113 protein-coding genes, 2 tRNA genes and 9 pseudogenes are annotated in these 112,291 nt (G+C 62.5%); 78 read left to right on the top strand and 46 right to left on the bottom strand.

Features of this window, described 5'->3' with window-relative positions:
• Positions 1-290 precede the first annotated feature (290 nt).
• Positions 291-761, bottom strand: coding sequence for a carboxymuconolactone decarboxylase family protein (locus tag X739_RS144940; RefSeq protein WP_023782901.1), 471 nt, complete (start codon positions 759-761; stop codon positions 291-293).
• Positions 762-846: 85 nt separating this feature from the next.
• On the opposite strand from X739_RS144940, the gene X739_RS144945 reads away from it, so the two are divergent.
• The 5 genes and pseudogenes from X739_RS144945 to X739_RS144965 form a co-directional block, all read left to right on the top strand.
• The gene (locus tag X739_RS144945) at positions 847-1,524 is read left to right on the top strand and encodes a TetR/AcrR family transcriptional regulator C-terminal domain-containing protein (RefSeq protein ID WP_023795287.1); all 678 of its coding nucleotides are present in this window, start codon (positions 847-849) and stop codon (positions 1,522-1,524) included.
• Between the two features lie 19 nt (positions 1,525-1,543).
• Positions 1,544-2,155: a hypothetical protein gene (locus X739_RS144950; protein ID WP_023773411.1), complete on the top strand. Its 612-nt coding sequence runs from the start codon at positions 1,544-1,546 to the stop codon at positions 2,153-2,155.
• Positions 2,152-3,015 carry a 23S rRNA (adenine(2030)-N(6))-methyltransferase RlmJ gene (locus X739_RS144955; protein ID WP_023795286.1) on the top strand — a complete coding sequence of 288 codons (864 nt, stop codon included), beginning with the start codon at positions 2,152-2,154 and terminating at the stop codon, positions 3,013-3,015. The genes X739_RS144950 and X739_RS144955 overlap by 4 nt, the downstream gene beginning before the upstream one ends.
• Positions 3,016-3,201: 186 nt before the next feature.
• Entirely contained in the window at positions 3,202-3,654 is a 453-nt protein-coding gene (locus X739_RS144960) for a hypothetical protein (RefSeq protein ID WP_023773413.1), read from the top strand.
• 148 nt (positions 3,655-3,802) lie between these two features.
• Positions 3,803-4,045: pseudogene (locus tag X739_RS144965) on the top strand (EamA family transporter); the annotation flags it as partial.
• Between the two features lie 51 nt (positions 4,046-4,096).
• Here X739_RS144965 and X739_RS144970 read toward each other — a convergent pair.
• Positions 4,097-4,408: a transcriptional regulator gene (locus X739_RS144970; RefSeq protein ID WP_023773416.1), complete on the bottom strand. Its 312-nt coding sequence runs from the start codon at positions 4,406-4,408 to the stop codon at positions 4,097-4,099.
• Positions 4,409-4,951: 543 nt separating this feature from the next.
• On the opposite strand from X739_RS144970, the gene X739_RS1000000168310 reads away from it, so the two are divergent.
• Both X739_RS1000000168310 and X739_RS144975 read left to right on the top strand, forming a co-directional pair.
• Entirely contained in the window at positions 4,952-5,422 is a 471-nt protein-coding gene (locus X739_RS1000000168310; RefSeq protein ID WP_032924340.1) for a hypothetical protein, read from the top strand.
• 425 nt (positions 5,423-5,847) lie between these two features.
• The gene (locus X739_RS144975) at positions 5,848-6,444 is read left to right on the top strand and encodes a glutathione S-transferase family protein (RefSeq protein WP_023773419.1); all 597 of its coding nucleotides are present in this window, start codon (positions 5,848-5,850) and stop codon (positions 6,442-6,444) included.
• Between the two features lie 60 nt (positions 6,445-6,504).
• On the opposite strand, the gene X739_RS144980 is transcribed toward X739_RS144975, so the two are convergent.
• On the bottom strand, positions 6,505-7,161 hold the full coding sequence (locus X739_RS144980) for an outer membrane protein (RefSeq protein ID WP_023782907.1): 657 nt from the start codon (positions 7,159-7,161) through the stop codon (positions 6,505-6,507).
• 411 nt (positions 7,162-7,572) lie between these two features.
• Between X739_RS144980 and X739_RS144985 the strand changes: the two genes are divergently transcribed.
• From X739_RS144985 to X739_RS145005, 5 genes are all read left to right on the top strand, one after another.
• Positions 7,573-8,337: an SDR family oxidoreductase gene (locus X739_RS144985; RefSeq protein ID WP_023773421.1), complete on the top strand. Its 765-nt coding sequence runs from the start codon at positions 7,573-7,575 to the stop codon at positions 8,335-8,337.
• Positions 8,334-10,418, top strand: coding sequence for an excinuclease ABC subunit UvrC (uvrC, locus tag X739_RS144990; protein WP_023795283.1), 2,085 nt, complete (start codon positions 8,334-8,336; stop codon positions 10,416-10,418). The genes X739_RS144985 and uvrC overlap by 4 nt, the downstream gene beginning before the upstream one ends.
• Before the next feature lie 98 nt (positions 10,419-10,516).
• Positions 10,517-11,113 carry a CDP-diacylglycerol--glycerol-3-phosphate 3-phosphatidyltransferase gene (pgsA, locus tag X739_RS144995; RefSeq protein WP_023773423.1) on the top strand — a complete coding sequence of 199 codons (597 nt, stop codon included), beginning with the start codon at positions 10,517-10,519 and terminating at the stop codon, positions 11,111-11,113.
• A 1-nt stretch (position 11,114) separates the two neighbouring features.
• A complete protein-coding gene (gene moaD / locus X739_RS145000; protein WP_023773424.1) occupies positions 11,115-11,372 on the top strand; it encodes a molybdopterin converting factor subunit 1 in 258 nt (85 codons plus the stop codon).
• A 5-nt stretch (positions 11,373-11,377) separates the two neighbouring features.
• Positions 11,378-11,860 carry a molybdenum cofactor biosynthesis protein MoaE gene (locus tag X739_RS145005; protein WP_023773425.1) on the top strand — a complete coding sequence of 161 codons (483 nt, stop codon included), beginning with the start codon at positions 11,378-11,380 and terminating at the stop codon, positions 11,858-11,860.
• 364 nt (positions 11,861-12,224) lie between these two features.
• On the opposite strand, the gene ndk is transcribed toward X739_RS145005, so the two are convergent.
• Positions 12,225-12,647 carry a nucleoside-diphosphate kinase gene (gene ndk, locus X739_RS145010; protein ID WP_023773427.1) on the bottom strand — a complete coding sequence of 141 codons (423 nt, stop codon included), beginning with the start codon at positions 12,645-12,647 and terminating at the stop codon, positions 12,225-12,227.
• Between the two features lie 295 nt (positions 12,648-12,942).
• On the opposite strand from ndk, the gene X739_RS145015 reads away from it, so the two are divergent.
• On the top strand, positions 12,943-13,203 hold the full coding sequence (locus tag X739_RS145015) for a DUF2934 domain-containing protein (RefSeq protein WP_023773428.1): 261 nt from the start codon (positions 12,943-12,945) through the stop codon (positions 13,201-13,203).
• Between the two features lie 90 nt (positions 13,204-13,293).
• On the opposite strand, the gene X739_RS145020 is transcribed toward X739_RS145015, so the two are convergent.
• Positions 13,294-13,986 carry a glutathione S-transferase family protein gene (locus X739_RS145020; protein ID WP_023773429.1) on the bottom strand — a complete coding sequence of 231 codons (693 nt, stop codon included), beginning with the start codon at positions 13,984-13,986 and terminating at the stop codon, positions 13,294-13,296.
• A 65-nt stretch (positions 13,987-14,051) separates the two neighbouring features.
• Between X739_RS145020 and X739_RS145025 the strand changes: the two genes are divergently transcribed.
• A complete protein-coding gene (locus X739_RS145025; RefSeq protein WP_023773430.1) occupies positions 14,052-14,564 on the top strand; it encodes a DinB family protein in 513 nt (170 codons plus the stop codon).
• Between the two features lie 62 nt (positions 14,565-14,626).
• On the opposite strand, the gene X739_RS145030 is transcribed toward X739_RS145025, so the two are convergent.
• Positions 14,627-15,586 (bottom strand): LysR substrate-binding domain-containing protein, encoded by a 960-nt coding sequence (locus tag X739_RS145030; RefSeq protein ID WP_023773431.1) that lies wholly within the window; start codon positions 15,584-15,586, stop codon positions 14,627-14,629.
• Positions 15,587-15,696: 110 nt separating this feature from the next.
• Here X739_RS145030 and X739_RS1000000170025 point away from each other — a divergent pair, with 110 nt between their 5' ends.
• The 7 genes from X739_RS1000000170025 (at position 15,697) to X739_RS145065 (ending at position 23,524) form a co-directional block, all read left to right on the top strand.
• The gene (locus tag X739_RS1000000170025; RefSeq protein WP_023773432.1) at positions 15,697-16,530 is read left to right on the top strand and encodes a hypothetical protein; all 834 of its coding nucleotides are present in this window, start codon (positions 15,697-15,699) and stop codon (positions 16,528-16,530) included.
• 45 nt (positions 16,531-16,575) lie between these two features.
• Positions 16,576-17,502, top strand: coding sequence for a DMT family transporter (locus X739_RS145040; RefSeq protein WP_023773433.1), 927 nt, complete (start codon positions 16,576-16,578; stop codon positions 17,500-17,502).
• Positions 17,495-17,698, top strand: a complete 204-nt coding sequence (locus tag X739_RS145045; protein WP_023773434.1) for a hypothetical protein — start codon at positions 17,495-17,497, stop codon at positions 17,696-17,698. Before X739_RS145040 ends, X739_RS145045 begins: the two co-directional genes overlap by 8 nt.
• Before the next feature lie 160 nt (positions 17,699-17,858).
• Positions 17,859-18,311: a MucR family transcriptional regulator gene (locus X739_RS145050; RefSeq protein WP_023773435.1), complete on the top strand. Its 453-nt coding sequence runs from the start codon at positions 17,859-17,861 to the stop codon at positions 18,309-18,311.
• A 135-nt stretch (positions 18,312-18,446) separates the two neighbouring features.
• A complete protein-coding gene (locus X739_RS145055) occupies positions 18,447-20,324 on the top strand; it encodes an ABC-F family ATP-binding cassette domain-containing protein (RefSeq protein WP_023773436.1) in 1,878 nt (625 codons plus the stop codon).
• A 210-nt stretch (positions 20,325-20,534) separates the two neighbouring features.
• Complete coding sequence (locus X739_RS145060; protein ID WP_023795282.1) at positions 20,535-22,655, top strand: molybdopterin oxidoreductase family protein; 2,121 nt, start codon at positions 20,535-20,537, stop codon at positions 22,653-22,655.
• A gap of 59 nt (positions 22,656-22,714) precedes the next feature.
• The gene (locus tag X739_RS145065) at positions 22,715-23,524 is read left to right on the top strand and encodes an agmatinase family protein (protein ID WP_031248133.1); all 810 of its coding nucleotides are present in this window, start codon (positions 22,715-22,717) and stop codon (positions 23,522-23,524) included.
• A 15-nt stretch (positions 23,525-23,539) separates the two neighbouring features.
• On the opposite strand, the gene X739_RS145070 is transcribed toward X739_RS145065, so the two are convergent.
• Together X739_RS145070 and X739_RS145075 are read right to left on the bottom strand one after the other, a co-directional pair.
• Positions 23,540-24,682, bottom strand: a complete 1,143-nt coding sequence (locus X739_RS145070) for an NAD(P)/FAD-dependent oxidoreductase (RefSeq protein WP_023795281.1) — start codon at positions 24,680-24,682, stop codon at positions 23,540-23,542.
• 61 nt (positions 24,683-24,743) lie between these two features.
• Entirely contained in the window at positions 24,744-25,223 is a 480-nt protein-coding gene (locus X739_RS145075) for an Lrp/AsnC family transcriptional regulator (protein WP_023773438.1), read from the bottom strand.
• 104 nt (positions 25,224-25,327) lie between these two features.
• On the opposite strand from X739_RS145075, the gene X739_RS145080 reads away from it, so the two are divergent.
• The 3 genes from X739_RS145080 to X739_RS145090 are packed head-to-tail and all read left to right on the top strand — an operon-like array spanning position 25,328 to position 28,969.
• The gene (locus X739_RS145080) at positions 25,328-26,536 is read left to right on the top strand and encodes a diaminopropionate ammonia-lyase (protein WP_023773439.1); all 1,209 of its coding nucleotides are present in this window, start codon (positions 25,328-25,330) and stop codon (positions 26,534-26,536) included.
• Positions 26,537-26,568: 32 nt separating this feature from the next.
• Positions 26,569-27,816 (top strand): Zn-dependent hydrolase, encoded by a 1,248-nt coding sequence (locus X739_RS145085; RefSeq protein ID WP_023773440.1) that lies wholly within the window; start codon positions 26,569-26,571, stop codon positions 27,814-27,816.
• On the top strand, positions 27,809-28,969 hold the full coding sequence (locus X739_RS145090) for a M20 aminoacylase family protein (protein WP_031248137.1): 1,161 nt from the start codon (positions 27,809-27,811) through the stop codon (positions 28,967-28,969). Before X739_RS145085 ends, X739_RS145090 begins: the two co-directional genes overlap by 8 nt.
• 494 nt (positions 28,970-29,463) lie before the next feature.
• Here the strand turns inward: X739_RS145090 and X739_RS1000000170020 are convergent, their stop codons facing one another.
• Positions 29,464-29,604 (bottom strand): hypothetical protein, encoded by a 141-nt coding sequence (locus tag X739_RS1000000170020; RefSeq protein WP_023795280.1) that lies wholly within the window; start codon positions 29,602-29,604, stop codon positions 29,464-29,466.
• Positions 29,605-29,713: 109 nt separating this feature from the next.
• Between X739_RS1000000170020 and X739_RS1000000170015 the strand changes: the two genes are divergently transcribed.
• The 6 genes from X739_RS1000000170015 (at position 29,714) to X739_RS145115 (ending at position 35,821) form a co-directional block, all read left to right on the top strand.
• Entirely contained in the window at positions 29,714-29,887 is a 174-nt protein-coding gene (locus X739_RS1000000170015; RefSeq protein WP_023773443.1) for a hypothetical protein, read from the top strand.
• Between the two features lie 68 nt (positions 29,888-29,955).
• Positions 29,956-32,049 (top strand): ATP-dependent helicase, encoded by a 2,094-nt coding sequence (locus tag X739_RS145095; protein WP_023795279.1) that lies wholly within the window; start codon positions 29,956-29,958, stop codon positions 32,047-32,049.
• A 9-nt stretch (positions 32,050-32,058) separates the two neighbouring features.
• A complete protein-coding gene (dapB, locus tag X739_RS145100; protein ID WP_023773445.1) occupies positions 32,059-32,841 on the top strand; it encodes a 4-hydroxy-tetrahydrodipicolinate reductase in 783 nt (260 codons plus the stop codon).
• Positions 32,842-32,997: 156 nt separating this feature from the next.
• Positions 32,998-34,014 carry an ABC transporter substrate-binding protein gene (locus tag X739_RS145105; protein ID WP_023773446.1) on the top strand — a complete coding sequence of 339 codons (1,017 nt, stop codon included), beginning with the start codon at positions 32,998-33,000 and terminating at the stop codon, positions 34,012-34,014.
• 107 nt (positions 34,015-34,121) lie between these two features.
• The gene (locus X739_RS145110) at positions 34,122-34,931 is read left to right on the top strand and encodes an ABC transporter ATP-binding protein (RefSeq protein ID WP_023773447.1); all 810 of its coding nucleotides are present in this window, start codon (positions 34,122-34,124) and stop codon (positions 34,929-34,931) included.
• A gap of 11 nt (positions 34,932-34,942) precedes the next feature.
• Complete coding sequence (locus X739_RS145115; protein WP_023773448.1) at positions 34,943-35,821, top strand: ABC transporter permease; 879 nt, start codon at positions 34,943-34,945, stop codon at positions 35,819-35,821.
• Positions 35,822-35,840: 19 nt separating this feature from the next.
• Here the strand turns inward: X739_RS145115 and X739_RS145120 are convergent, their stop codons facing one another.
• From X739_RS145120 to purM, 5 genes are all read right to left on the bottom strand, one after another.
• A complete protein-coding gene (locus tag X739_RS145120) occupies positions 35,841-37,199 on the bottom strand; it encodes a sensor histidine kinase (protein ID WP_023773449.1) in 1,359 nt (452 codons plus the stop codon).
• Complete coding sequence (locus X739_RS145125) at positions 37,196-37,873, bottom strand: response regulator (protein WP_023773450.1); 678 nt, start codon at positions 37,871-37,873, stop codon at positions 37,196-37,198. The genes X739_RS145120 and X739_RS145125 overlap by 4 nt, the downstream gene beginning before the upstream one ends.
• Before the next feature lie 298 nt (positions 37,874-38,171).
• Complete coding sequence (locus tag X739_RS145130) at positions 38,172-38,681, bottom strand: histidine phosphatase family protein (protein WP_023773451.1); 510 nt, start codon at positions 38,679-38,681, stop codon at positions 38,172-38,174.
• A 15-nt stretch (positions 38,682-38,696) separates the two neighbouring features.
• A complete protein-coding gene (gene purN, locus X739_RS145135) occupies positions 38,697-39,410 on the bottom strand; it encodes a phosphoribosylglycinamide formyltransferase (RefSeq protein ID WP_023773452.1) in 714 nt (237 codons plus the stop codon).
• Entirely contained in the window at positions 39,407-40,486 is a 1,080-nt protein-coding gene (purM, locus tag X739_RS145140) for a phosphoribosylformylglycinamidine cyclo-ligase (RefSeq protein ID WP_023773453.1), read from the bottom strand. The genes purN and purM overlap by 4 nt, the downstream gene beginning before the upstream one ends.
• 209 nt (positions 40,487-40,695) lie before the next feature.
• Here purM and X739_RS145145 point away from each other — a divergent pair, with 209 nt between their 5' ends.
• From X739_RS145145 to hdaA, 3 genes are all read left to right on the top strand, one after another.
• Complete coding sequence (locus tag X739_RS145145) at positions 40,696-41,250, top strand: CDP-alcohol phosphatidyltransferase family protein (RefSeq protein WP_023795278.1); 555 nt, start codon at positions 40,696-40,698, stop codon at positions 41,248-41,250.
• 79 nt (positions 41,251-41,329) lie between these two features.
• Positions 41,330-42,505 carry an AI-2E family transporter gene (locus tag X739_RS145150; RefSeq protein WP_023773455.1) on the top strand — a complete coding sequence of 392 codons (1,176 nt, stop codon included), beginning with the start codon at positions 41,330-41,332 and terminating at the stop codon, positions 42,503-42,505.
• 1 nt (position 42,506) lies between these two features.
• Positions 42,507-43,211, top strand: a complete 705-nt coding sequence (hdaA, locus tag X739_RS145155) for a DnaA regulatory inactivator HdaA (RefSeq protein WP_023782936.1) — start codon at positions 42,507-42,509, stop codon at positions 43,209-43,211.
• 462 nt (positions 43,212-43,673) lie between these two features.
• Here hdaA and X739_RS145160 read toward each other — a convergent pair whose 3' ends face one another.
• Together X739_RS145160 and X739_RS145165 are read right to left on the bottom strand one after the other, a co-directional pair.
• Positions 43,674-44,009 (bottom strand): hypothetical protein, encoded by a 336-nt coding sequence (locus X739_RS145160; protein ID WP_051407658.1) that lies wholly within the window; start codon positions 44,007-44,009, stop codon positions 43,674-43,676.
• Between the two features lie 68 nt (positions 44,010-44,077).
• A tRNA-Pro gene (locus X739_RS145165) sits at positions 44,078-44,154 on the bottom strand.
• 124 nt (positions 44,155-44,278) lie between these two features.
• Here X739_RS145165 and X739_RS145170 point away from each other — a divergent pair.
• The 6 genes from X739_RS145170 (at position 44,279) to X739_RS145195 (ending at position 48,717) form a co-directional block, all read left to right on the top strand.
• A complete protein-coding gene (locus tag X739_RS145170) occupies positions 44,279-44,584 on the top strand; it encodes an ETC complex I subunit (protein WP_015318428.1) in 306 nt (101 codons plus the stop codon).
• A gap of 43 nt (positions 44,585-44,627) precedes the next feature.
• A tRNA-Arg gene (locus X739_RS145175) sits at positions 44,628-44,704 on the top strand.
• A 252-nt stretch (positions 44,705-44,956) separates the two neighbouring features.
• Entirely contained in the window at positions 44,957-45,178 is a 222-nt protein-coding gene (locus X739_RS145180; RefSeq protein ID WP_023773459.1) for a hypothetical protein, read from the top strand.
• A 200-nt stretch (positions 45,179-45,378) separates the two neighbouring features.
• Positions 45,379-46,167 carry a GGDEF domain-containing protein gene (locus tag X739_RS145185; protein ID WP_023773460.1) on the top strand — a complete coding sequence of 263 codons (789 nt, stop codon included), beginning with the start codon at positions 45,379-45,381 and terminating at the stop codon, positions 46,165-46,167.
• Between the two features lie 171 nt (positions 46,168-46,338).
• A complete protein-coding gene (locus tag X739_RS145190; RefSeq protein ID WP_245273908.1) occupies positions 46,339-47,337 on the top strand; it encodes a glycosyltransferase family 4 protein in 999 nt (332 codons plus the stop codon).
• Between the two features lie 153 nt (positions 47,338-47,490).
• A complete protein-coding gene (locus X739_RS145195) occupies positions 47,491-48,717 on the top strand; it encodes an anion transporter (protein WP_023795275.1) in 1,227 nt (408 codons plus the stop codon).
• A 2-nt stretch (positions 48,718-48,719) separates the two neighbouring features.
• On the opposite strand, the gene X739_RS145200 is transcribed toward X739_RS145195, so the two are convergent.
• Positions 48,720-49,307 carry a TetR/AcrR family transcriptional regulator gene (locus X739_RS145200; protein ID WP_023773462.1) on the bottom strand — a complete coding sequence of 196 codons (588 nt, stop codon included), beginning with the start codon at positions 49,305-49,307 and terminating at the stop codon, positions 48,720-48,722.
• 82 nt (positions 49,308-49,389) lie between these two features.
• Between X739_RS145200 and X739_RS145205 the strand changes: the two genes are divergently transcribed.
• Complete coding sequence (locus X739_RS145205; RefSeq protein ID WP_023782939.1) at positions 49,390-50,286, top strand: crotonase/enoyl-CoA hydratase family protein; 897 nt, start codon at positions 49,390-49,392, stop codon at positions 50,284-50,286.
• Here the strand turns inward: X739_RS145205 and X739_RS145210 are convergent.
• From X739_RS145210 to X739_RS145230, 5 genes are all read right to left on the bottom strand, one after another.
• Positions 50,232-50,552, bottom strand: a complete 321-nt coding sequence (locus X739_RS145210) for a cupredoxin family copper-binding protein (RefSeq protein ID WP_023773464.1) — start codon at positions 50,550-50,552, stop codon at positions 50,232-50,234. The genes X739_RS145205 and X739_RS145210 overlap by 55 nt on opposite strands.
• Positions 50,549-51,073 carry a DUF4142 domain-containing protein gene (locus X739_RS145215; RefSeq protein ID WP_023782940.1) on the bottom strand — a complete coding sequence of 175 codons (525 nt, stop codon included), beginning with the start codon at positions 51,071-51,073 and terminating at the stop codon, positions 50,549-50,551. The genes X739_RS145210 and X739_RS145215 overlap by 4 nt, the downstream gene beginning before the upstream one ends.
• A gap of 106 nt (positions 51,074-51,179) precedes the next feature.
• On the bottom strand, positions 51,180-51,866 hold the full coding sequence (locus X739_RS145220; protein ID WP_031240863.1) for an RNA polymerase sigma factor: 687 nt from the start codon (positions 51,864-51,866) through the stop codon (positions 51,180-51,182).
• A gap of 89 nt (positions 51,867-51,955) precedes the next feature.
• Positions 51,956-53,035 (bottom strand): HPP family protein, encoded by a 1,080-nt coding sequence (locus X739_RS145225; protein WP_023773467.1) that lies wholly within the window; start codon positions 53,033-53,035, stop codon positions 51,956-51,958.
• Positions 53,036-53,239: 204 nt separating this feature from the next.
• Entirely contained in the window at positions 53,240-54,427 is a 1,188-nt protein-coding gene (locus X739_RS145230; protein ID WP_023795274.1) for a cystathionine beta-lyase, read from the bottom strand.
• A gap of 342 nt (positions 54,428-54,769) precedes the next feature.
• Between X739_RS145230 and X739_RS145235 the strand changes: the two genes are divergently transcribed.
• The 7 genes from X739_RS145235 (at position 54,770) to X739_RS145265 (ending at position 61,776) form a co-directional block, all read left to right on the top strand.
• A complete protein-coding gene (locus tag X739_RS145235) occupies positions 54,770-55,405 on the top strand; it encodes a DUF1326 domain-containing protein (protein ID WP_023773469.1) in 636 nt (211 codons plus the stop codon).
• Positions 55,406-55,414: 9 nt separating this feature from the next.
• Positions 55,415-56,290, top strand: coding sequence for a DUF2182 domain-containing protein (locus X739_RS145240; RefSeq protein WP_023795273.1), 876 nt, complete (start codon positions 55,415-55,417; stop codon positions 56,288-56,290).
• Between the two features lie 435 nt (positions 56,291-56,725).
• Positions 56,726-57,754, top strand: coding sequence for an amino acid ABC transporter substrate-binding protein (locus X739_RS145245; protein WP_015318414.1), 1,029 nt, complete (start codon positions 56,726-56,728; stop codon positions 57,752-57,754).
• Positions 57,755-57,816: 62 nt separating this feature from the next.
• Entirely contained in the window at positions 57,817-59,004 is a 1,188-nt protein-coding gene (locus X739_RS145250) for an amino acid ABC transporter permease (protein ID WP_023773471.1), read from the top strand.
• A gap of 4 nt (positions 59,005-59,008) precedes the next feature.
• Entirely contained in the window at positions 59,009-60,166 is a 1,158-nt protein-coding gene (locus X739_RS145255) for an amino acid ABC transporter permease (RefSeq protein WP_023782945.1), read from the top strand.
• A gap of 25 nt (positions 60,167-60,191) precedes the next feature.
• A complete protein-coding gene (locus tag X739_RS145260; protein WP_023795272.1) occupies positions 60,192-60,995 on the top strand; it encodes an amino acid ABC transporter ATP-binding protein in 804 nt (267 codons plus the stop codon).
• A 118-nt stretch (positions 60,996-61,113) separates the two neighbouring features.
• Positions 61,114-61,776, top strand: a complete 663-nt coding sequence (locus X739_RS145265) for a TIGR02117 family protein (RefSeq protein ID WP_023795271.1) — start codon at positions 61,114-61,116, stop codon at positions 61,774-61,776.
• An 18-nt stretch (positions 61,777-61,794) separates the two neighbouring features.
• Here the strand turns inward: X739_RS145265 and X739_RS145270 are convergent, their stop codons facing one another.
• Together X739_RS145270 and X739_RS145275 are read right to left on the bottom strand one after the other, a co-directional pair.
• Entirely contained in the window at positions 61,795-63,033 is a 1,239-nt protein-coding gene (locus X739_RS145270; protein WP_023795270.1) for an FAD-dependent monooxygenase, read from the bottom strand.
• 10 nt (positions 63,034-63,043) lie between these two features.
• Positions 63,044-63,289 carry a zinc-finger domain-containing protein gene (locus tag X739_RS145275; protein WP_015318409.1) on the bottom strand — a complete coding sequence of 82 codons (246 nt, stop codon included), beginning with the start codon at positions 63,287-63,289 and terminating at the stop codon, positions 63,044-63,046.
• Between the two features lie 167 nt (positions 63,290-63,456).
• Here X739_RS145275 and X739_RS145280 point away from each other — a divergent pair, with 167 nt between their 5' ends.
• Positions 63,457-65,649, top strand: a complete 2,193-nt coding sequence (locus X739_RS145280; RefSeq protein WP_023795269.1) for an RNA degradosome polyphosphate kinase — start codon at positions 63,457-63,459, stop codon at positions 65,647-65,649.
• Positions 65,649-67,184, top strand: a complete 1,536-nt coding sequence (gene ppx / locus X739_RS145285) for an exopolyphosphatase (RefSeq protein ID WP_023795268.1) — start codon at positions 65,649-65,651, stop codon at positions 67,182-67,184. Before X739_RS145280 ends, ppx begins: the two co-directional genes overlap by 1 nt.
• On the opposite strand, the gene X739_RS145290 is transcribed toward ppx, so the two are convergent.
• The 5 genes from X739_RS145290 to X739_RS145310 form a co-directional block, all read right to left on the bottom strand.
• Positions 67,185-67,607: a DoxX family protein gene (locus X739_RS145290; RefSeq protein ID WP_023782949.1), complete on the bottom strand. Its 423-nt coding sequence runs from the start codon at positions 67,605-67,607 to the stop codon at positions 67,185-67,187. It lies immediately after the preceding gene.
• Between the two features lie 216 nt (positions 67,608-67,823).
• A complete protein-coding gene (locus X739_RS145295) occupies positions 67,824-68,246 on the bottom strand; it encodes a DoxX family protein (protein WP_023795267.1) in 423 nt (140 codons plus the stop codon).
• Between the two features lie 178 nt (positions 68,247-68,424).
• Positions 68,425-69,822: a class II fumarate hydratase gene (fumC, locus tag X739_RS145300; protein WP_023773478.1), complete on the bottom strand. Its 1,398-nt coding sequence runs from the start codon at positions 69,820-69,822 to the stop codon at positions 68,425-68,427.
• Positions 69,823-69,956: 134 nt separating this feature from the next.
• Positions 69,957-70,730 (bottom strand): SDR family oxidoreductase, encoded by a 774-nt coding sequence (locus tag X739_RS145305; RefSeq protein ID WP_023795266.1) that lies wholly within the window; start codon positions 70,728-70,730, stop codon positions 69,957-69,959.
• Between the two features lie 225 nt (positions 70,731-70,955).
• A complete protein-coding gene (locus X739_RS145310) occupies positions 70,956-71,729 on the bottom strand; it encodes an NIPSNAP family protein (RefSeq protein ID WP_023773480.1) in 774 nt (257 codons plus the stop codon).
• 149 nt (positions 71,730-71,878) lie between these two features.
• Here X739_RS145310 and X739_RS145315 point away from each other — a divergent pair, with 149 nt between their 5' ends.
• Positions 71,879-72,511, top strand: coding sequence for a TetR/AcrR family transcriptional regulator (locus X739_RS145315; RefSeq protein ID WP_051407659.1), 633 nt, complete (start codon positions 71,879-71,881; stop codon positions 72,509-72,511).
• Positions 72,512-72,649: 138 nt separating this feature from the next.
• Positions 72,650-72,911: pseudogene (locus X739_RS1000000168285) on the top strand (metallophosphoesterase); the annotation flags it as partial.
• 28 nt (positions 72,912-72,939) lie between these two features.
• Here the strand turns inward: X739_RS1000000168285 and X739_RS145320 are convergent.
• Positions 72,940-73,125, bottom strand: coding sequence for a CsbD family protein (locus X739_RS145320; protein ID WP_015318399.1), 186 nt, complete (start codon positions 73,123-73,125; stop codon positions 72,940-72,942).
• 167 nt (positions 73,126-73,292) lie between these two features.
• On the opposite strand from X739_RS145320, the gene X739_RS145325 reads away from it, so the two are divergent.
• The 8 genes from X739_RS145325 (at position 73,293) to X739_RS145350 (ending at position 77,632) form a co-directional block, all read left to right on the top strand.
• Positions 73,293-73,961, top strand: a complete 669-nt coding sequence (locus X739_RS145325) for a glutathione S-transferase family protein (RefSeq protein WP_023795265.1) — start codon at positions 73,293-73,295, stop codon at positions 73,959-73,961.
• A gap of 83 nt (positions 73,962-74,044) precedes the next feature.
• Positions 74,045-74,866: an SDR family NAD(P)-dependent oxidoreductase gene (locus tag X739_RS01000000166375; RefSeq protein WP_198026152.1), complete on the top strand. Its 822-nt coding sequence runs from the start codon at positions 74,045-74,047 to the stop codon at positions 74,864-74,866.
• A 217-nt stretch (positions 74,867-75,083) separates the two neighbouring features.
• Positions 75,084-75,293, top strand: a complete 210-nt coding sequence (locus X739_RS145330) for a cold-shock protein (RefSeq protein WP_010915421.1) — start codon at positions 75,084-75,086, stop codon at positions 75,291-75,293.
• Between the two features lie 343 nt (positions 75,294-75,636).
• A complete protein-coding gene (locus X739_RS145335) occupies positions 75,637-75,864 on the top strand; it encodes a hypothetical protein (RefSeq protein ID WP_023773486.1) in 228 nt (75 codons plus the stop codon).
• Positions 75,864-76,271 carry a hypothetical protein gene (locus X739_RS145340; RefSeq protein WP_023773487.1) on the top strand — a complete coding sequence of 136 codons (408 nt, stop codon included), beginning with the start codon at positions 75,864-75,866 and terminating at the stop codon, positions 76,269-76,271. The genes X739_RS145335 and X739_RS145340 overlap by 1 nt, the downstream gene beginning before the upstream one ends.
• A 1-nt stretch (position 76,272) precedes the next feature.
• Positions 76,273-76,440 carry a hypothetical protein gene (locus tag X739_RS1000000168280; protein ID WP_023773488.1) on the top strand — a complete coding sequence of 56 codons (168 nt, stop codon included), beginning with the start codon at positions 76,273-76,275 and terminating at the stop codon, positions 76,438-76,440.
• A 100-nt stretch (positions 76,441-76,540) separates the two neighbouring features.
• Positions 76,541-76,828, top strand: coding sequence for a YkgJ family cysteine cluster protein (locus X739_RS145345; RefSeq protein WP_051410607.1), 288 nt, complete (start codon positions 76,541-76,543; stop codon positions 76,826-76,828).
• A 192-nt stretch (positions 76,829-77,020) separates the two neighbouring features.
• Entirely contained in the window at positions 77,021-77,632 is a 612-nt protein-coding gene (locus X739_RS145350; RefSeq protein ID WP_023795263.1) for a LysE family translocator, read from the top strand.
• A gap of 14 nt (positions 77,633-77,646) precedes the next feature.
• On the opposite strand, the gene X739_RS145355 is transcribed toward X739_RS145350, so the two are convergent.
• Together X739_RS145355 and X739_RS145360 are read right to left on the bottom strand one after the other, a co-directional pair.
• Complete coding sequence (locus tag X739_RS145355; RefSeq protein WP_023782956.1) at positions 77,647-78,033, bottom strand: nuclear transport factor 2 family protein; 387 nt, start codon at positions 78,031-78,033, stop codon at positions 77,647-77,649.
• The gene (locus tag X739_RS145360) at positions 77,975-78,481 is read right to left on the bottom strand and encodes an OsmC family protein (RefSeq protein WP_023795262.1); all 507 of its coding nucleotides are present in this window, start codon (positions 78,479-78,481) and stop codon (positions 77,975-77,977) included. The genes X739_RS145355 and X739_RS145360 overlap by 59 nt, the downstream gene beginning before the upstream one ends.
• Positions 78,482-78,666: 185 nt before the next feature.
• On the opposite strand from X739_RS145360, the gene X739_RS145365 reads away from it, so the two are divergent.
• A complete protein-coding gene (locus X739_RS145365) occupies positions 78,667-79,278 on the top strand; it encodes a TetR/AcrR family transcriptional regulator (RefSeq protein WP_023782958.1) in 612 nt (203 codons plus the stop codon).
• A gap of 253 nt (positions 79,279-79,531) precedes the next feature.
• On the opposite strand, the pseudogene X739_RS01000000166370 reads toward X739_RS145365, so the two are convergent.
• The 12 genes and pseudogenes from X739_RS01000000166370 to X739_RS145405 form a co-directional block, all read right to left on the bottom strand.
• Positions 79,532-81,347: pseudogene (locus tag X739_RS01000000166370) on the bottom strand (chaperonin GroEL).
• 66 nt (positions 81,348-81,413) lie between these two features.
• Positions 81,414-81,557 (bottom strand): annotated as a pseudogene (locus tag X739_RS1000000171215) (co-chaperone GroES); the annotation flags it as partial.
• A 20-nt stretch (positions 81,558-81,577) separates the two neighbouring features.
• Positions 81,578-81,811 (bottom strand): annotated as a pseudogene (locus X739_RS1000000171210) (co-chaperone GroES); the annotation flags it as partial.
• A gap of 429 nt (positions 81,812-82,240) precedes the next feature.
• A complete protein-coding gene (locus X739_RS145370; protein ID WP_023795260.1) occupies positions 82,241-83,224 on the bottom strand; it encodes a beta-ketoacyl-ACP synthase III in 984 nt (327 codons plus the stop codon).
• Positions 83,221-84,486, bottom strand: coding sequence for an adenosylmethionine--8-amino-7-oxononanoate transaminase (locus X739_RS145375; protein ID WP_023795259.1), 1,266 nt, complete (start codon positions 84,484-84,486; stop codon positions 83,221-83,223). The genes X739_RS145370 and X739_RS145375 overlap by 4 nt, the downstream gene beginning before the upstream one ends.
• Positions 84,486-85,121 (bottom strand): dethiobiotin synthase, encoded by a 636-nt coding sequence (gene bioD / locus X739_RS145380; protein ID WP_023762822.1) that lies wholly within the window; start codon positions 85,119-85,121, stop codon positions 84,486-84,488. Before bioD ends, X739_RS145375 begins: the two co-directional genes overlap by 1 nt.
• Entirely contained in the window at positions 85,118-86,266 is a 1,149-nt protein-coding gene (locus X739_RS145385; protein ID WP_023795258.1) for an 8-amino-7-oxononanoate synthase, read from the bottom strand. Before X739_RS145385 ends, bioD begins: the two co-directional genes overlap by 4 nt.
• Entirely contained in the window at positions 86,263-87,261 is a 999-nt protein-coding gene (gene bioB, locus X739_RS145390) for a biotin synthase BioB (RefSeq protein WP_051410609.1), read from the bottom strand. The genes X739_RS145385 and bioB overlap by 4 nt, the downstream gene beginning before the upstream one ends.
• Before the next feature lie 174 nt (positions 87,262-87,435).
• Positions 87,436-88,188: pseudogene (gene nadC / locus X739_RS1000000168270) on the bottom strand (carboxylating nicotinate-nucleotide diphosphorylase); the annotation flags it as partial.
• A gap of 26 nt (positions 88,189-88,214) precedes the next feature.
• Positions 88,215-89,756 carry an L-aspartate oxidase gene (locus tag X739_RS145395; RefSeq protein ID WP_023795257.1) on the bottom strand — a complete coding sequence of 514 codons (1,542 nt, stop codon included), beginning with the start codon at positions 89,754-89,756 and terminating at the stop codon, positions 88,215-88,217.
• Positions 89,753-90,727: a quinolinate synthase NadA gene (gene nadA / locus X739_RS145400; protein ID WP_023776413.1), complete on the bottom strand. Its 975-nt coding sequence runs from the start codon at positions 90,725-90,727 to the stop codon at positions 89,753-89,755. Before nadA ends, X739_RS145395 begins: the two co-directional genes overlap by 4 nt.
• 67 nt (positions 90,728-90,794) lie before the next feature.
• Complete coding sequence (locus X739_RS145405; RefSeq protein WP_023795256.1) at positions 90,795-91,763, bottom strand: membrane protein; 969 nt, start codon at positions 91,761-91,763, stop codon at positions 90,795-90,797.
• A gap of 170 nt (positions 91,764-91,933) precedes the next feature.
• Here X739_RS145405 and panB point away from each other — a divergent pair, with 170 nt between their 5' ends.
• From panB to X739_RS145445, 8 genes are all read left to right on the top strand, one after another.
• Positions 91,934-92,794 carry a 3-methyl-2-oxobutanoate hydroxymethyltransferase gene (gene panB / locus X739_RS145410; protein ID WP_023795255.1) on the top strand — a complete coding sequence of 287 codons (861 nt, stop codon included), beginning with the start codon at positions 91,934-91,936 and terminating at the stop codon, positions 92,792-92,794.
• On the top strand, positions 92,791-93,654 hold the full coding sequence (gene panC / locus X739_RS145415) for a pantoate--beta-alanine ligase (RefSeq protein ID WP_023795254.1): 864 nt from the start codon (positions 92,791-92,793) through the stop codon (positions 93,652-93,654). Before panB ends, panC begins: the two co-directional genes overlap by 4 nt.
• Positions 93,655-93,747: 93 nt before the next feature.
• Positions 93,748-94,473 carry a LuxR family transcriptional regulator gene (locus X739_RS145420; protein WP_023775322.1) on the top strand — a complete coding sequence of 242 codons (726 nt, stop codon included), beginning with the start codon at positions 93,748-93,750 and terminating at the stop codon, positions 94,471-94,473.
• Between the two features lie 93 nt (positions 94,474-94,566).
• The gene (locus X739_RS145425; RefSeq protein ID WP_023795253.1) at positions 94,567-95,199 is read left to right on the top strand and encodes an acyl-homoserine-lactone synthase; all 633 of its coding nucleotides are present in this window, start codon (positions 94,567-94,569) and stop codon (positions 95,197-95,199) included.
• Positions 95,200-95,654: 455 nt separating this feature from the next.
• Positions 95,655-96,065: a DUF2285 domain-containing protein gene (locus X739_RS145430; RefSeq protein WP_023795252.1), complete on the top strand. Its 411-nt coding sequence runs from the start codon at positions 95,655-95,657 to the stop codon at positions 96,063-96,065.
• Between the two features lie 171 nt (positions 96,066-96,236).
• A complete protein-coding gene (locus X739_RS145435) occupies positions 96,237-97,211 on the top strand; it encodes a hypothetical protein (RefSeq protein WP_023795251.1) in 975 nt (324 codons plus the stop codon).
• Positions 97,212-98,215: 1,004 nt separating this feature from the next.
• Positions 98,216-100,036: a glutamine--fructose-6-phosphate transaminase (isomerizing) gene (glmS, locus tag X739_RS145440; RefSeq protein ID WP_023795249.1), complete on the top strand. Its 1,821-nt coding sequence runs from the start codon at positions 98,216-98,218 to the stop codon at positions 100,034-100,036.
• A gap of 368 nt (positions 100,037-100,404) precedes the next feature.
• Entirely contained in the window at positions 100,405-100,659 is a 255-nt protein-coding gene (locus X739_RS145445) for a helix-turn-helix domain-containing protein (protein ID WP_023735822.1), read from the top strand.
• 926 nt (positions 100,660-101,585) lie between these two features.
• Here the strand turns inward: X739_RS145445 and X739_RS145450 are convergent.
• Positions 101,586-101,975: a hypothetical protein gene (locus X739_RS145450; RefSeq protein WP_023795248.1), complete on the bottom strand. Its 390-nt coding sequence runs from the start codon at positions 101,973-101,975 to the stop codon at positions 101,586-101,588.
• A 403-nt stretch (positions 101,976-102,378) separates the two neighbouring features.
• Here X739_RS145450 and queC point away from each other — a divergent pair, with 403 nt between their 5' ends.
• From queC to queE, 3 genes are read left to right on the top strand one after another with little or no spacing between them, the layout of a single operon-like run.
• On the top strand, positions 102,379-103,077 hold the full coding sequence (gene queC, locus X739_RS145455) for a 7-cyano-7-deazaguanine synthase QueC (RefSeq protein ID WP_023795247.1): 699 nt from the start codon (positions 102,379-102,381) through the stop codon (positions 103,075-103,077).
• A complete protein-coding gene (gene queD, locus X739_RS145460) occupies positions 103,077-103,433 on the top strand; it encodes a 6-carboxytetrahydropterin synthase QueD (RefSeq protein ID WP_023795246.1) in 357 nt (118 codons plus the stop codon). Before queC ends, queD begins: the two co-directional genes overlap by 1 nt.
• The gene (queE, locus tag X739_RS145465; RefSeq protein WP_023795245.1) at positions 103,430-104,164 is read left to right on the top strand and encodes a 7-carboxy-7-deazaguanine synthase QueE; all 735 of its coding nucleotides are present in this window, start codon (positions 103,430-103,432) and stop codon (positions 104,162-104,164) included. The genes queD and queE overlap by 4 nt, the downstream gene beginning before the upstream one ends.
• Before the next feature lie 334 nt (positions 104,165-104,498).
• Here the strand turns inward: queE and hemN are convergent, their stop codons facing one another.
• The gene (hemN, locus tag X739_RS145470; RefSeq protein ID WP_023795244.1) at positions 104,499-105,848 is read right to left on the bottom strand and encodes an oxygen-independent coproporphyrinogen III oxidase; all 1,350 of its coding nucleotides are present in this window, start codon (positions 105,846-105,848) and stop codon (positions 104,499-104,501) included.
• A gap of 154 nt (positions 105,849-106,002) precedes the next feature.
• Between hemN and X739_RS145475 the strand changes: the two genes are divergently transcribed.
• From X739_RS145475 to ccoG, 7 genes and pseudogenes are all read left to right on the top strand, one after another.
• Positions 106,003-106,749 (top strand): Crp/Fnr family transcriptional regulator, encoded by a 747-nt coding sequence (locus X739_RS145475; RefSeq protein ID WP_023795243.1) that lies wholly within the window; start codon positions 106,003-106,005, stop codon positions 106,747-106,749.
• Between the two features lie 548 nt (positions 106,750-107,297).
• Positions 107,298-108,981, top strand: a pseudogene (gene ccoN / locus X739_RS01000000166365) (cytochrome-c oxidase, cbb3-type subunit I).
• 11 nt (positions 108,982-108,992) lie between these two features.
• Complete coding sequence (gene ccoO, locus X739_RS145480) at positions 108,993-109,724, top strand: cytochrome-c oxidase, cbb3-type subunit II (RefSeq protein WP_023795241.1); 732 nt, start codon at positions 108,993-108,995, stop codon at positions 109,722-109,724.
• Between the two features lie 12 nt (positions 109,725-109,736).
• The gene (locus X739_RS145485) at positions 109,737-109,886 is read left to right on the top strand and encodes a CcoQ/FixQ family Cbb3-type cytochrome c oxidase assembly chaperone (RefSeq protein WP_023795240.1); all 150 of its coding nucleotides are present in this window, start codon (positions 109,737-109,739) and stop codon (positions 109,884-109,886) included.
• 2 nt (positions 109,887-109,888) lie between these two features.
• Positions 109,889-110,476 (top strand): annotated as a pseudogene (gene ccoP / locus X739_RS0134835) (cytochrome-c oxidase, cbb3-type subunit III); the annotation flags it as partial.
• A gap of 4 nt (positions 110,477-110,480) precedes the next feature.
• Positions 110,481-110,873, top strand: a pseudogene (locus X739_RS0134830) (c-type cytochrome); the annotation flags it as partial.
• Positions 110,874-111,089: 216 nt separating this feature from the next.
• Positions 111,090-112,291 (top strand): cytochrome c oxidase accessory protein CcoG (ccoG, locus tag X739_RS145490; RefSeq protein ID WP_023795239.1); only part of this gene is annotated, 1,202 nt, incomplete at its 3' end.

Here is a 112,291-nt window from a genome sequence, read left to right as displayed (position 1 = left end):
TTCACGGCTTCATGCGGCCCGCTGCCTTGCCGTCGGGCGAATGCGGCCGTCGACCGTTGGCGCCACCTGTCCAGGACCCTCCGGCCTGAGACGGTCGCGGGTCTCTCGGTGGGTGATCCTATAGATCAGCAAATCATCCGAATCCACAAGCTTGACCCCATCATGGTGCACGACGAGCAGCCGCCAGAGTGGCCGGGGTAAAATGGCTGGTGCCAGGGGACGGCTCGCGACTGCCGGCGGCCCTGGCAGGACAATGACAAAACGGTCGCTCGTTCGGGACCGTAAGCGGCTTACTGCCGGCCCATTTCCTTCTTGAATGTGTCGAAATCGACCTGCATGCCGTTGAAGATAGTGCTCCAGTGGCGAGTCAGCGCCGCCATCGCCACGGCTTCCTGGATCTCCTCGTTGGTAGCGCCGGCGCGCTTGGCGTCCTGTGTGTCCGACCAGATGCAGTAGGTGCAAGGAATCTGCGCCGCCACGGCCAAGGAGATCAACGATTTGACCTTGGGCGGCAGCGCCGTCTTGTCGCTGAGCTCGATGGCCTTGACCTCGGCCCAGGCACCGGGCAGACCGGTTTTGGGAAACTGTTTTACAAAGCTTGGTACGCCGCCCATGGTCGACTGTATGTCCTTGAGGGTTGCATCATAGTCGTCGGCATGGGCAGGCGGGGAGCCAAGCGACAGGACACAGGCCGCGGCGGCGGACAGGAACACATGCTGGGACGAAGACTGCACGGATTTGACGATGCGATGGTACGACATGGTTTTCTCCTCTGGTCTTTGTTAGCCTTACGATGTAAGGTGACGGCGAAAATGAACCTTACACTGTAAGTTGTCAAGCGGCGCTATGGATCAATCACTCACGAAACAGAGAGCGCGCGGGCGTCTGTCGCGCGAAATGATCGAGGACGCGGCCTTCGAGGTGATCGAGAGGGAGGGCCTTTCCGGCTTTTCGATGCGCAAGCTCGCCGCCGCGCTCGGCTGCGAGGCCATGAGCATCTACCATCACTTCCCCTCGGTGGCGCATCTGCACGAGGCGCTGATCGACCGGCTGATCGGCGCCCTTGAAGTGCCCGACGCCAGCCTTCCCTGGCGGCAAAGAATGCGTGTTGCCGCCGACGATTTCCGCCGCATCGGCCGCGAGCATCCCGCCTATTCCACTTTCATTGTTACCTACCGGATGAATTCCCCGACTTGCCTTGCCTGGTTGAACGGCATTATCGGCTTATTCAAGGATGGCGGCTTCGATGCGGAACGCGGTGCGCGGCTCTTCCGCGCCGTGGGTTATTATCTGATGGGCGCGGTGCTGGACGAGAACGCGGGCTATTCCAGAGGCCCGTCCGCGGTGAACACGGTCAGCGACGATCAACTTGCCAGGGACTATCCAAACGTCGTGGAGGCCGGGCGTTTTTTTGGCGCCGCCGAATTCGACAAGACCTTCGAACTCGGTCTCGACATGCTGCTGGACGAAATGGAACGCCTACGCGACGGTGCCGATATAAGCAGACCGTCCGGCAAGGTTTGATTGCAAGGTGACCGCCTGAATGCGCTTTCTCTTCGTCCTGATCCTGTTGGCCGGCACCGGCATCGGTCTCATGTATCCCTGGGCAATGGCAAATTTTTCCGGCCGGGAAATCGGCACCTGGCGGGTCTACGAGCAGGGCCGATTCAAGCCGCTGACCGTATCGCTTAGGGGTCGCGATGCGCCGGTGCGGGTGCTGGTGGACCTGACCGCGAGGGCCGAACGCATCGTTTCGCAGCAGCGCACGGTGTTGACGCTGACCGCGGCCACCAATGGCCACACGGTGCTTGCGTCGACGCTGCAGTTCAACCACGTGGACAATCCGCGTCAGGCCAGCCCGCAACTGCCCGACAAGATCTTCCGCGACGAGGCTGGCCTGATCGCCACCGTCAGCCCTGGCGCTTACGTCTTCACGGTCGGCCCAGGCGATGCGGAGGACATACCGATGCGAGCGGTCGACCTTGTCTTGCGCTCCGGTGCCGGGGAAATCGACGGCCGCGCGCGGCCGATAGGCTTCTCGCTGATGGCGGTCGGCCTGATCGGTTTCTTGCTGTCCTTGCGTTCTGCTGGCGGGCGACCGGAAAATCCGAATTCGCAGCCGCCGCCGCCACGTTGGGGCAGGGGCCCCACGTGAACTACCGCCACGCCTACCACGCCGGCAATTTTGCCGATGTCGTCAAGCATGTCGTGCTGACGCGCCTGCTCGACTACCTGAAGCAGAAGGACAAGGCGTTTCGCGTCATCGACACGCATGCCGGAATTGGCCGCTACGATCTGTCGTCACTCGAAGCGCACAAGACCGGCGAGTGGCAGGGTGGCATAGGCAGGCTGGTCGATGCCTCTTTCGACGCGAAGGCGGCGGCGTTGCTGGCGCCTTATCTGGCGGCGGTGCGCTCGCTCAATCCCGAGGGCGGCGTGAGGAAATATCCGGGCTCGCCGCTGCTCGCGCGCAATCTCCTGCGCAAGCAGGACCGGTTGTCGGCGATCGAACTGCACCCGAAAGACGTCGCCAGGCTGAAGACGGAGTTCGCCGGTGATTTCCAGACAAAGGTGATGGAACTGGACGGCTGGCTTGCGCTCGGAGCGCACCTGCCGCCGAAAGAAAAGCGCGGTCTGGTGCTCATCGATCCGCCCTTCGAGGAAGAGGGTGAGTTCGGCCGCCTTGTCGACGGGCTGGTGAAGGCGCACAGGCGCTGGCCCAGCGGCATCTACGCGCTGTGGTATCCAATCAAGGACCGCAAGGCGGTGATCGCCTTCAGGAAAGCGCTGAAGCAATCCGGCATCTCGAAAATCCTCGACATAGAATTCGAGATCAGGCCGGCTTCTTCCGATCCCAGCCTCGATGGAACCGGCATGGTGGTGGTCAATCCGCCCTTCACGCTGGAAGGCGAACTGCAAACCATACTGCCGGCACTGCACAAATTGCTCGCCGTGGGCAAGCCGGCCCATTGGTCGCTGGAATGGTTGGCCGGCGAGCAGATCCCGCCGGGATAGTCAGTTTCCATCGCCGCGTTCCATCCGACCGCACGATCAGTCCGCAGGGGAACTTAGCAGTTACCTGCGGGTTGCTGCTTACAGCAACTGCCCGGCGCCGGTTTCTGGAAACCATTGTTTCGGCAACCGCTTGACCGCCGCCGAGCGAATCCGCACAGTGCACGCAATTGACATCGAGAGGCTGCCATGACTCGCTTCGCCAAATCCGCACTTGCTGCCCTGATTTCGCTCTGCACGCCCCTTGCCGCGCCTCTCGGTATCACCCGGGTGGTCCAGGCGGCCGACCTCGGCGTCTATACTGAGGACGATGGCAGCGTCTGTGGCGAGACATGGGTGCTGAGCAAGATCACGCATCGGTTCTCCTACCAGGTGCATCACGTGCCTCATCTGCCTGACGTCGCCATCACCGATTTTCGCGACATTCGCCAGCACCGCTATCAGCAGGCGAGCGAGGAATGGCCGATCGGCCGTCACTATTGCCGGGCAACCGTCAGCCTGTCGGATGGCCGGGACCGGTCGATCTTCTATCTGATCGAGGAAGGCCAGGGCTTTGCCTCGATCGGCGACAATGTCGAGTTCTGCGTCTCTGGCTTCGATCGCTGGATGGTCTATAACGGCCTTTGCCGCGTCCTGCGCTGAGGGTTCTCTCAACCTGATCCAGCTAAACCGGAATGGACATCCGTCCCAGTTTCGTGATGGTGCGTTCGATCCAGTCGATCACCGTCGCGTTGCGTGCGAGGTGGCGAAGGTCGGGATGTATCGTCAACCAGATTTCACGTTCGGGCAATCGACCGCCGTCGCGATCGGCGTTCGTGCGGCGGGCAATGTCGGCGCCTATACCGCCTGGGTCCTGGGCTATGGCGCATTGCTGCCGGCGATCTTCATCGCCTTTCGCTGCAACCTTGTTGTCGATGCTCGGGCACCGGAAACCTGGAAGGCGATGGGCGGCGGCCTGTTTGCGCTTCTGGCGTATGGCGTCGTGGTGGCCGCCTTCGCGCTCGGGCCTGCCGGTCCGATCGCCGCGATCCGCGCACGGGCGGCTCACCGTATCGTGAGGCGGTGAGCCAAGGCTCGTCGCTTGTTATTTTCTACGACGCGTTGCCTCTGCCTGATCGATGATCTTGCGAAGATAGGCAATGTGACCGCGAAAGGCCCGCCGCCCGGCCGTCGTGGCCTTGATCCGTGTCTGCGGTCGACGTCCGACGAAAAGCTTTTCAATGTCGACATAGCCAGCCCTGGCCAGCGTATCGAGATGTGCTCCGAGATTGCCGTCGGTGACTTCGATCATGGCTTTCAACTGGATGAACTCCAGGGCCTCGCGCCTTTCCAGCGTGTTCAGGACGGCCATGATCCTGAGCCGTGTACTCTGGTGGATAATGTCGTCGGCGCTCATCAATAGGCTCCAATGCGGCAAAGCCTTCGGTTGTGGCAATATGGCTTGGCGACTTTGCGGTGTCACTTGCTTCTGTATGGCCGAAATCGAAGGCGATCATATCTCGTTGACAGAATATTCTGTACCACAGAGTATTCTGTCACTCGGAAAGCCGATGCTCGGAACATGCTTGACAAGGTGATCTTCAGGTCGAGCGTCGCATCGCGCTCGTGATCCGCGCGAACCGCGCACCTGCAAAAGATGATCACCTCGATGACGCGGCGGGTCATGATGTTCACCCCCAAAGATCATGTGTGAAGCGGCTCGCTAATCTTCGGATCTTGATGGCGAGATCGCATCGGGAACGCCGGCATCGATTTGCTGGCGACGTCGGAAGATCAGCAGCGGATTTTGCGATGATGAGTGTGATTGTGTATAGATCGCAACCAAAATTTAAGTTGAGAAAATCATACCATTGCTTCGCTGGCTAGCGAGACGCGAGTCAGATATGCATTGCGCGCCGGGGTCATTCACGGCCATCGGCATAACGTGAAGGGGCATGACATGGCTAAGCAGTCATCTAAAGCGCCGGCATCCAAGGCACCGGCAAAGAAAGCACCCGCAAAGGCGGTCGCGGCGAAGGCCGCAGCTGCAGTGAAGAAAGCAGCGCCTGCCAAGGCGGCGGCAAAGCCGGCAGCGAAGGCAGCACCGGCTAAGAAGCCGGCGGCAGCCAAGGCTGTCGCGAAGCCGGCAGTGAAGAAGGCAGCGCCAGCGAAAGCCGCGGCGAAGCCGGCGCCGGCCAAGAAGCCTGCAGCCAAGGCGGCGGCCAAACCCGCAGCCAAACCCGCTGCCAAGAAGGCGGCTCCCGCGAAAACTGCGGCGAGGCCGGCAGCAAAAGCGGCACCGGCCAAGAAGCCGGCGGCCAAGCCAGCTGCGAAAGCAGCCGCCGCCGCGACCAAGCCGGCGGTGAAGAAAGCCGCGGCGCCGAAGGCAAAGGCAGCGCCTGCGAAGGCGAAGGCTCCGACCAAGAAGTAGACGGATCGTTGGGGCGTCGCGTGTCCTTCGGGATCCGGCAAGGACGCTCTGACGCTCAGTATGTTCGGCAACGGGTTCAGCCCTCTGGGCTGAGCGTCGGGAAGGGGCCGAGGGGCAAGCAAAGCGAGGCGCCGGTTGGCTGCCTCGCTCGCCCAACTCTTTCGCTCCTCGCGGCGGTTGGCGAAGGTATCGGCGTGACGCTTAGCGCCTGCGAAGCATGGGTGCCAGGGAAGTGTGGGCGCACGTTCGAATCGGCGGCTTGTTATCGTGGCCTGCTGATACTTTCCACAGTACCGGTATCGAGCTTGTCGTGATGCCACGGCGGAAACCGCAGCCGGTTTCTGGCCGCTGTTTTTTTGCAGTCTGGCAATTGATCGCGACAGTCCTGCGGTCAACACTGTATGCTTGCAAACAGGAAACGCATCATGCCGAAGCTGCTCTACGCGTCCAGCTCTCCCTACAGCTCCAAGGTAAGGATGGCCGCGGCCTATGCCGGGATCACCCTCGATGAGGTGCCGGTCAAGACCGAGGACAGGCCGGCCGAACTGATCGGCGCCAATCCGCTCGGCAAGATCCCGGTGCTGGTGCTCGACGATGGCCGTTCGGTTCACGACAGCCGCGCCATCACCCAGCACCTCAACCGGCTTTCGAAGAACGCGTTGTTTCCGCGCAATCCCGACAAGCGTCTGGAAGCGGAAGTGCTGGAGGCGCTGGCCGACGGTATCTGCGATTGCGCGCTGTCGATGGTCTACGAACGCCGCACCCGGCCTGAAGAGATGGTCTATCAGCCCTGGCTCGATCGCCAGTGGGCGAAGATCACGGCAGCACTCGATCTGCTCAATGCCAATCCGCCAAAGCTGCCGAAGAAGATCACGGCCGGTCAGTTGGCATTGCGTGCCTGCCTCGGCTATCTCTCGCTGCGCTTTGGCGGTCGGTGGGAGAAGGGGCGCGGCCGGTTAACCCGCTGGGCGGCGCGTTTCGACGAAAAATTCCCGGAGCTGAAGTCCGCGGTTCCGGCCTGAGCGACCGGCATAAAAAAGCCGGGCGCGAGGCCCGGCTTTTCGTGTCGTGGCTTGAACGACTTAGAACTTCATACCGAGGCCGAAGGTGACGCGGTTGTCCGTCGCCTTGACCTTGCCGATACCGTCGAAGCTCTTGCTGCCGAAGTCGGTATAGCGATACTCGACGCGGCCGAAGACATTGTCGGTCAGCTTGATGTCGGTGCCGACGCCAGCGGTCCAGCCGAGCATGGTGGCGGTGTCGCTGGCAGGAATGACCGAGTCTTCCACCTTCAGGCTTCTGCCGGCGAGACCACCGGTGCCGTAGAGCAGGATTTCCGGGGTCACGGCGTAGCCGAGACGGGCACGCAGCGAGCCTTCGAAGCCACCCTTGGAGTGGATGCCGTTATCGTCACCCTTGACGCCGTTGTAGCCGAGTTCGGCTTCACCGCCGTACACGAAGTTCTCCTGCTGCCACTGATAGCCGCCGAAGACACTGCCGACAAAACCCTTGGTATCGGTCGAAACGCCGAAATCCTTTTCCTTGGTCTTGCCGCCGAAGCCGTAGCCAAGGTTGATACCGGCATAGGGACCGGCCCACGAGGCGACCGGAAGTTCGACAACCGGAGCGGGTGCCGGCGGCTCTTCCGAAACGACGTCCGCGGCATAAGCGGTACCACCGAGGGCGAAGAGCCCGAGCGCAACAGCCAGCGGCCGTGCGAATTTGAGATTGGCTTGCATTGTTCTTTACTCCTTAAGCCACAGGACACAGGCTTGTTTCTCACGATCGCCATCGACCCGTCCGGGGGGTGAAACGGATCTGGCGTTCGTCGGTTCCAAATGTCGTGTCAAAATGCGGCTGAACCGAACCTGAACTTGGGTCATTCCCCGGCGCGAATGAGGCAGAACCTTGACGTTGCATCTTCGCAACAGCGAAATGTCAGCAGCAAGTTCGTGCTGCGCTGCACGCGGCTTGGTGCAAGGACTCCAGCGACCTATATTGCGGTCCTGCGGTTCCGAGTCCAAGACGACCCGGCACCTCGAACTGGGCACTTCGCCACAATGTTGCCCCAGGTGCGAACGCCGTTTAACGCGTGGCGGGCCATATTTCGTCGGCGTCGCGTTTTCGGCCGAAATTGAGGATTGACACATATGAGCAAAGCCACTGCCGTGGCGCTGGTGACCGGTGGGGCGAAACGGATCGGCAAGGCGATTGTCGAGGACCTCGCCAGCCATGGCTTTGCGGTCGCCGTCCATTCCAATCGCTCGCACGATGCGGCGGATGCGCTGGCCGCGGGGATCAACCGGTCGGGCGGCCGCGCCGCCGTGGTTGCGGCCGACCTGACCGACATGGATGCCGTCGGCGACCTCGTCGGCCAGGCGGAGGCCGCTCTGGGCCCAATCTCGCTGTTGGTCAACAATGCTTCGCTCTTCGTCGATGATTCCGTCGAGGATTTCGACTGGCGCGCCTGGGACCGCCATTTTGCCATTCACCTGAAAAGCCCGGCGCTGTTGGCCCAGAACTTCGCCCGCTCCTTGCCGGAAGGGCAGGAGGGGCTGATCGTCAACATCATCGACCAGCGCGTCTGGCGGCCGACGCCGCGCTATTTCTCCTATGCGCTATCGAAATCGGCATTGTGGACGCAGACGCAGATGTTGGCCCAGGCGCTCGGGCCGCGCATCCGCGTCAATGCGATTGGGCCAGGCCCGACGCTGAAGAACGTGCGCCAGGACGATTCGGATTTTGACGCGCAGGTCGCTGGCCTCATTCTGAGGCGCGGCCCGGAATTGCCGGAATTCGGCGCCACCATCCGCTATCTCTGGCAGGCGCGCTCGGTCACCGGTCAGATGATCGCGCTCGACGGCGGCCAGCATCTTGCATGGCAGACGCCCGATGTGACAGGCATGGCGGAATGAGTCCTTTGGATCACAAGAACAAGGCGCGCGGCCGCGCCGATGATCTTCCACCCGAAATCGACCTTGAGGACGAGGCGCTGGAGGAGATCGTCGAACCGGTTGGCCCGGATGTCGCCTTCACGGCCATCGACTGGACGCCGCATGCAGGCGACGCCGAAGGCATGGTCGGCGCCGAGGTGATCCAGACGCTGGTCAAGCGGCTGCCCAATGCGCCCGGCGTCTACCGGATGATGAACGCCGCCGGCGACGTGCTCTACGTCGGCAAGGCGCGCAGCCTGAAGAAGCGTGTCACCAACTACGCACAAGGCAGATTCCACACCAACCGCATCGGCCGCATGGTTCGCGAGACGTCGACGATGGAGTTCGTCGTCACCCGCACCGAGATCGAGGCGCTGCTGCTCGAAGCCAATCTCATCAAGCGTTTGCGGCCGCGATTCAATGTGCTGATGCGGGACGACAAGTCGTTCCCGTATATCCTTTTGACCGGCGACCATGTCTCGCCCGGCATTTACAAGCATCGCGGCGCGCGGTCGCGCAAGGGCGACTATTTCGGCCCCTTTGCCTCGGCCGGTGCCGTCGGCCGCACAATCAATTCCCTGCAGCGCGCCTTCCTCCTCAGAAGCTGCACCAATTCTTTCTACGAGAACCGCACGCGGCCATGCCTGCTCTACCAGATCAAGCGCTGCGCGGGTCCGTGCACCGGCGAAATTTCGCATGAGGGTTATGCCGAGTTGGTCGCCGAAGCGAAGGACTTTTTGTCCGGCCGCAGCCAGAAGGTGAAGACCGAGATTTCGGCTGCCATGCAGCAGGCTTCGCAAGACCTCGATTTCGAGCGCGCCGCCATCTATCGCGACCGTCTGGCGGCCCTGTCGCACGTCCAGAGCCATCAGGGCATCAACCCGGCGACCGTCGACGAGGCCGATGTGTTCGCCATCCACCAGGAAGGCGGCCAGGTCTGCATCCAGGTGTTTTTCTTCCGCACTGGCCAGAACTGGGGCAACCGCGCCTATTTCCCGAAGGCCGATCCGGCGCTGGAGGGATCGGAAGTGCTGGGCTCGTTCCTGGCGCAGTTCTATGACGACAAGCCGACACCACGTGCCATTCTCTTGTCGCGGCCCGTCGATGACCAGGACCTGCTGGCCGAGGCGCTCTCGACCCGCGCCGGCCGCAAGGTGGGGATTTCCGTACCACAGCGCGGCGAGAAGAAGGACCTGACCGACAACGCCCTGCAGAATGCGCGTGAGGCCCTCGGCCGTCGGCTGGCCGAAACCTCGACGCAAGCGCGGTTGCTTGCCGGTTTCGCCGAGACCTTCGGCCTCGCCAAGCCGCCGGTGCGCATCGAGGTTTACGACAATTCGCACATCATGGGCACCAACGCCGTCGGCGCCATGGTCGTCGCCGGGCCGGAAGGCTTTGTGAAAAACCAGTACAGAAAATTCAACATCCGCTCGACCGAGATCACGCCGGGCGACGATTTCGGCATGATGCGCGAAGTGATGGAGCGGCGTTTTTCGCGGCTGCTCAAGGAGCATGGCGATGTCGCCATGGCTGAGGATGCGGCAGCGGGCGAGCCGAGGGCGGCCGAGGCGGGCGATGATATCGAGGACGACATTTCCGGCAGCTTCCCGGCATGGCCGGACGTCATCCTGATCGATGGCGGTCAGGGCCAGATGACGGCGGTGCGCAAGATCCTGTCGGATCTCGGCATCGAGGACCGGGTCGTGGCCATCGGCATCGCCAAGGGCCAGGACCGCGACGCCGGCCGCGAGCGTTTCTTCGTCAGGGGCAGGGACTCGTTTTCATTGCCGGTGCGCGACCCCGTGCTCTATTTCGTCCAGCGGTTGCGCGACGAAGTCCACCGCTTCGCCATCGGCTCGCACCGGGCCCGCCGCAAGAAGGAGATGGTCAAGAGCCCGCTCGATGAAATCGCCGGCATCGGTCCCGGCCGCAAGCGCGCCCTGCTGCTGGCCTTCGGAACCGCCAAGGCGGTCAGCCGCGCCGCCATCGAGGATCTGAGGAAAGTCGACGGCATTTCCGAGCAGGTTGCCAAATTGGTCTACAATCATTTCCACGATAGTTGAAAAAATTCGTCACTTTCAGCTGGCCAGTCGAATCTGGCCTGTTGACCCCCTACAACAGCTTCTGATTTGAGTACGCAGGCAGAAAGAGTCCACCAGACATGGCCCAGCGCGCGTTCAACCTGCCTAATATACTGACCTACGCCCGTATCGTCGCGGTGCCGCTGGTCGTGTTGTGCTTTTTTCTCGAAGGCCATCTGAAATCGAGCGACTTCGCTCGCTGGTCGGCGCTGGTCATTTTCCTGCTGGCGTCCGTTACCGATTATTTCGACGGCTATTTTGCGCGTGCCTGGCAGCAGACCTCCAACATCGGCAAGATGCTCGACCCGATCGCCGACAAGCTGCTGGTCGCCACGTGCCTCTTGCTGCTTGCGGCCGACACCGACCGCCATGCCGGCATCGCCGGCTGGTCGTTGTGGGCGGCCATCATCATCCTGTGCCGCGAAATCCTGGTTTCTGGCCTGCGCGAATATCTGGCGGCACTCAAGGTCTCGGTGCCGGTGACGCAGCTCGCCAAGTGGAAGACCACCATTCAGATGGTCGCAATCGCTTTCCTGCTGGCAGGGCCGGCGGGCGACAAGGTCTTCCCGCTGACAACGCAGACCGGTCTCGTGCTGCTGTGGATCGCGGCCCTCGTGACGCTCTACACCGGCTACGACTATTTCCGCGCCGGCCTCAAGCACATCATGGACGAGTGAGATGACGACCCGTCTCATCTACTTTGCCTGGGTTCGCGAACGGATCGGCATGCCGGAAGAAGATGTTGAACTGCCGGCCGGCATAGAGACGGTCGCCGACCTCTTGCGCTGGCTGCGGTCGCGCGGCGAAGGCTACGAACACGCACTGCAATATCCCGACGTGATCCGCGTTGCCATCAACCAGGAACATGTCGACCACCGCGAGAAGATATCGGGCGCGCGCGAAATCGCGCTGTTCCCGCCGATGACCGGGGGCTGACACTCATGTCGGCCGTCCTGGTAGCGACCGTGCGCATTCAGCGCCCGGATTTCGACGTCGCCGACGAGATCGCCGCACTGACCCAAGGGCGCGTCGACATTGGCGCGGTGGTCACCTTCTCAGGCCTGTGCCGCGACGAGCAGGGCGCGCTCTCGGCACTTGAACTTGAGCACTATCCGGGCATGGCTGAAGCCGAGATCGGCCGCATCGCGACCGAAGCTGGCGAACGCTGGCCGCTGCAAGGCCTCACCGTCATCCATCGCCATGGCAAGATCGCGCCGGGGGAGAACATCGTGCTGGTGGTGGCCGCTTCGGCGCACCGCCAGGCGGCGTTCGAGGCGGCGGACTTCCTTATGGACTACCTCAAGTCGCGTGCACCCTTCTGGAAGAAGGAACATCGCACCGACGGCTCCGAAGGCGGCTGGGTCGAGGCCAAGGAAACCGATACGCAGGCAGCCCGGCGCTGGAAGCGGCCGCCATCCGAATAATACCGTGCTGGCGTCACGGAAAGACAGCAATTCTTCCCCCAACTGGCCACGTGACTGATCTGGGCAAGGGAAACGGTCATGCTGGACAGGATCGCCGAGTTCTTCGTCTTCGGCTTGGTGCCCGACCTTGTTCGTCCATGGCAACCGCGACCGCTCGGCGCCCATCGAATTGACGGGCATTCCGTCGGCCCGGCTCATTCCGGACTGCCGTTCCTCGTTTATGAGGGCGCCGCATGGCCTCATGTCCACGCATATGGATCGGCTGCATGCCGATATGCTGCGATTCGTGCGCGAGAATTGACCGCCAGCAAAGAAAAAGGCCGGCGAAACACCGGCCTTCTCGCATGCAACGTGCAGTGTCGGCTCAGCCGACGATCTCGGTATCGGAGAACCAGTACTTGATCTCCTGCGCGGCCGTTTCCGGCGCATCCGAGCCGTGCACCGAGTTCTCACCGATCGAGAGTGCATGCACCTTGCGGATGGTGTCTTCGGCGGCACTGGCCGGATTGGTGGCGCCCATCACTTCGCGGTTCCTGGCGATGGCGTTCTCACCTTCCAGCACCTGCACGATGGTCGGGCCCGAGGACATGGAGTCCACCAGCTCGCCGAAGAACGGGCGCTCCTTGTGGACGGCGTAGAAGCCCTCCGCCTCTCGGCGGCTCATCCACACCCGGCGCGAGGCGATAACGCGCAGGCCGGCCTCTTCCAGCATCCTGGTGATGGCGCCGGTGAGATTGCGCCGCGTTGCATCCGGCTTGATCATGGAAAAAGTGCGTTCGAGCGCCATGGGTCGTCCTTGTCTGAATTCGAATTGAGAGTGGCGGGCTCTATACAAGCCGCCCGGCTGATTGCCAAGAGGGGTGAGGAGCGGGGGGTGAGGAGTGGTCCGGCAGGCATCCGGAAAGCCAATTGCTTGGCTTACCGGACGACAAACGCCCGGAGCGACAGCGCAGGGCCGGAATGGTCGGTGCTTCCGTGGCTGATCCCGTCGGCCGGTGGGATCAGACGGCTGCACAGCAACGGTTTGCTTGCTATAGTCGCCAGGTCGGCGCCGCGCTGAAGTCGGCCCGAATGGAGACAAGATGACCATGACAGACGATCGTCAGGAGCGCATTCGCAACCGTGCACATCAGATCTGGCAGGAAGAAGGGCACCCGCCCGGTCAGCACGAACGCCATTGGCACCAGGCGGCAGCCGACGTCGACCGGGAGGACGCGGGGAAGCCGACGGTGGGCAATAAGCCGGCCAAGAAGGCATCTGGCGCCGGCAAGGCAAAAGCCCCGCCCAAGCAAGAAAAGCTCATCGCCAAAGCCAGCAAGCCGAAAGCCAGCAAACCAAAGTAGGCTGCGAAGTAAGGTCAGCTGTTCGGCCCCTGATTTCGCAACAGGTTGACGGTGCTCGAGCTGCCCTGCGGATAGAAGGCCGTTGCGGCGTCACGCCGCCGCCGAAACCTTTCGTCCAACCCCGCCATGCAGGTCGAGGCAGCGGGTGAACCACTGCGCCACCACGTCGCTGTCTTCGAGCAACTTGTAAGGCGATGCGATGCGCGCCCATTGCAGTGCGCCGAAGACGATATAGTCGGCGAACAGCGGCGAGGCGCCGCCGATGAACGGCTGGTAGCTCAACATGGAGCGCAGCGGCTCCAGCGCCGCCCGGAAGATTGCCAGGCCGGCGTCGCGTGCGGCGACGACGTCCTCCAGCCGTTTGCCGAAGCGCTGCTCCCGGCTCTTGCGGAAATACGAGCCATTCTGTTCGTCTTGCATGGCATGAAGGTCGACGAGCGCCGCTGTGGTGACGTAAGGGTGGATGTTCGATTGCGACCAGCGCTCGATGAAGCGCGCCATCGCCTTGCCGCCTTCGCCGCCAAACAGGCTAGGCCGATCGGGATAGGCCTCTTCGAGATAGAGCGCGATGGCAAAGGAATCGGTGACGACCTTGTCGCCGTCGCGGATCACCGGAACGGTTTTCGAAACGCCGCCCTCGACGGCGGGCACTTCGAGAAAACGCGTCGGCGCGGTCGAGATATCGAGCCCCTTGTGGGCCAGCGCCATTGTTGCCTTCCAGCAGTGCGGACTGAACGGACGGCCCTCGTCACGCCCGACGAGATCATAAAGCAGAATGGTCATTGGCGCGGGTTCCTTTGCAGTCTAGGTATCGCTCCCGACACCCGAAACAGGCCCGGCGGGAAAAAATGAAACAGCACTTCACGATGTTTGCGGCATACAATCAATGGGCCAACGGCCGCATCTACGATGCCGCCGACGATCTCAACGACGAGGAGTTCAATCGCGACGTCGGCGCCTTCTTCGGCTCGCTGATGGGCACGCTCAACCACCTGCTCGCCGCCGATCGCATCTGGATGAAGCGCTTCACCGGCGAAGGCGCCGCGCCGACGACATTGGACGCTGTATTGTTCCGGGCCTTGCCTGTCCTGAGGACAGCGCGCGAGGCCGAGGACCGGCGGATTATCGACTGGCTCGGCGGGTTGGGCGACAAGGCGCTGTCGGGTCGTTTCACCTATATGACCGTATCGGACATGCGCACCGTCTCGCAACGCCTGGCGCCCGCGCTGGCTCATGTCTTCAATCACCAGACCCATCACCGCGGCCAGGCGCATATGATCCTGACGGTCCTGGGCCGCCCGTCAGTGCCGCTCGATCTGGCGCATTTCCAGCGCACCGAAGAGGGCAGGGCTTTCGCCTGATCCAGATGGTTTCGTTCTAAATTCGACAGCGAACGGTTGGAGCGGACTATCGCAGCATTTTTTTAGACAGCCGCCGAAGCCAGGCCGGTGACTTCGCCATCCAATTGGCTCTGTGTCTGAGCCGCTTCCGCCATCACCCATTGCTTGAACCGCAGCACCTTGCGCGTGGCAAGGCTCTTGTGGGGCGAGACGAAATACCAGCCGGCCGTGTTCGGATGATGGACCGCAAAGGGCGCGACCAGCCTCTCGGCGCGGATGTCGCTGGCCATATAGGCACGGTTGGCGACGGCAAAACCCATTCCGGCATTGGCCGCCTCGTAGGACATCATGCACGAGTCGAAATAGATGCTTTTGGTCTCGCTGAGCACAAAACTGGCCCCGGCGAAACCAAGCCAGGATTGCCAGTTCTGGGTGCAGGTGTCGGAATGCAGCAGCGTGAAGTGCTTGAGGTCGTCCGGCGTCACCTTCGACACCGGCTTGTCGCCGAGAACCTCATGGAACAATTTGCGGCTGCACACCGGGGTCAGGTCTTCCCGAAACAGCAGGTCGGACGGCAGTCCGTTGAAATGGCCGTCGCCATAGCGGATTTCCAGATCGAATTCGGAAGTCGTGAACTCATGCGTCGCGTACGAGGTCGAAACCCGCATCACGATATCGGGATGTTGCTGCTGGAACAGCGGCAGGCGCGGAAACAGCCAGCGCGCGGCAAATGTCGGCAGCACGGATATTTTCAGCACATGTTCCTGTGATTGCCCGGTCGCTTCCATGCTGGCGGCGACGATACGCTCCAGCGCCTCGCGAACGCGCGAGACATAGGTCTCGCCCTCCGGCGTCAGCGACACCGCATTGCCGCCTCGCTGGAAAATCTTGAAACGCAGCTGGTCCTCCAGGCTCTTGACGCGCTGGCTGACCGCCGAAGCGGTGATGAACTGTTCTTCTCCGGCACGCGTGAAATTGCCGTGCCTCGCAGCACTCTCCACGATTTTCAACGAATTGAGGTTGACCTGACTGAGCAGACGCACGGTTTCGACCTTAAGCTTGGCTTACGGTAGCACTAGCATTCCTAATTTTACAGGGGGTGCTAATTTAATTGACTGTTAACCAAGTGTTTGCCCCCACTTGGAGAAGTACAATGAACGCCCATACGATACCCGAATTGCGCTATGCGATGAGCCGCGAGGCCATTATCGGCCACGAAACCGCCTGGAAGGTGTCGAGCTTCGGCGTTGCGCAGTATCTGCACGGCTATGATCCGGCACTGCTTGCCGCGATCGAGGAGGCCGCCCTGAAGCTCAAGGCCAGCCATGCCGTGCACAAGCACCTCGATCTGACCTTCATCACCGGCGCCGACCGTTTCATACCTGAAATCAAGGAGTTGCTGAACGACAAGTTGCGCTTGGAGAGCCTGTCCGACATGATGGGCACGAAGCTGGAACCCTATCCGCTGTCGATCGTGGGTTCGACCGTCACCTTCATGAATCCCAGGGATGGCGCCGTCGAATGGCATTGCGACGGCGTTCCGGTCACCGAACTCATTCCGCTGTCGATCAGCGATCCGCTGGTCGGCGGCCATCTCGAAATCTACTGCGACGATTCCGAGACCGGCCGCGCCATTCTCGAATCCGGCCGCGAGATTCCGCGCAACCGCATCATGCGCATCGATCACAAGATGAGATATGCGACGCTCGGGCAGTTCCTCGGCGTCCTGCACCGCACGGCGCCGATCCAGTTCGGCGAACGCGTCACCCTGGTGCTCAACCAGCGCTCCGTGGCCAAGCCCTATGTCGACGACAACAGGATGTTTTACCTTGCCGCCGACAACGATCACGACCGCGAATGGGTCAATGAGCTGGCCGAGGACGTGTGGACCAATCAGCTGCCGGCCTATCGCCGGTTCGAGGCGGAACATCCGACGCCGGTCCCAGCCGAAGGACCAGTTCCGGGTGGGGCTAGGGAATCATGGTGACAGTCCATGATCCGGAAAAAAGGGAGCCGGTTTTCGGAAAGGATCATGGCCGAGCGCAGAGATAGAGCCCCATGGCGCTTTTTTCGGCATGGATCAGGCTCGGTGTCCGCGCTGGTCTTCGCCACCGGCGCGGTAGCGTTGTGGTCGACAAATGCGCTGGTCGGCAAATCCCTGCTGGCCAGTCACCCGGTGTCGCAGGTGCAGTTCCTGCAATTTGTTGGGGCCGCACTGGTCTTCGCGGCCATCCGGTTGATGAGCCGGGAGAAAGCCACGGCAATCACGGCGAGCACCGCGCTGGTGCCGCTCGCGGTCGGCTTCATCGGTCTGGTCGGCACCATGGTGCTGCAATATATCGCCTTCGCCTCGATGCCGGTGATCGAAGCCAATCTCGTGGCCTACACCTGGCCCTTGATGGTTGCCGCGGCAGTGATCGCCTTCGAAAATCCCCGGCGTCCGGCTTTGCTGGGCCTTGCAGCGGCCCTTGGGTTCGTCGGCGTCGCACTGGTGATTTCGGGAGGCCGCGACCGCACCTGGTTTCAGGGTGATCTCGCCGGCTATTTATGCGCATTCGGGTCCGCGCTGTGCATGGCCTTCTATTCGGTGATGGTGGGACGGCTCGCCACTTCGCCGGACCGCCTGTTGCTGCCATCGTCGCTGGTTGGCGTCGCGTTGACGCTTATATGGTCCGCTCGCGAAGGCATCGCCTGGCCCACCGGAGTGGATCTGGCCCTCGGGCTCTATCTCGGTGCCGGCCCTATGGGGCTTGGTTATTACTTCTGGTCGCGGGCCCTGAAACTTGGAGGCAGCGCGAAGGTGGCTGTCATCGCCTATCTCACGCCGATCGCTTCGACACTGCTGCTGACCTTGTCCGGCGAACGGCTGACGACGACAGCCATTGCCGGAGCCGTCCTTGTCGTCGGCAGTTGCATCGCTGTTGGACTGGAGCGTTCGGAGGCGGAAAATTATGTTTGACGACAATGAACGTCTCGCCAGGCAGGAAGCGCATTGGCTCATCGAGGAATTTGGCGCCGAGGCACCACTTTACGCCGCGATGAGGGCCGAAAAGGCGATCGAGCAGAAGGATTTCGGGCGTTGTGCCCGCTGGAAGCGTATTCTTGAGATATTGGCTGACAGCCGTTCAACCAAGTCTGCCGTATACAAGTATTAGATTTTCTAATTTGCACGACGTCGATTTCGCATAAAAGTAGTTGACGCCAAGTCTTGATTCGTTTTGGGACTTGGCGGGCCCGTTGGGGGCGCGGTTAAAGAGATACATCGACAGAAGTCTTCACTGGGTAGACGACTTTGTCGCAAATAGGGTGAAAGAATTGTCAAATATCGAGGATAAGATCGTTATCGAGCTAACCGCCGATATTGTCTCGGCTTATGTAGGCAACAATCCGCTACCGGCTTCGGGCCTGCCTGACTTGATTGCCAGCGTCAGCGCCTCGGTCCGAAAGCTGGCTGGTGCGGCTGTCGTGGAAAGCCCGAGCCTTGTTCCGGCCGTAAATCCGAAAAGGTCGGTGTTTCCCGACTACATCATCTGCCTGGAGGACGGGAAGAAGTTCAAGTCGCTCAAGCGACACCTCAGGACGGACTACGGTTTGAGCCCTGACGACTATCGCGCCAAATGGGGCTTGCCGCCGGACTACCCGATGGTCGCGCCGAATTACTCCGCGACCCGGTCGGCCTTGGCGAAGTCGACGGGACTTGGCCGCAAGCCGGCCGCTGCGCCGGCAGTCGTGGCCAAGGCGACAAAGCGCGGCAAGGCTGCTGCCTGAAGCCTTGTCGGCTGGCACGGCAGGCCGCTGTCGCGGCTCTGACGGCGCGGTTGTGGGCGCCGTTTCCAGGCCTTGTGCGGCCAACTGGCCCGCAAGGTCTTGCGAAGCGTTGATGTCCAGTGCAAAAGCGCGGCCATGCTTATCATCAACGACCTCTCGCTCCGCATGGCGGGGCGCCTGCTACTCGACCACGCCTCGCTCACCCTGCCGGCCGGCACCAAGGCCGGTCTTGTCGGCCGCAACGGGACCGGCAAGACGACGCTGTTCAGGGCCATAACAGGCGATTTCCCCTCCGAGACGGGTTCGATCAGCCTGCCGAAGAATACGCGGATCGGTCAGGTGGCGCAGGAAGCGCCCGGCACCGAGGACCCGCTGATCGAGATCGTGCTCAAGGCCGACCTCGAACGTTCCGCGCTCCTCGACGAGGAAAAGACCGCCACCGATCCGCACCGCATCGCCGACATCCACATGCGGCTGGCCGATATCGACGCCCATTCAGCCGAGTCTCGCGCGGCCACCATCCTGGCCGGCCTAGGCTTCGACGACGCCGCGCAGCGCCGTCCGGCCTCCTCCTTCTCAGGCGGCTGGCGCATGCGCGTTGCACTGGCCGCCGTGCTGTTTTCAGAGCCCGACCTTCTGCTGCTCGACGAACCGACCAACTATCTCGACCTTGAAGGGACGTTGTGGCTTGAGAACTATGTTTCAAAGTATCCGCACACGGTGCTTCTGATTTCGCACGACCGAGATTTGCTCAACCGTGCCGTCAATTCGATCGTTCATCTCGACCAGAAGAAGCTAACGTTCTGGCGCGGCGGCTACGACCAGTTCGAACGCCAGTATACCGAGCAGAAGGAATTGCAGGAAAAGGGCCGGGTCAAGCAGGAAGCCGCCCGCAAGCACATGGAATCCTTCGTCGAGCGTTTTCGCGCAAAGGCATCCAAGGCAAGGCAGGCACAGTCGCGCATCAAGGCGCTGGAAAAGATGAAGCCGATCTCGGCCATCGTCAACGACACGGTACGGCCATTCTCTTTCCCCGAGCCTGTGAAGACCGTGGCCTCGCCGATCGTGGCGCTGAACAACGTCAATGTCGGCTATACCGAGGGTCAGCCTATCCTGAAGAAGATGACGTTGCGTATCGATGCCGACGACCGCATCGCGCTGCTCGGCGCCAATGGCAACGGCAAGTCGACCTTCGCCAAACTTCTGTCGGGTCGTCTGAAGCAGGAGACCGGCACCATGACGGTGGCGCCGGGTTTGAAGGTGGCGATCTTCGCCCAGCACCAGCTCGACGATCTGCGTCCTGAGGAAAATGCCTATGAGCACGTCCGCCGGCTGATGCCGGAGGCGCCCGAATCGAAAGTGCGCGGCCGCGTCGCCCAGTTCGGCCTCACGACCGAGAAAATGAATACGCCCGCCAAGGATCTGTCCGGTGGCGAGAAGGCGCGCCTTCTGATGGGCCTGTCTGCCTTCGAGGGGCCGAACCTGTTCATCCTCGACGAGCCGACCAACCATCTCGACATCGATAGCCGCGAATCGCTGATCCATGCGCTGAACGAATTCCCCGGCGCCGTTATCCTGATCTCGCACGACCGCCATCTGCTGGAAGCGACCGCCGACAGGCTGTGGCTGGTCAAGGACGGTGCGGTCAATCCCTATGACGGCGACCTGGAGGACTACAAGACGCTGGTCACCGGCGTCTCCGGCGACCGCCGTGGCAAGCGCGAAGCGGACAAGGCTTCAAAAGCCGACCGACGCCGCGACGCGGCCGCACGCCGCGCCGCCTTTGAGCCGCTGGCCAAGGAAATCCGCGCCACCGAAGCGCTGATGGATCGCATCCGCAAACGCATCGATGGCATCGAGGACGAGCTGTCCAATCCGGCGGTCTACGAAAAGGATCCCTCGACCGCGACGCGGCTCGCCAAGGAGCGCTCGCAGCTTGCGCAGACGCTGGCAGGCCACGAGGAAAAATGGCTGACCATGTCGGCCGAATATGAGCAAGGCACGGCGGAGTAGGATGAGCGCTTCTCCTTCTCCCGTTGGGGGAGAAGGTGGCCTCGCGAAGCGAGGTCGGATGAAGGGTATGCCAGGGAACGCCAGCGTCTCATCCGCTAAGACGCCCTCAACATCTCGGCGCTATCACGCCGATCCACCTTCTCCGCAAGGGAGGAGGGAAGGCGCTATCTGGCCCTACACCTGACCGTCGTAAACGGGTAGTTTGCTCCCATGAACCAGCACGCCAACCTCCGCATCGGCCATTCGGCCTGTCCGCATGATTGCCCGTCGACCTGTGCTCTCGAGGTCGAACTGCTCGACGGCAACCGCATCGGCCGGGTCCATGGCGCGAAGGCCAACAGCTACACGTCGGGCGTCGTCTGCGCCAAGGTCGCCCGCTATGCCGACCGCGTCCATCATCCCGATCGGCTGCTGAAGCCGCTGGTGCGCAAGGGCGCCAAGGGCGAGGGCGTCTGGCAGGAAGCGAGCTGGGAGGCCGCACTCGACCTCATCGCCGAGAAATTCGACGCGGCCGAAGCGAAGTACGGCTCGGAGACGGTCTGGCCCTATTACTATGCCGGCACGATGGGGCTGGTGCAGCGCGACGGCATCGAGAGGTTGCGCCACGCGAAAAAGTACTCGGGCTTCTTCGGCTCGATCTGCACCAATCTCGCCTGGACCGGCTGGATGATGGGGGCAGGCGCGCTGCGAGGACCGGACCCGCGCGAGATGGCGAAATCCGACTGCGTGGTGATCTGGGGCACCAACGCCGTGGTCACGCAGGTCAATGTGATGACCCACGCCATCAAGGCGCGCAAGGAACGCGGCGCGAAGATCGTGGTCATCGACGTTTATGAGAATGCGACGATGAAGCAGGCCGACATCGGTCTGGTCCTGAAGCCCGGCACCGACGGCGCGCTCGCTTGTGCCGTCATGCATGTCCTGTTTCGCGAAGGCCTGGCCGACCGCGCCTATCTGCAGAAATACACGGACGATCCTAAGGGCCTGGAGGCGCATCTCGTTACCCGCACGCCGGAATGGGCGGCTGATATCACTGGTTTGACGGTCGCCGAGATCGAGACCTTCGCGCGCCTCGTCGGCACGACGAAAAAGACCTATTTTCGCCTCGGCTACGGCTTTGCCCGCCAGCGCAACGGCGCCGTCAACATGCATGCCGCGTCCTGCATCGCCGCCGTCACCGGCGCCTGGCGGTATGAGGGCGGCGGTGCCTTCCATTCCAATTCCGGCATCTTCAAGCTCAACCAGGAGGTGCTGGAGGGCACGCGCATGCGCGATCCCTCGATCCGCTATCTCGACCATTCCCGCATCGGCCCGGTGCTGACCGGCGCCAGTGACGCGCTCTATGGCGGACCGCCGGTGACGGCGATGCTGATCCAGAACACCAATCCGGTGAATGTCGCGCCCGAGCAGCGGCTGGTGAAGCAGGGCTTCCTGCGAGACGATTTGTTCACCTGCGTGCACGAGCAGTTCATGACGGACACGGCCAAGCTGGCCGACGTCTTGCTGCCGGCGACTATGTTTGTCGAGCATGACGATATCTACAAGGGTGGCGGCAACCAGCACATCACCTGCGGCCCCAAGCTGATCGAACCGCCGGAAGGGCCGCGCACCAACCATTTCGTCATCGAGCAACTGGCCGGGCGCCTTGGTGTCGCCGACAGGCCGGGCTTCGGGCTGACCGAGCAGCAGCATATCGACATCATCCTCGGCAAGCGCGGCTTGGGCAGCTTCGCCAGCTTGGAAGAGCAGAAGTGGATTGATCTGCAGCCGGATTTCGACACGGCGCATTTCATCCGGGGCTTTGGCCATGCGGATGGCAAATTCCGTTTTCGCGCCGACTGGACCGGCCAGGCGGCTCCCAACCGGCCGCCGAAGAGCATGGGCCTGTTCGGCCCGGTGGTGCGATTGCCCGAATTTCCCGATCATGTCGACCTGATCGAGGTGGCTGACGAAGCCCATCCGTTCCGGCTGACGACCTCGCCGGCGCGCAACTTCCTCAACTCGACCTTTTCCGAAACACCGGTGTCGAAGGCCAAGGAGGGCCGCCCGGAACTCCTGCTGCATCCCGATGACGCGGCGGCTCTAGGGCTGGCCGAGGGCGACCGTGTCGAAATCGGCAACACGCGCGGCGAGGTGGTGCTGCACGCCAGATTGTTCGGCGGCGTCAAGCGCGGTGTCGTGATCGCCGAAGGTATCTGGCCGAACAGCGCGCATGAGCGCGGCGAGGGCATCAATGTGCTGACCGGCGCCGACGCCCCGGCACCCTACGGCGGCGCTGCCTTTCACGACAACAAGGTCTGGCTGCGCCGGGCGCAAGAGCTGAGTGCATAGCGGCCGCGAGTATCGATTGCGCCTGATGTCAATTTGTCCGTCGGAATGGGAGAGTGTCGATGGCAGGCGCGATTTCGCTTCTGGGAATACCGCATGACGAGAATTCGTCCTACCTCCAGGGTGCGGCCAAGGCGGCGCCGCTCATCAGGCGCGAACTCACCAGCGATGCTTACTCCTCATGGAGCGAGACCGGCTTCGACCTGACCGGCCGCTTCGTTGATCATGGCGACATCGACTTCGACAAACCTGGCGATCCCTGGCAGCGCATCGAAAGCGAAGTCGGTCGCGCCCTGGACGCTGGCCACCCGCTGATCAGCCTTGGCGGCGACCATGCGATCTCCTGGCCGGTGCTGCGCGCGGTGCGCCGTCGCCACCCGAGCCTGACGATCGTGCATATCGATGCTCACCCCGACATTTATCATACCTACGGTGACAATCCGCGTTCGCACACCTCGCCATTCGCGCGCATCATGGAGGAACGGCTAGCCGACCGACTGATCCAGATCGGCCTGCGCACCGTGAACGACCATCACCGTGATCAGTTCAAGCGCTTCGGCGTCGAGGCCGTGGAGGCCGCTCATTTCGGCGAAAGCCTGTCGCTTGATCTCAAGACGCCGGTCTATATCTCGATGGATCTCGACGGGCTCGATCCAGCCTTTGCGCCCGGCGTCTCCCACCGCGAGCCCGGCGGCCTGTCGACGCGGCAGGTCATCAACCTGATTCAAGGCATCAACCAGCCGATCGTTGCCGCTGATATCGTTGAATACAATCCGAGCCAAGACCTCTCCAACATGACGGCGCTTGTCGCCGCCAAACTGACGAAGGAGATCGCCGGCATGATGCTCAGGACATCGCCCGCGGTGGATTGAGGGCGCGGTCTGGGATCACACCGGCAGGGTTTCGGCCACCTTTTTCCTGTTTTGCCGCTGGCGGATGTCGTCGGCGACCGCCTGGGCTTCGATGCCGATTTCGCGCAACAGCCCGGTGACCGCATTGTGAAAGCCGACCAGATAGAGGCCGAGATCCGAAGCTCGGGCATTGACGCCGCTGGGGCCGGGCTCCGCGCCGGGTTCGAGGAACCTGGCATAGCCTGGCCGGTAGCCGGTGGCGAAGAGGATGGCGTCGAATTCGCCGTGCTTGCCGTCCGCAAAACGCGCACCGCTTTCCGAGATTTCGGCGATGTCGGGCGCCACCTTGATCGCACCTTCCCGGATCTTGCCGATGGTGCCGACATCGATCACCGGAATGCGCGACGCAAGGGCGATCTGCTGCAGCAATCCCTGCTTCGGCCGTCTGAGCCCAAACTTCTCCAGCCTTCCCAGCACCAGATCGAGGATGACGGGGAACAGCGCGTCGTTGATGCGCCGCGGCCCGAGCCGCGTCGCCATACCGACCATCTGGATCGGCACGCCAAAAAGTTCGCGCGGCACGATGTGAACGCCGCCGCGCACCGAGATCGTCGGTCGGGCGCCGCCTTCCACCAGATCGAGCGCAATCTCCGCGCCGGTATTGCCCATGCCGACCACCAGCACCTGCTGGCCGGCAAAAGGCGCGGCGTTGCGATAGTCGGCGCTGTGCAGCGTCTTGCCCTTGAAGGCGTTGAGGCCGGCAAATCTGGGCAGCAAGGGTTCGGCATTGTAGCCGGACGCGATCACCACATGCGAAGCGCGTAAGGCGCCGGAGGTCGATTCCACCCGCCAACCGCGGCCCTCCCGGGCGACCGCCCGCACCGTTTCGCCGAAACGGGGCTCCAGGTCGAAGCGTTTTGCATAGGCGGCGAGATATTCGACCACGAGGTGGCGCGGCACATAGCGCGGATAATCCCTTGGGAAGGGAACGAAGGGCAGCGATGAGTAACGCTTGGTCGTATGCAGATGCACGCGGTCATAGTGACGCCGCCAGGCTGTCGCGGCCTGCTGCTCCTTTTCGAGCATGACGAAATCCTGCCCGGCCTGGCGAAGACACGCGGCAACCGCCAGGCCCGCCGGCCCGGCACCGATGATCGCGACTTTCGTGGTTTCGTCCATGCGCGCCTCCCCTCCAATTGGCGATCCAGAATGTCAGAAACGTGGCAAGGGTGCCACCGGCTCATCCAGGCAGGGGCACCGTCAACCCGACCTTGGCGCGGTCCATGGCGACGAAGGTGCGGAACTTCCGCACATTGTCGCTGCCGAAGAACAGTTTTCGCGTCAGCGCCTCGTAGGCACCCATGTCGGCCACGGTGATGACGAGGATGAAGTCGGCCTCGCCGGTGACATAATAGCATTGCTGAACTTGCGGCTCCGCCGAGAATTGCCGCTTGGCCTCGTCGATCAGTTCGGTGCGTTCGCTCTCGAGCTCCACCTCGACGAAGATAGTGATTGGCTGGCCGACGGCCGCCGGCTCGACAATGGCGACATTGCCGGCGATGACGCCGGTCTGCTCCATGCGGTTGATGCGGCGCTGCACCGCCGGCGCCGACAGGTTCACCGCCTCGCCGATCAGCCGTTGCGGCGTCGTGTTGTCCCGCTGCAGGATGGCAAGGATGGCCAGATCGAAGCTGTCGAGTGAGGCTGGCCACCGAGACATTGTTATCCTGACGAAACAAACTTGCATTTCGAGAGCCAAAATACGGCGCTTTTTGCGCAGGGTTTGCAATATCTTCTCTTGGACGACGCCAAGGAGAGCCGCCAATGTTCCTGCCCAATCGCCATGCCTTGCATCGCCAGCCGCTGGACGAGGCCGATGCCGAAACCGTCGGCATCGCCGGGGCGGATACTGTCGAGCGTTTCCTTGCCTGCCGTGACAATCACCTGACGACGCCGCTGCACGCCCTGCCGGCATTGGCTGGCGAACTCGGTCTCGGCACCTTGCATGTCAAGGATGAGGGCTTTCGCCTCGGCCTAGGCAGCTTCAAGGCGCTGGGCGGCGCCTATGCGGTCTTCCGTCTGGTCCTGGAGGAGGCAAGCAAGCGGCTCGGCCGCTCCGTCGATGTCGGCGATCTCGATCGGCCCGAGGTCCGGTCGGTCGCGGCGACCATGACGGTTGCTTGCGCTACCGACGGCAATCATGGCCGCTCCGTCGCGCAAGGCGCCGAGCTTGTCGGCGCAAAGGCAGCGATCTTTGTCCATGCCGGTGTCAGCGACGGGCGCGTCGCGGCCATCGCCTGCTATGGGGCGGAGATGATCCGCGTCGACGGCAATTACGACGATTCGGTCAGGCAGGCGGCGCGCGTTGCCGCGGAGAAAGGCTGGACGGTGGTTTCCGACACGTCATGGCCGGGCTACGAACGCATTCCGGGCCTCGTCATGCAGGGCTACACGGCGATCGTGCGCGAGGCGCTGGGCCAGATCTCCGAACCGCCGACCCATGTCTTCGTGCAGGCCGGCGTCGGCGGCATCGCGGCGGCGGTCGCCGGCCATCTCGCCATAGTGCTTGGCGAAGCCAGGCCGGTTTTCACGGTGGTGGAACCCGCCCGTGCCGCCTGTGTTTTCGGCGCCGCCAAGGCCGGGCATCCGATCAAGATCACGCATGGCGAGGCGACAGTCATGGCGATGCTCGAATGCTACGAGGCCTCGCCGGTCGCCTGGCGCGTGCTGGCACGCGTCGCCGATGCCTTCATGACCGTCGACGAGGACGAAGCCATCGCCGTGATGCGGCGGCTGGCACGCCCGGCCGGCAACGATCCGGCCATCGTCGCCGGTGAAAGCGGCGGCGTCGGCCTTGCCGGGCTGATCCGGGCGATGGCCGATCATAAGGCCGAGCTTGGCCTCGACGCCACTTCGCGCGTGCTGGTCGTCAACACCGAAGGCGCGACAGATCCCCACCGCTATGCCGAACTCGTCGGCATGAGTCCGGCGGATGTGCTTGCCGGTAATGTGCTTTCTGGAGCGACGCCATGACCTTGATCGATCCAATGACCTTGATCGATGCAATGACCTCGATCGACGCACAAAGGCTGCTTGGCCGCATCCTCGAGCTCGGCGGCATCGGTCGTGATGGCGAGGGCCGATTGGTGCGGCTGGCCGCCTCCGACGCCGACAGGCTGGGTCGCGACCGCTTCGTCGGCTGGCTGCGCGAGGCCGGTCTCGAAATCGCCATCGATCGCATGGGAAATATCTTCGGCGTCTGGCAGGTGTCGGAGAATGCCGGCCATGCGCCGATCCTCATCGGCTCGCATATCGATACCGTCATCGATGCCGGCATCTATGACGGCTCCTACGGCGTGCTCGCCGGGCTGGAGGTGATCGAGACTCTGAAGGCGTCGGCTCTTGTCCCGTCGCGCCCGCTCGCGGTCGCCGCCTTCACCAACGAGGAAGGGGTTCGCTTTTCCCCCGACATGATGGGTTCACTGGTCCATGCCGGCGGCGTCGGTATCGACGAGGCGCTGGCGGCCGTCGGCACCGACGGCAGCGTGCTGGGAGAGGAACTGGCCCGCATCGGCTATGCCGGCGACGAGGAGCCGGGCTTCCTCAAGCCGCATGTCTATCTCGAATTGCATATCGAGCAGGGCCCGGTTCTGGAACGCGAAGGCGTGCCGATCGGTGCTGTGGAAAACCTGCAAGGCATCTCCTGGCAGCGCATCACCATAGACGGCGTCGCCAACCACGCCGGCACCACGCCGATGTCGATGCGCAATGACGCCGGGCATGCGGCTGCGCGTGTCGTCACGTTCCTGCACGACCGCGCCAAGGCCTCGAACACACCGACCGTTGCAACGGTCGGCACGATGCGTTTCGAGCCAAACGCCATCAATGTCATTCCCTCCCGCGCCGTCTTCACCGTCGACCTGCGCGACCCTTTCGAGCATCGCCTGCAAGCCGAGGAAGCCGCACTCGCCGCGTTTCTTGAGGACCTCGCGGCCGACGATGGCGTCACTATCTCGATCGAGCGGCTGGCCCGCTTCGAGCCGGTGATCTTCGATGTCAGCATTGTCGAATTGATCGAGACTGCCGCGAAAAAGCGCGGGTACGCATCGAAGCGCATGACCTCAGGCGCCGGCCACGATGCGCAGATGATGGCGCGGCTCGCGCCCGCGGCGATGATTTTCGTGCCGAGCGCCGGCGGCATCAGCCACAATCCGCGCGAACATACCGCCGATGCCGAGCTTGTCGCCGGCGCCAACATCCTGCTTGATATCGTCGCCCACCTTGCGGATCCGGAGGTATCAGGCAATGGCTGAAATCGATCGTGATGTGCTGAAGCTGGAGATGACAGGGTGGCGGCATGATCTGCACGCGCACCCTGAATTCGGCTTCGAGGAGGAGCGCACCGCGGCCTTCGTTGCCGCCAAGCTGCGCGAATTCGGCCTGGACGATGTCGCCGAGGGTGTCGGCGGCACCGGCGTCGTCGGGACTTTGAAGCGCGGCAGCGGCAACCGCGCGATCGCGTTGCGGGCCGACATGGATGCTCTGCGCATATCAGAGCAATCGGCCGCGCCATACCGCTCCGGCAATCCCGGAATCATGCATGCCTGCGGCCATGACGGCCACACGGCGATGCTGCTCGGTGCGGCCAAGCTCCTAGCCGAGGAGGGCGGGTTCGACGGCATCGTGCGCTTCATCTTCCAGCCGGCGGAGGAATGGGGAAAGGGCGCGTTGGCGATGCTCGACGACGGCCTGATACAGCGCTTTCCCTTCGACGAGATCTTTGGCCTGCACAACATGCCGGGCTTGCCGATCGGACATTTCGAGACCCGCGTCGGCCCGGTCATGTCGGCCGAAGACATCTTCGAGATCGTGCTCAGGGGATTGGGCGGCCACGCTGCGCGGCCGCATTCGGGTCAGGAAACGCTGGTCGCCGCCTGTGCGCTGGTTACCAACCTGCAGACCATCGTCTCGCGCCGGCTGAGTCCGGCCGACATTTCAGTGGTTTCGGTGACCGAACTGATCACCGACGGCACCCGCAACGCACTGCCGAGCCTTGCCCGCATCCTTGGCGACGCGCGCAGCTTCCGCTCCGAGGTCAGCGCCGAGATCGAATGCCAGATGCGCATCATCGCCGAAGGCATCGCTACCGCCTACAATGTTGCCGCCGAGGTCAACTACACCAGGGAATTCGTGCCTTTGCGCAACGATGCCGAGCTGGTCGACGCGGCCTTTGCCGCCGCCGGGACTGTTTTCGAACGCGGCAATATCGCGGTCGCCCGCGAGCCGATGACGGCGTCGGAGGATTTCGCCCGCTTCCTCGACCACGTGCCGGGCTGCTTCGTCTTCCTCGGCAACGGCGAGGCCTCGGCACCGCTTCACAATTCCAGCTACGACTTCAACGATGACGGGCTGTTGTTCGGCGCCAATTTCCATGTCGCCATCGCCAGGCAGCGGCTTGCGACTTGAAATCCACGGGCGCTTTTCGCGGCATTTACCGGGGGAAAAACGCCCGGGAAGGCCGAAATACTTGATCTCGCATGACGCTGCGGCAAGACTCAGCTAGCCTCGCTCACGCGGCGGACCTGATATCCGCCTGGCCGGCGCTATCAGATTACCTCCCAAGCGGCGCCGGCCTTCTTCCCTCTGCGCTAAATTAGATTTTAAAGTTAGAGCGCTCGCGGTTGGCGGAAGTTAGGGTTTTGCTGTCATGGCTGTGGCACGTTTTTGGGTGCTACGGGTTCAGGATGCGCGGGCGGAGCTGGATAAAGGCGGTGCGTGAGGATGAAGCACGGCGGGTGCGCGCCCGCATCGCTCAACTCGAACAAGATTTGACCGCCGCCTCGGCGCGGACACGACAGCTGCGCTAGGACGCAGGCCCCGAGTTGCGCAATGCCAAGTTCCGCCTCGAGCGTATCGATGAATACATCGCGGCAATGCGTTGAAGATCCCGCCATCGTTTTTCACTGGCTGGCAATGGCATTGTTCACGACAGGAATGGCGAGATCTTGATCGGCCCCAGTTGCCTTTGTCGGCGGCAATTTGTTGTCGCAGGCCGAGAGACCCAAAGTCACCAGCGCGAGGATCAGTCCCAGCTTTTTCATGGCTCCTTCCTCCACCCGCGGAACGAGGTGGTGTCGGTTTGGTTGCACGATTGCTCCGAGGGAACAAAATCCCCCGCCTCAGGTTGACCCAGCGAAGGAGGACCGCCGCATGATCCGTTTGCTTCTGGTTGGCACGCTGGCCTTTGTCACTTACCGTCTCGCCCGCAAGATGATCGACGAGGTTCCCGACAGTGTCGATCCGCTCTTGCTGCCGGCGCCCGCAAACGACCGCCAGGCGCTGCGCCGGCAGTCGGCGTCGATGGGCGTTGACCCGAAGCGCTGATTGCTCCCGCTATATCGGCGGAGTTGCTTCTCTGTTGCGAACAAAGCGGAAACGATGCTTGATGGGCGATGAACCTCGCCGCCCATGATTCGACGTTTTTGGAACAGACCGTCCAGCCGGCTTATCTTGCCCGGCTGAACGACGCCCAACGCCAGGCGGTCGAACATGGCGACGGCAAGATTGCAGGCCCGCTGCTGGTTATCGCCGGCGCCGGCTCTGGCAAGACCAACACGCTGGCGCACCGCGTCGCCCACCTGATCGTCAAGGGAGCCGACCCGCGCCGCATCCTGCTGATGACGTTTTCGCGGCGCGCCGCTTCCGAAATGGCGCGACGTGTCGAGCGCATCGCCGGCGAAGTGCTCGGCCGCGACGCCGCGGTGATCACGGACGCGCTGACCTGGGCCGGCACTTTTCATGGCATCGGCGCCCGGCTGCTGCGGGATTATGCGCTGGAGATCGGCCTCGATCCGGCCTTCACCATCCATGATCGCGAGGATTCCGCCGACCTGATGAATCTCGTGCGCCACGAACTCGGTTTCTCCAGGACGGAGGCGCGCTTTCCGACCAAAGGCACCTGCCTTGCCATCTATTCGCGCGCCCTCAACGCGCAGGCGCCGCTGGGTGAGGTACTAGGGTCTGCCTTCCCCTGGTGCGCCGGCTGGGCCGAGCAGCTCAAGCAATTGTTTGCCGGTTACGTCGACGCCAAGCAGGCGCAGAATGTGCTCGATTACGACGATTTGCTGCTCTACTGGGCGCAGATGACGGCCGAGCCTGAAATCGCCACGCATCTGGGCGGACGGTTCGACCATGTGCTGGTCGACGAGTATCAGGACACCAACCGGCTGCAGGCCTCGATCCTGATGGCGCTGAAACCCGACGGTGCCGGGCTGACGGTCGTCGGTGACGACGCGCAGTCGATCTATTCGTTCCGGGCCGCCGAAGTGCGCAACATTCTCGACTTCCCCAGACAGTTCGCGCAGACAGCCGATGTGGTGATGCTGGAGCGCAACTATCGCTCGACCGAGACCATTCTGGCGGCTGCCAATGCGGTCATCGGCGAAGCCTCGGAGCGCTTCACCAAGAACCTGTGGTCGGAACGCAAATCCGCCGATAAGCCAAGACTAGTGACCGTGCGCGACGAGGTCGAGCAAGCGAACTTCGTCTGCGACACCATCCTCGCCGAGCGCGAGGTCGGTACCGCGCTGAAGTCACAGGCGGTGCTGTTTCGCGCCTCGCACCACAGCGGGCCGCTGGAGATCGAGCTGACGCGGCGCAACATTCCCTTCGTCAAGTTCGGCGGCCTGAAATTCCTCGATGCCGCGCATGTCAAGGACGTGCTGGCGGTGCTGCGTTTTGCCGAAAATCCGCGCGATCGTGTCGCCGGCTTTCGCGTGCTGCAGCTTCTTCCCGGCATCGGCCCTTCCGCCGCCGCGCAGATCGTCGAGGCCATGACGTCGGCGCTGGACGAGGCGATGGGCCTGGCCGGCTGGCGTCCGCCGCAGCGTGCCGCGGACGACTGGCCCGGCTTCGTCTCGCTCTATTCCGGCTTGCGCGCCGGCGCCAAATGGCCGGCCGATCTCGAACAGATCAGGCTGTGGTACGAACCGCATCTGGAGCGCATCCACGAGGACGCGATCACGCGCCGCGCCGACCTGCTGCAACTCGAGCAAATCGGCTCGGGCTATGCTTCGCGCGAACGCTTCCTGACCGAGCTGACGCTCGATCCGCCGGATGCAACCAGCGACCAGGCCGGCCCTCCGCACCGCGACGAGGACTATTTGATCCTGTCGACCATCCACTCGGCCAAGGGCCAGGAGTGGAAGAACGTGTTCGTGCTGAACACGGTCGACGGCTGCATTCCGGCCGATCTCGGTGTCGGCACCAAGGAAGATATCGAGGAGGAGCGACGGCTGCTCTACGTGGCGATGACACGGGCCAAGGACAGTCTCAACCTCGTCATGCCACAGCGCTTCTTTCCGCATGGCCAGGCGGCACGCGGCGACCGCCATGTCTACGCCTCGCGCACCCGTTTCATTCCGGCCTCCATCCTCGCCGCGTTCCAGCAGCTTTCGTGGCCGGCCGCGCAAGCGGCGCAGGGCAGGGCGCCTCGGCCGGAGGTGCGCGTCGACATCGGCGCGCGCATGCGCGGCATGTGGAAATAGCAGGAGCCGATGCCGCAGCCGCCGACCAGGATCGCCATTTCTGGCGCTCTCGGCCGCATGGGTCGCCAGATGGCGGATGCGGTGCGGGCCGATGCGCGTCTGGCGCTCGCCGGCTGCTTTCACCGTCCGGGCAGTGTCGGCGATGGGCTGGTGAGCCGCGACGAGGCAATTGCCATGGCCGACGTGGTCGTCGACTTCACCACGCCGGCCGCCTCCGCGGAACTGGCCAGATTGTGTGCCGAAAGGGGCGGGCCAGCCTTGGTGATTGGCTCGACGGGTTTCGAGACCGCCGAGATAGCCACCATCGCCGATGCCGCGAAAGCCATTGCCATCGTGCGCTCCGGCAGCTTCTCGCTCGGGCTCAACATGCTGGTCGGATTGGTCGAACAGGCGGCGCGGGCGCTCGACCCCGACGACTGGGATGCGGAGATTTTCGAGGCGCATCATCGCCACAAGATCGACGCGCCTTCGGGCACGGCGCTGATGCTGGGGCAGGCGGTTGCCGGCGGACGCGACGTCCGGCTGGACACGGTTGCGAGGCGCGTCCGCGATGGTGTCACCGGCGCGCGGCCGGCGGGCGAGATAGGCTTCGCGGTGGCGCGCGGCGGCAGCATCGTCGGTGAGCACAGCGTCAGCTTCCGCGCCGAGGGCGAGACCGTCACCGTGTCGCATTCGGCTGGCGACCGCATCATGTTTGCACGCGGCGCCATCGCCGCGGCACTCTGGGTGGCGGGCCGCGCTCCCGGCGAATACGACATGCGCGACGTGCTGGGGCAGAGCGCTCGGGCGTGACGCTGCGAACGTTTTTGCCTTGCGGCTGAAAGCCAGCTGAAAGCTTGGGCATGTCATGACGGTTTTGCGGTGTCACCGCATGTCCGACCCGCGACGGTCGGCGAGGGAGGAATGCGGCGCGGCTTCACAGCCCGCCGCCCAAATGGAGGAAGTTTTGTGACCGGTTTCATCTCGAAGCGTGCCTTGCGCACCGCTGCCTTGACGCTTGCCATCACCGCCACCGGCGCCGCAGTGGCATCGGCGGCCGACGAAAAGATTTCCATCATGGTGGGTGGCTACGAAAAGCAGATCTATCTGCCCGCCAAGCTCACCGAGGCCCTGGGCTATTTCAAGGACGAGGGTCTCGACGTCGAGTTGCTGAACGAACCGGCCGGCGTCGATGCCGAAAACGAGATGCTGGCCGGCGCCGTGCAAGGCGTTGTCGGTTTCTACGACCATTGCATCGACCTCCAGGCCAAGGGCAAATTCGTCGAGTCCATTGTCCAGTTCAGCCAGGCGCCTGGCGAGGTCGAACTGGTTTCGACGAAGCATCCTGAAATCAAGTCACCGGCCGATTTCAAGGGCATGAGCCTTGGTGTCACCGGCCTCGGCTCCTCGACGAACTTCCTCACTGAATACCTCGCCGTGAAGAACGGCTTGAAGCTAGGTGAATTCACCTCAATCCCCGTCGGCGCCGGCGATACGTTCATCGCCGCGATGCAACAGGACAAGATCCAGGCAGGTATGACGACTGAACCGACCATCACCCGGCTCCTCAAGACGGGTGAAGCGAAAGTCCTTGTCGACATGCGTACGATAGAAGGCACCAAAGCCGCGCTCGGCGGCACATACCCGGCCGCCTCTCTTTACATGCAGACGGACTGGGTCGAGGCCCACAAGGATGTGGTGCAGAAGCTGACCAATGCTTTCGTCAAGACGCAGAAATTCATCAATACCCATAGCGGCGCTGAAATCGCCGACAAAATGCCGAAGGACTACTATGTCGGTGACAAGGCAGGCTATGTGAAGGCTCTTGATGACGGCAAGGCGATGTTCACCGCCGACGGTATAATGCCCGAGGGCGGCCCCGAGACGGTGCTGACTGTGCTGTCCGCCTTCAAGAAGGAACTGCAAGGCAAGCAGATCGACCTGTCGAAGACCTACACGACGGAATTCGTCAAAAACGCGAAGTGACCCGTCTGCCGGCGCGATGCACCGCCTCGCGCCGGCATCGTCTGGTTTTCACGCCCGGAGGCCTTGGCCGACGGCGGTCCTTCGTTCGAACCGGGAGTTAGCCCAGCATGACACAAGAAAACAGCGCACCGGCAATTGAGCTGATCAATGTCAGCCGCCGCTTCCTGTCCCCCACCGGCAAGTCGCTGACCGCGATCCGTGATTTCACCATGACCGTCGAGCGCGGCGAATTCGTCGCCGTCGTCGGCCCGACCGGCTGCGGAAAGTCCACCACCCTCAACCTCGTCACCGGATTGGCGAGCCCAAGCGCGGGCGAGGTCCGGGTCATGGGTGCACCCGTCAAGGGCATCGATCCCCGCATCGGTTTCGTCTTTCAAAGTGATGCGCTGTTTCCATGGCGCACGGTGATCGAGAACGTCATGGCCGGGCCGCTCTTCCGTGGCAGGGCCAAGTCGGAAGCGACCGCCGCGGCGCGCGACTGGCTGGCGCGCGTCGGCTTGGCGCGCTTCGAGCATCACTATCCGCACCAACTCTCCGGCGGCATGCGCAAGCGAGTCGCCTTGGCGCAGACCTTTATCAACGGGCCCGAGATTCTGCTGATGGACGAGCCGTTTTCCGCCCTCGACGTGCAGACACGTGTTCTCATGCACGAGGAACTGCTCCGTCTGTGGTCCGAAGCCAGGGCCTCGGTCGTCTTCGTCACACATGATCTGGAGGAAGCAATAGCGCTGGCCGACAAAGTCTACGTGCTGACCGCCGGGCCGGCGACGGTGAAATCGGTCTACACCATCGACCTGCCGCGCCCGCGCGTCGTCGCCGACATCCGTTACGAGCAAAGCTTCATCGACTATTCGCGCACCATCTGGGCCGATCTCAAGGAAGAGGTCGAGACCAGCTACGCCCGCGCTGCCGCGTGAGGGAGGACACAATGACCGATGCCGCCATCGACATCAGGGCAGGAAGTTTCAGGCCGGGAACCTCGGACGCCGAAATAGAAGCCGCCGCCGCCAAGGCCGCGCAGCATCGCCGCCGCACGGTGATCTTCTGGCGGTATGCCATCCTCATCGTCTTCCTCGCCGCCTGGGAAATCGCCGGGCGCAAGGCCTGGATCGATCCGTTCTTCTACGCCACGCCAAGTGCGATCGCGCAGAGGCTCTATGAGTGGATGACGGAAGGTACGTCCGAAGGGCCGCTCTGGTACCATCTGTATGTGACGATGGAGGAGTCCGTCCTCGGCTTCGTCACGGGCTCGGTTGCCGGCATCATCATCGGCGTCGCGCTTGGCCGCAACCGCATGGCCGCCGACATTTTTTCCATCTACATCAAGGTTATCAACTCCATCCCTCGCGTGGTGCTGGCGCCGATCTTCATCATGATCCTCGGCCTTGGCCTTGCTTCGAAAGTGGCGCTGGCCTTCATCATGGTGTTCTTCGTCGTCTTCCACAACGCCTTCCAGGGCGTGCGCGAGGCCGACCGGGCGATGATCGCCAATGCCCGCATCCTCGGCGCCTCCGACTGGCAGCTGACCCGCTCGGTGATCGTGCCGTCGGCGATGAGCTGGATCTTCGCCAGCCTGCATGTCAGCTTCGGCTTCGCCATCATCGGCGCCATCGTCGGCGAGTTCGTCGGCTCACGCTACGGTATTGGGCTCTTGATCAACATCGCCAAGGGTTCCTTCGACGCCGCGGGCATGTACGCCGCGATCGTCATCATCATGGTAGTAGCGCTGGGCGCGGAATATCTGATGACGATGGTCGAGAACCGGCTGGCGAAATGGCGTCCGCAGCCGCTGCACGAGACGCAGTAAGCAGATCCGAGCGGGTAGCCTAGCCGCTGGCCAACGGGAGGCGCACCTCGACCACCAGGCCGCCGGTCGCGCCATCCGCGAGGGTGATGCGACCGCTCGCATTTTCGACCACCTCGCGCACGATGGCGAGCCCGAGGCCGCTGCCTTCGTCGGTCTCGCCGGTCAGCCGATAGAAGCGCTCGAAGACATGGTCGCGCTCGTCGGCAGGTATGCCGGGCCCGTCGTCGGTAACGGTCAGCACGGCCTCGCCGCCGGCGGCGGCGAGCTTGACGGTGACGGTGCCGCCTGCCGGTGTGTAGCGCAGGGCGTTGTCGACGAGATTGACGATCATCTCCCGCAGCATAGTGCCGTCCCCGATGACCGGTACGGCGCCAGTCTCATCGAGACCTAGATCGACGTTGCGATCAATGGCCCTCGGCGCATGCGTTTCCAGCACTTGGCGCGCGGCTTGCGTCAGGTCGATGCGATCGGCGCGCGGTCGCCGGCTGCCCGGTTCGGCGCGCGACAAGGTCAAGAGCTGTTCGGCCAGCCTCGCCAACCGGGCGGAGCTTGCCTGCAGGGCGATGAGCGCTTCCCGGCGCGCATCGACAGCGTTTTCGCGCAGCGCGTAGCTCGCTTGCGTCGACAACAGCGCCAGCGGCGTGCGCAATTGATGCGCGGCATTGGCGATGAAACGGCGCTGCGCCGCCATCTGCGCCCGCACCCGTTCCATATAGGCGTTGAGCGCATCGACCAGCGGCCGGATTTCGCTCTGCGCACCGGCGACTTCGATGGGGTCGAGTTCGCTGCGTTTCGGTGAGCGCACCGCATCGCGCAGCCGGATGAGCGGCGTCAACCCTCGCCGCAGGCCGAGCAGCACGAAGACGCCGGCTATCGCCACCAGCGCCAGTTGCTGGGTGAAGGCGCTGAACCAGAGATGCCGCACCATCGCGTCGTGCCCGAAAAGCGTGACCCCGACGGTGACGGATATCGGCGAGTCTTCGCCGGCGCCGACCACCGCATGCGTAATTGTCAGCAGCCGCAGCGTCTGGTCGCGATAGGTCGCTTCCATGCTGGGGCGTCCGGGTGTCCTGGGCAGCCCGGGATAGCCTGTCAACAGCCGCCCTCCAGCTGCCTCGACACCGTAGTAGACCCTGTCGCGGTCGCCCGTGTCGAACATCTCGAGCGCTGCCGGCGGCACTGTGGCGTTGATCACCCCGTCGGTCATTGCGACCTGCTCGGCAATCATTCGTGCCGATCCGACCAACATGCGATCGGTGATCAGATCGGCGGTCGCCAATGCGTTGCGCTGGCTGGTCCACAGATTGATGGCCGCAAGCCCGGCGAGAGGGAGCACGACCCAGGCCAGCAATTGCAGGCGCAGGCTGCGCGTTCTCATGGCACGCGGTCGTCATGGCGCAAGAGATAGCCGAGGCCGCGTAACGTGGTGATCTGGACCCGCGACCCTTCAAGCTTCTTGCGCACACGATGCACATAGATCTCGATGGCGCTTGGATCGGCGTCGGTCTCGAAATCGTAGATCGCCGCCGACAGTGCTGCTTTGCTCACCGTGCGTCCCGCCTTGATCATCAATTGTTCAAGCACGGCATGTTCGCGCGGTGTCAGGGCCAGTGTTTCGCCGCCGAGCGAGAACAGCCTGGTGTTGGTGTCGAAGACGAGGTCTCCGCAGGCAACGACCGGTGCCGTCCGGTCATTGGCGCGGCGCAGTTGCACGCGGATGCGCGCTTCGAGCTCCTCTACCTGGAAGGGCTTCGGCAGATAGTCGTCGGCGCCTTCGTTGAGGCCTTTGACCCGGCCATCGAGACTGGCATTGGCGGTCAGTATGATCACCGGCACCCGGTTGCCGCGGGCTCGCAGCATGCGCAGCACTTCCAGTCCGCCCATGCGGGGCAACGCAAGGTCGAGAATGACAAGCGCGTGGTCGCCGGCGGCAAGCGCGTGCTCGACATCCTCGCCGTCATGGACGACGTCGACGACATAGTTCGCCTGGCGCAAGGTCTTGCCCAGCCAGTCCGCCAGTTCGCGATTGTCCTCCACAAGCAGCAATCGCATGTCTATTGCCGTTCCAGCATCGCCCACTTTCGGTCTCAACGGCCACCAAGGCTCGATCGACGATCCCATTCGGCAATCGGACCCGGATGATCGATAGTATCGATCGCAACGCAAGGCAAATGCGGCTTGGCTGCGGCCGGCGATGTTTTTCGCGGGCTAGATGCCCCTGTTTTGAAAGTTAAACACGAGACCGCCGACAAGCCCGCCACCGACTGGCCTGAGCCTGGCCAGGGCATCTGGGGTAACTGATGTCGCGGGTGCGGCGGGTCTGATCTTCCGCACCCGCGACATCAGACTTCTAGCTCAGGTCCTTCGGCCGCAGGCTATGTGTCAGCCTGGCGGCCGACAGACCGGACCAATCGTCTTCAAGGACGAAGCGCGCGAGGGCTGCTGTCGGAAACTTGTTCTCGAGCCTCTTGCGCGCCTTCGCCTCCGATCCCGATCCGGCAAGCCGTTTTGCCAGCTCCTCAAGGCCTGGATTGTGGCCGAGAACCAGCAGGCAGCCGCTCGACGGGTCCGCTTTGCGTAGCTGACTCAGAATATCCGCCGCTGCAGCATCGTAGAGCGCCTCGGCAAACGCGACCCGGGGATGCACTGGCAGTTCCGCCGCCACCAGCCGCCAGGTATCGCGGGTGCGCAGCGCCGGCGAGACCAGCACCTGATCCGGCAGCCAGTCGCGCGCGGCAAGCTCGCGGCCGATCAGCCGGGCCGCCTTCAACCCGCGTTCCGCCAGCGGTCGGTCGAAATCGTCGAGGTCAGGGTCGTCCCAACTCGATTTGGCGTGACGCAGCAGGAGCAGCTGTTTCATCGCTGCGCTCTTCGCTCAGGGCGTGATCCGCGCCAGATGCTCGAGGTCGGCTTCCTCGCGCAGCGGATCGGGCGCCATCACCACCGAGGTGCCGTTGTCGGCATCGTCGGCGAAGTGGGCAAGAACCGTATGCCCGGCCTCCATGCGTGCCTTGCCATCGGCGACCAGGCCAAGCGCCAGAGGGTAGAGCCGGTGCTCAGCCTTGAGCACGCGGGCGGCCAGCGTATCGGCATTGTCTCCGACCATCACCGGCACGGCCGCTTGCGCGATGATCGGGCCATCATCCATCTCGGAGGTGACGAAATGCACCGTGCAGCCATGGATGCGGATGCCGGCGGCCAATGCGCGCGCATGGGTGTCGAGCCCCTTGAAGGCCGGCAGCAGGGCAGGGTGGATGTTGATCATGCGGCCCTGCCATTTCTGGACAAAGCCGGGAGTCAGGATGCGCATATAGCCGGCCAGCGCCACGATGTCGGCGTTGAAGGCCGCAAGTGCCGCGTCGATCGCCGCGTCATGCGCCTGCTTGCTGCCATGGTCGGCGCGGGAAATGACCTGGGTGGCGATGCCGCGTGCCTTGGCGATGCCGAGGCCGGCGGCGTCCGCCTTGTCGGAAATGACGCCGGCAATCTCGGCCGGGAAGGCCGGATCGTTGGCTGCCGCGATCAGCGCGGTCATGTTGGAGCCGCGCCCCGAAATCAGGACAACAGTGCGTTTTCTCTGCGTGCTCATAGGCCGATCGAACCCCGATAGATGACGCCGGCGTCGCGCCGCGGCACGATGCGGCCGATCGGCGTCACCGTCTCGCCGGCTTCCTGCAACACGGCCGCGACCTGCGCCGCCTGACCGGAAGCGACAGCCAAAATCATGCCGATGCCGCAATTGAAGGTGCGCATCATCTCCTCCGGCGCCACGCCGCCTGTCTTGGCCAGCCAGGAAAACACCGGCGGCACGTCGATGGCTTCGAGATCGAGCTCGGCCGAGAAATCCTTGGGCAGCACGCGCGGAATGTTTTCCGGAAAGCCGCCGCCGGTGATGTGCGCCAGCGCCTTGATGCCATGCGTGTTGCGGATCGCCTTGAGGATCGACTTGACGTAGATGCGGGTGGGTTCGAGCAGTGCCTCGGCAAGCGTCGCCTCGTCGTTGAACGGTGCCGGATCGTTCCACGCCAGACCGCTGGCGGCGACGATGCGGCGCACCAGCGAGAAACCATTCGAATGCAAGCCGGAAGAGGCCAGCCCGAGCAGCACGTCGCCCTCGACGATGTCGTCGGTGGGCAGGAGTTGGCCACGTTCGGCCGCGCCCACGGCAAAGCCAGCAAGGTCATAATCCTTGCCGTGATACATGCCCGGCATTTCCGCCGTCTCGCCGCCGATCAGCGCGCAGCCGGCCTGGCGGCAGCCTTGCGCGATGCCGCCGACGATCGCGGCACCCTGATCGGGATCGAGTTTGCCGGTGGCGAAATAGTCGAGGAAGAACAGCGGTTCGGCGCCCTGCACGACGATGTCGTTGACGCACATGGCGACAAGGTCGATGCCGATCGTGTCGTGTTTCCCCGACTCGATGGCAATCTTGAGCTTGGTGCCGACGCCGTCATTGGCTGCTACCAGCACCGGATCGGTGAAACCGGCCGCCTTCAGGTCGAACAGGCCGCCGAAGCCGCCGATCTCGCCATCCGCACCCGGCCGGCGCGTGGCGCGCACCAGCGGCTTGATCTTCTCCACCATGAGATTGCCGGCATCGATGTCGACACCGGCCTGCGCATAGGTGAGCCCGTTTCCGCGCTTTGATGCGTCGCGCTTGCTCATCGCATTTTCCCTGCTCGTTTGCGGGCTCTTCGCATGAATGGTTTCGGGGGGCAAGGATAACGGCCGAACCGGGTTCCGTTTGGCTCGACAAAAGCGTGGATAGCCGGGGCATCGCACTCAGTGCTTGCGGCTGGCCCAGCCGGCTCTCCCTTGCCTCGGCCCTCCATCGCCCTCATCTATCTCAACGCATAATACGGCGGGACAATGCGTTGACCATCCCCAACCTGATCACCATGCTGCGCGTTGTCCTGGTGCCTGCCGTGGTGTTGGCCATGCTGCAGGCTCGTTGGGACTGGGCCTTTGCCGGCTTAGTCGTTGCCGGCATTTCCGACGGCGTCGACGGCTTCATAGCCCGCCGGTTCAACCAGCAGTCCAGGTTCGGCGCCTATCTCGATCCGATCGCGGACAAGCTGCTGCTGGTTTCGGTGTTCGTCGTCATGGGCATCATCGGGCAGTTGCCGCTCTGGCTGGTCGTCACCATGGTGTCGCGCGACGCGTTGATCGTCTGCGCGGTCCTGTTGTCCACGGCGATGGCCCATCCGGTCGAGATGAAACCGCTTTTGGTGTCGAAGGCGAATACCGCCGTCCAGATCGTGCTGGCGGCGGTTGTGCTGGGCGAACTCGCCTTTGCCGTGCACCTCGACCCTCTGCGGCCAGGCCTCATATTGCTGTCCGGGGTCTTGACCGTGGCTTCGGCCGCGGCCTATCTCGTGGCTTGGCTGAGGCATATGAGCGGCTATGGCGAAGGCGGTAAATCAGGCTGACAAGCCCATCGACGGCAAGCCTGCCCGCAAGCCGGCCGCCCGCAAGGCGGCGGCGCTGGGCAAGGCCGACGACGGCCAGATGGTTGTGGTCGTGCCGGAAGGCGAGACGGCGGCAGAGGCAGAGGCGTCTTCCACGTTCCGCCGCCAGATATTCTTCTGGCTGGCGGGGGCCGCGATCCTGGCGCTCTTCCTTTATGTCTTCAGCGACATCCTGCTGCCCTTCGTCGCCGGCATGGTGCTTGCCTATTTCCTCGATCCGGTCGCCGACCGTCTGCAGCGGCTCGGCCTCAGCCGCTTCATGGCGACCGTGGTCATCCTCATCACCTTCCTGATCGTGCTGGTGCTGGCCTTCGTCATCCTCATCCCGGTGCTGGCGACGCAGATGGCCGATTTCGCCAGCAAGCTGCCGGAATACCTGACCCGGCTGCAGAGCCTGATCACCTCCTTTGATCCGAAGTGGCTTGAACAGAAATTCGGCGTCAACGCCAACGGCTTGCGCGATGGGTTGAACTCGCTGCTGACCTCCGGTTTCGGCCTGCTCACCACGGTTTTCACTTCGATCTGGAGTTCGGGCGTGGCCCTGGTCTCGGTGGTCAGCCTGTTCGTGGTGACGCCGGTCGTGGCCTTCTACATGCTGCTCGACTGGGACCGCATGGTGGCGGTCATCGACAGCTGGGTGCCGCGCGACAACGTCGCCACGGTCCGCGCCATCGCGCGCGACGTCAACACCGCCACAGCCGGCTTCGTGCGCGGGCAGGGCACGCTCTGCCTGGTGCTGGGCGCCATGTACGCCACCGGCCTGACGCTGACCGGGCTGAACTTCGCCATCCTCATCGGCCTGTTCGCCGGGCTGATCTCCTTCATTCCCTATGTCGGCTCATTGACCGGGCTGGTGCTGGCCGTCGGCGTCGCCTTCGTCCAGTTCTGGCCGGACTGGACGATGATCGTCGCGGTTGCGGTGGTCTTCTTCATCGGCCAGTTCATCGAAGGCAACATCCTGCAGCCAAGGCTGGTCGGCAAAAGCGTCGGCCTGCATCCTGTATGGCTGATGTTCGCGCTGTTCGCCTTCGGCGCGCTGTTCGGCTTCGTCGGCCTTTTGATTGCCGTGCCGGCTTCAGCGGCGGTTGCGGTGCTGGTGCGATTTGCCATCGCCCGTTATCTTGAGTCGCCGCTCTACAAAGGCCATGCCACAGAACCCGCGCCGCCACTGCCAGCCGATCGCGGCGGCGGCCACCGCTCGCAACCGCGTCGCTGAAGTGACCGCGCAGCGAACCGACCCGCCACGCCAGTTGCCGCTCGATCTCGGCCATGGCACCGGTTACTCGCGTGATGAGCTGGTCGTCTCCGGCACCAACAACCAGGCGGCCGCACTGGTCGACCGCTGGCCGGATTGGCCAGCACCGGTGGTGGTGCTGGCAGGCCCAGCTGGCTCCGGCAAGACGCATCTGGCCTCGATCTGGGGTGCGCGCGCCAAGGCGGTGACTGTCGACGCCAGGCGCATTGGCGACAGCATCGCAAATCTCGGTGCCCGCCCGGCCCTGATCGATGACGCCGACGCACGCGCGGTCGACGAACTGGGCCTGTTCCATCTCATCAATGCGGTGCGTGGCGCCGGCTCGACGCTGCTTTTGACCGCACGCCGCTTTCCCTCGGCCTGGGGTGTATCGCTGCCCGATCTTGCATCGCGGCTCAAGGCGGCGGCGACAGTCGAGATCCATGAGCCCGATGATCTCCTGCTCGCCGGTGTCATCACCAAGCTGTTCGCCGACCGCCAGGTCGAGGTCGAGCCGCATGTCGTGCAGTATTTGGTGCGGCGCATCGAGCGTTCTCTGGCAACCGCGATGCGTGTGGTGGAGCGCCTGGATCGTACCGCGCTGGAGCGCAAGATGCCGATCACCAGGGCATTGGCCGCCGAAACCGTCAATGCCATGGACGAGGGGCAGGGCGAGTTCGCGATTTGATGACTTCAGGTTTCCAGAGGTCTCCGTCTCGACCAGAGTCCATTTTGGGAAACAAAACTGGCACTCATCTTGCTGCGTGAGCTTGCCGGCTGACCCCGGTCCTGATTGCGTTCCAAATCAGGTTGTAGGCTCGCCGGGAATGAGGCGGTTGGGGTTCTCGCCCGGCGAGCTTGCGTTCAAAATGCGTCGAGCGGTTGCGCCGCAGCGGACATTCACCCCGACGACAGTGACCGCCCAGCATCGTCGAAACTCTTCAAGCGGACCACTCGACGGTCTATTTCTCAATTGAAACTTGGACCAGAGACTGGTCCATGCGCAGTAATCGATGCAGGTATCCGTTACCGTGCCAAGGGACAACTGACCGAACTGGTGCGCCGCGCGGAGGGCGGAGCCGATTTTTCGAAAACCGATATCGAGGGTGTGCTCTCAACGTAGCACTGTTGGCGGTGAGCTTGCGGCCAATCACAGCCACATTCTGACGAAATACCGGACCAACAGATAGACGGCTGAGTGCACGGCGATATAGCAGGCGGCGACCAGCACAAAAATTCCGATGCTGGCTGCCCACGAACGGGAGGCGACGACGCCAGGTGCGAGCCTGCCAAGCCTGCGGCTCTCGCGATTGTTCCACATCGCCAAGGCCGCACAGGCGATCGCCCATGCCACCATGAACGGAACCGTCACGCCCGCATAGGCAAAATAGGCCGGCCCGAACAGCGAGACCCAAGCATCGATCCCAAGCACCGCAAACCCCCGTTTGCCGCAGCTTAAGCCGGCAATGGCGATGGAAGCGAGCATGAAATATCGACACGCGGATAGGGGCCAAAACCCCTTCGGTGCCATCGGTGTCGCATTTTAAAGAGAAATGGTCGGAGTGGAGAGATTCGAACTCCCGACCCTCTGGTCCCAAACCAGATGCGCTACCAGGCTGCGCTACACTCCGAACGGTCTGTTGCCTATTCATTTCGGTCGTACATGGCAAGTGCAAAAACCTTGCCGCCGCTGCCAATGCGCAGTAATGACGGCGAAGAGGGCGGCGATGCCGCCTTGCCAACAAAGAGGTGGCCATGTCCGCGCGCATTTTCAGTCCAGCCAAAACCGCGATGCAGTCCGGCAAGGCCAAGACCGGCCATTGGGTGCTGGAGTTCGACCCCGAGATGCGCAAGAAGATCGATCCCCTGATGGGCTACACCACGTCGGGTGACATGAGAAGCCAGATCCGGCTCACCTTCGACACGCGCGAAGAAGCGGTCGCCTACGCCGAAAAGGAAGGGCTTGCCTTCCGTGTCGAGGAACCGAAAGAGACCAAGCGCCGCCAGATTTCCTATGCGGAGAATTTCCGCTATGACCGCAGGACGCCCTGGACGCACTGAAGGGCGCAGGCGCCAAGCATCCAGCCGGCCGTGGCCGGCCGACGGTCCCGTAGCTCAGCTGGATAGAGCACCGGCCTTCTAAGCCGATGGTCACAGGTTCGAATCCTGTCGGGATCGCCATAATTTCAATGGCTTATATTGCATGACCTCACGCGGTCACTTGCCAGTGCTGCCACGCCGTCTACCGGAAGGCGAACAGAGGTCCGGTCCGCGCAGGGCTCTGGAATTATTTCGTGATCCGACCCTGTTGGAACCTTGGCCAAAACTACGCGTTCGGGGCCTTGTATTCGTGGAGCCTCATAAAAGGCAGCATGCGGGCAAGCGAACGGGTGGGGCAAAACAAGCGCGGGTTGGTGGAGGAGAAACAAGGCTATGTCGAAACGTGAAATTGGAACGTCCCCAGCCTTGGGGCGGCGTATCGCCGATCTCAGGGCCCGAATGCAAGACGCCGAAATATCCGGCCATGAAATGCAAACCTTTCACAAAGTCGCCGCCATCATGGGATCTGGCGACGGTTCCTTGCAACTGGATGCCGACGACCTGATCGCGGCATCCTTCGTCGCCGAGGCGGTCGGGCCGGCGCCTAGCCGCTGACTTCGGAATTTCCATGTCCGAAATCCGGTGAGCAAGTTGCGTCCAACCATCGGGGCACGGCCGCCTATTGGCGATCGTGCTCCATCTCCCGGCCCCCTGATCTCGTCTCGTCGCCACCTGAACTCGAATTGAAAGGAAAGTCTTATCATTTTGTTTGCGTTGGCACGTCATAGTAGGGACGGCTAACGGAGTAAAAAGGGATGAAGCTGGACCTGTCGCCCACCAGCTGGGGCAGGGTGATGGCCGTCACCGCCGCCGGCACGGCATTCTTCATTGCCGTGGCGTTTTTCGTCGATTCGTTCAATTTCCCCTATCTTTCGCCCGAGTCTGTCTGGCGCGCCAAGCTGACCGACCTCCTGCTGCCCTTGGTGCTCGGCGGCTCGTTTCTGTTTTTCCTGATGTGGAAGATCCGCCAACTGGCGATAGCCCAGCGCGACCTCAGCGTCATTGCCGCGACGGACAGCCTGACGGCGGTGCTGAACCGCGGCGCCTTCTCGATGCTGGTCGAGGCCTATCTCGAACAAACCCGCAAGCAGGAAGAGACCCGTACCGGCGCGCTGCTGATCATCGATGCCGACCACTTCAAGTCGATCAACGACCGCCTCGGCCATGATTGTGGCGACCAGGCGCTCAAACTGATCGCGCAGGCGATCAAGGGCCAACTGCGTGGCACCGATATCGTCGGCCGGATCGGCGGCGAGGAGTTCGGCGTGTTCCTTCCCGGCGTCGACCCCTCGCAATCCTGGCTGGTTGCCGAAGGCATCCGCCGACGGATACGCGAAATGGACTTTTCGCCCGATGGCCGGTCCTGTCCGCTTTCCGTCAGCATCGGCGGCACCAGCTTCAGCGGGCCGACGACCTACGAGGCAATATTCTCCGCCGCCGACAGACGGCTTTATGCCGCCAAGTCGAATGGACGCGATCAGGTCAGCTTCGATCCGGCGGAAGCCGCTCTAGCGTCTCCGCTCAGCGCCGCCACCGTTCATTGAAAGCAGCCTCGCAGCCGGGCTGGCACCGACCGCTTCCTTGACGCATACCTGTCTGTGTGCTTCCTCCGCGCAAGTGATGTATGGAGCATCGCCAGAAACAGTCCTGCTTTCTCGAGTCCCTCGATCGTGCGGTCCGCGGGCACGGCACGGCCCGCGGATGCAGGGAATTGAATGGCCAAACGCCCGGGCCCGATAAGCACCGCGATCATGATCCACTTATTCAACGGCTTTCAGAACCCGTTTGGCGGCAGTGAGCGCGAAACCCTGGAGTTGTATCGGCTGTTGAGCGCCGATTCGCAGGTGCGCCTCTGGGCAACCTCGTCGCGCGTATCCGAAGACCTGATGCAGGAATTTCCGATACGCCGCGTCTCGCCGGCAACACGCAATGTGCCGGCTGGCGGCACCTATGTCTTTCTCGGTGCGCACTGGCGCAACAAGACGTGGCCTTATCTGATCCCGCCACCGCGCCGGTTGATCTATGTCTTCAACACCTTTCATCCCAAGATCATCGCGCTGACGACACGCAGACCGCGCCTGCTGGGTTGGCCCGGTGCCGAACTGGTGCTGATCTCCGACTTTCAGAAGCGCATGCTGCGGGTTGAGGGCGTCGTGCATCCGTCACCCATCGATATCGAGCGCTTCTCGCCACGGCAGGCAAGGCCAAACGGTCCGTTCACGGTGGGGCGGCTGAGCCGCGATACGGCGGACAAGCATCATCCTGACGATGTGGCGCTCTATGAGGCATTGCTGGCCGACGGCGATGCGGTGCGGATTCAGGGCGGCATGCCGCTCAAGGACAGGCTCGCGCCGCATACGCAACTCGAGCTCCTGCCGCAGGGTGAATTTGCCGCCGAACAGTTTTTGCCGACGCTCGACGTCTTCTATTATCGCACCGGCTTGCATGTGGAGACGTTCGGCCGTGTGGTGTTCGAGGCGATGGCCTGCGGCCTGCCGGTCGTTTGCCATTCGCATGGTGGCTACGCCGATCATATCAGGCATGGCGAAAACGGTTTCCTGTTCGAAACGACGCAACAGGCAGCACGGATCCTGGCCGAGCTTAGAGCCGACCCGGCACTGCGGTCGGCCGTCGGTCAGAAGGCGCGGCAAACCGTCGAGCAGCTGTTTTCGCCACAGGCGGTGCAACGGCGGTCGGACTTCTATCGGCGTTAGCGGCGCCACGCCGTCCGGCTTTCCAAACACCCTCGGCCAGCAATCCACGTACCCCGTTTGGCATCGATGCCGACATCGCGCTAAAGCTGGCATCACGTGAATCGCGGGGCGGCCGGCATCGGCGCGCGGACAGATCGAGCAGGGCTTCTACCGATGACATTGACCGGCGCCGCGGCACTGCTGATCCTGATCTTGACTTATGCCGGCGTCGCAATCGGCCGCATACCTGGCTTGCGGCTCGACCGGGCAGGCATCGCGCTGCTTGGCGGCGCGGCGATGATCGCCATCGGCGCGCTCAGCATGGAGGATGCCTACCGGGCCATAAATTTCGACACCATCACGCTTCTGCTCGGCATGATGATAGTCGTGGCGCATCTGAAGGTGTCGGGTGCCTTTCGCGGTCTTGGCGCCATCGCCATCGAGCACGCACATGCACCGTTCATGCTGCTGGTGATGGTGACGCTCCTCACCGGCGTGCTGTCGGCCTTCCTGGTCAACGACGCCATCTGCCTGGTCATGGCGCCGATCGTCGTCCACGTTACCCGCGTCATCAACCGCAATCCGATCCCTTATCTGATCGCCACCGCCACCGCTTCGAACTGCGGCAGCGTCGCCACCATCACGGGCAATCCGCAGAACATGGTCATCGGCGCGCTGTCGGGCATTTCCTATCCCGCCTTTTCGGCGGCGCTCGCCCCGGTCGCCTTGTTCGGCCTTGTCGCGGTGATCGCCATCGTGCGCATCGTCTACCGCGCCGAATTCACCCGCAACGGCGAACTGACGCCACACATTTCGCGCGGCCGCATGCATCGCGGCCAGGTGCTGAAGGCGGTGGTAGTCTGCATCGGGCTGGCGATCGCCTTCTTCGCCGGTGTTCCCGTAGCCAAGGCGGCGCTCATCGGCGGCGCCATTCTGCTGCTGACCCGCGCCATCAAGCCATCGCGCATCTACCGCGAGATCGACGGACCGCTGCTGTTCATGTTCGCGGGCCTGTTCGTGGTGGTTGCCGGCGCGGAAAAGACGCTGCTGACACCTGACATGATCGCCTCGGCCAAGAACATCGGGCTCGACGATGTCTGGCGGCTGTCGGGTTTCACCGCCGTGTTGTCCAACATCATGAGCAATGTTCCGGCCGTGCTGGCGCTCAGGCCTTTCATACCCGGCCTGGAAAACCCCGAGCGCGCCTGGCTGGTCGTGGCCATGAGCTCGACGCTCGCCGGTAATTTCACGCTGCTCGGCTCGGTCGCCAATCTGATCGTCGCCGAGCAGTCCAAGGCCGCAGGCACGCCGTTGTCTTTCGGCGCCTTCTTCAAGGTCGGCCTGCCGCTGACGTTGATCACGCTGTTGGCCGGTACGGGGTGGCTGGCGTTCGGCGGATAGCCCTAGGCCTGGCTGCCCGACATTCGCGCCCTGACCAGCGTGGCCGCGGCTCGTCCGGCTGCGTCGACGTAGTCGGGGTTGCGATGGATGAGCATGATCGAAAAGCAGCCATCCATCAGCAGCACGATCTCGCGCGCCAGCGCCTGCGGCCCCTCGATATGGTGGCCGGACAATTCTGCCGCCAGCCATGTCTCGAAATTGCTTTTGTGCCGCGCCCCGACCTTGACCGCCGGGTGCCCTGGCATCGAGGCAAGCTCCGCAGCGGTGCGCAGGAAGCCGCATCCCTTCCATTTCGGATGGCGCGTGGCCCGGGCCAGGTTGGCAAAAATGGCTTCGACCTTGCTGTCCACGCCACCTTGCTCAGCCTCGAACCAGCCGGCCATCCGTTTCAGATTGGGCTGATCGCGGCCGTCGAGATAGGCTGCGATGAGGTCGTCCTTGCTCTTGAAGTGGTAATAGAGCGTCCGCTTCGTAAGACCCGCTTCCTCAGCGACGGCATCGACGCTGACACGGCCGATCCCCTCCGCGTAAAACAATCTGGTTGCTGCGTCGACAATGCGCTTGCGGGTAGGACTTTGTGCTTCGGGCATGGGTCTAAGTATACCGCCTAGTGAATATACACAAGCCGCGAATGGCGTAACCTCCCATCTCGTCACCATGCTGGAGGAAGCCATGACCGATCTTGTCCTGAACGAAAACAGGGAAGGCATTGCCGTCCTTTCTCTCAACCGCCCGGAAAAGCTGAACGCGTTGAACTATGCGCTGATCGATCGCCTGCTCGCGACACTCGACGACATTGAAGTCGACGACCGCATCCGCGCGGTCATTCTGACCGGGGCCGGCGAGCGGGCCTTCTCGGCGGGCGCCGACATAGAGGAGTTCTCGGCCAGCGTGGCGCTGGGCGCCGAGATAGCGCTGCGAGACTTCGTCATGCGGGGACAGCGGCTGACGGCGAGGCTGGAAGCCTTTCGCAAGCCTGTCATCGCAGCCGTCAACGGCCTCGCCTTCGGCGGCGGCTGCGAAATCACGGAAGCCGTGCCGCTTGCAATTGCCAGCGACCGCGCGCTGTTCGCCAAGCCGGAGATCACTCTGGCAATGCCGCCGACTTTCGGCGGAACGCAGCGCCTGCCCAGGCTCGCAGGGCGCAAGCGCGCGCTCGAACTGCTTTTGACCGGCGACTGGTTCCCGCCACAGCGGGCTCTTGACCTTGGCCTCGTCAATCAGGTGGTGCCGCACGACGATCTGATGCCGGCTGCGTTCAATCTGGCCAGGCGTGTCCTTCGGCACTCCGGACTGGCGGTCGCGGGCATCCTTACGGCGGTGACGAGAGGGCTCAATCTGAGCATCGCCGAAGGCTTGCTGGTCGAGGCCGAGCAGTTCGCCCGTATGGCCCCGACAGCCGATTTGCGCGAGGCGCTAGATGCCTGGATCAGCAGGCACAGGCCCGGACACGACGGATCGTGGACGCATGTCGCGAGACCCGATGAGGCAAGACGGGCCTCCTCGGCCTTGGATCACGGCGCCACCAGCAAGCGTCCCTTCATGTTGGGGTGGAAGCGGCAGAAATAGTCGACCGTTTGCGACGTCTTCAGCGTCATGCTTGCCGACTTCTTCGGCGGGATTACCACCTCCCAGCCGCCCTTCACGGTGGCCGTGTGGGCGATCACGTCCTTGTTCACCCACTCGATCGTGTCGCCGACCTTGGCATCGACGCTGGCCGGCGAAAAAACGAGCTTGTCGACGGTGACCTGGATGGTTGCCGCCGCTGCCGGCGCTGTAGATACCAACGCCAGCACGACCAGCCGCGCCAGATGATCCAAGGCGCCCGCTTTCATTTCAGCATGCCGGCGACGTGTTCGGCATGCTGCTCATGGCCTTGGAAGATCTTAAGACCGGTCTCGAGCAGGCTCTTCAGCTCGGCATTGCTGGCCGAGGGAATGAGCAGGGTTTCGAGCGCGCCATTGACCTGTTTGTGATAGGCGACCTCGTTTTCGATATAGGCCTTGTCGAAGGCCGCGCCTTTCAGCTTGGCGAGCTTGGCACGTTCCTCCTTCGCCGCCTTCGTCAGCGCCTGGCTGGTGGCGTTGTCCTCGGGCTTCACCTTGAGCTTCTTGACGAGATCGAGCGCCTGCTTGTTCACCGCTTCATGGTCGCGCTCCATGTCCTTGGCGAAATCGACGACCTCCTTGCTTTTTGACTTCTTGATCGCCTGCTTGGCCGCCTCGATGTCGAGGACGCCTGCCGTATAGGCGATATGGGCGATCTGCGGGTCGGTCGGCTTGTCGGCGGCTTTCGAGACCGGGGCAGCGCCGACGAGAAGCAGGGCTGCAAGGGCAACGGTATATCGGGTGAACATGGCATCCTCCTTGGCCCGGCCTCGCGGAGGCGCCGGGCTCGAATTTGCAGTTGACGCTCATTGGATGCGGGGCGGAGAGAAACGTTCCCGGAAAATCGGGACGGCATCATTCAAAACCCAGCCGTCCCATCACCGCCTGGGTCAGTCGATCGCAGCGCCGACCCGCGAAGGGGAAGGCATCCAGCAGCACAGGGCCGATTTCATCGTCCAGCGCCTTGCGCAACAGGGCGCGCGCCCGATGCAGTCTCGTCTTGACGGTTTCTGGCCGCACGCCGAGCAAATCGGCGGTTTCCTCCATGCTCAGGCCCTCGATGACGCGGGCGACGAAGACCATGCGGTAGATGTCGGGCAGGCTGTCGGTCGCCCGTTCGACAAGTGCGAGAATCTGCCGCTGCGCCATCGTCCGCTCCGGATCGTCGTTGGATTTGAGGGGAAACCTGATTATCCGCGCTTCCGGATCGGCAGGCATCTCCACCGTGCGACGTCTCTTGCGCAGGCGGCCGAGCGCTTCGTTGATGACGATGCGCGACAGCCAGGTGGCGAGCGTGGATTGGCCGCGAAACGCCGCCAGGCTGGCGAAGGCGTTGACATAGGCCTCCTGGACGACGTCCTCGGCTTCGGCGTCGTTGCGCAGAATGCCGCGCGCGATGCGGTAGAGCCGCTGGTTGTGTACCTTCATGATGACGCGAAAAGCATCCGGCTCGCGCGCCAGCGCGCGGTGGACAAGCAGCATGTCGCCGGAAGGCCTTTCGGCAATCGCCGGCACCGTGGCGGGCATTGGCTGCTTGCTCATCGCGACCGGATCTCCTCGTGCAAATGCTGCGCATTGGATGCGCCTGCCGGCAAAAGGTTCCCGGACCAGAGGGATCCGGGTTCGGTATTCTAGGCTGCCGCCAATCCCTTGTCTGCCCTCTGCACGCGTGCGGCCGCCGCCAAGAGGTCGGTCTGCGTGATCAGGCCGAGAATATGCCGCTCGCCGTCGACGATGACCACGGCATGGCTGCGCCCGTCGGTCAGCACCGGGAGCAAGCTCATCGCCGGTGTCTCGGGCCAGGCGGTGCCGGCTTTTGCCATGACGCTCTTCACTGTGTCGGTGGCTTTCGTCAGCTCGCGCAGGCCAACGGCGCCAACCAGCCGGGCATCCGCGTCGACCACGGGCAAGGTACGGATATTATGATCGAGCAGTTGCTGGCGCGCCTCGTCGGCGGTGGCTTGCTCGGACACCGAAACCACGTCGCGCGACATGATGTCCTCGCACAGCAGCGTGCGGTGTGAGCGCACCATGGCCTGCAGTTCGACTTGTCTCAGCAACCGTTCGAGGTCGTCGCGGTCGATGTCGAAGGTCTCGTCAAGTGTGGTCAGCGCCGCGTCGATATCCTCGGGCCGGAAGCCGACGCGCTGCTGAGCCGGCGCATCGGCGGTGCCGTGGCTGTTGGCGGCTGGTGTCGCGACATGCGGGTAATTGCGCCGCGCCAGCTTGTGGAAAAGGAAGCCCAGCGCCACCAGGATGGTCGAATTCAAGGCCACCGGCACGAACGGGAACAGGAAGCCCGCGCTGATGACGGCCGGGCCGCCGAGCACCGCCGTCAGCGCGGCGGCACCGCCTGGCGGATGCAGGCAGCGCGTGAACGACATCGCGGCGATGGCGAGCGCCACCGCGAGCCCCGAGGCCATCACCGGATCATGGATGAAATGTGCCACGGTCACCCCGACCAGCGCCGATATGGAATTGCCGCCGATGATGGACCAGGGTTGCGCCAACGGGCTGGCCGGTACGGCGAACAGAAGCACTGCGGATGCGCCCATCGGCGCCACCAGCAGGGCCACATGCGGGCCGCCGCCCATCGCCAGCCCGCTGATCGCGCCCGTCAGCGCGATGCCGATCGTAGCGCCGATACACGCCAGGATGCGTTCACGCAGCGTGGCGCCGGCGAGGATGGGGACAAAAAGACGAAAGGCCATTGGAGAACTTTGCGAGGACTGGATCTGTCGAGATGAGCGGCACGCATGCAGGCGAATTCGCCGATTTGAAAGTCAAACAAATCCGTAAAGTCATGATGTAAGAGAATAATATTGCGCACCGGCCTTCGCCGGAGTGCTGGCAGCGCCTCGCGTTTTGTCATCAGCGACAAGGGCTTGCGGCCCCTTTGCTGACTTTGTTTGAGGTCAGCCCGCGCGCGCCGCTGCCGCAAGCCCGCTCCGAATGTCGGCTTTCAAGTCGTCGACATCCTCTAGGCCGATCTGCAGTCGTATCAGTGGACCTTCATAAGGGCCTTTCGCAACGACGCGGTCGCCAAGCCAGACCGGCACCGCGAGGCTCTCATAGCCTCCCCAGGAGTAGCCGAGACCGAAGATCCGCAGTGCGTCGAGGAAAGCGTGCTGCTCGTGCTGGCCACCACCGGCCAGCACGATGGAAAAGATGCCGCTCGAACCGCGGAAGTCGCGCTTCCAAAGATCGTGGTCCGGATGGCTTGGAAGGGCAGGGTGGAGCACGCGCGCCACGCCTTCTTCGCCTTCGAGCCACGAGGCGATGGCTAGCGCGCTGCGCTGGTGACGGTCGAGCCGAACACCCATCGTGCGCAGGCCGCGCAGCACTTGGTATACGTCGTCAGGTCCAGCACAGCAGCCAAGCGTGCAAAAGCTCTCGTAGAGCTGCCCCCAGCAGGCCTCATTGGCCGAGACCGTGCCGAGCAGCACGTCCGAATGGCCTGCAGGATATTTCGTCGCCGCATGGATCGAGATGTCCACGCCATGGTCTAGCGGCCGGAAATAGAGCGGCGTCGCCCATGTATTGTCCATCATCACGATGGCGCCGGCCGCATGCGCCGCCTTGGCGATCGCCGGGATGTCCTGCACCTCGAACGTGTTGGAGGCCGGCGATTCGGTGAACACCACTTTGGTGTTCGGCTTGAGCAACGTCGCGATGCCGGCGCCGATATTGGGAGCATAATATTCGACCTCGACGCCGAGCCGTTTCAGCATCGTGTCGGCGAAGTTTCTCGTGGGATGATAGACGGAATCGACGATCAGCAGATGATCGCCCGCCGATACGAAGGCCAGCAGCGGCACGGTCACAGCCGCAAGGCCCGACGGCACCGCGATCGTGCCGGCCGAGCCTTCCAGCGCGTCAATGGCATGCGCAAGAGCGTCCGTCGTCGGTGTGCCACGCGTGCCGTAAGTGTACTTCTGGCTGCGTGCGGCCATCACGGAGGCATTTGGGAACAGCACGGTCGAGGCATGCACGACCGGCGGGTTGACGAAGCCGAAATAGTCATGCGGGTTGTTACCCGAATGGGCGAGCCGCGTGTTGATGCCCATCGTGCCGGAACCCTGCTCGCTGCCGTCTTTCGCCATTCTTGGTCGCCTTGTTAGACAAGGCGCTAGCCATAATGCGGCGTCGTGGACCGTGCAACAGCCCACCGTTCGCCAGGAATGGACTTCGAATATGCCAATTCCTGGGCCCGAAGACAGCCCGCGATCTGATCCGGAATGGACCAACGACGCGCGGCGGCGCCCTGTCGAAAGCTTGCTCGCCAGCTGGTGAACCTATTGTAGCCGGCTGTGAAAGGTATATGATAAATTTCTAATGATAATCGCCGGATGCTTCGATCAGATGCTGCCGGATGGTTCTTGCCGGCTACCTCCTGGTCCCGATCCGGGCATCCCGCTCCAGCGAGCGGAAAGGGGAGGAATGTCATGCCTGACGTCAAATGGACGATGAAGGCGCGCGAATTCATCAACTGCAATTGTGCCTATGGCTGCCCATGCCAGTTCAATGCCATGCCGACATACGGATTCTGCCAAGCCGTCGCCGGCATGGAAATCGAGACCGGCCATCATGGCGACACCAAGCTCGACGGGCTGCGCTTCGTCGGCATCTTCAGCTGGCCCGGCGCGATACACCAGGGCAGGGGGGAGGCCGCGGTGGTCATCGACGAGAGGGCCAGCGAAGCCCAGCGTGAAGCCCTTCTCCGCATACTGGGCGGTCAGGACACCGAACCGGGCGCGACAATATTCCAGGTCTTTTCGACCACCTTGGAGAAGTTCCACGATCCGATCTTCGCCGCGATCGATTTCGAGGTCGACGTCGATGGCCGAACGGGCCGGCTGCACGTCAAGGGCGTAACCGACGGCCGTGGTGAGCCGATCAAGAACCCGGTCACCGGCGCCGAGCATCGGGCGCGCATCGACCTGCCGCACGGCTTCGAATACGCCATCGCCGAGGTCGGGCGCGGCTGGACCAAGACGACGAGCCCGATCAAATTCGAGGTGGCGGACACGCATAGCCATTTCGCCAACCTGCATCTCACGCAGAGCGGCATCGTGCATTGATCTGATCCGATGGGCGACACGGCTCTCGAGGCGGTGCTGCGGCGCGACCGCGCGGTCGTGACGGCCGCGCTCGCCGTAATTGCCGTGTTCGCCTGGGCCTATGTTCTTTGGCTCGCCGCCGACATGGCCATGCCTGGTAGCCCCATGTCGGGCGGCGAGGCAGGCGACATGGCCGGGATGGACATGGCCGGGATGGACATGGCCGGGATGGACATGGCGAGCATGGATATGGGCGCTGCCGTGGCGCCGGGTTTCCGGGCCTGGGCATCGGTCGATTTCGTCTTCACCTTCACGATGTGGGCCGTGATGATGGTCGGCATGATGACGCCGTCGGTCGCGCCGATGTTGCTGCTCTATGCCGGCGTCGCCCGCAAGGCGCTGGCGGACAGCCGGCCTATCGCTTCGACGGCATGGTTTTTTACCGGCTATCTCGTCGTCTGGGTCGCCTTCAGCATCGTGGCGACGGGTGCGCAATGGCTGCTCGCCCGTTTCGGGATGCTCGATCCCTTGATGGCGGCGCACAGCGCGGTCCTCGGCGGTATCATCCTGATCGCCGCCGGCCTCTACCAGTGGACGCCGATCAAGGGCGTGTGCCTGCGCCAATGCCAGGCGCCGGTCGCGTTCCTGGCGAGCCATGGCGGATTCCGCACCACCGCGCCCGGCGCACTTCGGCTTGGCATGGATCACGGCGCCTATTGTCTCGGCTGCTGCTGGGCGCTGATGACCCTGCTGTTCGTCGGCGGTGTCATGAACGTGCTGTGGATCGCCGGCATCGCCGTCCTTGTTCTTCTGGAGAAGGTGGTTCCGGCCGGGCAATTGATCCCGCGCATCTCCGGTGCATTGATGGTTGCGGTCGGCATCTGGCTGGGCTTTCCCGCGCTTTGAGACCGCGCGCCACTTTGTCCACAAGCAATATCGACCGGCAATCATGGGGTAATCGTCGGCCGAAAGTATTCCGTTACGTCAACGTATTTCGTGCCGGGGGCAGTAACGCCGAGGTATTGCCCGGAACGGATTCTACAGCGCCGGCTCACATCTGCGTCAAATGAGCTTCGCCGATTCAAGTCGCGCTTCTGACCAGATCGCGTGCACGTTTGTCTGCAATTTAGCCATTTCAGGCAATCGATTTTCAAACCCGGTCGGATTCGGTCATTTTCCTTGACCTCACGGGAATTATCGCCTTCGATGCTGTTCGTGAATGGAAAGGCGGCGCGTCGGTTTGCGATGCGGGGTTTCGGGAATGGGACGGGATGGGAGCTGCGTTCACAAGGGAAAAAAGATCAGGGTTTGCCTGAAAAAACAGAAAAGGGTCTGTGGGTTATGAAACACATTGCTATCGGCATTCTTGGCGCCGCCACGCTCGGATTGATGGCGTCGGCCGCGTCGGCGGGCACGCTTGACACCGTCAAGGCGAAGGGCTTCATCCAGTGCGGCGTCTCGACCGGTCTGGCCGGCTTCTCCGCGCCGGACGACAAGGGTGACTGGCAGGGCATCGACGCCGATTTCTGTCGCGCGGTTGCCGCCGCCGTCTTCGGTGATGGCACCAAGGTCAAGTTCACGCCGCTCAGCGCCAAGGAACGCTTCACCGCGCTGCAGTCCGGCGAGGTCGACATCCTCTCGCGCAACACCACTTGGACGATCAACCGCGATACCGCGCTCGGCCTGAATTTCATCGGCACGACCTACTATGACGGTCAGGGCTTCATGATCAACGCCAAGAAGCTGCCCGGCGTCAATTCGGCGCTGCAGCTTTCGGGCGCCGCCGTCTGCGTGCAGAGCGGCACGACCACCGAGCTCAACCTCGCCGACTACTTCAAGGCGAACAAGATGGAGTACAATCCGGTCGTCTTCGAGAAGCTCGAAGAGGTCAATGCCGCTTATGATGCCGGCCGCTGCGACGTCTACACCACCGACCAGTCGGGCCTTTACGGCATTCGCTTGACGCTCGGCTCGCCGGCCGATCACGTCGTGCTGCCCGAGATCATCTCGAAAGAGCCGCTCGGACCTGCCGTTCGCCAGGGCGACGACCAGTGGTACCACATCGTCAAGTGGACCTATTTCGCTCTGCTCGACGCCGAGGAGCTCGGCATCACCAAGGCCAATGTCGACGAGATGAAAAACTCCGCCAGCCCGGAGATCAAGCGTGTGCTCGGCCAGGAAGCAGACACCAAGATCGGCACCGACCTTGGCGTCTCCAACGACTGGGTCGTCAACATCGTCAAGGCCACCGGCAATTACGGCGAAATGTTCGACCGCAATGTCGGCTCGGGCAGCCCGCTCAAGATTGCCCGTGGCATCAATGCGCTATGGACCAAGGGCGGCCTGCAATACGCGCCGCCGATCCGCTGATCGAAACGTGATCCGGAAGGCAGGCTCCTGCCTTCCGGTTTCTCTTTCACAGGGGACGTGACATGGCATCGCAGGAAATCCTACGCGAGGAGCCGAGCCGCGGCTCCTTCGTCAATGACCCGAGAATTCGCGGTCTCTTCTTTCAGACGCTGGTCGTCATCGTTCTGTTCGGCTCCATCTGGTGGATCGTGCAGAACGTCATCGACAATCTGCAGCGCCTGCACATCGCCTCCGGCTTCGGCTTCCTCAAGGGGCGCGCCGGCTTCGACATCTCGGACACGCCGATCGCCTATACGTCGGACTCGACCTATGGCCGCGCCATTGTCGTCGGCCTGATCAACACCATCATCGTTGCCGTCGCCGGCATCATCACCGCCACCATCATCGGCTTCGTCATCGGCATCGGCCGGCTGTCGCAGAACTGGCTGGTCCAGAAGATCTGCACGGTCTATGTCGAGATCTTCCGCAACATCCCGCCGCTGCTGGTCATCTTCTTCTGGTATTCCGGCGTGCTCGCCGTGCTGCCGGCGCCGCGCGATTCCTATCATCTCCCCTTCGGCTCCTTCCTCAACCAGCGCGGCTTCTATTTTCCGCGCCCGGTCTGGGGCGACGGCTCCTGGCTGATCCTGGTCGCCCTTGTCGTGGGCATCGCGATGTCGTGGTTCGTCGCCCGCAGGGCGCGTCAGCGGCAGATGGCGACGGGCCAGCAATTTCCGGTGTTCTGGACCTCCGCCGCGCTGATCGTCGGCCTGCCGCTGCTGGCTTACGTGCTGAGCGGCTTTCCGCTGAGCTTTGATTTGCCCAAGCAGTCGACCTTCAATCTGACCGGCGGCTTCCAGGTCAAACCGGAATTCCTTTCGCTCTATCTGGCGCTGTCCTGCTACACGGCGGCGTTCATAGCCGAAATCGTGCGAGCCGGCATCAGGGGCGTCAGCAAGGGCCAGACCGAGGCGGCGGCCGCACTTGGGCTGCGATCCGGTTCGATCCTGCGGCTGGTAGTGGTGCCGCAGGCCATGCGCATCGTCATCCCGCCGCTGACCAGCCAGTATCTCAACCTGACCAAGAACTCCTCGCTGGCGATCGCCATCGGTTATCCCGACCTGACGGCAACGGCCGGCACCGTTCTGAACCAGACCGGACAAGCGGTCGAGGGCGTGCTGATCATGATGATCGCCTATCTCATACTCAGCCTGGTGACCTCGGCCGTGATGAACGTGGTCAACGCCAGGATGGCGCTGGTGGAGAGGTAGGACCATGCAGGAACACGATCTGTCCTGGGTGCGCACCGAAATGGCGCTGGCGCAGCCCGCGCCGGCGAGCGTCAGCGGCCCCATCGCCTGGGTGCGCAAGAACCTGATCGGCTCGGTCGGCGACACCATCCTCACCATCCTCGGCATCGTCATCGTCGCCTGGGTTCTGCCGCAGGTCATCAACTGGGCGTTCATCAACGCACAGTGGACCGGACCGGACCGCACGGTCTGCGCCACCGTCGCGCAAGGCGGCATTCAGCCCGACGGCTGGAGCGGAGCCTGCTGGGCTTTCGTCAATGCCAAGTTCGGCCAGTTCATGTTCGGCACCTATCCGGTCGAGGAGCGCTGGCGGCCGATCCTGGTCGCCATCCTGTTCGTGGCGCTGCTGGTGCCGATGCTGATGCCGCGTGTGCCGCGCAAGGGGCTGAACGCGATCCTGCTTTTCCTGGTGCTGCCGATCGTTTCCTTCTTCCTGCTGGTCGGCGGCGTATTCGGCCTGCCGCATGTCGAAACCTCGCGCTGGGGCGGGCTGCTGATCACGCTGAGCCTGTCCTTCGTCGGCATCGCCGTATCGCTGCCGCTGGGCACCGTGTTGGCGCTCGGGCGGCGCTCGAAGATGCCGATCGTCAAGATGCTGTGCATTATCTTCATCGAAGCCGTGCGCGGCATACCGCTGATCACCGTCCTGTTTTTCGTCAGCGTCATGCTGCCGCTGTTCCTGCCGGCCGGCGTCAGCTTCGATAAGTATCTGAGGGCCCTGATCGGCGTGTCGCTGTTTGCCGCGGCCTATATGGCCGAAGTGGTTCGCGGCGGCCTGCAGGCGATCCCCAAGGGCCAGTATGAAGGCGCCGATTCGCTCGGTCTCGGCTACTGGCAGAAGATGAGCTTGATCGTGTTGCCGCAGGCGCTGAAGCTGGTCATACCCGGCATCGTCAACACCTTCATCGGCATGTTCAAGGACACCAGCCTAGTCCTCATCATCTCGATGTTCGACCTGCTCGGCATCGTCAAGCAGAACTTCTCCGACGCCAACTGGGCTACGGCGCAGACCGCGAAATCCGGTCTTGTGTTCGCCGCCTTCGTCTTCTGGCTGTTCTGCTTCGGCATGTCGCGCTATTCAATGTACACGGAACGCCGGCTCGACACCGGCTACAAACGCTAAACAAAAGAACAAGGGGACCCCAGCCATGGCCACTGAAAATGCCGTCAGCGCGGAAGAGATCAAGGTCAACGCGGCCAAGATGCATATCTCTGACACCGATGTCGCCATCGACATCATCGCCATGCATAAATGGTACGGCGAGTTCCATGTGCTGAAGGACATCAATCTGAAGGTGATGCGCGGCGAGCGTATCGTCATTTGCGGACCGTCCGGGTCGGGCAAGTCGACCATGATCCGCTGCATCAACCGGCTGGAAGAGCACCAGAAGGGCAAGATCATCGTCGATGGCAAGGAACTCACCAACGATCTGAAGAAGATCGACGAGGTGCGCCGCGAGGTCGGCATGGTGTTTCAGCACTTCAATCTGTTCCCGCACCTGACCATCCTGGAGAACTGCACGCTGGCGCCGATCTGGGTGCGCAAGACGCCGAAGAAGCAGGCCGAGGAGATCGCCATGCATTTCCTCAAGCGCGTCAAGATCCCGGAGCAGGCCAACAAATATCCGGGCCAGCTCTCCGGCGGCCAGCAGCAGCGCGTGGCGATCGCGCGTTCGCTGTGCATGAACCCGCGCATCATGCTGTTCGACGAGCCGACCTCGGCGCTTGATCCCGAAATGATCAAGGAAGTGCTGGAGACGATGGTGGGCCTTGCCGAGGAAGGCATGACCATGCTGTGCGTCACCCACGAGATGGGCTTTGCGCGGAAAGTCGCCAACCGGGTGATCTTCATGGATCAGGGCCAGATCGTCGAACAGAACACGCCGGCCGAGTTCTTCGACCATCCGCGCCATGAGCGCACGAAGCTGTTCCTGTCGCAGATCCTGCACTGAGCGGACTGACGCCAACTCGAGAAAGCCCGGTCGCGCCGCGGCCGGGCTTTCTTGCCTCTGGCCGATCGGATAATGATCTTCTTGATTGAGCCGCGAATGGGCACGCGAAGCCGCGCCGATGAGACTCCTGCGTTTCCTGGCCATGCTGGTTGCAGCACTGGTGCTCGCCGTGTCGCTCGGCACGCTGGTGCCGCGCCCGCTCTGGCCGGCAGCCGCAGCGGGCGAGGGCATCATGCACATATTGGTGCTGAAAAATCCGATCCACACCGACATCGCCATTCCGGTGGATGACGAGGTGCGCCGGCGCTTCCATTTTCTGGCCGATGCCGGCCTGCCTTCGGACGCGCCCGATGTGCGCTACCTCGTCTTCGGCTGGGGCGGGCGCGCCTTCTACCTGGAAACGCCGACATGGTCGCAATTGAAGGCGCTGCCCGCATTCAAGGCTTTGACGCTCGATGCGTCGGTGATGCATGTCGACGTCGCCGGCAATATTCCCGAGCCGCACCCCGATGTCGCAGGCTTCGACGTGGGCGAAGACCGTTTTGCCGCATTGCTCGATTTCATCGAAGCGAGCTTTCAGCAGGGGCCGAACGGCCCGATCGTCGTCGACAATGCCGGCTACTCCAATTTCGACCGCTTTTATGAGGCGAATGGCCATTTCAACGCGCTGATCGGTTGCAACACCTGGACGGCGGCTGCACTGCGCACTGCCGGCCTGCGCACCGGCTGGTGGAACCCGCTGCCGGTTTCGCTTGGGCTGTCCATGCGGCTGTATAATTAGCTTTGCCGCTGGCTCCTTTCACCGAGGGATGATCCGCTGCTGCTCCCACCCGTAAAGCCAGTCCAGATCGGCGGCGAGCTTCTCTCCCGGTCGCGCCGCCAGAAACAGATTGCGGGCCAACGCCACCGGGCCATGGGCATGCCAGGCAAGCCGGTTGAGCGCGCCGCGACGGATGACCTTGGCGATGCGCGACCGCCGCAGGTTCTCCCAGATGATGAGGCTTTGCGTCAGGTCGCCGGGGATGTCGGCGACGAGGTTGGCCAGCGTCGCGGCGTCCTCGATCGCCATGGCAGCACCTTGCGCCGCGAACGGCGTCATCGCGTGCGCGGCGTCGCCGATCAGCGCGATGCCTTCCGGCACAGTCCAGCGTCGCTGCTCGACCGTGTGGATGGGGAAGGCGGTCCACGGGCCAGCGAATTCCACTAATTGCGCCAGCGCCGGCGCGGTGCGGCGCATGGCGCCCGAAAGGATGGCGGGGTCGGCACTGCGTGACCACCCCTCGGCGATGCGCTCGCCCCGGGTGAAGGCGGCAAGGTTGAAGGCGCTACCCCTGCTGACGGGGTAGGCGACCATGTGGAATCCCGGGTGCAGGAAGGTGGTGACGCAGTCGGTGGCGCCGATCGCGGCGAAGGCTCGCCCCGCCTCGTTGTCCGCGCTCACCGTCGCCCGCCAGGCCAGTTCGCCGGAGAAATGGCTTTTCGCGAAGCCGGCTCCGCTGCCTGGACTGGCAAACCTCCGCACCGCTGACCAGACGCCATCGGCGCCGACCAGCAGAGATCCTTGGATATCGATGACCTTGCGGCCGACCCCGTCTGTCCTGGTGATAACGAGTGAACCGGAGGCCACGCTGCTGACATGCACACCGGTGGTGAGATCGATGTCGGGCAGTTGCGCAACGCGCCCCATCAGGGCGTCTTGCAGATCCGCCCGGTGCGCCAGGAGATAGGGCGCGCCCCAGCGTTCCTCGCCGGCTCCGCCAAGCGGCACGCGTGCCAGTTGGCGCAGGCTCGCGGCGTCCTTCAGCACCACGGCTTCCGGCCGGACGGCATTGGCAAGAAGCGTGTCGAGCACGCCAAGCTGGCGCAGTATGCGCGTCGCGTTAGGAGAGAGCTGGATGCCGGCGCCCGCCGCTTCGAGGCGCTGCGCCTGTTCGAACACCCTCACGGAATAGCCGCGTTCGGCAAAGGCAATCGCTGCTGTCAGCCCGGCGATGCCAGCCCCGGCGATCACGACTTGCCGGGACTGCGTCTCGCTCATGATCGGAAGGTCAGGCGGCCTGGTCGATGTAGAGACAGCCCGCCGGCAGCGTTTCGGTCGCCTTCAGCTTCGGCGAATAGCGATAGAGGGTCGAGCAGTAAGGGCAGACTTTCTCATTGTCGTCGCCCATGTCGAGAAAAACATGCGGATGGTCGAAAGGCGGGTTGGCGCCCGTGCACATGAATTCCTTGACCCCGATGTCGATCGCCGGGTGGCCCGCATCGTTCTGGAAATGGGGAATGGAACCGCCTGCCATCGTCGTCTCCTTAACGCAGTCGCTCTGCATCTGGATCATATCAAGTCTGTTTGCAAGTTCGATGAAATCAAACTGTCGCAAAAGCCTGTCAGAGAACTGTCGCAAAAGCCTGCCACAGGATAAGTTAAGCCGGTTAACCGGCCGAGGCGGGCGGAAGAGCAGGAATCATGAACGAACTGAAGCCGGTACAGAGCGAATTCAACAATGTCGCGGCAGCGAGCCCGGAAGGCAATCCGGACCGCTTCGTCAATCGCGAATTCTCCTGGCTGCAGTTCAATCGCCGCGTTCTCGAGGAATCGCTGAACACCCATCACCCGCTGCTGGAGCGCGTCCGCTTCCTGTCGATCTCGGCCGCCAATCTCGACGAATTCTTCATGGTGCGCGTCGCCGGCCTTGCCGGCCAGGTGCGCGAAGGCATCGTGCTGAAGAGCCCGGACGGACGCACTCCCGAACAGCAGCTCGAACAATTGCTGCGTGAGGTCGAGCGGCTGCAGGAGGACCAGCAGAAGAGCCTGTCGGCCCTCACGGTGCTGCTCAACAAGGAAGGCATCGAAACCATCACCCGCGACGCGCTGACCAAGGACGAGAAGGTCTGGCTGGAAGACCATTTCCAGGAGCAGGTGTTTCCCGTGCTGACCCCGCTCTCGATCGACCCGGCGCATCCGTTCCCGTTCATTCCCAATCTCGGCTTCTCGATGGCGTTGCAGCTTCGCCATCGCAAGAATGGCGAGGAGATGAGCGCGCTCTTGCGCCTGCCGGTGGCGCTGAAGCGCTTCATCCGCCTGCCGGACCGCAAGCACCATGTCCGCTTCATCCCTCTGGAGGAGGCGGTCGGCCTTTACATCGGCAAGCTCTTCCCCGGCTACGAGGTCAAGGGTTCCGGCACGTTCCGCATCATTCGTGACAGCGACATCGAGGTCGAAGAGGAATCGGAAGATCTCGTGCGTCTGTTCGAAACGGCGCTGAAGCGCCGCCGCCGCGGTTCGGTCATCCGAATCGAATTCGACAAGCTGATGCCCGGGGAATTGCGCGATTTTGTCGCCGGCGAGCTTGGCGTCTCGTCGAGCCGCATCAGTGTGCTCACCGGGCCGCTGGCGCTCAGTCAGATCTCCGAGATCGTCTCCGTTCCCCGCGACGACCTAAAATTCATCCCCTACAACCCACGTTTTCCCGAGCGTATCCGCGAGCATGGCGGCGACTGTTTCGCCGCCATTCGCGAGAAGGACATCGTCGTCCATCACCCCTATGAGTCGTTCGACGTGGTGGTGCAGTTCCTGCGCCAGGCAATGGCCGATCCCGAAGTGGTGGCGATCAAGCAGACGCTCTATCGCACCTCCAACGACAGCCCGATCGTGCGTGCTCTGGTTGATGCGGCCGAAGCCGGCAAGTCGGTGACGGCGCTTGTCGAGCTCAAGGCGCGTTTCGACGAGGAGGCCAACATCCGCTGGGCGCGCGATCTCGAACGTGCCGGCGTCCAGGTCGTGTTCGGGTTCCTCGAACTCAAGACCCACGCCAAGATGTCGCTGGTGGTGCGGCGCGAGGACGGCAAGCTGCGCAATTACGTCCATCTCGGCACCGGCAACTACCACCCGGTCACCGCGCGCATCTACACCGACCTGTCCTTCTTCACCACCGACCCGACGATCGCCCGCGATGTCGCCCAATTGTTCAATTTCATCACCGGCTATGCCGAGCCGACCGCCGAGATGCGGCTGGCGATCTCGCCGTTCACGCTGAGGAACCGCATCCTCCAGCACATTTCGGACGAGGTCACCCATGCGTTGGAGGGACGGCCGGCGCGTATCTGGATGAAGATGAACGCGCTCGTCGATCCCATCATCATCGATGCGCTCTACGATGCAAGCCGCGCCGGAGTGGAGATCGACCTCGTCGTGCGCGGCATCTGCTGCCTGCGGCCGCAGGTGCCGGGCCTGTCGGAAAACATCAGGGTCAAGTCGATCGTCGGCCGGTTCCTCGAGCACAGCCGCATCTACTGCTTCGGCAACGGCCACGGCCTCCCGTCGGACGAGGCGATCGTCTACATCTCCTCGGCCGACCTCATGCCGCGCAATCTCGACCGCCGCGTCGAGACCATGGTGCCGATCACCAATCCAACTGTGCATGAACAGATTCTGGGCCAGATCATGCTGGGCAACATCATGGACAATCAGCAAAGTTTCGACGTATTGGCTGATGGAACCTCCCGGCGCGTGGTGCTGGAGGAGGGCGAGGAACAGTTCAACGCGCAGGAATATTTCATGACCAATCCGAGCCTGTCGGGACGGGGTGACGCGCTGAAATCGCATGCGCCCAAGCGAATAGCCCAGTTCAAGCGCCGCAAGAAGAACGCCACCACCTGATGCTGTCCAATTCCCAGGGCCGGCTGCAGGACCGCCGACCGCTGTCCATCATCGACATCGGCTCCAATTCGATCCGTCTCGTCGTCTATGAGGGGCTGGCGCGCTCGCCGACCATGCTGTTCAACGAAAAGATGCTGGCCGGCCTCGGCCGCGGCATCGTGTCGACGGGGAAGCTAGACCCGGAGGGCGTGGCGCGCTCGATGGAGGAGTTTCGCCGTTTCCGCGCGCTCTCCGACCAGGCTGGCGCCGAACACATGTACGTGCTGGCAACCGCCGCCGCCCGCGAGGCGATCAACGGTCCTGATTTCATCCATCGTGCCGAGGATGTGCTCAACACCGAAATCCGTGTGCTCTCCGGCCGCCAGGAAGCGCATTATTCCGCGCTCGGCGTCATCTCCGGCTTCCACCCGGCCAACGGCATTGCCGGCGACCTTGGCGGCGGCAGCCTCGAACTCATAGACATTGATGGCGAGGCGATCGGCGACGGTATCACGCTGCCGCTCGGCGGCCTGCGCCTGCAGGACATGGCGAAGAACTCGCTCGTCCAGGCACAGAAGATCGCGCGCCAGGAACTGGCCCGGGCCAAGCTCTTGAAGGGCGGACAAGGCAGGACTTTCTACGCTGTTGGCGGCACTTGGCGAAACCTCGCCAGGCTGCATATGGAGATGAACAACTACCCGCTCGGCGTCATGCACCACTACGAAATATCGGCCGAAAGCGCTCAGAACTTCCTCAAGCAGGTGACCAGGGGCGAAGTCGAAAAGGTGAGGGGTATCGAGGGTGTCTCCAAGAACCGCCGCTCGCTGCTGCCCTATGGCGCTCTCGTGCTGCAGGAGATCATGACGGCGATGCAGCCGTCCAGGATCATCGTTTCGGCGCAAGGCGTGCGTGAGGGTTTCCTCTATTCGCTGCTCGATGCGGCCGAGCAGAAGGCCGATCCGCTGATCTCGGCCGCCGAGGAGCTTGCGCTTCTGCGCTCGCGTTCGGTCCATCACGCGCATGACCTGGTCGAATGGACCGGCAAGGCTTTCAAGGCGTTCGGCATCGACGAGACGGAAGACGAAGCGCGCTATCGCCATGCCGCCTGCCTGCTCGCCGATATCGGCTGGCGCGCTCATCCGGAATATCGCGGCAAGCAGTCGCTCAACATCATCGCGCATGCCTCGTTCATCGGTGTCGATCACCCCGGCCGCGCCTACCTAGCGCTGACCAACGCCTACCGTCATGATGGCGTCTTCAATGAATTGGTGGCGCCCGAAATCAAGGCGCTGGCGCCGCCGCGCCTGCTGGAGCGCGCCCGCGTGCTGGCAGCGATGATGCGCGTCGTCTATCTGCTGACGGCCGCCATGCCCGGCATCATGCCGAGGCTGAAATGGGAAAGCCGCCCGAACGGCGCGCTGGCGCTAGTACTACCGGCTTCGCTCTCCAACCTGTACGGCGAGCGCCCGGCCGGCCGGCTGGCGCAACTGGCGCGCATCACCAACCGGCGTCTGGTGCTGGCGGTCGAGGGCGGGCAGAGCGTGTCGGCGAAATAGTCAAGTCGCGTCGGCGCCGATGCCGAAGCCGCGACTGTCGGCCGACCATGCGCCGGCGCCGGCCATGGCAAGCGCCAGGAACCCACCCGATATCGCGATATCCTTCATCAGCATCTGCTGGTGCAGGAAGGCGAGCGTCGCATCCTCGGCGCCTTGGCCGTAATGGCCGATATAGCCGGCCGCGACGCAGAAGCCGGCCAGCAGGAGTGCCACGATCCGCGTCTGCAAACCAACGAGGATCAGCAGCCCCGCGATCAACTCGAAAAGGCCAGTGCCCCAGGCGGCGAGCGCCGGCAGCGGCATGCCGAGACTGGCGAAATAGCTGGTGGTGCCGGCAATGTTGGCGAGCGCCTGGAAGCCGGACGGCACGAACAGCACGGCAAACAACAGCCGTGAAACCAGAAGCAATGCACTGCGACCCATGGCTCCCTCCCTTGCCGGCACGGTCGCCGGCGCCGTTGCAATCTAATGCATGTTGCCCGGGAGTGTCCTAGGTTCCGGGACAATGACATGCATAAAATCACAAGCTTACAGCAGGGTGGGCGAATTGCCGCGACATGCTGTAGGCCTGTGATCCCATAACGAAAAAGCGGCGCGGAAAATTCCGCGCCGCTCATTTCAGGTCCTTGGAGGAAAACCTCAGCCGCGCTTGGCGTCGATCGAATATGCGCCGGCACCCGAAGAGGCCAGCAGCAGGAAACCGCCGGTGATGGCGACATTCTTGAGGAACTGGATCATCTGCATCTGGTCGGCCCAGCCGGTGTGGGCGACCAGCCCGGTCGCGATCGTGAAGATCGCGAGCACCCAGGCGGCGACCCTGGTCTGGAAACCGACGAGGACGGCAAGGCCGCCAAGCAGCTCGATCAATCCGACGATGACGGCCGTCGCCGTTGGTACCGGCAGGCCGAGGCCGCCGAAATAGGCGGCGGTGCCGGAAATGGCTGTGAGCTTGCCGAATCCGGAAAGCAGAAAAATGACCGCGAGCAGGATACGGCCGATGAGGATGGTGACGGAGCTGTTGGATGCGGTGCCGCTGCCGGCGAAGGAGGTGTTTGTGGACATGGTGGCTCTCCGAAAGAGGTTGATGCCCCATCAGATAGACCATGCCGACTGTTCACCAAAGCCGCCTGTCCGGCGACACATTGTTCACAGGGCATACGTTTCTGTGAGCCGGTAAAAAACGGAAATTCGTGTCAATCGATGCGCTGGAGTGAGGACATTCTCCCGCCGAAAAATGCCTTCACCCCGGATGCGTCATGTCCTGCGGCCGCACCAGGCGGTCATAGTCGGCCTCGCTGACCAGTCCGGTTGCCAACGCTTCCTCGCGCAACGTCGTGCCTTTCTTGTGCGCGGTCTTGGCGATCTTGGCGGCGTTGTCGTAGCCGATGGTGGGCGCAAGCGCAGTCACCAGCATCAGCGAACGGTCGAGCGCCGCCTTGATGTTGTCCTCTCGCGCCTCGATGCCGACGACGCAATTGTCGGTGAAGGAGACCGAAGCGTCGGCGAGCAACTGCACCGACTGCAGGAAATTGTAGGCCATTAGCGGATTGTAGACGTTGAGCTCGAAATGGCCCTGGCTGCCGGCGAAGGTCAGCGCCGCATTGTTGCCGAACACCTGCACGCAGACCTGCGTCATCGCCTCGCACTGGGTAGGATTGACCTTGCCCGGCATGATCGAGGAGCCCGGTTCATTTTCCGGCAGCGACAATTCGCCGAGGCCCGAGCGCGGGCCGGAGCCGAGGAAACGGATGTCGTTGGCGATCTTGAACAGTGCCGCGGCCGCGGCGTTGATGGCACCGTGCGAGAACACCATGGAATCATGGGCGGCGAGCGCCTCGAACTTGTTCGGCGCGGTGACGAAGGCGACGCCGGTAATGGCGGCGATGCGATCGGCCACCCGCTCGGCGAAACCGACCGGCGCATTGAGGCCGGTGCCGACGGCGGTGCCGCCCTGCGCCAGTTCCTGCAAGCCGGGCAGCGTCTGCTCGATGCGCTTGATCGAGGAGGCGACCTGCGCCGCATAGCCGGAGAATTCCTGGCCCAGCGTCAGCGGCGTGGCATCCTGCGTGTGGGTGCGGCCGATCTTGATGATGTGGTTGAAATCCCGGCTCTTGGCGGCGAGCGCCTTGTGCAGGTGGTGCAGCGCGGGGATCAGGTCATGTATGATCCGTTCGGCGCAGGCGATGTGCATGGCCGTCGGATAGGTGTCGTTGGAGGACTGGCTCATATTGACATGGTCGTTGGGGTGGACCGGCTTTTTCGAGCCCATGACGCCGCCCAGCATCTCGATCGCGCGGTTCGAGATCACCTCGTTGGCGTTCATGTTGGACTGCGTGCCCGAGCCGGTCTGCCAAACCACCAGCGGAAAGTGGTCGTTGAGCTTGCCGTCGATGACCTCCTGCGCGGCCTCGATGATCGGTTTGCCGATAACCGGATCGAGCCGCTTGAGTTCCATGTTGGCTTCCGCCGCCGCCCGCTTGACGATGCCCAGCGCGCGCACGATCGAAGCCGGCTGCTTCTCCCAACCGATCTTGAAATTGCCGAGGGAACGCTGCGCCTGCGCGCCCCAATAACGGTCGGCGGCGACCTCGATGGGGCCGAACGTATCGGTTTCGGTTCTCGTCTTTTGCGTGCTCACGGCAAGGCTCCGGTCTGTCGATTTGGGCAACGGCGTATCGCGTTGCACAAATGGCTTCAAGCGGAGAATGCGAACGGTAAGGATGCAAATCGGTTGAAGCTATAGCCGGTCTCCCCTATCGCGGCGGAGATGACTCACCCCGCCGTATACCCCCCGTCAATCGAAAAGATGCCGCCGCTGGTCCAGGCGGCACCATCGCTGGCGAGATGGACCGCCATCCCGGCGAGGTCGTCAGGGCGGCCGATGCGGCCGAGGGGATAGCTGCGCTCGACATAGGCTTTCAGTTCCGCCTGTGCCTCGGCCGGCAGGTTGTCGACAGTCTTGCGCCGCATTGCCGTGTCCACCGTACCGGGTGCGATTGCGTTGACGCGGATGCCGCGCGGGCCGAGTTCGAAGGCCAGCGATTTGGTCAGCGAGTTCAACGCGCCTTTGGACAGGGAGTAGAGGCTTGATGGCCGCTTCGGGATCATCTTGTTGGCGAAATAGGAGGAGATGTTGATGACGGATGCACCTGCACCGAGATGCGGCAGCAGCCCCTGGGTGAGGAAGAAGGCCGCCGTCACATTGAGCGCGAAAGAGTGCTGGAACTGTGCCTCGCTGACACTCTCGAACGGCACGAGATAGGCGACACCGGCATTGTTGACGAGAACGTCGAGTGGCCGGCCGGATTCTTTCACCTGCTCGACGACCGCTGCGAGGCCGGGGCTGGTGGCGAGATCGGCCGACAATATCGCCACCATGCCATTCGAGCCGAGGGCCGTCAGCTTATGGCGAGCGGTGTCGAGTTTGCCCGCGTCGCGGCCGACGATCAGGACATCGGCGCCCTCGTGCAGGAATGCCTCGGCGATCGCCAGGCCGATGCCGTCCGATCCGCCGGTGACCACCGCCCGCTTGCCGCGAAGCCTCATCACGCACCTCACCATGCGTTTGCCCTCAAACAGAGGGATCGCACCGCAAGTCCGTGACGGGGTCAAGCCATCAGGCTATCCAAGGGTATGAACTTCGGCCGGCGTTCGGCGCAAGCGCCCGACCTGATCCCGTCTCGTCTGGGCGCAAAATTGCGGTCGCGATCCCATTGGGAGGACCCGGCCTTTGTCGCCTCGGCGATGACGGGACAATTGACCGGCCGCTGATCACCGCAACAGCGACCGGGCCGTGGGCGCCAGCCGCAATGTCTCGACCGGCTTTATGCTGATGGCCTGCATGTTTTGGCCAAGCGCCTGCCACACCGGCGAAGTGGCGAGGCGATGGCTGGCATGGGCATCGCCGTCGGGGAAGCCGATAACGGTCATGAAGACGTTTTCGCCGGCGCGCACGGGAAGTCGCGGGAAGGTGTTTGCGGCTGGCTCCGTCAGGAAGGCGCCCAGCAGACGCGCGGCGGTCTGGGCAAGCCGCGCAACCATCTCCGCCCGGAAGCGCCCGGCGAGGTCGGCGCCGATGCCCGACCGCAAATGATGAATCGAAATCTCAACCAGGCTGGGCAACCCGCTCCGTTCGCTTGTGCTTTTGGCCGTGTCGGCCGTTGGCCGGTGCAATCCTGACAGATCGAAACCGGCATCCGGCCACGCCGGCCGCAGCAGCAACACATCGTCGGAATCGATCATCGTCGCGTTTGCGGCGTCGCGGTGCGCCGCCCATACCGGGCCGTCATAGAACGCACTCAGAGCGTCCTTGCGCGCATCCATGCTCTCGAAACCGCGCATCCAGACGAACATATCGGGGCGGTCTAGATCGCGGAACTGGCCGATGATGGTCATCCCCGCGTCTTCCTGGCTTTCGATGAACTGCGTGTCGAAGATATCGATCAACGTTTCGCGCCGGCCCGGCTTCAACGTGTACTGCCGCAATTCGACTATCGGCGAGGTGAGTACCGCCGGCTTAGGCGTGGCATTCGGGATCGGGTTCATCCGCGGAGTCTCCAAAACAGGTTGATCATCCTGTTTATAAACAGACCGGTTGCCCTGTTTTGTCAACATGCTATCCTTCGACAATGTCAGCAGAGCTCAACATCCGGCCGCGGCGAGTCCGAGGTAAACGCATCAATGACCCCGAAGGCATGCGCCGCAAAGTGCTCGATGTCGCCGAGGCGGCGTTTCAGGCACGCGGCTACCATGCTTCCAGCCTCGGCGACCTGATGGCGGCGGCAGGCGTCAGCGGTGGCGCCTTGCATCATCATTTCCCGACCAAGAAGGCGCTGGCTCTGGCGGTCATCGACGAGCGCGTGGCGGCGGCGGTCGAGGAGACGTGGATCGCGCCGGTGCGGCAGGCGGTTTCGGCTCGCGAGGGCGTGCGTCAAGTGTTCGACGCCGTGGCGGCGGAACTGGAACGGCAAGGTTTCGTGCGCGGTTGCCCTCTCAACAATCTGGCGCATGAACTGTCGCTCGCCGATCCCGAATTTCGGAATGCTCTTGCCGGCGTCTTTTCGGCCTGGCGCCAGGCGATCGCCGACAAGATCAGGGCCGACCAGCGGGAGGGCAGGGAGCAAGGCACGGATCCCGAGCATTTTGCGGTGTTTGCGGTCGCCGCCTATTCCGGCGCCATGTCGATGGCCAAGACAGCGCAGGACGCCGGCCCCTTGCGCGATTGCGTTGCGGCGCTGGAGCGGAGCGCCTCGCTCGCCGCATCACCGCAGGGCGAGCCGGTGGCGAGGCGACGTCGCAGGGTGCTGCGCCGGCACGGCGCTACTTGAGGCAGGTGGATCGCTAGGGCCCGGCTATGTGGCCGATGTCTCGACCAACTGGACGGACAGACGCCGCTTGTGCTGAATTCCCCGATGATGAATCGACTTCCGTCCCTATTGTTTTCACGACGTGGTTTTCTGGTGTGCAGCGATGCGGACCGCCAGGCCTTGCTGCCCGCCCTGAAGGGCTAGAACGTCGTTGCCGTCTTTCCACGGTCACCAGCACGAGGTGCCGATGATCTATCAACGCGCCGGCCTCGATCTCTTCAAGCCGAAAGCCGCCTAGATGGGCGGCTTCGCCTTGGCACGTGTCACCAGCAACAGCCTGGATGTCGTGCTGGGCGAAGCCGGCGACGATCATGGCGACGTGATTTTCACCAACGCTTTCAGCAAATCGCTGAAGACGTGAAAAGGGCCGCTCGACGCGGCCCCTTTCCTCAGCGGTCAAGCGATTTCTTGACCTTGTCCTTCGCGTCGCCATAGGCCTTCTGCACCTTGCCGGTGGCCTTGTCTGCCATGCCTTCTGCCTGCGTCTGCCTATCGCCGGTCACTTTGCCGGCGGCTTGCTTGACCGAGCCTTTTACCTGCTTGGCCGCACCGGCGACCTGATCCTTGTTCACCATTTTCTCATCTCCCGGGTTTGGTTCGCCTTGGCAAACGAGCCGGCACGGTTTCGGTTCCAACAGCCGCCGCTTATGTCGGCGAAACAGGGTGTCTTTCGGGCGCCGCGCCGGCAGGCTAGGGTGCCGGCCAGCGCACTCCGCAAGGAGCAAACCGCCAAGGGGGACAAATGTCGGAATTCACGCTCTATATCGGCAACAAGTGCTTCTCGTCCTGGTCGCTCAGGCCCTGGGTGGCGATGCGGCACCTGGAGATACCGTTCGAAGAGGTCTTGGTGCGGCTGCGCACCCCCGAGACCGCCGCCAACCTGGCGAAAGTGTTGCCGACAGGTCAGGTCCCTGTCCTGGTTCACAAGTCCTCGAATCACACTGGCGGAATGGTCTGGGAAACCCTTGCCATCCTTGAATACCTCGCCGATCTCTTTCCGGAGAAAAAGCTCTGGCCGGCCGATATCGGCGCCCGGGCGCTGGCGCGTTCGGCGGCGACCGAGATGCATTCCGGTTTTCGCGAAGTCCGCTATGGCTGGCCGATGAACTTGCGCCGACCGAGGGCCCACAAGCCACTCGACGCCGAGGGCGAGGCGCAATGCGCCCGCATCGAAGCGCTGTGGCGCGAGTGCCGCGAGAAACACGGCAAGGGCGGCCCGTTTCTGTTCGGCCATTTCACCGCGGCCGATGCCATGTATGCGCCTGTCATTACCCGCTTCGACACCTATGGCGGGGATCTGGCGCCCGATACCAGGGCCTATGTCGACGCCATCCTCGCGCTGCCGGCGATGCGCCAGTGGTATGCGGAAGCGGCGAAGGAGCCGTGGCCGGAGCCGGGGCCGGACGAATAGGACCTCTCTGCGAAGCCGCCTTCCCCGTTTATCGGGACGGCCTATCTAGGAGCATTGGCGCGGCGCCTTTTGGAGATGTTGCAATGACCGTTTCTTCCATGCTTGCCGGCAAGGTTGCTCTCGTCACCGGCGCCTCCTCGGGCATTGGCGAGGCGACGGCTGCGGCATTGGCCGCTGCCGGGGCAAGGGTGGCGGTCGCCGCCCGTCGGGTCGAGAGGCTCGAAGCTCTGGCCGCCCGCATCGAAAAAATCGGCGGAACGGCTTTGCGCATCGAGGCCGACGTCACCAGCAGTGACGATGTCGCGGCCATGGTCGGGAGGGTCGTGGCCGAATGGGGTCAGCTAGACATCCTCGTCAACAATGCCGGCGTGATGCTGCTCTCGCCGGCAGCGGAGGCAACGCTCGACGACTGGCGCCATATGGTGGAACTCAACCTGCTGGCGCTGATGGGCGTCACCAAGGCGGCGCTGCCGCATCTCAAGGCTGCCAAGGGCCATATCGTCAATGTCTCGTCGGTCGCCGGCCGCGTCGCCAATCCCGGCGCCAGCGGTTACGCGGCGACGAAATTTGGTGTCGTCGGTTTTTCGGAATCACTGCGGCGCGAAGTTTATGCCGACAAGGTTCGCGTCACCGTGATCGAGCCCGGCCTCGTGCGCACGGAGCTTGGCGACCATATCACCAACGCTGCCTCGAAGGCGGGGCTGGACCAGCGCCTCGCCACGATGGAAGCGCTGACCGCCGAGGATGTCGCCGCCGCCATCCTCTATGCCGTCGGTCAGCCGGCGCGCGTCAACGTCAACGAGNGTCAACGAGATCGTCATCAGACCGACCGACCAGGAACGCTGAGCGACCGCCGGCAACGCTCAGGTGCGGACGCTTGTTCACCATGGATGTTGGCCAGATGACGCGCTTTCAGCCGTCGAATTCTCGGATCGATGGCGCAACATTTGACAGGCGTCTGAAACACGCGTAGAAGAAAGTTGTCGATATTTGTTTGACTGACTTTTGTTATCCGCGCTTCCGAGCGCGCCTTTGACGAACTTCCCACATCAAAAATCGAGACAAACGACGTTGTGCATCCGCATAACGGCGAACGAATATTTGCCATGGAAAGGGTTCGTCATGAGCACCGGCACAGTTAAGTGGTTCAACGCCACCAAGGGTTTTGGTTTTATTCAGCCTGACGACGGCTCCGCCGACGTTTTTGTTCACATCTCGGCCGTGGAACGCGCCGGTATGCGCGACATCGTCGAAGGCCAGAAGCTCGGCTACGAGATGGTCCGCGACAACAAGTCGGGCAAGATGTCCGCCGACCAGTTGAAGGCGGCCTGAAGAAAGAATTCAGCCGTCCCGGTGACCACGGATGTACTGGCACCGGTGAACGGCGAATTCGGGCGCATGGCCACGGGAACCTGAGTTTCCACGGCCTGTGCTGCCCATAAGGAGCTAGCCATGTGCGTCCAGTTGGATGCGCGGCGCTCCCAGGGAAGGTCAGGCGGTGCCTGGCCTTTTTCATTTTACGCTTGTTGCCGCCGAAAATGCGCTGCGCATTGGGCCGAACGTGCTAAGGGACGCTCCAGCATCTTGAATCCGCTGCCGCATCGCTTTGTGCATGGTCCGGACCGAAGACCCGGTCTCGTCCTATCGGCACCAGGCTCCTGACAGGAGAAAGATTTTGACCGCCCATTCGAAGACAGCCGTCGATCCGGCCGTGTCGCTGTTCAGCAAAACGCAAACCCAGTCGATGTCGCTTAACCGCATCATTTCCGAACGCGACGCCGTCAGCGAAGCGCGGGAAGCCAAGACCGCGCGCCTGCGCGAGTTGCGGCTGGAGAAGGAGGCCGACGCGATGGCGGCCGCCGCGGCACTCGCGGCGTTGCCGAAACGAGCCGGAAAACGCTGATGGCCACCAAGCGCGTACCGCAAACGCCAATCGCGGCCGATGTGACCATCGCCGATATGGTCGAGACCTTGGACAAGCCGGTCGAATATGTCCGGCGCGTGCTGGAAAAGCTCGAACGCTGCAAGCGCGCCCATGGCGATGCCCAGGTGCGCGTCGGCGTGCGCGGCCGGGCCGAGTGCCCGAACTACCTCATCGAGTATGTCCGCGAAGACGCCAAGACCCGTGAGCGGGTCACCTATCAGGATGCCGCCTATAGCGGCAGCACGCATCGTGAGCTGGCGGCGCACCACATCGCGGAAGCCAGGAATTGGTCGCCCGAGGAAATGAACATCACGGCGGTTTCGGCGTTGATCGGCCGCTTGCGCAATCCGCGCGCACCATCATCGCGTTTCGCCGACGAGGATTGAAATGGCCATAAAATTCTCCGCCAAGGACCAGCCGGCAGCACCGGCTCCCGCCGCAAAGCCGGCCAAGCCGGTTGTCGCGCCGAAGGCCGCCGAGGCCGACCAGGCAGCGACCGATCTTTTCAAGTCGCCAGCGGACGCACCGAAGGGCAAGACCGGCAAGAAGAAGTAGCGCCTTGCCGCGGGACACCGATCGCAATCTTGCGAAGCCGGGGCTGTTTGCCCAGCCAGCCACGACTAGCCTGCCGTCGGCTCAACCAGGCATCGCTCCCATGTTCGATTGCCAGAGCTGCGGCGCGTGCTGTTCCTATTCAGCCGACTGGCCGCGCTTTTCGACCGAGGACGATGCGCAGCTCGACCGTATTCCGGAGAAATACGTGGCGGCCGACCTGTCGGGCATGCGCTGTGACGGCGTGCGCTGTTCGGCCCTGTCTGGCGAAGTCGGCAAGTCGACCGCTTGCACGATCTATGACCTGCGCCCGGATGTCTGCCGCGCCTGCATGCCTGGCGACGACGAGTGCCTGATGGCGCGCCGGGCGCTCGGATTTTCCGCCTCTTAGCGGCGGCTTCCTGGCGGCGAATGCATGTCGCCCGAAGCGTCCTCGGTTCCGGGACAGCGACATGCAGAAAATCGGAAGCTTACAGCAGGTCGGCGAATCCTGTCGCCGCGACATGCTGTAATTACTGGTCGCTTGTGCACACCCCGCTTGCTGGCTAGGCTGCGTCAGGGTAGGGCGCCGGAGGAAATCATCGTGAGCATCGAATTTCTGTTGACGTCGCTGATCGTCGTGGCTTCGCCGGGAACCGGCGTACTCTATACGCTGAGCGCCGGGCTTTCGCGTGGTGCGCGCGCCTCGATCATTGCCGCCTTCGGCTGCACGCTCGGCATCATCCCGCATATGGCGGCCGCCATCACCGGCCTGGCGGCGCTGCTGCACACCAGTGCTGTCGCCTTCGAGACGCTGAAATATCTGGGCGTCGCCTATCTGCTCTACATGGCCTGGAACACGCTGAAGGAAAAAGGCGGCCTGAGCGTCGACGACAATGTCGCGCCGCGCTCGGCTGGCAAGGTGATCGCCACCGGCATCCTCGTCAACGTGCTCAATCCGAAACTGTCGATCTTCTTCTTCGCCTTCCTGCCGCAATTCGTCAGCACCACCGAACCCAACGCACTGTCGAAGATGCTGGAGCTCAGCTCGGTCTTCATGTTTTTGACCTTCGTGGTTTTTGTCGGCTACGGCATCTTCGCGGCGTCGATCCGCAGCCATGTCGTGTCGCGGCCAATGGTGCTGACCTGGATGCGCCGGACTTTTGCCGGCGCCTTCGTCATGCTCGGCGCCAAGCTGGCGCTGGCGGATAGGTGATCGAGGCGCTTGGTCTAGCCCTTGACATAACCCATCGCCTCGACGATCCGCCCGTCCGCGACGCGCATCAGGTTGACGCCGCGCAGCGAATTGCCGTCGGCCATCCAGTAGCGCCAGCGGATCGTGGCGCGGTCGCCGGCCACGAAAGTCTCTTCGAGGTCGAAGCGCGTACCGGGTGCGGTGGCGATCGCCGACCACAGCTCGACGCATGCTGCCTTGCCGGCGCGGCGCGCGCCGTCCGGTGCCGGCGTGGTGTTCTCGATCACGCAGTCCTGCGCCACCAGATCGTCGAGAGCCGAGGGATCGTGACGCTGGAACACATCGTTATAGCGCCGCATGATTTCAGCCGTTTCGCCCGAGCGGTTGGCCGTGGTGATGTCGATGATCAATTCCTGGGTCATGCGATTTCTCCTTCCGTTGACTTATAAGCTTCGCTTTCAGCGTGATCGTGGCGACGCCGGCCAGCGCCCGCGAGACGAGGCATCGCGCCTTGGCCGACTGCGCCAGCCGCTCGAAGTCGGCGGCGGCGAGCCCGGGGACGTTCGCCTCCGTCTCCAATTCAACGCAGGTAATGGTCGGCCCGGCCGCGGTGGCGCCCAGATGCACCTTGGCGATCGTGTGGATGTCGCTTGCGATGTGACCTTCGCTGCCGAGGATGGCGGTGAGCGCCATCGAGAAGCAGCCGGCATGGGCGGCCGCGATCAGTTCCTCCGGATTGGTGCCGGGCCCATTTTCGAAGCGGGACGGGAATGAGTAGGGACCCTCGAACGCGCCGCTGCCCAGCCGGAGCCGTCCGGAACCTTCCTTAAGCGGGCCGTGCCATCCGCCCGATGCTTCGCGAATTGTCATTGCTACGTCTCCTCTGCTTGATGAAATGAAGGCTCCGCGACCGCTTCGCGAGCCAGGACGCCGTCTTGCCCTTCCCGCCAAAACATCTATCTCTGCCCCAGTATGTAGACCGATTTACATATTATGTAGACCGATTGTCATATTGCGGGCAAGCCCTATAATGCGCACTCCTGACAGAGGTTGACATGGCGACGGACACACGCACGCGAATGATCGAGGCGACGGCACTGCTGTTGCGGCGGCGCGGCTATCACGGCACGTCGCTCAACGACATTTTGAGCGCCAGCGGCGCGCCGCGCGGCTCGCTTTACTTCCACTTTCCCGGTGGCAAGGATCAGCTGGTCGTCGAGGTGACGCGCGCCAGCGTCGCCGAGGTAACCGAGCGTCTGGGCGAGGCTTTGGCCGCCGAACGGGACCCTGCGGTCGCCGTCCACCACATCTATCAATCGGTGGGACGCATGCTGGAAGACAATGAGTTCTCACTCGGCTGCCCGGTCGCGCCGGTCGTGCTGGACTCGCCAGGCGATGTGCCCGACCTTGTCGAACTGTGCCGCTCTGCATTCGAACAGTGGATCGGCTTGCTGCGTGAGGCTTTCGTCAGGGCAGGAGTGCCCGAGCGTCGCGCGCAGGCACTGGCGCTGCTGGTCGAGTCTTCGCTGGAAGGCTTGATGGTGATTGCCCGCGCCACCCGCGACCGCTCGTCGCTCAACGCCGTTGCCGATGAGGTGGCCGTCCTTATCGAGCAGGCCGTGCTCGCCGGCAAGGCGCCCCAGCAAGCGGAGACTGCCGCTGTCTGACCGCTAGTCCCAACTAGCGCGGTGGAGCACCAGCCTCAAGACGCAAAGAAAAGGGCGACCACTCGGCCGCCCTTTCAATAATTGTCGAGGATGGACTTCTTAGAAGTCCATACCGCCACTCAAGCCCGCTTGCGGGCTTGAGCAACTTGGATTCATGGGCGTGCTTTATGGACTTCTTAGAAGTCCATNCCGCCACTCAAGCCCGCTTGCGGGCTTGAGCAACTTGGATTCATGGGCGTGCTTTATGGACTTCTTAGAAGTCCATGCCGCCCATGCCGCCCATGCCGCCGCCGCCCATGCCGCCAGGCATGCCGCCGGCGCCAGAGTCCTTCTTCGGAGCTTCGGCGATCATGGCTTCGGTGGTGACGAGCAGGCCGGCGACCGAGGCCGCGTCCTGGAGGGCCGTGCGCACGACCTTGACCGGATCGACGATACCCATGACGATCATGTCGCCATATTCGCCGGTCTGGGCGTTGTAGCCGAAGGTCGCGCCCTTGTTCTCAAGGATCTTGCCGGCAACGATCGAGGCTTCCGCACCAGCGTTGGCCGCGATCTGGCGGGCCGGAGCCTGCAGCGCACGACGCACGATGTTGATGCCGGCGGCCTGGTCGGCGTTGACGCCGGTCACCTTGATGTTGGCCGAAGCGCGCAGCAGGGCAACGCCACCGCCAGCAACGATGCCTTCTTCCACGGCCGCGCGGGTCGCGTTGAGGGCGTCATCGACGCGGTCCTTCTTTTCCTTGACTTCGACTTCCGTCGCNTTCCACGGCCGCGCGGGTCGCGTTGAGGGCGTCATCGACGCGGTCCTTCTTTTCCTTGACTTCGACTTCCGTCGCACCGCCGACGCGGATCACCGCAACGCCGCCGGCGAGCTTCGCCAGACGTTCCTGCAGCTTCTCCTTGTCGTAGTCCGAGGTGGTCTCCTCGATCTGCTGCTTGATCTGGGCGACGCGGCCCTGGATCTCGGCTTTCTTGCCGGCGCCGTCGACGATGGTGGTGTTCTCCTTGGAGATCGACACCTTCTTGGCGCGGCCGAGCATGTTGAGGCCGACNTTCTTGCCGGCGCCGTCGACGATGGTGGTGTTCTCCTTGGAGATCGACACCTTCTTGGCGCGGCCGAGCATGTTGAGGCCGACATTCTCGAGCTTGATGCCGAGGTCTTCCGAAATGACCTGGCCACCGGTCAGGATGGCGATGTCTTCCAGCATGGCCTTGCGGCGATCACCGAAGCCCGGCGCCTTGACGGCGGCGATCTTCAGGCCACCACGCAGCTTGTTGACGACCAGCGTGGCGAGCGCCTCGCCTTCGACGTCTTCCGAGATGATGAGCAGCGGCTTCGAGGTCTGCACGACGGCTTCGAGGACCGGCAGCATCGCCTGCAGGTTGGAGAGCTTCTTCTCGTGCAGGAGGATGTAGACGTCCTCCAGTTCGGCAACCATCTTGTCGGCGTTGGTGACGAAGTAGGGCGAGAGATAGCCGCGGTCGAACTGCATGCCTTCGACGACCTCGAGTTCGGTCTCGGCGGTCTTGGCTTCCTCAACCGTGATGACGCCTTCGTTGCCGACCTTCTGCATCGCTTCGGCGATCATCTTCCCGACCGACTCGTCGCCATTGCCGGCGATCGTGCCGACCTGGGCGACTTCCTCGGAGGTCTTGATCTTCTTGGCAGCCTTGCCGAGCGCCGCGACGACTTCGGTCACGGCCAGATCGATGCCGCGCTTCAAGTCCATCGGATTCATGCCGGCGGCAACGGCCTTGTTGCCTTCCTGGACGATCGACTGCGCCAGAACGGTCGCGGTTGTGGTGCCGTCGCCGGCGATGTCGTTGGTCTTCGAAGCAACTTCGCGGATCATCTGCGCGCCCATGTTTTCGAACTTGTCGGAAAGTTCGATTTCCTTGGCGACGGTGACCCCGTCCTTGGTGATGCGCGGGGCGCCGAACGACTTGTCGATGACGACGTTGCGGCCCTTGGGACCGAGGGTCACCTTCACCGCGTCGGCGAGGATGTTGATGCCGTGAAGCATGCGCTCGCGGGCATCGCGGGAGAATTTTACGTCTTTGGCAGCCATTTTTTTACTCCTGGGCATTTCGCCCGAAATTCAGATTTGATGGTGCGAAGGAAAGGCGGCAGCGTGTCAGCCGATGATGCCCATAATGTCGGATTCCTTCATGATCAGAAGGTCTTCGCCATTGAGCTTGACTTCGGTACCCGACCACTTGCCGAACAGGATGCGGTCGCCGGCCTTGACGTCCAGCGGGACCAGCTTGCCAGCTTCGTCACNCTACACGACGCTCTTCCGATCTCGGTACCCGACCACTTGCCGAACAGGATGCGGTCGCCGGCCTTGACGTCCAGCGGGACCAGCTTGCCAGCTTCGTCACGAGCGCCGGAGCCGACGGCGATAATCTCGCCTTCCTGCGGCTTTTCCTTCGCCGTATCCGGGATGATGATCCCGCCGGCGGTCTTGGATTCGGATTCGACCCGGCGAACGACCACGCGGTCATGCAGCGGCCGGAAATTCGACTTTGCCATTTTTGGATTTCCTTGGTGCGGATGTTGAACGGTTCTCCGTTGCCGGAGCGTGCTTAGCACTCAGCCGAAGCGAGTGCTAACGCGGCAATGAGATAAGCCGCAGGCTCCTGCTAGTCAAGACGGAAGAGCAAAAGAGCAAAGAGAAAAGAGCAGACACCAAGAGAAGAGAGCAAAGAGCGTGTAAGCATCGAGCCTTTTATGTGAACAATGTCGGGGATCGGACATATATGGGGCGGCTCACCCCTAGTAATTGAGCTTTATTCAGATGGCACGATTGGTGCAACGGGTGATGCATTTGAACTCATCCAGAGGCTCGCACGCGCCGTGCTGCGTCAGCTCGGTCATGTCGAGCTTCAGAAGGCCATTTTGGCATTGGTTCTGTTGCCCTATCGCCATTCATGACCAGTCCTGCGCGCGTGAGCCGGCCGGCTAGATTCCAACCACGAGAGCGCCGCCGCTGAGACCCGCACCCGCCGCCGCCAGAAGGATTTTCTCTCCAGGCTGGAATGGGTCCGCCTGGTTGGCGAGCGAGAGCGACAGCGGGATCGTCGCGGCCGAAGAGTTGCCGTATTCGGCAATCGTCTTGACAATTGCCTGGTCCGCGATGCCGAGGTTCCTTCCGACCGCATCGAAAATCCGAGTATTGGCCTGATGCGGCACGAACCGGCCGAGATCGTGTGGCCGCACTCCGGCAGCGGCTAGCGCGCTTATCGAGCAATCGGTCATCATCTCGACGGCCTTTGCGAACACTTCGCGGCCGTCCGTCATCCTCATTCGGGTTTGCGCGAGATCGAGGTCACCGTGGAACGGCTTGTTGCTTCCTCCTGCGGGAATATGGATCAGCCCGTATCGCGAGCCGTCGGAAGCCACCGAGGCACCGAGATTGCCCCGATCAGCATCGTCGCACTGACCGATCACCAGGGCGCCGGCGGCATCGGCAAACAGGACCGAGCTTGCGCGCTCGGCTGGATTGATGCGGCGGCTGAGGATGTTGGCGGCGATGACAAGGCTCGCTTTGCCGTGCAGGCGGGTAAATCCGTCCGCAAACATCAGCGCATAGATGAAGCCGGCGCAGGCGCCGGTCAGATCCACCGCGCCTGCGCGGCCAAGGCCAAGCTTGTGTGCGACCAGCGGCGCGCTCGGCGGCAGAAGATGGTCGGGCGTCGAGGTGGCAAGCAACAGCAGACCGATGTCGTGGCGCGCAACACCGGCGTTCGCCAGCGCCATGTCGCCAGCCTGGGTGGCAAGACCAGACAGCGTGTCTTCGTCGGTTGCCCAGAAGCGCGACCGTATCCCGGTACGCCTTTCGATCCAGCCTGGATCAAGACCGAGATTGCTCTCGATTTCGGCATTCGCCACCTTGCGCCCAGGCGCATGATGGCCAAACCCGAGAATGCGCGACGACTTGCTCATGGCCTGGACCCGAAGCGTTCGCCGGCCTCCTCAATGGCGTCATAGAGTCGCTCGAGCTCGTCGCCGGTGATGCAATAGGGTGGCAGAAGGTAGAGGACATTGCCGAGCGGGCGCACAAGGAGTCCTCGCTCGAGGAAGAAAGCGCGCAGTTTCGGTCCGATCTCGGCGAGATAACCTGCGGAACCGGTTCGCAGGTCGAGCGCCGCGATCGTGCCGGTCGCCCGGCAGTCGGTGAAGAAGCTGTTGTCGCGAAAGCGTCGAAGCCCGGTGGCCTGCATTGCGCTCAAGGCCGCAATGCGCTCGGCCACCGGCTCGTCCCGCCAGATCTCGACATTGGCAAGTGCTGCCGCGCAGGCAATCGGGTTGGCAGTGTAGGAGCTCGAATGGAAAAACGTCTTCTTCCGGTCCTCGGAATAATGAGCCTGGAAGATGGCATCGGTGGCAAGCGTTACGGCCAGCGGGATGGCGCCGCCGGTCAGGCCTTTCGAGGTGCACAGGATATCTGGAGAGATCGATGCCTGCTCGCAGGCGAACATGGTTCCGGTCCGCCCCCAGCCGGTCATCACTTCGTCGGCGATCAGCAGCGTGCCGGAGGCCTCAGTGATCTTCTTCAATTGGGCCAGAACTGAAGCCGGATACATCAGCATGCCGCCGGCGCCCAGCACCAGCGGCTCGACGATTAAGGCTGCGGCTCGTCGATCGCGGGTCACAGCCTCTAAACGATCCAGCGTCTCCTGCTCGCGCCCCGCTGCCGGAAAGGGGATGTTGTCGACCTCGAACAGCAAGGGTTCGTAGGCGGCGTTGAACACGCCACGCGCACCGACGCTCATCGTGCCGATCGTGTCGCCATGATAGCTGTGATCCATGACGACGATGCGCGAGCGTGGGGGGCCGATGTTGCGGAAATAACTGAGTGCCATCTTCAGCGCTACTTCGACCGAGGTCGAGCCACTGTCGGAATAGAACACCCAGTCGAGTCCAGCGGGAGCGAGGCCGACAAGCGCCTTGGCCAAGCGCTCTGCCGGCTCGTGCGTGAAGCCCGCAAAGATAATCTGGTCGAGGCTCGACGCGGTTGCCTCGATTGCCTTCATGATGCGGGGATGGCGGTGGCCATGTGTGACGACCCACCAGGAGGAGATGGCGTCCAGGATGCGGGCGCCGTCGGCCCTGCGGAGATAGGCGCCTTCAGTCCGGACGATTTCTGGGATCGCAGGCTCGAGCGCGTGCTGGGTGAAGGGATGCCAGACATGGGACTGCGACATCAGTCACCTCCAGTAATCGAGGCGAAGGCGAAGCCGGCAATCATTGCGTCCCTCAGTGTTTTGCCCGTCAGCACATCGAGGTGCGGCAGCCTGCCGAGCTGCGGCGCACCGCTGAATTCCACGATGGTCCGTTGCGTATCGGCCATCTCATCGCCGATGAAAGCGATGCCGGCCAACGGGATGGAGCGGGCGCGGAGCGCCTCGACCGAGAGTAAGGTGTGGTTGATGGTGCCGAGCGTGGTGCGGGCGCACAGAATAACGGGCAGCCGCCATTCAGCGAAGATGTCGATGAACCTTGTGCGCCGGTTGAGCGGCACCATCAGGCCGCCGGAGCCTTCGATGACGAGCGGCGTCGGTAGGACGGGAAAGTTAAGATCGTCAGCCTTGATCGCGACGCTGTCGATCTCGGCCGAACGATGCGGCGACAGCGGGCTCCGCAAGCGGTAGGCTTCCGGCAGCACGCGCTCTGAGGGCAAGCCGGCAAGCCGTGCGACCACCTCGCTGTCGGTCTCGCCGTCGAGGCCCGATTGCACCGGTTTCCAGTAAAAGCCGTCGAGCAGGCCGGCGAGCCCAGCCGCAAACACGGTCTTGCCAACTCCCGTGTCGGTTCCGGTGATGACGATGCGCTGGGTCATATCGCCTCCGGCAATCTTTGGGCCAACACCTCGACCAGCGCCTCGACCATGGCGGAAATGTCGGCTTCGCCGACATTGAGCGTCAGTGAGATGCGCAGCCGCGACGTGCGCACGGTCGGAGGACGAATACCGCGTATGTCGAAGCCGCGGGCCTGCAGGCGCGCCGCCACTGCCATGGTGCGCCTGACATCGCCGATTACGAGGGGCTGGATCTGCGAGCCGCTGGGTATCACGCCGCAGCGCTCGGCCAGCTGGCGGCCGGCGAGGGCAACGCGTTCATGCAGCTGAACACGCCGCATAGGCTCGTCGGCGAGCATTGCGAGTGCTTCGCGCACTGCCACTGCCATCAGCGGCGATGGCGCGGTGGCGTAGATGAATGGCCGGCAACGGTTGATCAGATACTCGCACAGTGTCCTCGGCCCGGTCACGAGCCCACCAGATGCGCCGAGCGCCTTGCCGCAGGTGTGGAGCGCGACGATGTTGTCGCGGCCCTCGAAAGCGGCGGCAAGCCCCCGGCCGTCCGGTCCCCAGACGCCGGTCGAATGCGCCTCGTCAATGACGATGAATGCGCCGTGCCGATCGGCAAGCGCGACCAGGCTCTCCAAAGGCGCGCAGTCGCCATCCATGCTGTAAAGGCTTTCCACCGCGATCCAGACGCATCCCATGCCGCCTGCGGCGCGCCAACGTGTGATCGCATCCTCAACAGCGGTGGCATCGTTGTGCGCGGCCAGCACGAACTGTGCGCGCCCGGCCTGCGCACCCTCATGCATGCTGGCATGGGCGAGCTCATCGAGAACCAAAAGATCGCCCTTCTGCGGCAGGGCACTCAGCAGAGCGAAGTTGGCGATGTAGCCGCTGCCGAAGAACAGCGCGCGGTCGGCTCCAAAGAATGCCGCCGCGTCTGCCTCGAGCTGCTCGTGTTCCGGTGCATTGCCGCGCAACAGCCGCGACCCGGTGGCGCCAACCGGCGTGCCCCGCGCAATCGCCGCCACAACAGCATCGCCAAGTCTCCTGGACGATGCCAGCCCGAGATAGTCGTTCGACGAGAAGTCCAGCCCGGCGCGGGGCGAAAGCGTCCGCAGCCGGTCCTTGCGCGCCAGCCTCTTCAAGGTCGCATCATAACTGGCAAGCGGCGCCCCGTTCATTGCGCTTCGAGTTCCATCGGCTCGATGCCAAGGCGCCGGAACAGCAGGGTATCCTTGTCCTCACCGGGATTGTCCGCCGTCAGCAGCGTGTCGCCGACGAAAATCGAGTTGGCGCCGGCAAAAAAGCACAGCGCCTGCATCTCGTCGGTCATGGCCATACGGCCGGCGGAGAGACGGATATGCGATTTCGGCATCATGATGCGCGCCAGCGCGATCGCGCGCACGAATTCGATCGGCTCAATGGGCTTGGCATCGGCAAGCGGGGTGCCGGCGATCGGAATCAGCATGTTGATCGGAACGCTTTGCGGATGTTCCGGCAGATTGGCCAGCGTCACCAGCATGTCGATCCGGTCCACCGGCTCCTCGCCCATGCCGATAATGCCGCCGCAGCAGACCTTGATGCCAGATTGGCGAACGTGCTCGAGTGTCTCGAGCCGCTCGGCGAAACTCCGCGTGCTGATGACCTCGCTGTAATAGCGTTCCGACGTATCGATGTTGTGGTTGTAATAGTCGAGACCCGCCTGCTTCAGACGAGCGGCTTGCTCAAGATCGAGCATGCCCAGCGTCATGCAGGTCTCCATGCCCAGCGCCTTGACGCCCTCGACCATCGCCACCATCGCATCCATGTCGCGCGCTTTGGGGTTCCGCCAGGCGGCTCCCATGCAATAACGCGTGGCGCCGGCGTCACGCGCTTTCTTCGCCTCGGCGACGACGCGCCTGACCTCCATCAGCTTCGACGCCTTCAGGCCGGTCTCGTGATGCGCCGACTGGCTGCAATAGCCGCAATCCTCCGGGCATCCGCCCGTCTTGATGCTGAGCAGCCGGCTGAGCTGGACCTTGTTTGGATCGAAATTCTGGCGGTGCACGGTCTGCGCCAGGAGGAGGAGATTGTTGAAGGGGGCATGGTAAAGTGCCTGAGCCTTTTCCAGGGTCCACGCTCCAGCGTCAGGGGATTGAGCCTGTGGCGATGTCTGCGTTGAACTTGCCGTTTGCATGTCCATGCTGTTCCTCCGGTCTGTCTTGCGGGGTCTTTGCCATCTGACTGTCGACGATCGGAGAGGATAGTTGACCAAATCCTGTTCGTTACTCAGGCAATCATGAGCCCGATGGTCGAGGCCGATATCCAGGACCGGCGCGCTGTGGATGAGTCGGCCGATCGAAATCAGATCAACGCCGGTCGCGGCAACCGCTCGCGCTGTATGGGACGTGATCCCGCCAGAAGCCTCGGTGATAGCGCGGCCACCGACGATTGCGACGGCGCGGCGAAGATCGGGGAGGGACATGTTGTCGAGCAGAACCGCATCGGGAGCGAAGCCAAGTACCTCCTCCAACTGGGCCAGAGTATCGACCTCGACTTCGATCTTGACGAGATGACCGGCCGCTCTTCGTGCTCGCTCGAGCGCTGGGCGGACGCCGCCGGCGAGGGCGATGTGGTTGTCCTTGATCAAAATTGCATCGTCCAGGCCGAAGCGGTGATTGGACCCGCCACCTGCGCGCACGGCATATTTTTCGACTGCCCGCAATCCAGGCGTCGTCTTGCGTGTGCAGACGATCTTCGCGCCATATCCACGAACCGCAGCGACGATCGATGCCGTTGCTGTGGCGATGCCGCTCAGATGGCACAAAAAATTGAGTGCCGTCCTTTCGGCTGTGAGAATGGCCCGGGCCGGGCCAACCACTGATGCAATGATCTCTCCATCCACGACATTGCAGCCGTCTGCCCGCTCCACCGAGATTTCGACATCAGGATCAATCAAGTGGAAAGCGAGCATCGCCAGATCGAGGCCGGCGACAACTCCGGACTGTCGCGCCACCAACACGGTTCCCGCTTGGTATTCCTTCGGGACGATGGCATCCGTGGTCAAGTCGCCGGCTCTGCCAAGGTCTTCAAGAAGCGATGCCCGTACAAGCGGCTCAAGCATGACCGTGGGAAGCGGTGAGAGCCTCATCACTTTGCCCCTTCCAAGTTTGGCGAGTGTCCGAGTTCGCGCGCAGCGGCCAAGGCGGCTTCGAGCGTGATTTCGGACCGTCGGGCGGCAGTCGCATGATGAGGAAAATCTGTCCGGTGATGAGCGCCGCGGCTTTCTTCGCGCAACAAGGCGGCAACCGCGATCATTAGCCCGACAGCCGCCGGATCCGAGACCGCATCCTTGCTTTCGGCGAGCGGCAATAAGGCACGCGCGGCTGCTTTCAACCCTTCACCGTCCCGGACGATGCCGAGTGCGCGCGACAGGAAAACACGCACGGGTATCGGAGCGGGCGGTGGGTAAACGTTCGCAAACGCAGGTCTTGTTCTGCGAGCAGGCGTTCCGGCGACACTTTCAGCGACCCAGCGGGCGCACACGATTGCCTCGGTCAAGGAATTGCTGGCGAGCCTGTTGGCGCCATGCAGTCCTGTCGAAGCGACTTCGCCGCAGGCCCACAGCCCCTCGACGGAGGTCCTGCCAAAGCTGTCCACGGCAACGCCACCCATGTGGTAGTGTTGGGCCGGACGAATGGGGATGAGATCGCGCGCGGGATTGATGCCCGCTCCACGACAGGCTGATGCGATTGTCGGGAAATGCCGAGCGAATGCCGGGCCAGGCCGTTGTCGGGCGTCGAGAAAAACACGGTGGCCGTTCGCAAGATGGTTCCAAACGGCGCGGGCCAAGACATCGCGAGGCGCAAGTTCCGCCCCTGGCACGCTTTGAAGAAAAGCCTGGCCGGTTTCATCGATCAGGGCAGCACCTTCGCCTCGGACAGCCTCGCTGACCAGCGCCATAGGGCGTTCTGGGCCGTCAAGCGCGGTCGGGTGGAACTGGATGAATTCGAGGTCGGCTAGGACAGCTCCAGCGCGGGCCGCAAGTGCAAGGCCTTGTCCGCAACTGCCCCAAGGGTTCGTGGTGTCGAGAAACAGTCCCCCGATGCCACCGGTGGCGAGGACGACCCGCCGTGAGCCGAAGAAGAAAGGTCCGATCGAACAGCTCGCCCAGACGCCCCGGATCGCATTCTCTCGCACGGCCAGCCGGCGCGCTTCCACGCCCTCCACGACAACTATCGACGGAGTGGAACGCACAGCCGCGATCAGGGCACGCATGATCTCACGCCCGGTGCCGTCCCCATGCGCATGAACGATGCGACGTCGGCTGTGTGCGGCCTCCAATCCGAGGCACAGTGATCCTTTCGGCGTGCGGTCAAAGGGAACCCCAAAGCCCGCAAGCCCCTCTATCGCCTTGGGCGCGGCTTGGAGGATGCGGCTCGCCACGTCTCTGTCGCAGAGACCATCCCCGGCGGCAAGCGTATCGGCCAGGTGCATTGCCGGATCGTCGTCTTCGCCGAAACTTGCAGCCAGACCCCCCTGTGCCCAGGTGCTCGAATTGTCAGCTCCCAGCAGCGACCTTGACAGAAGAAGCACCGGCTCCGGCGACAGTTGAAGCGCGGTCATCAGTCCGGCGATGCCGCCGCCGATGATGATCGGCCGCCCGAAGAAGCTGCGGAGGTCGGCGCTCAAACTGCCAGCATCCGTTCGACCGCAAGCCGCGCGCGCCCGGCGATCCCGGGTTCGATGGTTACGACATGTTGGTTCTGCTCGAGCGCCGTGCGGATGTTGGCAAGCGTGATCCGCTTCATGTGCGGGCACAAATTGCAGGGCCGGATGAACTCGACCTCTGGGTGCGCTAACGCGACGTTGTCGCTCATCGAGCATTCCGTCATCAGCACGACACGTGGCGGCCTTTGCCTTTCGACATAGTCGGACATGGCAGCCGTCGAGCCGGAAAAATCTGCTTCAGCCACGACGTCGGGCGGGCATTCGGGATGGGCGAGCACGACCACGCCGGCATGGCTTTCGCGCAACTCGCGGATGTCGGCCGGTGTAAAGCGCTCATGCACCTCGCAATGCCCTTTCCAGGCGATGATCTGCACATCGGTCTGGGCGGCGATATTCTGGGCCAGATATTCGTCCGGCAGCATGATCACCCGGAGAACCCCAAGGGATTCGACGACGGCCTTGGCGTTGCCGGATGTACAGCAGATATCCGACTCGGCTTTCACTTCGGCCGACGTGTTTACATAAGTGATGATCGGAACGCCGGGATAACGCTGGCGCATCAAGCGCACGTCTTCTGCCGTGATTGATTCCGCCAACGAGCAACCGGCGCTGAGATCCGGAATGAGTACGGTCTTGTCCGGATTAAGGAGCTTGGCCGTTTCGGCCATGAAATGGACGCCGGCCAGCACGATGACTTGCGCCTCGATCGTCGCAGCCGTGCGGGCTAATGCCAAGCTGTCGCCGACGATGTCGGCCACGCAATGGAAGATCTCGGGCGTCTGATAGTTGTGCGCCAGGATGATGGCGTTGCGCTCGCGCTTCAGTGCAAGGATCGCCTCGATATCCTCCGCGAAAGCCGGCCATTCGATCGGCGGGATCACTCGTCGGACGTGCTCGTAGAGCAACGCGGCCGTAGGCAGCATGGCGCTCATCGACCCCCTCCCGCTTATACTCTAATTGAAAATAACCAGCATATACTTGCTGTGAGTATAAGGGATGTCAACCCCGCGCCAGCGGCAATTTTGTCCCGGCGATGAGCCTATCGTCGAGAACGGCGTGGCGGAAACGGAAAAGCTTCGCTGGCCGGCCGCCGGTCTCAGTGGTGGTCTCTCCGGTCTCCTCGACCAGCTCCTGCTGTTCGATCAGTCGGCGAAAGTTCGGCTTGTGGATGAGCCTGCCGGCGAGCGCCTCCACGGTTCGCTGCAGCTGCAAAAGCGTGAAGACCGGCGGCATCAGCTCAAAGACGACCGGCCGGTATTTAATCTTGGAGCGCAGCCGCGCAATGCCGGTCGCCACGATGCGGCGATGATCGGCGACCATGGACTTGCTGGGCACCAGCGGAGGGGGCGCCGCGTCCCGCCCTCTTACGGCCTCTTGGACCAGGCCCGCTTCGTAGACTAACTCATAGCGTTGAAGCGTGAGTTCCTCGTTCCAAAGGCGGTCGTCGAAGCCGAAGGCTATCGTCGCCCGGTGCCAGCGTTCACGTCGCGTGGCCGCATCGCGGACGCCGTTTGCCCATTCAATCAGGCGTGGTCGCAGAACGTCCAGCACGATCGGAGGCGTGCCGGAGCGGTGGTCCTCCCATGGAAAATATTCATACCAACTCTGCCATCCGCACTTGGGCGAGCCCGCTGCCTGTTCCTTGCGGGTCAATGCAAGATAGCTGATGGAGATGACGCGCTGCTGGCGCTCGGCGCCGATGCGATCCCGATCAGCGAACGTGTAAAGTTGCTCAATGTACCCCAGCCGATGGCCGGTCTGCTGCTCGACCCACCCCCTCAAGCCGGATTGCAGCGATCGGTGCTCAAGCGCAAAGGGTCCAGAGGGCAAGGTGTCTGACTGGCCGATGGTCAGGACACAGGGTTCACTGTCGTTTACGGCGACGACAAGGGCGATCAGGTCCACTTTGACGTCGTCGGCCTTGACGGCGGCTCTGTCTTTCCTGAGTCGTATTGCCTGATCGTCCATGTTCGCGAATTACTTGGCCAGCTCGGGGGACCTTAATCGATTTAGTCTAAGCGCGCCTGTCGGCACGTCAACACCCCATAGCTGCCCGGGCATTTTTAGCTCTTCGCACCTGCACAAAAATGTGCCAAAGGCGACACCCGCGGTTGGTAACGTAGGGGAAGGAGGATCCATTGAGCGCGTTTGGTGACACCAAGGCGATCACACCGCCGGATATTCGTTCGCGCAAAGGTGGGACGCCGCTCGTCTGCCTTACCGCCTACACAACCCCAGTCGCCCGGCTTGTCGATCCCCATTGTGATGTGGTGCTCGTCGGCGACAGCGTCGGCATGGTTCTCCACGGCCTGCCCTCGACGCTCGGTGTCACGCTGGAGATGATGATCACGCACGGCCAGGCGGTGCGCCGTGGCATCAAGCAGGCGCTGATGGTGGTCGACCTGCCGTTCGGTTCCTACGAGGAAAGCCCAGAGCAGGCTTTCCGAAATGCTGCGCGCGTCATTTCGGATACCGGCTGCACGGCCGTCAAGCTCGAAGGCGGCGAAACGATGGCAGAGACGATCGGCTTCCTCGCCGCACGCGGCGTGCCCGTCATGGCTCATGTCGGCTTGACGCCGCAGGCCATCAACGCCATCGGTGGCTACCGCGTGCAGGGCAGGGGCGGGGATGCCGAGCGCATCAGGCGCGACGCAATTGCGGTGAGCGAAGCGGGCGCCTTTGCGGTCGTCCTGGAAAAGGTTCCTGAAGCGCTCGCCCGCCGGATCACCGGGGAGGTGGCGGCCCCGACCATTGGCATCGGTGCCTCGGCAGCCTGTGACGGCCAGATTCTCGTCGTCGACGACATGCTGGGCCTCTTCGGCGACTTCCGACCCAAATTCGTCAAGCGCTATGCTGAACTGGGGGAGGCGGCTGCGGCTGCGATCGCTTCCTATGCGCACGAGGTGAAGGAGCGCCAGTTTCCGGCCGCCAAGCACGTGTTTGCCGATGCGCCCAAGCCCGCCGACACGGACGCCACCAAGAGCGGAGAAGCAGCGTGAGCGTGCCGATCGTCAGGAGCGTTGACCAGCTTCGCGAAATCGTCGCCGCATGGCGCCGCGAGGGCGTGAGGATTGCCGTGGTGCCAACGATGGGCGTCCTGCATGAGGGCCATCTCAGCCTGGTGCGCGCTGCACTCGAGAAGGCAGACCGTGTGATCGTGACGCTCTTCGTCAACCCGAAGCAATTCAATAGCCAGGCCGATCTTGCCGCGTATCCGCGCACCGAGGACGAGGATGCCGCCAAGCTGGCACCGGTTGGCGCGCACCTGCTTTATGCGCCAGATGCAGAGGAGATGTATCCGGCGGGCTTCGCCACCACCGTTTCGGTGTCCGGTGTCAGCGAGGGCCTGTGCGGTGCCTTCCGGCCGGGACATTTCGATGGCGTGGCGACCGTCGTCGCCAAGCTCTTCCTGCAGACTAGCGCTGACTTCGGCTTCTTTGGCGAAAAGGACTTTCAGCAAATTCACCTGGTCAGGCGCATGGCCCGGGATCTGGATATTCCAATCACCATTGTTGCCTGTCCGACAGTCCGTGAAGCCGACGGTCTTGCGCTATCATCGCGCAATGTGCGGCTCTCGCCAGCGCAACGCGCTGTTGCTCCCAAGCTATCATCGGTCCTGCTCAAGACGGCTGAGCGGCTTGGGCGCGGCTCACCCGTCCTGCCAACGCTTGCAGAATCTCGCGCAGCAATTCTGGCTGCAGGCTATCGCGAGGTCGAATACCTGGAACTTCGCGAAGAGGCAGATCTGCACCCGATGACAAGCCTTGATCGACCGGCACGGTTGCTTGCCGCGGCCTGGCTCGGCGGCACACGTCTCATAGATAACGTCAGACTATTTCGGATTGGTTCAACAGATTAGCCACGTTCTCGGCACGCGCTGTATCCGTCCGGGATGATCTAAAAACAAGGTCTCTGCCTGGCATTGAGCGAACGGAGGTTACGCACAGGGCAAATGCATCGCGTGTTTGAGAACTTCGTCGAGCAACTGTCTGCAAGTGTTGATGCTGCCGATCTCTGTGAGGCAATGGCCTCCGCTGCAGCCGGCTTCGACTTCCCGCTATTCGCCTATTTCACTTACCCGTCGGCCTCCGGCGACGCCCCCCAATTGATTTCAAACTATCCTTCATGCTGGACATCACGTTATCTGCAACAGCGGTACCACAGTCTTGATCCGGTCATCCTGCGCGGGCTCCAAGGCTGGGATACATTCGATTGGGGTGTGGATCGCGCTCGACACTGTCTGCCGAATTCGCAGCAACAAATTCTGGAGAGTGCGGCTGAGTTTGGCATCTGCGGCGGCCTGACGATGTCCATGCATGATCATCTCGGCCGGTTTGCTGCCCTGACCTTTGCTTCCGACGAGTCCCGTCCGCCTCTTTTACGGTCACTGGCACGTTACGAAAAAGCATTGCAGCTGGTGGCCATCAACTTTCATATCCACGTCCGGCGCAGGCTCGCCGACGATCGCGTGGTGGATGGTGTAACGCTCACCCCGCGGGAGTTCGAGTGCCTGAAATGGGCGGCGCGCGGCAAGTCGGCTTGGGATATCAGCCAGCTTCTCGGCGTCTCAAAGCGCACCGTGACTTTTCACTTGGAAAACGCCAAGGCAAAGTTTGGCGTTCGAACGATCAACCAGGCCGTTGCACGCATGGCTGCCTCCGGCCAGACGAGATCCTGATTCTTCAGCCACGATACCTGTAAACCTCTACAGGCTGCATCGCTGTCAGCTTTGCCCTTCGATGGCGGGAACACATCCCACATGGAGGCGACCATGATGCAACTGATAACACCAGGCTTTTACAACGAGTTTGCGGGCGAACTCAAAGAGATGCACGGGCTCAGGTTTCGGGTGTTCAAGGAAAGGCTCGATTGGGAAGTTGATACCGAAGACCAGATGGAATCCGATTCGTTTGATGCTCTGAAGCCCGTCTATCTGCTCCTCAAAGGATCCGACTGGCGAATTCGCGGTTGCGTGCGTCTTCTGCCCAGCACCGGACCCACAATGTTGCGCGACACGTTCCCGGTGCTGCTGGGTGCTGACGTCGTGCCCTCGACCACCGACATATGGGAGAGCAGTCGTTTTGCGCTCGATCTTCCTCCGTCGGCGCCCAAGGCTGCGGGCGGGCTGGCCCAAGCGACCTACGAGCTCTTCGCGGCCATGATCGAGTTCGGCTTGGCCAAGGATCTGACCCGGATAGTAACGGTGACGGACACGCGCATGGAGCGGATCCTCCGCCTGGCTACGTGGCCATTGTCACGCATCGGACAACCCAAGTCCGTCGGCAAAACGGAGGCGGTGGCTGGATTTCTCGAGATTTCTCACGCGAGCCTTTTGCGCATCCGCAGCAGGGGACGTCTGAGCGGACCGGTACTGTGGCAACCAGTTCTGGGCCCGTCAGCATAGCGCCATAGTGGACACCTGAGCCATGAAGGATGCTGGTCTGTCCAAGGAAGCGACGGTCGGTCTTGTATGCTGGCCGGACTGGCGGCGCCAGGACGCTTACCACTACGCCAGACGATTGCCACGCACTGGCTGGGCCTGGGAGTTTCTTCGGCGCAATCCACAATTCCAGCGCGACCACGCCAAAATGGCACCGTCCGCCTGCATTGTCGGACCCCAAGGCGACATGCAGATAATCGAGTTGACGACAGGATCAGCTTTGCTAAGACAATGGAGCCTTCTTTTTCGCGGACGCGCCACAGTCGGACGCTACATCGGCAAGGGTCTTTTGGGATCCGCGCGATTGCGCCTGTATTCTACGAGCGGCCGCGGAGCCGCTTGGGCTCGACCACGATTTTGAACCGCTTCATCTTTCTTCGCTCTCATGCTGCAAGGACATCCTGCTGACAGCTGCGGGCGTGCAGCACGTGCTGCTGAGAGAGAACTGCCGGACTCTGCAGATCGCCGTTTCCGGTGCGTCCGTCCTCGGCCGGTTGCGGCTATATGTCGACGCAATCGTCCAGCCGCAGCACTTCAAGTTCCACGTCGCTGCCCTTCAGTTCCTGAATGACGTCAACGGTTGCGGCCGCCTGTCAGTTGCATGCTTTCCGCCGGAACACCGCGGAGCGCGTCTGCGTATCGTACTCCAGGCCTTGGATGGCTCGCTTGCGGGAGCATCTCATCAGGAGGTCGCCATTGCTTTGTTCGGGAGATGCCGTGTCGAAGAAGATTGGCGTCATCCAGGTGGCCATCTTCGCGATCAGGTACGTCGCGCCATCCAACGTGGCCGCTACCTGATGGGCGGCGGCTACAGACAGTTCCTGAGGTAATTGGGGTGGTTGTGATTGTCTTATTCGAACGCGCAACCTCCATTGCTCACTGCAATTGTGCGTTGCACAAAACGTGGCAAGCGCCTAGTTCTTCCGCGGCGAATCGGGTTTCGGCGAAGCACTGAGACCCAACGCTTCGTCGATAAGTGCATTCATGCCCTGAGGATCCCGATGACCGTTATGAACCCCGACAAAGCCGGCGCTGCAAGCCTTGAGACAATCGCGCGAAACGGCAGCATGCTGCGTCGCATAGCCGTACGCATTCCGACCTACCTGTCGGATGTTCGCGAGAACCCGGCGTGGCTTCCCATGTTCATGTTGGCGCGCACCATGCCGGCACGGAGAATGCACTGGCGTGGTGCAAAGCCGGTCCGAAGGTCGCAAAGAGCCCTGGACACGATGTTTGCCGGTGTCAATTGCCACGACGTTGTCGACGCGCTGCGGATGGATGGGCTTTTCCCCGGCCTCGTCCTGCCAACAATGGTGGCTGAAGATGTAGCCGCATTCGCCAGGTGCACACCTTGTTTCGGCAATTTCGATCGCCGACTCGAATTCATGCCGGCGGAGCATGTGGAGGCTGAGGCGCGGTTTGGCCGTCCGTTGCTCAGCGGCCATTATTTCGAGCGCATTCTGGGCTGTAACTCGGCCGTTGCCATCCAAAACGATCCGCTGCTCATGGATATCGCCGCGCACTATCTCGGCGGCCAGGCGACGCTGATCACAACGCGCGTCTGGTGGAGTTTCCCGACCGGCCAGGCCTCCGATGCCGACAAGAACCAGGCTTCGCTCGGCAAATACCACTTTGACCTGGACGACTGGCGGATGCTGAAGTTCTTTTTCTATCTGGTGCCCGTCGACGAGGGGACCGGCCCGCATGTCTATGTTCGCGGCAGCCACGATCGCCGCGCCCTCAAGCACCAACTTACGCTTGTCGTCGGCCATCCCGCCCAAGAGATTCTGGACGTGTACGGCAAGCAGAGCCCGGTCACGCTGACCGGCGAGGCCGGTTTCGGTTTCGTCGAGGATCCGTTCGGGTTCCATATGGGCACCGTGCCGGCGCACAGGCCACGGCTGATGATGGAAGTTGGCTTCGGCGTTTCTCCTCCATCGCGCCGCCGCTTCCATGGCGAGCCTGTGATCCGCTGATTTCGAAAAGTCCCGAAACAGCCTTCCCGGACCGCAGTCTTGTGAGGCAAGATAAGGCTATGCCGCCAATCGATCTGTTCGGCGCCCAAAGCGATTGTCTACACATGCTTTGAACTGGGCTGGTGCAATGAGTCTCGTCATTACTCCAGCCAGCGCATGAGTGCCTGTGTGAATCGAGGTTAGATGGCTTATCCCACCTGCCGTAACGCGGCTTGGATGAGTTGCACATTTCGCGAGACCCATGGCCGGATCGATGGACGCAAGCAGACGCGCCAGCTCCGAGTTTGATGTACGCTGAGATGCGCACTTTGCGACACCGATAATCCTGTCCACCGCATCTGCTGAGTACGCTAATCGAAGATTGAGTGCCGAGAGAAAAAGCCAGGGCCGGCTTTTGCGCGATGTCCTACATGGCCGCCGCGCGGGCTGCCGTCTCGGAGTTGCGCGTGACGATTCCGCTCGTGTCTGCGACGTCCGCGCTCGCGGTCAAGAATGGCAATGATGCGGTAGGCCTTCTCCTGTCCGAATAGCGTCCCGAGGCGAGCCCGGTTCCAGTCGCCTTCGCCCTCACCAGACGTTGTAGTGCAACGCGGTCGTTGGCGTTGGGCCCCACGATACAGTTTCGCCGTGCGCCCTGACGAGGCGAAGCGAGACCGCCGAAGGGCCGAGCATGTCACCTTGTGGGAAGACGCCTTGCTCAACATCGGCTGCCAGATCGGCGGGGCGCGGCGTCGTACGTGCGCTGTCCAAGGCCTGCTGGCCTCTCTGAGGCTTCACCGTGGCGTGATCCTGCCGCGTGTGAGTTTGCGATGTCATAAGAGCGTCAGGCACGAATGGAAGTTAGGTCAGGGCCCAAGACGCGGCCTTATCCATGGGGTGGATGGTAGTTATCACTACATTCAATTGTACCAATATTACGGAATACTACTACAAGGTCCGTCATAAAGCGGCCGGTGGGTATCCGTCTCGCCTCTGAAGCTGCCCGAAAGAATGCGGAGACGAACATGTGCGGGATTGTTGGCATCGTTGGGCAACAGCCGGTGTCGGATAGGTTGGTCGGCGCGTTGAAGGGTTTGGAATATCGCGGCTATGATTCCGCCGGCGTTGCGACGATCATCGAGGGCGCCTTGCATCGCCGGCGCGCCGAGGGCAAGCTCGTCAATCTCGAGAGGAGACTGAAGGAAGAGCCGCTGAGCGGCAATATCGGCATCGGCCACACGCGTTGGGCAACCCACGGGGCCTCGACGGAACGCAATGCGCACCCGCACTTTACCGACGGTGTCGCCGTCGTCCATAACGGCATCATCGAGAATTTCACAGAGCTGAAGGACGAATTGGCGGCGGTGGGCGCCGAGTTCCAGACCGACACCGACACCGAGGTCGTCGCGCATCTCTTGGCAAGATACCGACGGGAGGGCATGAGGCCGCAAGAAGCGACGCGTGCCATGCTGAAACGCGTCAGGGGCGCATATGCGCTTGCCGTGCTCTTCGAAGATGAACCGTCCACCATCACGGCGGCGCGCAACGGACCACCGCTGGCGATCGGTCACGGCGACGGCGAGATGTTCCTGGGCTCCGACGCGATCGCGCTTGCTCCCTTCACCAACGAAATTACCTATCTCATAGACGGCGACTGGGCCGTTGTCGGCAATTCGGGCGCCCATATCTTCGATATCGACGGCCATCCCGTCGAGCGTCCGCGCCATATCTCCACGGCCGCGGCCGATCTGGCCAACAAGGGCAGCCATCGCCACTTCATGGAGAAGGAGATTTACGAGCAGCCCGAGGTTATCTCCCATACTCTCCGTCATTACACGAACATCATAGAGAATTACGACATGGTTCCTGGCATCGATTTCGCCAAGGTTCCGAGCTTGGCGATCTCTGCCTGCGGGACCGCCTATTTCGCCGGACTGATCGGAAAATACTGGTTCGAGCGCTATGCGCGCCTGACGGTTGAAATCGACGTTGCGTCCGAATTCCGTTACCGCGACATCCCGTTGCCGCCGCAATCGGCCGCTCTTTTCATTTCGCAGTCCGGCGAAACCGCCGATACGCTTGCGTCGTTGAGGTACTGCAAGGAGCGTGGGCTGAAAATTGGCGCTATCGTCAATGCCTGCGAATCGACCATCGCTCGGGAGGCCGATACGGTCTTCCCGATCCTTGCCGGACCGGAGATCGGCGTCGCCTCTACCAAGGCTTTTACCTGCCAGCTTGCCGTTCTAGCCGCACTCGCCATCGGCGCCGCCAGAGCCCGCGGGACAGTCCCCGAAGGCGAGCTGCAGGCGCTCGTCAGGAGCCTCGCCGAATTGCCGCGCGTCATGGGCCAGGTACTCAACAGCATCCAGCCGGAGATCGAGTTCTTGTCGCGCGAACTGTCAAAGTGTCGTGACGTCCTGTATCTCGGCCGTGGCACCAGTTTCCCGCTAGCGATGGAAGGAGCGCTGAAGCTCAAGGAGATTTCCTACATCCATGCCGAGGGCTATGCAGCTGGTGAATTGAAGCACGGGCCGATCGCATTGATAGACGAGAACATGCCGGTGATCGTCATCGCGCCCCATGACCGCTTTTTCGACAAGACCGTCTCCAACATGCAGGAAGTGGCTGCCCGTGGAGGGCGGATTATCCTCATCACCGATGAAAATGGGGCAGCCGCATCGAAACTCGACACCATGCACACGCTCGTGCTGCCGGCTGTCGACGAAATTATCGCGCCGATGATCTTCTCGCTGCCGATACAGCTTCTTGCCTACCACACGGCGCTCTTCATGGGGACAGATGTAGACCAGCCACGCAATCTCGCAAAATCCGTCACGGTCGAATGATTGTGAACCTGTATAGATGGCGATGATCGTCCATCGAAAGCGCTGAGGGTGGATGGACGGTGCCGCGAATAGCCACTGGAGGCGTCAACCGGGAGTTCGAGTTGCTGTTCAAGAAAGCCATCGGCGAGAATTATTCGCGGAGTATCGCAGGTCGGATGCGCTACAGCCGATCAGGCCATCTCAGGAGGGCGCCCTGGAACTTGATCAGAAGGAGGTGAGCCGCCATATTCCGACCCGGCTCCCAATTCAGGTGGCCCATTCCATGGATGAGGCCGGTCCGGCCGAATGGATGTCCATTTTTTGATTTGCTGGGTGTGCGCCGCGGGGACGTATCTCCCGAGGGAGCTCCCATGTTCTTGGAGATGTTTATGAACGATTCGCGCATTCCCGAACCAGTCTTGACGGCTATGTCGCAGGGGACCCACATCGTCCGCGCTTATCGTGAGCACCTTGGGTATTCGATCGAGGACCTGACGGTCGCGAGCGGGCTTGCCGCTGAGGAAATTCAAAACATCGAGCGAGGTCTGAGGTACAACAAGGGATATCGGGATCGGATAGCGAGATCGCTTTCCATACCTGTGGGAATCCTTGAGGCAGAGTCGCACATTTCGGACGCCGCCTGATCAGTCGGATGATCCGCAATGGGTGGACTACCGCTCTTGTGATGTGAAGCTTGCGGCTGATTGTAGACGCTGATTCCGTTGGGATGCCTCTGGCGCAGTACCGCCAAGAGAATCTCGTCAACTTTCCGATGCAGGAACCCTTCACATGGGCTCGCGAATAACAAGGCGATATAGCCGCCCGGAGTGCTACGAAACGTGCACGAGGGCATCGGCTCGCGACGAAGGATTGTAACGGCGAACTCTTGGTAATTCGGCGAGGCGATGCTGGCGCTTGAGCATCAACTCGGCCTACGAGAGTGGCTACTCCTAGGCTGAATCGGCCAACATGGCCGGCATCGCGCCGCTCTGAAAATAACATGGCGGGCATCCTGACGTTTCCGGGTTGACTATGGGTGTTCGAACCACGAAAACGGGCCGCTCTTCGTGAGTGGCGTGCGCCGGCAGTCTAACCCCAAGCCCCCCGCCCAGGCTGCCGGCGCGCTTCTAGAAAGATCGAGGTAGGCACTCGCTGCGCTCTGCCCGCCGACACCTTGTGCTTCCTCCAGCGAGTCCAGCGGACCACCATGGGTGGTGCCAGTTCTGGTGCTTACCCACGTCCATTTGCGATCTCGGGTCATTGAGAGTACCGCAAGCACCCTCTCTGCTGGATGGCAACGCGGCTCGCGCCGCCCGTATGCAGCGCAAGCTCCATGCATGAGGTCGTCCCTTCAAAATACTTGATGCAGTTGCGCTTGCGTAGCTCCTTGCATGCGCTCGATGCCAGGAGGAGACCTCTGTCTAAACGCTCGCATCGATGCAACGCCGTTGATCACCATCATCGCGGTGACCGCTTCGCGGGGGCCGCAGCCGTTTTGGAGCATGACGATCATGCCGGCGACATCGCAGTGACGCACATGCAAAATTCACAGATGCATTCTCGCCCAATGCTAGGTGCCCAGCATATGTCCGGCATCCCGCAACGCGGCTACGAAGAGACGGGCATTGCCGTTGGCATCCATCTTGGCCTGCATTGACAGGGGCATCCTGTGCCAGCTCTCCAAGGACGCAATGTAATGTGAGAACATACCGTTAACGATGCAATAGTGGGTAACTAGGCCGTGTACATCCAACGCCAGCACGCCGAATTGGCCGCCGTGATATCGGATGGCTGCGACCCGCTGGACCTGCGCGTCACCGTCGATCCGCACGTCGAAAAGCAGGATGCCGCGGCTCCTGGTGGCTATCTCGGCGGCTTTTTCAGCGAAGCTCAACGAGAGCGAGCAGACGCTTTCGACTGCCATCTGTAAAACCATCAAGTTCAGTTCATCCACTGACATAAGGTACCTGTGCGCAAGACATGGGTGATTGCAATCGACCACACCGCTTGTTCACAGGTGTCGGCTCATCACCGGTTATTCAGGGTTTGCCGGTCATCTTTGCGGCAAGCCATCCGGGCTCCTTGTACCCTGCAACCGTTGCAGTGGCGTCCCTCGGCCCTCGGAACCGCCAGGCTCTGCTCGTCGAGAACTTTGTCCGCGAGCAGCGTTCGCTTGAGCATTCCGCTGAAGCGTGACGTCTCACAAGTCCGTGTCCTTGCAGCTCACCGCGAGGGTGTTTTGCGCACCGCACGCAAGCGCACGAAACTGGTCTCCGTTCACTTCACAAAATGGTTTTCCTGAAGTACTGGAGCGCAGAGAAATCTCCGGTCGCAGCCTACCCGGTTAAAACAAGGACCCAACGATGAAGACTCTCGTCGTCTGCTCCGGCGGATTGGATTCCGTTACTCTTGCTCACAAGCTGGCAGCGGAGCACCAGCTTACCGGCCTGCTATCGTTCGATTACGGCCAACGGCATAGGAAGGAATTGGGCTTCGCCACCCTTTGCGCGGAGCGCCTGGGCGTCCCGCAGCGAATCATCGATATCCACGAGATCGGCGGCGGCCTTTCCGGCTCCGCGCTGACCGACAATGTGGACGTGCCCGACGGGCACTATGCCGAAGATACGATGAAGGTAACGGTGGTGCCCAACCGGAACGCCATCATGTTGGCCATTGCCTTCGGCCTCGCCGCAGCGCAAGACGCTGACGCGGTGGCGACGGCCGTGCATGGTGGGGATCATATTGTCTATCCCGATTGCCGTCCGGCCTTCATCGATGCTTTCCAGATGATGCAGGACCACGCGCTCGACGGCTACGCGCAGATTCGCCTTTATGCACCCTATGTGAACCTGACGAAGGCGGACATTGTTAGGGATGGAGCCACATACGGCACGCCGTTTGCGCAGACCTGGTCCTGTTACAGGGGCGCCGAGCGTCATTGCGGGAGGTGCGGAACCTGCGTCGAGCGGCGTGAGGCGTTTCACATCGCTGGGCACCCGGACCCAACCGAGTACGAGGACTCCGACTTCTGGCTCGGAGCGCTGCGAAGGACCACCGCGTAATGTTCCGCATCACCAAGGAATTCCACTTCTCAGCCTCGCATCAGCTCACCTCATTGCCACCCGATCACCAATGCGCGCGCCTGCACGGACATAACTACATCGTCGAAGTGGAGCTTTCAGCGGATGGACTGGACGATCACGGCTTCGTGCGCGACTACCACGATTTGGCGCCATTCAAACGCTACATCGACGAGAGCTTCGACCACCGACATCTCAACGACGTGCTGGGACACGAGCAAGTCACGGCGGAATATCTGGCCAGACATTTCTACCACTGGTGCAAGGCACGCCTGAGCGAAACCGCGGCCGTGCGGGTGAGCGAAACGCCGAAAACCTGGGCGGAATACCGGCCATGACCAATACGCATCCCGCAATCCGCGTGAGCGAGATTTTCGGGCCGACGATCCAGGGCGAGGGCGTGCTCATCGGGTTGCCGACGATCTTCGTCAGAACCGGCGGGTGTGACTATCGCTGTTCCTGGTGCGACAGCCTGCATGCTGTGGACAATCAATTCCGCCATGAATGGGAGATGATGTCCGTCGGCGTGGTGTGGAAAAATGTGCTTGCGCTTTCCGGTGGCCGCCCGCTTATGGTGTCGCTGTCAGGCGGCAATCCGGCCATCCAGCCGCTCGGCGCGCTCATCGACCGAGGCCGTGGTGACGGTTACCGTTTTGCGCTGGAAACCCAAGGTTCGCTTGCCAGGGACTGGTTTGCGCACCTTGACGTGCTGATCCTCAGCCCAAAGCCGCCGTCAAGCCAAATGACGACAGATTGGGCCGCTGTCGAGGCGTGCCTCCAGGCGGCACAAGGCAAGCCCCAAATCGTGCTCAAGCTCATTGTTTTCGACGAAAGGGACTACGCCTACGCGAAAGACGCCGCTGCGCGATTTCCGCAACTTCCGATTTATTTGCAACCCGGCAATCACACGCCGCCACACCCGGCAAATGATGACGCGCCCGTCGACCTTGACGGAATATTGAAGCGCATGGAGTGGCTGGTTGACAGCGTGACCCGCGACAAATGGTTCGAAGCCCGCGTGCTACCGCAGCTGCACGTTATGCTCTGGGGTAACAAGAGAGCCGTCTAGGCCAGGCCCTTTCCACCGGAACTGCACCGGCATATTCGGGTGAACGGGTGGTTCAACGTTGACCGCGCTGCCGGGGTGCTTGCGGACTTCTGCCACCGGCCCAAGTGTTGTCAGCCGCTTGCACGGCACCTTGCATTCTCCTTGCAAGGTCGAAGGGAGTGTCGCCGACAACCATGATCTGACAGGCAGGGCATGAGCGGGCGATATCGTCGCCATGCCAAGACGCGTCTGGTCCGCTTCGAACCGTTCCGGCCGACGGTCGCCGGTCAACAGTGGAAAACGATCGCAATCGGTTCACGATCGAGTGAGAGCCATGACCGTTCCTCTGCGGTGCTCAGACTGCCGCCGAGTGCCTGGCCGTTCCAGTTTCGAAATATTTGTCGAACCTGGCCGCGATGCTTCGGACGAAAGGGCGACTTTCAGCCGGCACAACGAATCTGTCGCCATCAAGTTCAAGCAATCGAACCGGATCGTGGAGGGCCATGGAACTTGACTGAAGGAGGAGCCTCTGGCCGGCCTCGCCGAAGCGTTCCACCAGATCGATGGCCGAGAAGGCGAAGTCGCACATCAAACGTTCGATGATCCAGCCGCGGACGCGGTCGTCGTTGGAAAGTGCGATACCCCGAACAGCGGCCAGCCCGCCGTCATCAACCGTGCATCGATATTCGCTGGTCGAAGGCATGTTCTGCGCATAGCCCTGCCGAAACTGGCTGATGGACGATGGGCCTAGCCCAATCAAGGTTTCGCAGCAATCGTCGGTGTAACCCTGAAAGTTCCGGTGCAGTGTTCCGGCGCGGGCGGCAAGGGCCAGGGCATCGCCGGGTTTGGCGAAATGGTCGAGGCCGATTGCTTCGTACCCCTGGTCCACGATCGCCCGCGCCGCCAGTTGCAATTGAGCAAATCTCTCCGCGGGACCGGGCAGCCATGCCTCGTCTATCATGGTCTGATGTTTCTTGAACCACGGCACATGGGCGTAGCCAAAAAGCGCTATCCTGTCGGGTTCCAAGGTCAGCGCCTGCGCGACGGTGGAGGAGACGCTCTCCCTCGTCTGGTGCGGCAAGCCGTACAGCAGGTCTAGATTGACCGATTCGACGCCGCGCGAACGAACACCGTCGACTACCGCTTTGGTCTGCAAAAAGCTCTGCTCGCGGTTGATTGCCTTCTGAACCTTCGGATCGAAGTCCTGGACGCCGAGGCTCGCACGGGTCGTGCCGATTTCGGCAAGCGCATCGAGGCGGGCATCGTCCATATCATTGGGTTCGATTTCAACGCTGATCTTGGCGCCGGGAAGAAAGGCGAAGCTGTTGCGCAGGACGCTTCCCAGCGCCGCTATATCCTCAGGTTCCAGCATCGTCGGGGAACCGCCGCCGAAATGAACCGCGCGAACTCGGCCCTTGCCGGTAACAAGGCCGCCAACCGTGGCGATCTCCCCATACAGCGAGCGCAGATAAGCGGCCACCGGCTCGTAGTGGCGCGTCTGTTTGGTATGGCACGCGCAGAACCAGCAGAGCCTGTCGCAATAGGGAATATGCAGGTAAAGCGATATCTCGTCACCACCTTCGAGCGCCTCCAACCAGCCTCGGTAAACGACGGCATCGACGCCCGCATGGAAATGGGGCGCAGTCGGATAACTGGTATAGCGCGGGACGTTCTCGCCAAGTCTGGTAGCTAGCTTTTGTCGCATGTCGTGGTCCACCGTGTTTGCGTCGCCCGAACTGTGGATGCTTGGATAAGCCTAAGCCCTGATTTCGATCAACCTTCAGCACGGACAAACTGCCGCAAGGATTTTTCTACCGTGGATTGCTATCCTGCCCGCACTGGACCGGTAGAGCGATCGAATGACATTACGGCAGGATATTCACAGTTCCGGCATTCCCGTTCTTTGCCTGCCTTGCGAGGCACGGCGCCGCGGTGTCTGTGGCGCGCTCGAGCCAGACGATTTGGCTCAGCTCGCCAAGACGTCGTCGCGGCACAATATCGAGCCGGGGGTCGAACTGATCGGCGACGCCGAGGCGGTCGACTGTTATTCAAACGTGCTTTCAGGCGTGGTGAAGCTCACGAAGAGCCTTTCGGACGGCCGCCAGCAGATCGTCGGTCTCCAGTTCGCGCCGGATTTTCTGGGACGGCCCTTCAAGATGAAAAGTGCGATCAATGCGGAAGCGGCAACAGCTGTCTCGCTATGCTCGTTTCCGAGAGCGGCCATCGAACGGATGATGAAGCAGTCACCCGAATTTGTGCATCGCCTGCTCAAGCAGGCGCTGAACGAACTTGACGAGGCCCGCGAATGGATGGTGACTGTGGGGCGCAAGACCGCACCAGAGAAGGTGGCGAGCTTTCTCCTCATGATTGCCCGGAACATCGACTCCAATGTTGACCCGGCGGCTAGGTCGGCGTGCTTCGAGCTGCCGATGACGCGTGCCGACATCTCTGATTTCCTTGGAATCACAAACGAGACCGTGAGCCGTCAGCTGACCAGCCTGAGAATGGACGGCGTGATTCGGATCGAGAACAACCGCCGCGTCACCGTGGACAGCATGAGCCGGCTGGAACGGCGCTGCGGCGGCCGAGGCGCAACAGCCGTTTGAATGACACGAAGCTGCATGGCCCACGCCACTTACTTCATTCGGGCAGGGCATGCTCGCGTTGGGCTCAGAAGACATCGCGTAGCGACAGCCCGTTCTCCATCCGATCGTATACGCCAGTTGCGTTTCGGCTCGTCGGCGAAGCATCCACACTTGGCCGAAGTCAATATGCCACATACGCAGGCGAAAATCGCCGTCCAAACCATAAATGTGACGAAGGCAGCGCAACGCTGGCGCTGGCTGTTCCAAGGCATTGAAACGATCGACGTTCGGTAAGGCATCGGCCTGCTTACCAGCGTCACAGAAGGTGCGCTTCCCCACACGCCCGCGATCGCCTCCATACCCGGGCCCCAACTCGGGGACGCCGGGCCTGTCCATAAACCGGCGGCCGCTGCTGCACTTCCACATTCGACACAGTCTGATCGCACCGAACTCGATGCTGCTCGAAGCAAAATGGTGCGGCTCTGACATGGATCAGGGCGAGCAGGCGAGGGCTGCGCGATAAGGCACCGCGGTTTGGCATCCGCCGGAATTGGAAATCGGGGCTTGCGATGAAATTCGGCAAAGAAATCGTGCTTCTAAGCCTGTTCGCATTCGCGGCTTTGGTGGCCGCTGGCGCTGGGGTGGATGAACCCTTTCGCCAGCATATGTGGGTCTTGTTCTTCGCCTTGGCTGGCTTCACTGCGATCCTGTTGCGCAACACTGAGTTCAAGCCTGCCGCGCCGATCGACCCGTCCGCTTACATGGACGGGCCAATCCGCTATGGCGCCATCGCCACCATGTTCTGGGGTGTGGTTGGCATGCTGGTCGGCGCCGTCATCGCGCTGCAGCTCGCCTATCCCGATCTCAACATCCAGCCCTGGTTCAACTTCGGCCGGCTGCGGCCGCTGCATACGTCGGGCGTCGTCTTCGCCTTCGGCGGCAACGCGCTGCTTTGCACGTCTCTCTATGTCGTCCAACGCACCTGCCGCGCCAGGTTGTTCGGCGGCGATCTCGCCTGGTTCGTGTTCTGGGGCTACCAGCTCNGTCCAACGCACCTGCCGCGCCAGGTTGTTCGGCGGCGATCTCGCCTGGTTCGTGTTCTGGGGCTACCAGCTCTTCATCGTCATGGCAGCGACTGGCTACCTGCTCGGCATAACCGAGAGCCGCGAATACGCGGAACCGGAATGGTATGTGGACATCTGGCTGACCATTGTCTGGGTCGCCTATCTCATCCTGTTCCTCGGCACGATCCTGAAGCGCAAGGAACCCCACATCTACGTCGCCAACTGGTTCTACCTGTCCTTCATCGTCACCATCGCGATGCTGCATGTGGTCAACAACCTCTCCATGCCCGCCTCCTTCCTGGGCTCGAAGAGCTATTCGGCTTTCTCCGGGGTCCAGGACGCTCTGACGCAATGGTGGTATGGCCACAACGCCGTGGGCTTCTTTCTGACCGCCGGCTTTCTCGGCATGATGTACTATTTCGTACCCAAGCAGGCGAACCGGCCGGTCTATTCCTACCGGCTGTCGATCGTCCATTTCTGGGCAATCATCTTTCTCTACATCTGGGCTGGACCCCATCATTTGCACTACACCGCCTTGCCCGATTGGGCGCAGACGCTCGGCATGGTGTTCTCGATCATGCTGTGGATGCCGTCCTGGGGCGGCATGATCAATGGCCTGATGACGCTGTCGGGCGCCTGGGACAAGCTCCGCACCGATCCGATCATCCGCATGATGGTGATGGCCATCGCCTTCTACGGCATGTCCACCTTCGAAGGCCCGATGATGTCGATCAAGACGGTCAATTCCCTGTCGCACTATACCGACTGGACGATTGGCCACGTCCATTCCGGCGCGCTCGGCTGGGTCGGCATGATCTCGTTCGGCGCAATCTACTTCATGGTGCCGAAGCTGTGGAACCGTGAACGGCTCTATTCACTCAGGCTCGTCACCTGGCACTTCTGGCTGGCGACGCTCGGCATCGTTGTCTACGCCGCTGTCATGTGGGTGTCGGGCATCATGCAGGGCCTGATGTGGCGCGAGTACGACGAGCAGGGCTTCCTCGTCTATTCCTTCGCTGAAACCGTGGCCGCCATGCACCCCTACTATGTCATGCGCGCCATCGGCGGAGCCATGTACCTCTCCGGCACCCTGATCATGGCCTGGAATATCGGCATGACCATTCTCGGATACCAGCGCGTGGAGGAGCCGATGCCCGGTTCCGTTCCTGCCCTTCAGCCTGCCGAATAAGGAGCCAGAAAATGGGCTTGATGGACAGACACGCACTCATCGAGAAGAACGCCACGCTTCTTCTCGTCGGCTCCCTTCTTGTGGTGACCGTAGGCGGCATCGTCGAGATCGCACCGCTCTTCTATCTCGACAACACGATCGAGAAGGTCGAAGGCATGCGCCCCTACTCGCCGCTCGAGCTTGTCGGGCGCAACATCTATGTGCGCGAGGGTTGCTACCTCTGCCACAGCCAGATGATCCGGCCGTTCCGCGACGAAGTCGAACGCTACGGTCACTACAGCCTGGCGGCCGAGTCGATGTACGATCATCCTTTCCAATGGGGATCGAAGCGCACCGGACCGGACCTCGCTCGGGTTGGCGACCGCTACTCGAATGTATGGCACGTCGAGCACCTCACGGATCCCCGTTCGGTTGTGCCGGAATCGATCATGCCAAGCTACGCGTTCTTGAAAGACGCGCCGATCGACGTGAAGGACTTCTCGACGCATCTGGTCGCCAACCGGCGGGTCGGCGTCCCCTACATCGATGACATGATCGCGCACGCCAATGCGGATTTAATGGCGCAGGCCGATCCTAACGCCGACACATCCGGCCTCCAGGCCCGCTACCCGAAAGCCAAGATCGGCGACTTCGACGGCAACCCGCAACAGGTGACCGAGATGGATGCCCTCGTCGCCTACCTGCAGATGCTCGGGACGCTGGTCGATTTCAAGAATTACGACGAAGCCGCCGGCTACCGCTGAGGAGTTTTATCCATGCATTACAATCTGATGCGAGAGTTTGCCGATAGCTGGGGCTTGGTCGCCATGGCACTTTTCTTCGTTGGCGCAATCGCCTTTGCGCTTCGCCCTGGCAGCCGCAAGCTCGCCGACGAAGCTGCCCGGATTCCCCTTGAGGACGAGTGATCATGAGCGACGAGCACATCGATGAAATCTCTGGTGTTTCGACCACCGGCCATGAGTGGGACGGCATCAGGGAGCTCAACAACCCACTTCCGCGCTGGTGGGTCTGGACGTTCTACATCACCATAGTCTGGGCGATCGGCTACACCATTGCCTATCCGGCATGGCCTCTCCTGCACTCGGCAACCAAGGGTGTGCTCGGCTATTCCAGCCGCAACGATGTCGGGAACGAGCTTGCAGCGGCCGAAGTTGCGAAGGGCAAATATGTCACTGCGGTCGAATCGAAAACCGTCTCGGAGATTGCCGCCGACGATGCGTTGCGCGAATTTGCGGTCGCTGCCGGCGGCGCCGCTTTCAAGGTCAATTGCGTGCAGTGCCACGGTTCCGGCGCCCAGGGGTCCAAGGGCTTTCCGAACCTCAATGACGACGACTGGCTGTGGGGCGGCGAGGTGGAGCAGATTCAGCAGACGATCGCTCATGGCATCCGCTTCGCCTCCGACCCGGATACGCGCCTGTCGGAAATGCCGGCCTTTGGCGACATCATCACCGCCGACCAGATCAAACAGGTCAGCGCCTATGTGGCCAGCCTGTCCGAANCATGGCATCCGCTTCGCCTCCGACCCGGATACGCGCCTGTCGGAAATGCCGGCCTTTGGCGACATCATCACCGCCGATCAGATCCAACAGGTCAGCGCCTACGTCGCCAGTCTGTCGGGCACCGTCAGCGATCAAGCATTGGTCGCACCCGGCACAAAGGTCTTTGCCGAAAATTGCGTGGCTTGCCACGGCGACAATGCAAAGGGCAACAAGGAACTCGGCGCCCCCGACCTGACCGATGCGATCTGGCTCTATGGGTCAGGCGAAACAGCAATCGCCACCCAGGTCCGTGCGCCGAAACAGGGCGTGATGCCGGCATGGGTCGGCCGCCTTGGCGAAACCAAGGTCAAGGAACTGGCGGTCTACGTCCATTCGCTAGGCGGTGGGGAATAGGAACGGGGGCCTATTCCCTCCCCTTCACCGCCCAAGCGACGAGGCCCGGCTCTGCCGGGCCTCGATTTGTTTCCGTGGTCCAGGCGATTGACCTGCATCAACGCGGCGCAATCCAGTCGACGGCACAATCCGATCGACGCTGTATTTCGCGGACCTCTCTGCACCCAGCAAGGTCACTTGCCCGGCGAAATCACAAGCTGCACGACGGAGAAACCAGTGCTGGACAATACGCAGGTAGAACGGCTCGAAGCCGAGGCGGTCAACTCCGCCAAAGTGCGCCAGCCAATGTACGCCGCGCGCAAGAAGATCTTCCCAAAGCGGGCCTCGGGAAGCTTTCGCCGGTTCAAATGGCTGGTAATGGCGATCACGCTCGGCATCTACTATTTGACACCGTGGTTGCGATGGGATCGAGGCCCGTTTGCTCCGGACCAGGCGGTACTGCTGGATCTTGCAAACCGGCGCTTCTATTTCTTCTTGATCGAGATATGGCCGCAGGAATTCTACTATGTGGCCGGACTTCTGGTGATGGCCGGCGTCGGTCTTTTCCTCATCACGTCGACTGTCGGCCGTGCCTGGTGCGGCTATACATGCCCGCAGACCGTATGGGTCGATCTGTTCCTGGTGGTGGAGCGGGCCATCGAAGGCGATCGNAATGCTCGTATCAAGCTCGATGCCAGTCCCTGGACCGCCCGCAAGCTGGTGCTGCGGGTGTCGAAGCACGCCATCTGGCTGGTCATAGGTGCGCTGACCGGCGGCGCATGGATCTTCTATTTCGCCGATGCGCCGACGCTGGTCGGCGAGCTCTTCACCGGCGCTGCGGCACCTGTCGCCTACATTACCGTCGCCGTGCTGACGGCGACGACCTATACGTTCGGCGGGCTGATGCGCGAGCAGGTCTGCACCTATATGTGCCCATGGCCGCGCATCCAGGCAGCCATGCTCGACGAAAGTTCGCTCACTGTCACCTACAATGACTGGCGGGGCGAACCGCGCTCACGTCACGCCAAGAAGGTACTCGCCGCAGGGCAGCCCGTCGGCGACTGCGTCGACTGCAATGCCTGTGTCGCTGTCTGTCCGATGGGGATCGACATTCGCGATGGCCAGCAGCTCGAATGCATCACCTGCGCGCTTTGCATCGACGCCTGTGACGGCGTCATGGACAAGCTCGGCAAGGAGCGCGGGCTGATTTCCTACGCCACGCTCTCCGACTACAACGCCAACATGATGCTGGCTACCGCAGGCGGTGCGAGTTCGGTCGATCCGTCGCTGGTCAGGGCGGCTGATGGCCTGTTCTCCGACAAGGTGGCGCATTTCCATATCCGCAAGATCTTTCGGCCGCGCACCTATGTCTACATGGGTATGTGGTCGCTGATCGGCCTGGGCCTGCTCTATTCGCTGCTGACGCGCGACCGGCTCGA

Origin of the sequence: Mesorhizobium sp. LNHC209A00, from assembly GCF_000502915.1 — a bacterium.
Taxonomy (GTDB): Bacteria; Pseudomonadota; Alphaproteobacteria; order Rhizobiales; family Rhizobiaceae; genus Mesorhizobium.
This window is presented reverse-complemented; position numbering and strand designations above follow the sequence as displayed.

Coding starts and splice junctions, on each gene's coding strand:
- ndk (WP_023773427.1), bottom strand. CDS start 12,647: ATGGCGCTCGAACGCACTTTTTCCATGATCAAGCCGGATGCAACGCGG.
- X739_RS145195 (WP_023795275.1), top strand. CDS start 47,491: ATGACATTGACCGGCGCCGCGGCACTGCTGATCCTGATCTTGACTTAT.
- X739_RS145450 (WP_023795248.1), bottom strand. CDS start 101,975: ATGTCAGTGGATGAACTGAACTTGATGGTTTTACAGATGGCAGTCGAA.
- X739_RS145290 (WP_023782949.1), bottom strand. CDS start 67,607: ATGGGTCGCAGTGCATTGCTTCTGGTTTCACGGCTGTTGTTTGCCGTG.
- bioD (WP_023762822.1), bottom strand. CDS start 85,121: ATGACCCAGCGCATCGTCATCACCGGAACCGACACGGGAGTTGGCAAG.
- X739_RS145130 (WP_023773451.1), bottom strand. CDS start 38,681: ATGAAACAGCTGCTCCTGCTGCGTCACGCCAAATCGAGTTGGGACGAC.
- X739_RS145200 (WP_023773462.1), bottom strand. CDS start 49,307: ATGCCCGAAGCACAAAGTCCTACCCGCAAGCGCATTGTCGACGCAGCA.
- X739_RS145405 (WP_023795256.1), bottom strand. CDS start 91,763: ATGGACGATCAGGCAATACGACTCAGGAAAGACAGAGCCGCCGTCAAG.
- X739_RS145315 (WP_051407659.1), top strand. CDS start 71,879: ATGCGCCGCAAAGTGCTCGATGTCGCCGAGGCGGCGTTTCAGGCACGC.
- queE (WP_023795245.1), top strand. CDS start 103,430: ATGACCAATACGCATCCCGCAATCCGCGTGAGCGAGATTTTCGGGCCG.
- glmS (WP_023795249.1), top strand. CDS start 98,216: ATGTGCGGGATTGTTGGCATCGTTGGGCAACAGCCGGTGTCGGATAGG.
- X739_RS144985 (WP_023773421.1), top strand. CDS start 7,573: ATGAGCAAAGCCACTGCCGTGGCGCTGGTGACCGGTGGGGCGAAACGG.
- X739_RS145215 (WP_023782940.1), bottom strand. CDS start 51,073: ATGTTCACCCGATATACCGTTGCCCTTGCAGCCCTGCTTCTCGTCGGC.
- X739_RS145345 (WP_051410607.1), top strand. CDS start 76,541: ATGTTCGATTGCCAGAGCTGCGGCGCGTGCTGTTCCTATTCAGCCGAC.
- X739_RS145040 (WP_023773433.1), top strand. CDS start 16,576: ATGGCCGAGCGCAGAGATAGAGCCCCATGGCGCTTTTTTCGGCATGGA.
- X739_RS145275 (WP_015318409.1), bottom strand. CDS start 63,289: ATGGCAGGCGGTTCCATTCCCCATTTCCAGAACGATGCGGGCCACCCG.
- X739_RS145075 (WP_023773438.1), bottom strand. CDS start 25,223: ATGTCTCGGTGGCCAGCCTCACTCGACAGCTTCGATCTGGCCATCCTT.
- X739_RS145220 (WP_031240863.1), bottom strand. CDS start 51,866: ATGAGCAAGCAGCCAATGCCCGCCACGGTGCCGGCGATTGCCGAAAGG.
- X739_RS144950 (WP_023773411.1), top strand. CDS start 1,544: ATGCGCTTTCTCTTCGTCCTGATCCTGTTGGCCGGCACCGGCATCGGT.
- X739_RS145085 (WP_023773440.1), top strand. CDS start 26,569: ATGACCTCGATCGACGCACAAAGGCTGCTTGGCCGCATCCTCGAGCTC.
- X739_RS145005 (WP_023773425.1), top strand. CDS start 11,378: ATGTCGGCCGTCCTGGTAGCGACCGTGCGCATTCAGCGCCCGGATTTC.
- X739_RS145190 (WP_245273908.1), top strand. CDS start 46,339: ATGGCCAAACGCCCGGGCCCGATAAGCACCGCGATCATGATCCACTTA.
- ppx (WP_023795268.1), top strand. CDS start 65,649: ATGCTGTCCAATTCCCAGGGCCGGCTGCAGGACCGCCGACCGCTGTCC.
- X739_RS145240 (WP_023795273.1), top strand. CDS start 55,415: ATGGGCGACACGGCTCTCGAGGCGGTGCTGCGGCGCGACCGCGCGGTC.
- X739_RS145280 (WP_023795269.1), top strand. CDS start 63,457: ATGAACGAACTGAAGCCGGTACAGAGCGAATTCAACAATGTCGCGGCA.
- X739_RS145365 (WP_023782958.1), top strand. CDS start 78,667: ATGGCGACGGACACACGCACGCGAATGATCGAGGCGACGGCACTGCTG.
- X739_RS145385 (WP_023795258.1), bottom strand. CDS start 86,266: ATGAACGGGGCGCCGCTTGCCAGTTATGATGCGACCTTGAAGAGGCTG.
- X739_RS145015 (WP_023773428.1), top strand. CDS start 12,943: ATGACCATGACAGACGATCGTCAGGAGCGCATTCGCAACCGTGCACAT.
- X739_RS145160 (WP_051407658.1), bottom strand. CDS start 44,009: ATGCTCGCTTCCATCGCCATTGCCGGCTTAAGCTGCGGCAAACGGGGG.
- dapB (WP_023773445.1), top strand. CDS start 32,059: ATGCCGCAGCCGCCGACCAGGATCGCCATTTCTGGCGCTCTCGGCCGC.
- X739_RS145425 (WP_023795253.1), top strand. CDS start 94,567: ATGATGCAACTGATAACACCAGGCTTTTACAACGAGTTTGCGGGCGAA.
- X739_RS145070 (WP_023795281.1), bottom strand. CDS start 24,682: ATGGACGAAACCACGAAAGTCGCGATCATCGGTGCCGGGCCGGCGGGC.
- X739_RS145250 (WP_023773471.1), top strand. CDS start 57,817: ATGGCATCGCAGGAAATCCTACGCGAGGAGCCGAGCCGCGGCTCCTTC.
- X739_RS145210 (WP_023773464.1), bottom strand. CDS start 50,552: ATGAAAGCGGGCGCCTTGGATCATCTGGCGCGGCTGGTCGTGCTGGCG.
- X739_RS145080 (WP_023773439.1), top strand. CDS start 25,328: ATGTTCCTGCCCAATCGCCATGCCTTGCATCGCCAGCCGCTGGACGAG.
- X739_RS145120 (WP_023773449.1), bottom strand. CDS start 37,199: ATGAGAACGCGCAGCCTGCGCCTGCAATTGCTGGCCTGGGTCGTGCTC.
- X739_RS145095 (WP_023795279.1), top strand. CDS start 29,956: ATGAACCTCGCCGCCCATGATTCGACGTTTTTGGAACAGACCGTCCAG.
- X739_RS145225 (WP_023773467.1), bottom strand. CDS start 53,035: ATGGCCTTTCGTCTTTTTGTCCCCATCCTCGCCGGCGCCACGCTGCGT.
- X739_RS145055 (WP_023773436.1), top strand. CDS start 18,447: ATGCTTATCATCAACGACCTCTCGCTCCGCATGGCGGGGCGCCTGCTA.
- X739_RS145180 (WP_023773459.1), top strand. CDS start 44,957: ATGTCGAAACGTGAAATTGGAACGTCCCCAGCCTTGGGGCGGCGTATC.
- X739_RS145260 (WP_023795272.1), top strand. CDS start 60,192: ATGGCCACTGAAAATGCCGTCAGCGCGGAAGAGATCAAGGTCAACGCG.
- purM (WP_023773453.1), bottom strand. CDS start 40,486: ATGAGCAAGCGCGACGCATCAAAGCGCGGAAACGGGCTCACCTATGCG.
- nadA (WP_023776413.1), bottom strand. CDS start 90,727: ATGAGCGCCATGCTGCCTACGGCCGCGTTGCTCTACGAGCACGTCCGA.
- pgsA (WP_023773423.1), top strand. CDS start 10,517: ATGGCCCAGCGCGCGTTCAACCTGCCTAATATACTGACCTACGCCCGT.
- X739_RS145310 (WP_023773480.1), bottom strand. CDS start 71,729: ATGAACCCGATCCCGAATGCCACGCCTAAGCCGGCGGTACTCACCTCG.
- X739_RS145025 (WP_023773430.1), top strand. CDS start 14,052: ATGAAACAGCACTTCACGATGTTTGCGGCATACAATCAATGGGCCAAC.
- X739_RS145475 (WP_023795243.1), top strand. CDS start 106,003: ATGACATTACGGCAGGATATTCACAGTTCCGGCATTCCCGTTCTTTGC.
- X739_RS145485 (WP_023795240.1), top strand. CDS start 109,737: ATGCATTACAATCTGATGCGAGAGTTTGCCGATAGCTGGGGCTTGGTC.
- X739_RS145435 (WP_023795251.1), top strand. CDS start 96,237: ATGACCGTTATGAACCCCGACAAAGCCGGCGCTGCAAGCCTTGAGACA.
- X739_RS145060 (WP_023795282.1), top strand. CDS start 20,535: ATGAACCAGCACGCCAACCTCCGCATCGGCCATTCGGCCTGTCCGCAT.
- X739_RS1000000168280 (WP_023773488.1), top strand. CDS start 76,273: ATGGCCATAAAATTCTCCGCCAAGGACCAGCCGGCAGCACCGGCTCCC.
- X739_RS145045 (WP_023773434.1), top strand. CDS start 17,495: ATGTTTGACGACAATGAACGTCTCGCCAGGCAGGAAGCGCATTGGCTC.
- X739_RS1000000170020 (WP_023795280.1), bottom strand. CDS start 29,604: ATGAAAAAGCTGGGACTGATCCTCGCGCTGGTGACTTTGGGTCTCTCG.
- X739_RS145265 (WP_023795271.1), top strand. CDS start 61,114: ATGAGACTCCTGCGTTTCCTGGCCATGCTGGTTGCAGCACTGGTGCTC.
- X739_RS145170 (WP_015318428.1), top strand. CDS start 44,279: ATGTCCGCGCGCATTTTCAGTCCAGCCAAAACCGCGATGCAGTCCGGC.
- X739_RS144980 (WP_023782907.1), bottom strand. CDS start 7,161: ATGCAAGCCAATCTCAAATTCGCACGGCCGCTGGCTGTTGCGCTCGGG.
- X739_RS145185 (WP_023773460.1), top strand. CDS start 45,379: ATGAAGCTGGACCTGTCGCCCACCAGCTGGGGCAGGGTGATGGCCGTC.
- X739_RS145115 (WP_023773448.1), top strand. CDS start 34,943: ATGACCGATGCCGCCATCGACATCAGGGCAGGAAGTTTCAGGCCGGGA.
- purN (WP_023773452.1), bottom strand. CDS start 39,410: ATGAGCACGCAGAGAAAACGCACTGTTGTCCTGATTTCGGGGCGCGGC.
- X739_RS145320 (WP_015318399.1), bottom strand. CDS start 73,125: ATGGTGAACAAGGATCAGGTCGCCGGTGCGGCCAAGCAGGTAAAAGGC.
- X739_RS145090 (WP_031248137.1), top strand. CDS start 27,809: ATGGCTGAAATCGATCGTGATGTGCTGAAGCTGGAGATGACAGGGTGG.
- X739_RS144945 (WP_023795287.1), top strand. CDS start 847: ATGGATCAATCACTCACGAAACAGAGAGCGCGCGGGCGTCTGTCGCGC.
- X739_RS145230 (WP_023795274.1), bottom strand. CDS start 54,427: ATGGCGAAAGACGGCAGCGAGCAGGGTTCCGGCACGATGGGCATCAAC.
- X739_RS1000000170025 (WP_023773432.1), top strand. CDS start 15,697: ATGAACGCCCATACGATACCCGAATTGCGCTATGCGATGAGCCGCGAG.
- X739_RS145340 (WP_023773487.1), top strand. CDS start 75,864: ATGGCCACCAAGCGCGTACCGCAAACGCCAATCGCGGCCGATGTGACC.
- queD (WP_023795246.1), top strand. CDS start 103,077: ATGTTCCGCATCACCAAGGAATTCCACTTCTCAGCCTCGCATCAGCTC.
- X739_RS144960 (WP_023773413.1), top strand. CDS start 3,202: ATGACTCGCTTCGCCAAATCCGCACTTGCTGCCCTGATTTCGCTCTGC.
- X739_RS145325 (WP_023795265.1), top strand. CDS start 73,293: ATGTCGGAATTCACGCTCTATATCGGCAACAAGTGCTTCTCGTCCTGG.
- X739_RS145305 (WP_023795266.1), bottom strand. CDS start 70,730: ATGAGGCTTCGCGGCAAGCGGGCGGTGGTCACCGGCGGATCGGACGGC.
- X739_RS144970 (WP_023773416.1), bottom strand. CDS start 4,408: ATGAGCGCCGACGACATTATCCACCAGAGTACACGGCTCAGGATCATG.
- X739_RS145020 (WP_023773429.1), bottom strand. CDS start 13,986: ATGACCATTCTGCTTTATGATCTCGTCGGGCGTGACGAGGGCCGTCCG.
- X739_RS145330 (WP_010915421.1), top strand. CDS start 75,084: ATGAGCACCGGCACAGTTAAGTGGTTCAACGCCACCAAGGGTTTTGGT.
- bioB (WP_051410609.1), bottom strand. CDS start 87,261: ATGCAAACGGCAAGTTCAACGCAGACATCGCCACAGGCTCAATCCCCT.
- X739_RS145255 (WP_023782945.1), top strand. CDS start 59,009: ATGCAGGAACACGATCTGTCCTGGGTGCGCACCGAAATGGCGCTGGCG.
- uvrC (WP_023795283.1), top strand. CDS start 8,334: ATGAGTCCTTTGGATCACAAGAACAAGGCGCGCGGCCGCGCCGATGAT.
- X739_RS145375 (WP_023795259.1), bottom strand. CDS start 84,486: ATGTCGCAGTCCCATGTCTGGCATCCCTTCACCCAGCACGCGCTCGAG.
- X739_RS145445 (WP_023735822.1), top strand. CDS start 100,405: ATGAACGATTCGCGCATTCCCGAACCAGTCTTGACGGCTATGTCGCAG.
- X739_RS1000000168310 (WP_032924340.1), top strand. CDS start 4,952: ATGGCTAAGCAGTCATCTAAAGCGCCGGCATCCAAGGCACCGGCAAAG.
- X739_RS145235 (WP_023773469.1), top strand. CDS start 54,770: ATGCCTGACGTCAAATGGACGATGAAGGCGCGCGAATTCATCAACTGC.
- hemN (WP_023795244.1), bottom strand. CDS start 105,848: ATGCGACAAAAGCTAGCTACCAGACTTGGCGAGAACGTCCCGCGCTAT.
- X739_RS145420 (WP_023775322.1), top strand. CDS start 93,748: ATGCATCGCGTGTTTGAGAACTTCGTCGAGCAACTGTCTGCAAGTGTT.
- X739_RS145270 (WP_023795270.1), bottom strand. CDS start 63,033: ATGAGCGAGACGCAGTCCCGGCAAGTCGTGATCGCCGGGGCTGGCATC.
- ccoO (WP_023795241.1), top strand. CDS start 108,993: ATGGGCTTGATGGACAGACACGCACTCATCGAGAAGAACGCCACGCTT.
- X739_RS145295 (WP_023795267.1), bottom strand. CDS start 68,246: ATGTCCACAAACACCTCCTTCGCCGGCAGCGGCACCGCATCCAACAGC.
- X739_RS145360 (WP_023795262.1), bottom strand. CDS start 78,481: ATGACAATTCGCGAAGCATCGGGCGGATGGCACGGCCCGCTTAAGGAA.
- X739_RS145370 (WP_023795260.1), bottom strand. CDS start 83,224: ATGAGCAAGTCGTCGCGCATTCTCGGGTTTGGCCATCATGCGCCTGGG.
- moaD (WP_023773424.1), top strand. CDS start 11,115: ATGACGACCCGTCTCATCTACTTTGCCTGGGTTCGCGAACGGATCGGC.
- X739_RS1000000170015 (WP_023773443.1), top strand. CDS start 29,714: ATGATCCGTTTGCTTCTGGTTGGCACGCTGGCCTTTGTCACTTACCGT.
- X739_RS144940 (WP_023782901.1), bottom strand. CDS start 761: ATGTCGTACCATCGCATCGTCAAATCCGTGCAGTCTTCGTCCCAGCAT.
- X739_RS145065 (WP_031248133.1), top strand. CDS start 22,715: ATGGCAGGCGCGATTTCGCTTCTGGGAATACCGCATGACGAGAATTCG.
- X739_RS145125 (WP_023773450.1), bottom strand. CDS start 37,873: ATGCGATTGCTGCTTGTGGAGGACAATCGCGAACTGGCGGACTGGCTG.
- X739_RS145245 (WP_015318414.1), top strand. CDS start 56,726: ATGAAACACATTGCTATCGGCATTCTTGGCGCCGCCACGCTCGGATTG.
- X739_RS145150 (WP_023773455.1), top strand. CDS start 41,330: ATGGTTGTGGTCGTGCCGGAAGGCGAGACGGCGGCAGAGGCAGAGGCG.
- X739_RS145355 (WP_023782956.1), bottom strand. CDS start 78,033: ATGACCCAGGAATTGATCATCGACATCACCACGGCCAACCGCTCGGGC.
- X739_RS145205 (WP_023782939.1), top strand. CDS start 49,390: ATGACCGATCTTGTCCTGAACGAAAACAGGGAAGGCATTGCCGTCCTT.
- X739_RS145110 (WP_023773447.1), top strand. CDS start 34,122: ATGACACAAGAAAACAGCGCACCGGCAATTGAGCTGATCAATGTCAGC.
- X739_RS144975 (WP_023773419.1), top strand. CDS start 5,848: ATGCCGAAGCTGCTCTACGCGTCCAGCTCTCCCTACAGCTCCAAGGTA.
- queC (WP_023795247.1), top strand. CDS start 102,379: ATGAAGACTCTCGTCGTCTGCTCCGGCGGATTGGATTCCGTTACTCTT.